Genomic DNA, 109,853 nt, shown 5'->3' with positions numbered 1-109,853 from the left:
CAGCCGCCTGATATCCGCCTCCAGCGTTTTCAGGTCGGGATAGTCCCCTGCCCGGCAGACGAGATCGACAAGACCGGCAGGCGCCTCCTTCGGGTCGAACTCGCCTTCGATGCACAGGCGCACGATCTGCGACAGCTCGGTAAAGAGGCTCAGCGCCTCCATCGTCGTGTCGAGATCATTGGGGTTCATCATCGCACCGCCGAGGACCTTCAAGGCGTCGGCCGTGTGGGCGCCGGCCTCAAGCGGCGGCACGCCCTTGGCGGGAGCGATCAGCGCCAGGTACTGCGCAATGAACTCGATATCGACCAGGCCGCCGGGGATCAGCTTGAAATCCCAGATGTCGCTTGGCGGCTTCTCGCTGTCGATCATCTCGCGCATCGAGATCACGTCAGTGCTGACCTTGGCGACATCACGCGTGTGGCCGAGCACTTCGGCGAAGATGGCATCGGCTTGCGCCTTCAGACTGTCGTCGCCGCAGATGCAGCGCGCCCGCGTCAGGGCCAGATGCTCCCAGGTCCAGGCCTCTTCCCGCTGGTACTTGGCAAAGGCGTTGATGCGGGTGGCGACCGGGCCCTTGTTGCCGGACGGCCGCAGCCGCATGTCGACCTCATAGAGTACGCCCTCGGCTGTGGGCGCTGAGAGCGCTGCAATCAACCTCTGCGTCAACCGGGTAAAATAGCGCATCGGATCGAGCGGCTTGCCGCCATCCGATTCCGGGGCCGCGTCGTCATAGTCGTAGAGCAGGATCAGGTCGACGTCGGAGCCCGCCGTCAACTCGTGGCTGCCGAGCTTGCCCATGCCGACGACGACAATGCGCCCACCCGGAAAATCGCCATGGACCGAACGGACCTCGGCGAGCACCGCGTCCACTGCGGCAGCGATGATCAGGTCGGCGAGATCGGTAAAGGCGCGACCGGCCTGCGCGCCCGAAATCGAGCCGGTCAACAGGCGGATGCCGATCAGGAACCGCTGTTCGGCGGCGATGATGCGCAGCCGGTCGAGCACCTCTTCATAGTGGCGGGCGCCGGCAACGAAGTTGGCGATGCGCGGCGCCAGATAATCCCGGGTCGGCAGCTCCGCCAGAAGGCCCGGGTCGAGCATGCCGTCGAACACATGCGGCCGCGCCGCGATGATCTCGGCCAGCCTTGGTGCCGAGGACATGATGTTGACGATCAATGACAAGAGCCGCGGATTGTTGCCGAGCAGCGAAAACAGCTGGATGCCGGCCGGCAGGCCCGAGATGAAATGGTCGAAACGCAGGAGCGCCTCGTCGGCGCGCCGGCTTTCGCCGAAGACGCGCAGGAGCTGCGGCGTCAGCTCCGTCAGCCGCTCGCGCGCCTCGACCGACTGCGTCGCGCGGTAGCGGCCGTAATGCCAGGTGCGGATCGTGTGCGAGATGTCCGACGGCCGCTGGAAGCCGAGCTTTCTTAGGGTCTCGAGCGTATCGGGATCGTCGCGCTGGCCGGTGAAAACCAGATTGCCCGTCTCGCTCGAAAGCTTCGCCTCCTGCTCGAAGAGCTGGGCATAACGGCGCTCGACGGTGCGCAGCACCTTCGACAGCGCCTTGGAGAAGGAAGCCGTATCCTCGAAGCCGAGCATGAAGGCGATCCGCTTCAGCTCTGCCTCGGTCTCCGGCAGCACATGGGTCTGTTCGTCACGCACCATCTGAATGCGGTGCTCGACATCGCGAAGGAACCAGTAGGCCTCGACCAGTTCGGCCGCGGTCGTCTCGTCGATCCAGCCGGCCGTTACCAGCGCATGCAGCATCGGCTCCGTCGCCTTCAGCCGCAGTTCGGGCATGCGTCCACCGGCGATCAGCTGCTGGGTCTGAACGAAGAACTCGATCTCACGAATGCCGCCGCGGCCGAGCTTGATATTGTGTCCCTTGACCGCAATCTCGCCATGGCCCTTGTGGGCGTGAATCTGCCGCTTGATCGAATGGATGTCGGCGATTGCCGCATAGTCGAGATACTTGCGGAAGACGAACGGCGTCAATTCCTTCAAGAAGGCATCGCCCGCAGCTATGTCGCCGGCAACGGGCCGCGCCTTGATGAAAGCTGCGCGCTCCCAGTTCTGCCCCCTGCTCTCGTAATAGAGCATCGCCGCCTCGACGGGGATTGCGAGTGGCGTCGAGCCGGGATCCGGGCGCAGCCGCAAGTCGGTGCGAAAGACGTAGCCGTCGCCGCTGCGCTCCTGGAGAATGCGGATGAGGCGGCGCAGAAGCCGGCCGAAGGTCTCGGATGCATCGTCGCGATCGATGATGATGCCGGACTGCGGATCGTAGAAGACCACGAGATCGATGTCGGAGGAGTAATTGAGCTCGAAGGCGCCGAGCTTGCCCATGCCGAGCACGACAACGCCAGACCCCCGGCTCGGGGCCGTCACGTCCTTGAGCGCGAGCTTGCCGCCCTGGTGACCGCTCAGCAGCAGATGATCGATCGTTGCCGAAACGGCAGCGCCGGCAAATTCGCTCAGCCAGCGCGTCGTCTCGCGACCGTCGAAATGTCGTGAGAGGTCCGCAAGCGCAACGGCGAAGGCTAGCTCGCGCTTGGCCTTTCGAAGCCGCGTCATGATCTCGGTATCTGGCAGTGCCACGCCGGGCTCTGCCGATACCCAGGCATCCCGCGCCCGCCGGACCCTTTCGGTGAGAAATTCCTGCAGCGGCTCCGACAGGAGCTGTTCGAGTATGCCGGGCTGGCTGCCGCCGGTGTCGCGCAGGAATGGCGACAGGGCAAAGGCAGCGACGATGAACGCCTTGAACGGCGTTTCGGATGCCAGCAGACGGCTGATCTGGTCATGGCCCTTGGCCATATCCTTCAGCACCGACAGCGCGGATTTGGCGTCAGCCTGGCTTGCCGGTTTGATCGGCGCCGTCTCCATGCCCCACCAGTGCCCTGCCATCGTGTCCTGCATACCGTTCCCCCGTGTTCTCCGCAAACCGGTCTATCAGGTCGCGGACGCCGGGAAAACCATGTGTACCGTCAGTCCCTTGCAGTTGTCAGCGCCATCAGCATCGGTTGCAGCCAGATCCAGCACACCATGATGCATCTCCATCACTGCCTCGACGAGCGACAGGCCGAGACCCGTGCCGGGCTTGGAGCGGCTCTCATCCAGCCGAACGAAGCGCTTGACGACTTCGTCGCGCTTTTCCCTAGGAACACCCGGCCCGTGGTCGGCAACCGAAAGAACGACTTTGCCGTCGCGCCTGCCGAGCGAAACCTTGATCAGCGGATCGGCGGCGCCTTCGGCATATTTGATCGCATTGTCGAGTAGATTGCCGAGCGCCTGGCCGACAAGCTCGCGATTGCCCGAAATCACCATGCCTGGCGCCACATCCGCCTCCAGCCGCAGGCCGACATCTTCGGCGACTGGTTCATAGAGTTCGACGCAATCCGACACAATCTGCGAAAGGTCGATCTCGCTCATCTCGGCAGCAGCCGAACCCGCTTCGACGCGCGAAATCATCAGGAGCGCATTGAAGGTGCGGATCAGCTGATCCGACTCGCCGATGATTTCCTCCAGCGCGCCGCGCTGACTTGTACCCTTGCGCGCAAGTGCGGCTTCCGCCTTGTTGCGCAGCCGCGTCAACGGTGTCTTCAGGTCGTGGGCGATGTTGTCGGAGACCTGGCGCAGCCCCTCGTTCAGCTTCTCGATGCGGCCGAGCATCGCGTTCAGCGATTCGGAAAGCCGGTCGAATTCGTCGCCGGAACCGCTGGTCGGCAGACGCTGCGACAGGTCGCCCGCCATGATCTTGGTGCTCGCCTCGGACATGCGGTCGATGCGCTTCAGCGCATTGCGGCCGATGGCAAACCAGATGATCAGCGCACCGAGGCCCATGATGCCGAGGGCGACCATCAGCGCCTGGCGCACCAGCGCACGAAACTTCTGCGGCTCCTGCAGGTCACGGCCAACAAGGATGCGCAGGCCGTTGTCGAGCATCAGCACATGGGCAAGTGCCACATGGCTGTCCTGGCGGGTCTCGTCGGTATAGCGCTGGTAGGCAAAGGGTTTCTCCGTCCAGCCTTCGCGATCGAGAAGGCCCGGCTCCAGGCTCGCCACATTGCCAGCAAGGATTTCACCGCTTGGCCCGGCGATCACATAGAGATTGGCGCCAGGCTGGCGCGCGCGCCGTTCCAATGAGCGCAGCAGCCCATTGATCCCCGCACGGGTATAGACCTGCTCGATCTGGGTCACCTCTGCGGTCACTGCGTCGCGCGTCTGCTGCTGTAGCAGACGCTCGGACATGCCGGTGACATAGAAGACGAGAAAGGCGGCGCAGAGCGAGAAGAGGATCAGATAGAGCGCGGACAACCGGACGGCGGTTGTCCTCAACAGGACGCCGAGTTTGCTCATGCGCTGGCGGTCCGGTCATCCTTGATCATATAGCCGGCGCCGCGCACGGTTCGGAGCAGCGGCAGATCGAAGTCCTTCTCGATCTTGGAACGCAGTCGCGACACGTGCACGTCGATGACATTGGTCTGCGGATCGAAGTGATAGTCCCAGACGTTTTCGAGCAGCATCGTGCGGGTCACGACCTGGCCGGCATTTTTCATCAGGTACTCGAGCAGCCGGAACTCGCGCGGCTGCAGCGGGATTTCCTTGCCCTGGCGGCGAACCGAGTGCGACAGGCGGTCGAGCTCGAGATCTCCGACCCGGTAGACCATGTCCTGTTCCGGCGTACCCTTGCGGCGGCCGAGCACTTCAACGCGGGCGAGAAGCTCGTTGAAGGCATAGGGTTTCGGCAGGTAGTCGTCGCCGCCGGCGCGCAGACCCGTCACCCGATCATCGACCTGGCCGAGCGCCGACAGAATGAGCACCGGCGTATGGACTTCCTTGCGACGCAGCTCCGAAATCACCGACAGGCCATCGCGGCGCGGCAACATGCGGTCGACCACGAGAACGTCGTAGCTGTTTTCGCTGGCCATGAAGAGGCCGCTTTCGCCGTCGCTCGCGTGATCACAGACGATGCCGGCTTCCCGGAACGCCTTTGCCAGATAGGCGGCTGCCTCGATATCGTCTTCAATAATAAGAATCTTCATACGCGTGACCATAGTCCCGGACCCCTGTCTGTCTCAACCGGTTTCGGTTCTTCCGACAACCGGCATGGCGATCACTTCGCCCCAAACGGCCGGCGCCGCGAAATCGCTTGGATATCGCGGCGCCCTGGTCATTCATTCGCAGCCGCGATCAACCCTGATCGATGGGAAGCGCCACGAAGCGGCTGCCGTTCTCGGCCTCGATCTGGAAGAGCGCCTTGCTGCGACCGTCCTTCTTGGCGATGTTGATCACCTTGAGGATATCGTCCGCCGACTTCACTTCCTGATTGTTGACGGAAACGATCTTCTCGCCCTGCTTCAGGCCACGGTCGCTGGCGTCCGAGTCCTCGTCCACCGAGGCAATCGTCACGCCCTTGCCGTCATCCGACGGCGTCACCGTCATGCCAAGGTCGGCCAGGGCCTGCTCGCTCGACGGCTGGGTTTCCTCGGACTGGTTGCCCTGATCCGTGGCCGCTTCCTTGTCGTCCTTCGGCAGCGTGCCGATCTCGAGCTTGACGGTTTCCGACTTGCCGTTGCGCCACAGTGCAACGTCGACCGTGGTGCCCGGGCGCATGCCGGCTACCTTGCGGGCAAGATCGCGCGGATCCTTGATCGTGTCGCCGTTGAGCGCAGTGACCACGTCGCCCTTCTTGATGCCGGCCTTGTCGCCCGGCGAGCCGGCCTGCGGCTCGACGACGAGTGCGCCGGCTGCCTCAGACAGACCGAGCGATTCGGCGATATCCTTGCTCACCGGCTGGATCTGAACACCGAGCCAACCGCGCGATACCGAGCCGTCCTTCATCAGGTCGGCAACGACGTCCTTGGCGACGGATGCCGGAATGGCGAAGGCGATGCCGACATTGCCGCCCGACGGCGAGAAGATCGCGGTGTTGATGCCGACCACTTCGCCCGAAAGGTTGAAGGTCGGACCACCCGAGTTGCCGCGGTTCACCGCTGCGTCGACCTGCAGATAGTCGTCATAGGGACCCGAACCGATATCGCGGCCACGGGCCGAGATGATGCCGGAGGTTACCGTGCCGCCGAGACCGAAGGGGTTGCCGACGGCAACGACCCAGTCGCCGACGCGGACCTTGTTGTCGTCGGCCCAGCTGACATAGGTGAACTTGCGATTGTCATCGACCTTGAGCACGGCGAGATCGGTGCGGCTGTCCTTGCCGATCAACTTGGCGTCAAGCTCGGTGCCGTCATTGAGGATGACCGTGAACGCAGAGCCATCGGAAACGACGTGATTGTTGGTGACGAGGTAACCGTCTTCGGAGATGAAGAAGCCGGAGCCTTGCGAAGTCGGGCGCAGGCGACCTTCGCCGTGCGGGCCACGACGGCCGGGGCCGCGTTCGGCACGGTCATCGCCGCGCGGGCCGCCGAATTCCTTGAAGAAACGCTTCAGCGGGTGATCGTCGGGAAGCTCATCCAGACCGCGACCGCCAAAATCGAAGGTGAAGCCATTGCCCTCGTCGGAAACGGGATTAGCACGCGACTGGACGCGGACGGAGACTACGGCCGGGGAAACCGCGTCGACGACATTGGCAAAGCTCGGCACCTGGGGCGCATCGACCTTGACGGGTTCGGCGAAGGACTGGGCAATCGTGGCCGGCAGGCCGGAGGTCAGCATGACGGCCGCAAGACCCGCAACGGTCGAGGTCTTCAGAACAGTCTTGAGGGAGGGACGCAGGAGTTTGGTCGTAATCATCCGTTTTGCCTTTTCTCTTCCTTGAAGCCGCTGGAAGCAGCTTCGGCATCTTGATTTCGAGGATCGCCGCGGGGGTAGCGATTTCGCTCTTGGCTGACTGGAGGAACAGCCGATGACGAAAGATGTAACGGATTGGACCTTACTGAGTTCTGTCCGGAGGATGAATTTTTGGTAATGTTGGTGGCGGGCGTCTGCAACGGCGCATTGCCCGTGGGATCGAGAGCGTTTCCGCCTTAGGCGGAGTCGCAGAAACGCGCTATCTCTCTGTTTTACGCATTTCCTGGCGGAAAGCCGCTTCGCACTTTTCCTGGAAATGCTCTACGGCTGAAGCAGCTTCTTCAGCTTTTCCTTCTCGTCGTCGGAAAGCGGCGTGCCGCGCGATTGCCGGCCGCGTTTGAGTGCCGCCACCAGCAACGTCGCGGCGCCGACCAGCAAAAGCAGGATCGGCATGCCCCACAGGATCATCGTCTTGGTTTCGAACCGCGGCTTCAGCAACACGAACTCGCCATAGCGCGAGACGACATAGTCGATCACCGCCTCGTCGCTGTCGCCATTTGCCAACCTCTCGCGCACCAGAACCCTGAGATCCTTGGCAAGCTCTGCGTTGGAATCGTCGATCGACTGGTTCTGGCAGACCATGCAGCGGAGCTCGGCCGAGATCGCCCGCGCCCGTGCTTCGAGTGCCGGATCGGACAAGACCTCATCCGGATTGACCGCGAAGGTCGGGCCGAGCGACGCCAGAAACAGAAAGAACGCCAGCAGCAATCGGTTCATTCGGCCGCTCCCACCGGGATCGTCTTCGGCCGCTTGGCGCGCGTCGGCGCGCCAACGCGCAGGCGGCGATCGCTGAGCGAGACGAAACCTCCCGCCATCATCAACAGCGTGCCGCCCCAGATGCACAGGATCATCGGCTTCCACCAGATGCGCACGACGATGCCGCCTTCGCTGATCTGGTCACCGAGCGAAACGTAGAGCTGGCTCAGGCCGAAGGTACGGATACCGGCTTCGGTGGTCGGCATGCGCCGCGCCTGATAGAGCCGCTTCGACGACCAGATGTCGGTGACGACGACGCCACCGCTGCTGATGGTGAAATGGCCGGATTCCTCGGAATAATTCGGACCGCTACCGTTGCGCATGCCGTCGAACCGCAGGGTGTAGCCTCCCGCGTCCACGGTCATACCCGGCTTCATCTCGACGACGGTCTCGGTTTCGAAGGCGGTGACGGCGACGATGCCGATCAGCGTGACGCCGAGGCCGATATGCGCAAGTGCGGTGCCGAAGGCCGAGCGCGGCAGGCCGGAGAACCGCCGCCAGGCGACGTTGCCCGCGACCTTGCCGAGCCCCGAGCGCAGCGCCAGATCCGTCACCGAACCGGCGATCAGATAGACGCCCAGCGCAATGCCGAACAAAGCGAGGATCGGTCCGCCGTTCATGGCGTAGTAATAGACGCAGCCGACGACGAGGCCGACGGCAACCGCTGCAAACAGCCGCTGGGCAACGCCCATGAGATCTCCGCGCTTCCAGGCCAGCAGGGGACCGAAGGGCACCGCAAACAGGAGTGGCAGCATCAACAGCCCGAAGGTCATGTTGAAGAAGGGCGGCCCGACCGAAATCTTGTCGCCGGTCAGCGCTTCAAGCACCAGAGGGTAGAGCGTGCCGGTCAGCACGGTCGCGGCCGCGGTCGTCAGGATGAGGTTGTTGAAGACAAGAGCGCCTTCCTTCGAAACCGGCGCGAAGATGCCGCCGGCTTTCAGCCGCGATGCGCGGTAGGCAAACAGCGAAAAGGCGCCGCCGATGAAAAAAACGAGGATGGCGAGGATGAAGATGCCGCGGGTCGGGTCGGTCGCGAAGGCATGAACCGAAGTCAGCACGCCAGAGCGAACGAGGAAGGTGCCAAGCAGCGACAGCGAGAAGGTCATGATCGCCAGCAGCACGGTCCAGATCTTCAGCGCTTCGCGCTTCTCCATGACCAGAGCGGAATGCAGCAGCGCGGTGCCGGCAAGCCACGGCATGAACGAGGCGTTTTCGACCGGATCCCAGAACCACCAGCCACCCCAGCCAAGCTCGTAATAGGCCCAATAGGAGCCCATCGAAATGCCGGCCGTCAGGAACGTCCAGGCAGCAAGGGTCCAGGGACGCACCCAGCGCGCCCAGGCAGCGTCGATACGCCCTTCGATCAGGGCGGCGATGGCAAAGGAGAAGCAGACGGAAAAGCCGACATAGCCCAGATAAAGTAAGGGCGGGTGAATGGCGAGACCGACGTCCTGCAGGATCGGGTTCAGGTCCTTGCCTTCGCCCGGTGCCGGGATAAGGCGGGCGAAAGGGTTGGATGTCAGCAGGATGAACAGCGTGAAAGCCACGGCAATCCAGGCCTGCACCGCGAGCACATTCGCCTTCAGCGTTTCCGGCAGATTACGACCAAATGTGGCGACCAGCGCCGAAAAGAACACCAGGATCAAGAGCCAGAGCAGCATTGATCCTTCATGGTTCCCCCAGACGCCGGAAATCTTGTAGATCAGCGGCTTCAGCGAATGCGAGTTCTCCCAGACGTTGCGGACCGAAAAATCCGACGTGACATAGGCGAAGGTCAGCACGGCGAAGGAGAAGGCGACGAGCAGGAAACAGGCAATCGCCGCGCTGGAGGCGAGCTCCATCAGGGCGCGATCGTTGAGCCTGGCGCCAAGGATCGGCAAAGCCGCTTGCACGAAGGCGGTCGCAAGCGCCAGAACCAGCGCATAATGTCCAAGTTCGATAATCATCGAACGGTTTCCTTCCCGCTGAGTTCGACACCCTGCGCCTTCAAGCGGTCGGCGACATCCTTCGGCATATAGGTCTCATCATGCTTGGCGAGCACGGAGTCTGCAACGAAGACCGAGCTGCCGGCAACGAACGTGCCCTCGGTGACCACGCCTTGCCCCTCACGGAACAGGTCCGGCAGGATGCCGGTATAGGTCACCGGCACCTGGCCGAGCGTATCGGTAACGGTGAAGGTCACGGTCTTGCCGTCGCCGCGCTTGACCGAACCGGCCTCGACCAGCCCGCCTAGACGGATGCGGGTTCCCGGCGGCACGTCGGTCTTGGCGAGATCGCTCGGCACGTAGAAATAGGCGATCGCCTGGCTGAAGGCGAACATTACGAGGAGGACGGCAAGCGTCAGAAAGCCGACGCCACCGCCGATGATCGCCAGTCGCTTCTGTTTTCGCGTCATTGCGTCTCTCCGTCCGTCTTGATCCCGAGTTCACGGGCCAGCGCAAGCAGCTGTTTTCCCTGTTCGCCGTCCGCCGGGAAGGTTTTCAGGCTTTCCTTTAGGGCGGCCGCCGCCTGGTCTCTTTGATCAAGCACAACATGCGAACGGATCAGCCGCGCCCAGCCTTCGGCGTTGGCGGGGTCTTCCTTAAGCCGGCTCGCCAGGCTTTCGACCATGCCGCGGATCATCTCCTGGCGGTCGCCGGCGTTCATGTCCTGTGCGGCGGCGATATCGTCCGCGCTCGGATTTCCCGGTGCAGCGCCCGCAACATTGCCGGCAGCGCCACCTGAAAGCTCGGCCACGTGCTGCTTGACGAGCGGCACCCAGGGCGCATCCGCCGGGGAACTGGCGATCAGCCTGTTGAAGGCTGCAAGCGCCTCGTCCTTCTTGCCTTCCTGCTTCAGGCCAAGGGCAAGATAGAATTCGGAACGCGGGTCGTTCGGGTCGATGGCGAGGGATCTGCGGAGAGCCGACTGCGCTTCGGTGGTCACAAGTCCGCCGGACAGCGTGATCACCGCCTCGGCATAGCCACCCAGCCGCGCCGGCGTCGGCCCCAGCAGGCGCACGGCGCTGTCATAGGCGGCGACCGCCTCCTCGACGCGACCGTTGCGCATGTAGATTGGCGCCAGCACGTCCCAGCCGGCACCGTCGTTCGGGTTCTGCGCCAGGTGATTTTCCGCCCGCGCAATCAGAATGTTGATATCGGCACCGGGATCGGCAAGGCGCGCCGCCAAAGGCTGCGCCGGAACCCCTGGGCTGCCAGTGAACATGTAGAGACAGAGCCCAATTGCGGGAAGACAGAGAAGCACGAAGGCCTGCGCCACGATGTTGACGCCGCGGCGCGTGGCTGCGGCCGGCTCGGCGGCATTGTCGATCTCGCCAGCCGCAAGCAGCCGGCGGGCGACCTCGGCGCGGGCGAGTTCGGCATCGTCGCCGCTGATCAGGCCGCTCTCCTGGTCACGCGTCAGTTCATCGAGCTGATCGCGATAAACTTCGATATCATGACTATGGGGAGACGATGCGGGCGCTGCCGCCCGCAAGAGCGGGAGGATGAGTACGACAGCTACAGCCGCCGTCAACGTGGCGACGAGGATCCAGAACAACATGGATGCTCAATACTATGGCACCCATGCCATTCCAACTCGAAAACCTGCAATGACAGAGATTTGAGGCGTTTCGCCGCAACCGGAAATCCGGTCAGCTGAGCGGCGTCCAGCTTCCGTCGGAATTCCGGCAGGCCGCACCACGCGCCGTCGTCGGTTGTCCCTTGACGGTCACGGTGTGGCTGTACTGGCGGCAGTTCTGCGAACCGACCTGATAAGGTGCGGCGGCGACGACCGAACCGGTGACGCTACGCCCCTGCCAGTTGACCGGCTGACCGCCCGGAGCAGCCTCCAGGGCGCGGTACTCGGCCTCGAGCGCACGCTGGCGGTCCGACGTTCCGATATCGAGATTGCTGAGCCGGCCGATAACGCCGCCCTGCAGGGCCGTGATGTAGGTCGTCGAAGACACGCTGCGGGTCGCGGTCGTGCCCAACCCGGCCGCCGCGGTCTGTCCGCCCGAGGTGGTGCTGCAGCCGGCAAGAGCCACCGCCGACGCGATCAACGCGATCCTGCCGCTGACGACAATAGTTCGTGTCATTTCTGCCTGGTTCCTCATGATCCGCGACATGTACTTTCTAACGCGGGGCTCCGCCTGCGCCGACCGGCGGGGCCGAGCGGAGACTTCCCTTTGATTTTCTTTTGGCATTCCCTGTTGGCAGAGGCAACTGGAAGGGCAGTCGACGCGATACTTTCGCGCGCCAGTGTGACACCTAAACCGCAGCCGGCAGCACGAGCTCGGCGCGCAGCCCGCCCTCTTCCCGGCGCGACAGCGTCAGCGTGCCCTGATATTCCCGTACGATTTCACTGACGATCGACAGACCGAGGCCCGTTCCCGGCTTGCTCTCATCCAGCCGCTTGCCGCGCTTCATCGCCAGCGCGATCTGATCCGGGTCGAGGCCAGCTCCGTCGTCGTCGACGTCGAGAACGATCCATTGCCGACCGGTTTCCTTTGCGTGCTCTTCGTTTGTAGCCGGACGAACATTCAGCCAGACCTCGCCCTTGGCGTGGCGAGCGGCGTTTTCGAGCAGGTTACCGACAGTCTCCTCGACATCCTGCAGCTCCATCGCTAGCACCAGGCCCGGCGGGTTGATCGACAGATGAACCTCTTTTTCCGGATTGAGCTTGCGCATCACGCGCACAAGCCGCTCCAGCGCCGGCTGCGCTTCTGTGCGGGCGAGAATGGATTCGCGCTGGGCGGCGATCCGCGCGCGGCTCAGATAGGATTGAACCTGCATCTGCATCGCATCGACCTGGTTTCTGACGAGTTCGCCATGCGACGCCTCAAGCACGCGGGCCTCGTTGAGGAGGACCGCGATCGGCGTCTTCAACGAGTGCGCGAGGTTGCCGACCTGCATGCGCGCCCGCTCGACGATGCGGCGGTTGCTGTCAATCAGCGCATTCACTTCGTTTGCAAGTGGCTGGATCTCGCGCGGAAAGGCACCATCGAGCCTTTCGCTTTCGCCGGCCCGGATCTTCTCCAGCGAGCGGCGGACCTGGTCGAGCGGTCTGAGACCGAAGAGAATGGTCAGCGCGTTCATGCCGAGCCCGCCGAGGCCGAAGATCGAGAGCGCGATGGTCAGATTGCGGGTAAAGCGGTTGATGTCCGCCTCTAGAACGTCACGATTGCCGGCAACGCGGAAACGGGCGGTGTGGCCCTGAATGTCGAGAACGACTTCGGTCTCGGCCACTTCGACCTCGTTTCCGAACGGGTCCTTGGTGGTGTAGAAACGGACGTAACCGGTATCGAAGGGGACTTCGTCGACGCTCGCGATCGGCAGCTTCGCGTTGCCGAGCGAGGTAGAAATCAGCGGCGGCGTGTCGAACTCGCCGATCGGATCGACGATCCAGTACCAGCCGGTCTGCGGCTGGGAGAAGCGCAGGTCGCCGAGCTGGGGACTGCCGGCAAGCACCGTCTTCTCATTGACCGAAATCGAGTTGACGACGTTGAAAAGCTGGGCACGCAGCAGGTCCTTGAAGCCGCGTTCCGATCCTTGCCGGTAGAGGGCTGAGATGACAACCCCGATCACCACCAGGGCAACGACGGCCCAGACGGTCGAAACCGCCAATACGCGGGCCGTAAGGGATCTAATTGCCATTGCCGGGCGCTTGCATGCGGTATCCGAGGCCGCGCACCGTCTCGATCAGGTCGTTGCCGATCTTCTTGCGAAGACGGCCGACAAAAACTTCGATCGTGTTGGAATCGCGGTCGAAGTCCTGATCGTACATGTGTTCGACCAGTTCCGTCCGGGATACGACCTGGCCCATGTGGTGCATGAGGTAGGAGAGCAGCCGGAACTCGTGCGACGTCAGCTTCAGCGCCGTTCCGTCGACGGTTGCCTTCGACCCCTTTGTGTCGAGCCGCACCGGGCCGCAGACAATTTCCGAGCTTGCGTGGCCGGCCGCCCGGCGGATCAGCGCGCGGATGCGGGCAAGCACCTCCTCGACATGGAACGGCTTGGCGACATAATCGTCGGCACCGGCATCGATGCCGGCCACCTTGTCGCTCCAGCGATCACGCGCCGTCAGGATCAGCACCGGCATGCTCTTGCCGCCGCCGCGCCATTTTTCAAGAACGGTGATGCCGTCCATCTCGGGCAGGCCGATATCGAGGATCACGGCGTCATAGGGCTCGGCATCGCCGAGATAGTGACCCTCTTCGCCGTCATAGGCCTGATCGACGACGTAGCCGGCCTCCTTCAGCACTTCGGCGAGCTGCCGGTTCAGGTTGACGTCGTCCTCGACTATCAGAATGCGCATTCGTACCCACTTTTCCTCTTTCGCACCGTCGTCACGGGCGAATTACATCGGCACCCTTACGGTCACCTTTTTCGGTCGCCCGCCATTGCCCGGCACAAGCACCGTGATCACGCACTGGCCATCGGACGTCGGCTGTGCCGACAGCAGTTCGCCGCCGGTTTCCGAAACGACTTGCTGAGCAGCCGCGCTGCAATCGCCGGCCACGCGGACGACAAAGTCCGTGGGCACGTTGACCTCAGGCGGAGCAAAGCCCGCAAGGCCTGCGGCAAGCGCGGCTATGATCACTGGTGAAGACATGAACGCACTTTCGACTTGGGAAGCATCATGGCAAAAGCAATAACCGATAGAGGCTGAATGGCAAATGAATGTCGGCCGCCCAGCCGGGCGAACAGCCACCTGTGAATGGCTGTATCCACAGTGACCCGACCGCAGATTGCAACGATTCCTTCGACGGTGAAACTCGACGGAAGAAAACCTCCGCCTGACAGCGGTCCGTGCCGAACATCGATCCGCTGCAGCGCCGTGCCAGCCGCCAATCAACGAGGCGCATTCCGCGACGGAGCCGCCGGCTTGACGATCAGCCATTTGTTAAGCCCTTCCTGCTATCGTTGGGTACTCGGTCGAGAACCAGATGGCCGCAGCCTCCGTCGCTCGGCTTACGGCAAGACTTGAAGTGGGCTCGAAATCCCGAGTCCTTTGAATCTCTTGGCCGCACATCTTCCAAAGTTGAGTCCGGCTCTTGCGGGGTTGAATGAGCGCGATCCGGCGAAGAGTCCGACCCCTCATCTAAGCCTCTGCATTGTTTGGTGTTGCCGCGCGCACGTCGGGCCTTCAGGCCGCCTCATGGGGTCAAATACTCTCATCTCACAGCCAGATCGCGATTATCGAAACGCCGTTCGCAACTGAACTTGCTCGCTTTGCGGTGACGTCGCGCACGCGCGCTATCAACCCACTACAGCGCCTGATCGCCAAAGCCGCTTGCTCAAAAGACCGCCCTCCCGACTCACCGAGCGCCAAATTGGCCCGCTGTCCCCGGTCGGCTGAATGCAACTGTGGATCATTGAAAAATTAATCGATTTAAAGATTTTTCAATCGTTTAAATGATTTAAGCCACTGATTTACAAAGCGTTTACGATGTGAAATTGTCCGCCCGTCAACTAGTCATGAATTTGCAACAGGCCCGGGAGGATCGGATGCAGACGCTCGTAAACAACCAGCCGGCATCTCAGCAGTCCAAGGTACCGCAGTCGCTGCTGGACCGTTTCGAAAGCGAATGGCGCGAAATGCGCTCAGCCACCCAGACAACACCGAAGCCCGTTCAGCCGGCTGAATAAGCCTGCGCTAGCGCGCGAGAATAGGCTTGTCGACACGACTATGCCCATCGACCTTAAAGCCGCCCGCGGTCAACGCCGCGAGCGGCTTTCGCTTTTTGGCTTAATGCAGCTCTAAAAGCGCCTTGTGTCTTGAAGAGCCTTCTCGTTCTCGGGGGTGATCGGTCGCATCCAGCTGGTATTCCCCCCGCCCGCGCAGCCCCAAAAGAAGCTGACAACGCTGTGAATCCCGCCTCCCGCGGTGGCGTATCGAGCCGCGCGTATGGCCAGCCGTGTGGCGATTTCCTGCCTTTTGGCCAATCGGAAAAACCGTGTTACTCTTTTTCCATGCTGACCGACGAGATTGAAAAACTGGCGCTGAGCCTGCCGGGAACGGAAGAAAATGCCCATTTCGGCACGCGGGACTTCCGTGTGGGCAAGCGCATCTTCATGTCTCTGCCCGAGGCAGGGCGGGCGGTTTTCAAGTTCACACCGGATCAGCAGCGCATGCTGCTGGAAATGGAACCCGGCGTCTGCGCTGCGGTCCCCGGTGGCTGGGGCAACAAGGGCTGGACCTCGCTCTACTTTGTCGAGGCCGACGAGGATCTCGTTCGCCAGTCGATGGAAACCGCGTGGCGCAATGTTGCCCCCAAAAGCCTGGTGAAGAAGAACGGCCGTCATTGACGCGGCCGGCATCGACGTTTCGAAAGCCGTCTGCAGACGACCTTCTATCCGCAGGCAATCGTCTCAGAGAACATAGTCGAAAAGCGTGACCGGCTTGTCGTGATACTCCGTCTGCGCGAACGGCCGCATGCCGAGTTTCTCCACGATTCTGATCGATGCCGCATTGGCCGGGCTGACGATAGCGGTTACGCGGCGTCCGGCGTGATGTTCCCGCGCCCAGCCGAAAGCCGCATGCGCAGCTTCGCTGGCATAACCGCGTCCCTGCGCCTCAGGCGCGATCGTCCAGCCGGTCTCCATCGTCCCGGTCAGGGCGGGAGAAATCTCGCGGCGCAGTTCCTGAAAGCCGACCTGCCCGACGAAGCGCCCGGAGCTTCTCTCTACGATCACGAAATAACCGAAGCCAAAGAACTGCCAGCCGCCCTCCTGACGCAAAAACCGCGTCCACATCTGTTCGCCGGAAAAGGGGGCCGGTGCGATATGACGAAGGATCTCTGGATCCGACCACATCTGCTGATAGGGCTCGAAATCCTCCAGCTGCGGTCTGCGGAGAATGAGGCGGTCGGTGCTGATCATCGGAATGCCTGAGAACGATGGAATACCACCGATCTCTAGCTGCTCTCCGCAGTGCCTGCAATGGCGCCCCGTTCCAAAACCGATTCCGCAAGGGCAGCTAACAGGCTGTTAACCCAAACTTTTCTCGCCGACTTCCAGCGGCCAGGTCACGAGGTAATCCTCGTAGTCCTCGATGTCGATGCCGTCTTCCGCAACGGTGCGGCCACGCACGGAAATGCCGGCGGTGTGCACCGTCTCGGCATCGCCCGAGAGCAGCGGATGCCACCAATAGAGGTCGCGGCCTTCCGCCACCAGCCGATAGCCGCAGGTCGGCGGCAGCCAGGTAATCTCGCGCACCGCGTCCGGCGTCAGCTGAATGCAATCCGGCACCGTTGCCTGACGGTTCGGATAGTCCTTGCACCGACAGCTCTCGCCGTCGAGCAGCGTGCAGCGGATCGAGGTCCAGGCGATCTCTGCCGTTTCCCAATCCTCGAGCTTGTTGAGGCAACAGAGCCCGCAGCCGTCGCAGAGGCTTTCCCACTCCGCGTCATTCATCTCGTCAAGGCTCTTCGCCTTCCAGAAAGGCATTTCGCCCATCGCCATCACACTTTCGTCAAATCGGTCGCGCTACTGCGCGGCACGTCTTATCAGACGTGCAAAGGTCACAGTAGCGATTTGAGTTGCTGCAGGTTTGTCCTTTAATCGGCGACGACCAAAGGAAACATGCAGGAGAGAAATTTCGCAGAAAATTGCCGGTTTTTTAAGGCCACCGGCGCGATATGCAAGTAGATTGGAATTTGACGCCGTGCAAATATCGCGCGGCACCGGCATGATGCCAAAAGCCTTCAGGACGTTGAGACCGTGCGGGAACCGAGGAAAGACGATAACCGGCCGAAAAAGCGGCACATCTTTCTGAGAATCGATTCCTGGATCGATTCGACGGTCTGGAATGCCGGGTTCAAACTCTCACAATGGTGGGAAGATACCACTATTTTCTTCCGCCGCTTCCGCGTCACGGGCTGGAAGAAGGCGGTCTTCGAGGTCCTCGGTGAAGGTATGACCTGGGGAACGGCCGGCTCGGTGCTGATGCTGGCTCTCGCTCTTCCGGCCTTCGAGGAGACCAAGGGCAACTGGCGGGCGCAAAGCGATTTCGCCGTCACCTTCCTTGACCGCTACGGCAACGAAATCGGCCATCGCGGCATCATTCACGAAGATTCCGTGCCGATCGACGAATTGCCGGATCATCTGATCAAGGCTGTGCTCGCAACGGAAGACCGGCGCTTCTTCGACCACTACGGCATCGATTTTCTCGGGCTCGCCCGCGCCATGACCGAGAATGCACGCGCCGGCGGTGTCGTCCAGGGCGGCTCGACGCTGACGCAGCAGCTCGCCAAGAACCTGTTCCTGTCGAACGAGCGCACGATCGAGCGCAAGATCAAGGAAGCGTTTCTGGCCATCTGGCTCGAATCCAACCTTTCGAAGAAAGAGATCCTGCGGCTCTACCTCGACCGCGCCTATATGGGCGGCGGGACGTTTGGTGCTGCGGCAGCGGCGCAGTTTTATTTCGGCAAGGCGATCACCGACGTCAACCTGGCGGAATCCGCCATGCTCGCCGGCCTCTTCAAGGCACCGGCGCGCTACGCCCCGCACGTCAACCTGCCGGCCGCCCGCGGCCGCGCCAACGAGGTTTTGACAAACCTCGTCCAGGGCGGGCTGATGACTGAGGGCCAAGTGATTGCGGCACGTCTCAACCCGGCAACCGTCATCGATCGCGCCCAGGTGAAGGCGCCCGACTTCTTCCTCGACTGGGCGTTTGACGAAGTGCAGCGCATCGCCCGGCCATTTGCCCAGCATTCACTCATCGTGCGCACCACCATCGACATGGGGCTGCAGAATGCGGCCGAGGATTCGGTCGAGTCCAGCCTTCGGCAATATGGCGAGAGCTTCCATGTGAAGCAGGGCGCACTGGTGATGGTCGAAAACGGAGGTCCTGTCAGGGCGATGGTCGGCGGCCGCGACTATGGCGAGAGCCAGTTCAACCGCGCCACGCGGGCGCTGCGCCAACCGGGGTCTTCCTTCAAGGTCTACACCTACGCGGCGGCCATGGAAAAAGGCATGACGCCGGAGACCATCGTCGTCGACGCACCGATCACCTGGCGCGGATGGTCACCGCAGAATTACGGCCGCAGCTATGCCGGCCGCATCACCATCCTGACGGCGATCGCTAGGTCGATCAACTCGATCCCGGTGCGCCTCGCCAAGGACAAGCTCGGCACGGAGCTGATCGCGCAGACCGCCAAGAACATGGGCATCGAAACGCCACTGCGCACCGACAAGACGATGCCGCTCGGCACCTCCGAAGTGACGGTACTCGACCAGGCGACGGCCTATGCCGTGTTCCCAGCCGGCGGCCTACAATCACGCCGCCACGGCATCAGCCAGATTCTGAATTATGACGGCGACATCCTCTACGACTTTTCCCGCGACGAACCGCCGGCCAGACGCATCCTTTCCGAGCAGGCCAACGCATCGATGAATTCGATGCTGACGCAGATCCCGGTGATCGGCACGGCACGCAAGGCGGCCCTCGACAACGGCATCGTTACCGGCGGCAAGACCGGCACCACCCAGGCCTATCGCGACGCCTGGTTCGTCGGTTTTACCGGTGACTACACGACGGCGGTCTGGTTCGGAAACGACGACTATACTTCGACCAACAACATGACCGGCGGTTCGCTGCCGGCAATGACCTTCAAGCGGCTGATGGATTATGCCGAACAGGGCATCGAGCACCGCCAGATACCGGGGATAACGTCCCCGGCGCCTGCACCGAGCAAGCAACCGGAGGTCGCCAATGCCAAGCCGGATGAAAATGCCCTGCCGCCGCTGGTGCGGCCGCGGTCGCTATCGGCAGACGTGACACGGCTCCTGCGTTCGGTGGGCGATACCTTCGAAAAGGCCCCCGCCTTGAAGGCGCCGGAAAGGAGCGGCGGCAAAGTCGCCGTACTCGGCGCCGCCGACGGCGGGTCCTCCCAACAGGCTCTCCCGAATGCCGCCAGCAATTGAACGCGCTCGAAACCTTGAATTGAACGGCCGGATCGATACCGGTTGCCAGGTCGGCGCGATGATCGCCGTTGCGTCGCGCGCCCGTTTGGGCGAGACATGGGCTGCGCGGCGCATTGCGCCTATGCATAACCATATTCGATAGAGCCGCCCTTGTTCCGAATTCCCCTCCTCGTCGCCCTTGCCCTTGCCATCGCCTTCGGCGGCGGCATCGCTTCAGCCGTCTGGGCGCTGAAGGCGACGGTCGGTTTCGGCTCGATCTCGATCGGCCCGTGGGTCGCCTTCCCCGAAGCACAGACCGAGAATGCCGACCCCTATGCCAAGGCACATCGCGCCCGGGCCGGCGAACTGCTCTATGGCGGCGCCGAAGGGCTGATGTTCATGGCACAGGTCGACGACAGGGGCGAGAAGCTGTCGGCCGCCTGCTCCTACGATGTCTCGGGGCTGACGCCGCAGGCGCGATTCTGGACGCTCTATGCAGCGAATGCCGATGGCGTGCCGCTGCGCCCCGGCTCGGATCTGCCTTCGGCGATCAACTCGTGGACGGTGCTGCGCGCCGAAGACAGTTCCTTCACCATCCATGTCTCGCCGAACGCCAAGCCGGACAACTGGGTAGCGTTACGGCATTCCGGAACCTTCCGGCTGGTCCTGACGCTGCTCGATACCCCGACGGCAGGTTCCTCCGGCCTTATCGATCTCGCCATGCCGAAAATCGTGAAAACGGGATGCGGCGATGCGTAGTGTTCTGTTCGCTTCCATCCTTGGTCTCGTGGGCGCAGCACTGCTGCATATCATCATCGTGCTGGTGCTGCCGCAATTTACCGGTCGCGACGCCTATACGCGCGTTCTCGGTCTTCTCGAGATGGACAGCTTCTTTTCTTTGACGAGTACCCCTGGACCGACCGGCCTCAGCAACGACGACCCTTATCTCCGCACGGCCGTCTGCAGCTTTTCGATCACCGACGGTCCGGCGCGGTTCCTCGCCAGAGGCGCGGTACCTTTCTGGTCGCTTGCGGTTTTCGACAGCGCATCGAATGAGGTCTTCAGCATGAACGACCACACCGCCGTCAACGGCAGGCTCGACCTCGTGGTTGCGACGCCGATCCAGCTGGTGGAACTGCGCAAGACGCCGCCGGAAGCTCTGGCACAATCGATCATGGTGGAGATGAAGGAAGAGGATGGCTATGCGGTGCTGCGCGCCATGGCGCCGCTCGACAGCTTCGAGGATCAGGTCCGGAACTTCCTGGCGGAATCAAGCTGCGAGCCGTTCCGTCGTTAGTCAGCGCAGTCCCTCGGACAGGGTACGCGGCCTTCAGCCTTGCCGTTCCTATCTCGATGTCGTGGAGAAGATGAACGCGACCGCAAGGGGCGGAGCGTTGTTGGCACAAGCAAAGCCGTGCGCAGGCCGGCCGATGCAGCCGACACATGGGCGGTGGATATAACTACTGCTTCTTGATCCGACGTCCGTCGGGCGCGGTTGGCTGCGGATCGCGGCCATCGAGACGCTCGTAGCGGATTCCGGTAAACAGAAGCACTTTTGCTCCGCCCGATATGGCCGGAGGTCTGCGTGGTGGCATTTGGACCTTGTGGTCCTGCATTCTGATCACGTCTGCCATGCTCGTCTCCATATAGGCTTGAGACGGATGAACTACCGTACAGATTTCACCCTGCCCTTTCGGGGCCAGCGCATTTTCCCGGGCAGTGCCCGGACAGGCGCGCTTTTCTCATCTTCTCCTTCTTCCGGTCGCCCGGAGGTTGCTGCTTGCTCAAGTGGTACAGACCAATCATAGACGGTCCGCTTCGATTGAGCCATAGGCTGGTTAACAGATGGTTAACGCCGCATCTGCACCCCTAACCTGTGGGAGTATGTCCCCCGGAAAAACAAAACACTGTATCCGGGGTAACAGCTTCGGGCGGAACGGGAATGGCTAGCGCCTGGACAACAGTCCAAACAGGAAGGAAACGCCGGCAACGGTCAGAAGCGTCGAAATCGGCTCTTCACGGACGCGCTCTCGCACCCGCTCGGTCATCAACTCCGCTTCGCTCTGAACAACCGCTTTTGCACCGGACCCGATCGCCGACACGCTATCGGTCAGCCGGGCAATCTCGGCGCGCAACTCGGCAATCTGCGCTTCCAACTCGACGCGAGCAGCCGATGCTTCGACTTCACTCTCGACCGTGTCACGCACCGCCTGCAGTTTCTTTTCTACCATTGCAACGCTCCTTCTCTTGCCCGCTTTCAACGCATCGCAACGGCAATGGTTCCGACCGAGAGCAGCGAAAATCCGAACGCCAACGAAAAACGGGCGGCCCTTGGGCCGCCCGTCCGAAAGCTGGGCGCATCGCCCACCACTCGCATCACTCCACGCAGGATGGGTCCATCGCCTGGCATCGAATCAATGGAACCGGGCGAGCGCCGCCGTAACCATCTTCGAAGTCCTCGCGCACGCGGGTGCCATCGCGGTCCCGTTGACGTTCCCAGTCGCGGCGGTCATCGCCGCCTGCCTGATCGTCCCAGCGCTCGCCGTCTCTGCGGTTACGCTCCCAGTCCTGCCGGGTGCGGTCGCGTTCCCACTCGCGGCGATCGCGGTCACGCTGACGTTCCCAGTCCCGCGGGCGACGGTTGTCGTCGACCCAATCCGGCCCACGACGCCACCGGTCACGGTCGCGATAGAAGTCACGGCCGCGATAGTTGCGGTCCCAGTAGCGATCGAATTGGAAGACCACCGTCGGGATACCGAGCGGGCGGTAATATTGCGGTTCGACATAGACCCTGTTGCGACGATAATCCGCCTGCACATAGCGTCCGGCGACCCAGCCGCGGCCGCCAAAGAAGGAAACGTCACACCAGGGCAGATCGGCAAGACAGCCGTGGATTTCGACGGCTTCTCCGGCCGGGATCAACGACACTGCCGGATAGCGCGTGCTCGGACCGGACCGCATATTGACGTTGGCGGTTGCAAACCCCTCTGCCGCCTCGGCAATCGCCGGCGCCAGGAAAAGCGCGCATATGGCCGCTGCGCGCAACACTATTTTCTTCACAGTAAGCTTTCTCCCATCGGAAGGCCCCTCTTCACTAAGCCCTCTTGCGTCGGCGGGCGTCCGGAACCCTTCACCGTCACCGCGATCACTTAAAGCCGCTTGTGGATTTTTTAAGGCTGGAAACGATCGAGCCCACAGGAAGCAGGGCTTTGCGATAGAAAGCGCACAAAATCACCAGCCGCTCGCACGCCGCAAGCCTGAATAAAGCCCCAACGTCCATAGTTAACAGTACGCTAACGCTTTTCTTTTATTTTTAGTGACGTGTGCCGTTCCGGATCGCCGGCAATGGCGATCATGTTTTGCGTGCAAGGATTTATCGTGACGGATCGCTTTCGTGAGTTGGAAAGGCCACAGACGGGCCGCTTGAAGGACGTCGTCCTGATGGCAACCGTCAGCGGTTTCGAAAGCCTGCGGATCCCTCGCAAGTCCGACATGAAGCAATTTTCCGAATTGTTCGAGCCGCTGTTCCTCGGCTCCAGCAGCGAAGCGCGCCGTCAGGCCGCCGCCGCGCTGTCGCAGTGCCCCCATGTTCCGGAGCCGGTCGCAGCCCTGATCGGCAGCATGCCGATCTCGATCGCCGCCATTTTCCTGACCCGTTCGCAGGCCCTGTCGGATCGAACGCTTATCGGCATCATCCGCCAGCAGGGAGCGGCCCACGCCGGTGCAATCGCCCGCCGCACCGCTCTGTCGCCTTCCGTGATCGATGCCCTGGTCGAGCACCACAACCCCGCCGGCCTTTCCGCCCGCCCGGACGTGCGGCAACAGACAGTCGCTGCGCCTTCAACGCTGGCCGAGCCGGATGTCGATGCTGCAAGGGCCGCGCGCGAGGAAACCTTGCGCACCGAAATCAAGACACTTGCCCGTGTCGCGGCGCACGAGGCGGCTGCCGCCGCATCTACCATTATACCGATCAGCACTACGCTAAGCGCCCTCCTGGTGCGCTTTGCCCGCAGCGGCGAGATCATCCTGTTTTCGCGTGCGCTGGCGACGGCGCTCGATGCCGGAGGGCACCTGGTCGAGCGCATTCTTCTCGACGTTTCCGGCCAACAGCTGGCGACGAGCCTGATCGCCCTATCGCTGCCGACCGACGATCTCACCTTCGTGCTGCAGTCGCTTTATCCGCACCTCGCCGAACGCATCGGCGGCACCACGCGCGCTGAAGCCTTGACCGGCGCCATGGACCCGACATCGAGCCGCGAACAGCTTGACGCCTGGCTGCAATCCGAGGAACGGGACGCGCCCGCGGCACGGCACCAGCCCTATCTTGCGGATGACCATGCCAATGATGCGTGCCAGCTGACCGTCCGCAAGGTAGCCGGGGCCGCCGGCGGCGCCAAGCCGCAACGGGTGTTCGGCCGCCGTTAGAGCGTTTCCGATTTAGACGGAACCGAACAAACGCTCTATCTCTTTGTTTTTACGCATTTCCTGACGGAAAACCGCTTCGCACTTTTCCTGGAAATGCTCTAGTCCTGGTCACGACCGAGCCGGCCCAGCTCTCACATATGGTTCAAGAGTGGTTTGCGCCGTCTTCCGGCACGACATCGAACAGGTCGGCGCGATCGTCCAGCTCGATCTCGACGATCCAGCAATCCGGATCGAAACGGATTTCACGGGAGAGTGCATCATCCACGGCGTCGCCATCGCGATCCTTCAAGCGGATCTCGAACTTGCGACCGATATTGGCGTCGTCATCGAAGAAGTTCTGCGGCGCCGGTGCAAACAGCGTTTCGGTACCCATCCGCGTGCGTTGACGAATAAAGATCGCGCCAGCGTCCTCCGCCCCCTTGCGCAGGATAGCTGCGTACCCACCGAGCGCAAAGGCGCGGCGCAGCAACGCGGAGACGAAAATGTGGGATTTGAGACGCATGGACATGCCTGTACACGGGCGGAGCCAGGCATGCAAATTGGCTGCCGCGACAAGAATGTGTTCAACGGATGGGAGACGCGCCCGTGAGAAGGTCCCTCAAAGCGCGCCGATCTCCTTGAGCTTCTTCAGCACTTTGGCATTGGGCTCACCGGTCTGCGGCAACCGGTAGTGCTTCTCGAAATGGCGAATCGCTGCACGCGTCTGGTCCCCCGCAACGCCGTCGACGACGATGTCGGCATAGGCGAGGTTGCTTAAGCCCTTCTGGATGTCCAGGACCAGCTCGCTCGACACCGGGATCTCGGCACGCGGAATCAGCATCTTGTCGGTCTCGGCCGAGCGGATGGCTGCGGCGACAGGGTCGACATCGGCAACTGCACGTTTCGGATCGGCGTAGGGCCGGCTTGCCGGCAGTGCCGCGGCCATCTTCTGGCCAGATGTCGTGCGCAGGGCGCGCAGCAGTTCGGCGCTCACGGCGCCTGTCTCGGTGCGTCCGGCCTGCTTCTCAAATCGCAGGATTGCGGCTGACGTGCGCGGGCCTGTGCGTCCATCCGGCACGCCATCATAAAGGCCGATGCGGTTCAGTTCCTTCTGGATATCGGCGACCAGTGGTGACGCGGACGTCTCCGGCACCGAGGCGACACGTTCGGGCGACGGCTTTTCGGCAGGCGCCTCAGACGGGACCGCCGCGATCACCTCCTCGACGTTTTCCGTCGCCTTGTCGTCCTCGCGCTTGATGACGAAGGTGGTGACGTTGCGCGGCTCGATCTCGGCGCCCTTGGCGACGGCGATGCGCTCGGCGGTCTCTGGACTGACAAGCGGCACGCGGGTGCGAAGCAACGGCGATGGATGGGCGCCATGCTGGTACCACATGGCGTTTGCAGCAACGAAGGAGAAGACCACAACAAAGGCAGCCGAACCGCCGGCACTCAACGGGTGCCGGGCCGCCAGCCGTCCAGCAAGCGCAACCCCGCGGCCGGCGAGAGCCAGCCCACGCATGGCAAGGCCTGGCGCGGAACGCGCCGCCTTCTTGCGATCAGGCTGTTTTCGCTTGCGCGGCGCCATATCCCCGTTCCTCGTTCAAACCCGTCCTTTCGAATCGGTCGCCATCGGCAACCGCCTGCGTGTCACTATCTCTCAGCCGCGGCGGAAATTCGACGGTCACGGCCGAGCGCGGTTCCTCGCGATTGGCCTCGACGATGCCGGACCCGTCGCTGGGCAGCGTAACAGTGATGACTGTGCCTTCGCGCTCGCGGCTGCGGATCGCGACCTCGCCGCCGTGAAGCGCCACGAGGCCCTTGACCAGCGAGAGACCGAGACCGGTGCCCTCGTAACGGCGGGTGTAGTCGTTCTGGATCTGGACGAAGGGTTGCCCCAACATCTGCAATTTGTCGGCGGCGATGCCGATGCCGGTGTCGCTGACGGTCAGCTTCAAGGCCGGACCGTCAAGCTCGGCGTCGATCGTCACCATGCCGCCGTGGTCGGTGAACTTGATGGCGTTTCCGACAAGGTTGATCAGAACCTGCTGGAAGGCGCGTTGGTCGGCATTGATCTCGCCGACACTGCGGGTCACGCGGCTCGCCAGCTTGACGCCCTTTTCCTGGGCCTGATGCGACAGCATCGCTTCGCAGGCCGCGACCGCCTCGGCCACGCGGAAGGGCTCGGGAACCAGCTCGTAGCGGCCCGCTTCGATCTTGCTCATGTCGAGCATCGTATTGACGACCGACAGAAGGTGCTCGCCCGACTTGTGGATCAGGCTGACATATTCGCGCTGGCGGTCGTTTTCGAGCTTGCCGAAATACTCGCCCGTCAGCACGTCGGAGAAGCCGAGGATGGCGTTGAGCGGCGTGCGCAGTTCATGGCTGACGGCGGCAAGGAAACGGGTCTTGGCATCGTTGGCCGATTCCGCTTCTGCGGTTCTCGCCGCAGCTTCGACGCGCAGCCGTGCTTCCTGCGATACATCGCGCGACTGTGCCAGGATCGCCGTCAGACCGCCGTTGCGGTCGAGAAGCGGTGCGAGTTCGCAGCACATATGGACGAATTGTTCGCCTTCAGCCGGCAGCGACCGGCGCTCGATGCGAATGTTGACGGTCGCCCGCTCGCCGCCCTGGCGCAGAATATCGATCGCGCTCAGGAAGGTGATGCGATCGGAGACGTGGATCTGCTCGATGAAGCCGCGGCCGCCCGGGTCGCGCATCAGGGTCAGATGCTCGGCCGAGTCACGGCCGTGAATGGAGAGAACATTGCCGCGCAGATCGTGCACGGTGACAAGACCGGCAAAAAGGTCGTAGGCGGCCGAAAGATCCGGAAGATCTGGTACAGCCGGCTCGAGCGTTTCCGAGGCCTGGTTGCCGCGTCCACGAGCAATGGCGGTAGCAGCGGCCAGCAGCGAGGCGGACGCCCAAAGAGCGGTCCCAAGCGGCAATGCGGAGGAAACGGGCATGGCGAGCGCAAGCGCCAGCGGTACTGCCGGAAGTGCTGTCAGGGAGACGGCAGCGACCGTACGCAGACGCTTGAGGTCCCGACGGCCAATGGCGGAGCCAGCCTCGCGGCGGGGCAACCACAGGGCAGCGGCCTCGTCCACGCGGGACGTCCATCTGCCAGCCATGTCACGCAATACGCTCACGCCTTACCCTGCCACATTTGTTGTTCTTGCGAGACTGAGCGTGACCGATTTCCGCTTCATGCGGGCCGCCATTCGAACTGCCTCGTGACATGTCGGAATCTCGCATCCCCGGCTTAATGAAAGAATAAACGGGACTGTCCCGGAACGGCGCCAAATGCCTGAAAAATCCCGTTTTGAGGCAATTCGGGCGACCTTCATTTCTTGTGGTTAACGGGGCGTAAGCAACGGATTTCCGTGCATTTTCCGCCTCACGTTAAGGATTTGGGCAGGGCGCCCCGGTGCCGTTGCCCACGCTTTCGGCCTTTGCCGGCGGCCCGCCGCCATGAACCTTAACGGCGAAAGCTAAAATGCGACACAAATGCCCGGCAAATCCTCAAAATCGGGAATTTCATTAAAATTCGAAACAAATGCTGCGGGTTTTTGAAAAGCGGTCTTGTGATTCCCTGCCTAATGTCAGTCTCAACAAAGGGCCGGGCGACGAAAGACGGCGGTCCTCATGCAAACGACGGCGGGCGTGAACGGGTATCAGGGGATACTGCGGCGCTCCAGGATGCCGAAAGCAGTAAAACCGGCTAGAAGACCGGCGGGCGCGGCAGCCGAATATAGGATGGGCAGAACATGTGGTTTCTCATCAAGGCGACATTCTGGTTTTCGATGGTGCTGGTGCTGCTGCCGTTCCTCGATCCGTCGAGCGCGCAGAAGCTGGAGCACGGACCGAAGGTCGAGCTCGGCGATACCTTCTCGGCCGCCAATGAGGCATTCCAGTATATCAGCGCCATCTGCATCCAGAAGCCGGAGGTCTGCGAGAAGGGTGCTGAAACCTTCGTCGCACTTGGCCATCGGGCCCGGGAAGGCGCCCGCATCGCCTATGAATTCCTTGACACCCAGTTTGCCGAAACCGATGCGATCAAGCCCGATGCCAAGGTAACGACCGGCACTGTCGGTCAGGCGACCGAGGCTGCCGCCACGCTGGTGGCGCCGGTCGAACAGACCGCTGCGGAGACGGCTCCGGTGTTCAAGCGTACGCCGGTTCCGGAAAAGCGCCTCGACCCGAAGGCGTCCCTCGCCAAGTAAACATTTCTTGCCGTGGCAGCAGGTCCGCGCGACCGCCGCCGAGCCATCCTTTGACACTGCCTGACTTGCCGCCTTCTTGCGGCCGCCGCGAGGATCCCATCCCCTCGCGGCGTTTTCTTTTTTCGGTTTGCAACCGAGGGGCGGTCCAGCAACAGGTCCGCACAAGACATGGCTGTTTAGGTCCCCGCACATTCAGCGGAGACTGCCCCGATGCAGATATACGGGTTCTTTTCAAATGCGAGCGCAACGCGTGTCCCCGCGGCCGGATCGCAAGCGGGCACCGACGTGGCGCCGCTGGAGCAAAAGAGCAGATCTTCCCTTCTCAATCTTTTGCGTACGGACGATGAGACCGCCGCCAACCGCAAGGCCATTGCCAAGAAGAAATTGGACGAGTTGAAGGAGCAGATGCAGATGCTGCGGTTCTGGGCCTCGGACCCGGAGACGCTTGCAAGGCTTGCAAAACAGTTGGCCCAGCAGCTTGGCGCGGCCGCACAGCAATTCGCCGGTGGCGGCTCGTCCGGCCTGGCCGGTGGCGACACGGCGGCCGGTGCCGCATCCGCAGCAACAACGGTTGCATCGGCGGCGATGGAAGTGAATGCCGACGAGATGGCGAATGCCGGCGGCGAAGAAGGCAACAGCGCCGACAAGACAGAGCCATCGTCCCTTGCCGAACGCGCCTACCGCGAATTCAGCTCCGGGAGTTCGGAGGAAAACTCCGATGCGAGGACGGTTGCAGAGTTCAAGGCACTTGCCGAACAGCTCAAGCAATTGCTGAGGAAAGCGGAGCAGGATCTGCGCGCTGAGGGCGCTGGCAGCGACGCGGACGACGCCAGGAAAGCAAGCGCCTCCCTCACCACCTCGATTGCATCTCTGGATTCAACAGTCGGCGCGGCTGCCGGTGCCATCGCAATTCCTACAAGCGTTTCGATCTAGCGCTACTGCATGTTTCCTTAAATCCCATTCGATTTGAGGATAACAACAGGCAGCAATTCAAAGTGCTACAGCGACCTTTGCGCGTCTAATAAGACGCGCGGCGCTGTAGATCCTCGCCCGAATCGAACTCTGATGCGTCCGAGTTGGCAATTCGCGGTTCTCATCTGTGCTACCATCACCTATATGAGGGTCACAACGATCCCGGCACCGTAAGGACTGCTGGGGATCGGAGCAGAGGCACTGACCTCGGGCGGACAAGCGCGCCGCCTGACGGTGTCGACAAACGGACCGGACCATGACCACGCTTGACCAGATCATCGACGACTTCGCCTTCCTGGACGAATGGGAGGATCGCTACCGCTATGTGATCGAACTCGGCAAGGCCCTGCCCGAGATGCCGGACGCCAAGCGCACCAGTGAGAACAAGGTGCAAGGCTGCGCCAGCCAGGTCTGGCTCGCCACCCAGGCGACCGGCGACCCGGAAGATCCGGTATTGCTCTTCGAAGGCGAGTCCGACGCCCACATCGTGCGCGGACTGGTCGCCATTGTGCTTACGATCTATTCCGGCAAGCGTGCCTCCGAGATTTCCAGGCTGGATGCCATCGTTACTTTCAGCAAGATCGGCCTGATCGAACATCTGTCGACGCAACGGGCGAACGGCCTGCGCTCGATGATCCGGCGGATCAAGAACGAAGCCGAGACCCGCCTCGCCGCCTGAGATCGCGGCCGTCCCCATGCATTCACACAATCGCCGAACTTGCGCGAATGTGAGCGTCGCCCGGCACCACAAGCGTTGCGCGACGCAGCCATTTTGACGCTGACAATGCCTGAGGATCCGTGCCGGCCAATCGCTACCGGCCGAATGCCTGGCGAACAGCTATTCACCCCGCTCCGCTTGTGCGGTGAACGCAGATGACACCAGGCGCTCGATCGTCTCTATGAACGCATCGAAATCGGCAGCATCCCGTCGATCCTCGATGACGGAGCAGGCATGCCGGACGGTCGTCCGGTCTCGCTCGAAAGCGTTGGCGATATCGCCTTGCGATATTTGCAGGACGACATGGCAGACATACATGGCGATCTGGCGCACATGGCATTTGGCGCGTCTCCTATCACGAAGAAGCGGTATCCGGTCTGCGGCAAGATGCACCGCTTCGGCCGTCAGATTTTGCACGAGGCGGCAGGTCAACCGCGTCGACATCTCACGCGCGCCGCCCTGCCCGCGCTTCACTGCAGCAACCTGCCCTGCCGTCAACGCGGCCGTCTTGAGATGATGGACCGTCCCGGATGAAAATTCGTTTCGGCCGTCGGCTTCGATAAAGGACATATGAAAACCCCTTCAATAGGAATTAATTCATATATCCATTTCTCGGGAGGGGAATAAGGAAATTTTTTGCACACTTTCCCGCCCCTTTTGCGTCCAGTTGCAGCTACAGCCTACTGCATGTTTCCTTAAATCGTATCCGATTCAAGGATAAGAACATGCAGCAATTCAAAGTGCCACAGCGACCTTTGCGCGTCTAATAAGACGCGCGGCGCTGTAGCGTCGCGAATAGGCACATTTTCCCAAGCTGAAAAACACAAAGGCCGGGCGACAGCCCGGCCTTTGTGTGTTCAGTTACGCTCCGCCCCTCGAACCAGACCGGCGCAGGGCGCGGTCGTGGCGATGGGCGGCAGGTCAGCTTACTTGCCGCGACGCTTGCGACGCTGGCCGAGACCCATTTCCTTGGCGAGCCGCGAACGTGCTTCGGCATAGGCAGGAGCAACCATCGGGTAGTCGGTCGGCAGATCCCACTTCTCGCGATATTCTTCCGGCGACAGGCTGTGATGCGTCATCAGGTGGCGCTTCAGCGACTTGAAGGTACCGCCGCATTCCAGGCAGGTGATCTGATCGTCCTGCACGGATTTGCGGACCGATACGGCCGGCTTCGGTTTTTCAACGGGGACCACGACCGGCGTAGGTGCCGCCGTGTTGTTGAGAGCCAAATGGACGTCGGCGATCAGCGTGGAGAGCTCGGCAGCCGGAACGACATGGTTGCTGACGTAAGCGGACACGATCTCAGCCGTCAGCTCAACCAGAAGTTCATGGCTCGCGCCAAGCGTTGTTTCAGTCATTTCTTTCTCCTATCGGAATACAGCACAAGCCCGAAACATGTTTCAGGGAGAGGAATACGTGCAAATGCCGTCGGGAAGCCTTCGCTGCCTTGGGATAGACCATCAATCGTACAGCAAGGACAAATTCTTGCCGCAATATCAAGAGTTGGAATTTTGATCACGAAACCTATTGCCGAGTCGCTGGAACAACCAACCTCTCAAAGCAACAGCCAATATTCACAACTCAAGCTGGAATTTCAGCTCTAAGTATTTTTCACAACGACACTTTACATTTACTCGATTAACATTGATCAGCGAAAATTCCAAACATAAATTTGCCCGCCGCTAGCAACTTTATTTCGAAATTGCTGACGCGGCGGCGCTCTATCGGAATGTTCTGAAATACAAAATCAGAAACGTTGCCGTTCAATGCCGGCGCGGCTCTTCCTTTTGCGGAAGCTGATCTATGACCGACTGTTTCGCCAGCCTGTAACCCGCCTGATGAGCAGCCTTTGCCAAGAGATGGGCAGAAATCGGAGCGGTCAGTACGAAGAAGAAGAAGCCCGCCAGCGCCCGAAACAATATTGCCACGTCGAGCGAGTGCAGTCCCGCGGCCAGAAGCAGCAGGCCCGAACCGACGGTGCCCGCCTTGGAGGCCGCATGCATGCGGGTGTAGAGGTCGGGAAAGCGCACGATGCCGATTGCCGCCAGCAGGGAAAAGGTGGCGCCGCCGACAAGCAGGACAGCAACAGAAAGCGTAATGATGGCCTCAAACATCGGTTCTATCAGCGTCCCCCTTTGCGTTTGCGTCGGGCAACTTTCGCCTGCGGCGTCCGACCTCGCTTTCCGGCACCGGCCGCAGCCTGCTCCGGGCTCGCCTTCTCCGGCGAGAGACCGCGCGCCAGAACAAAGCGGGCAAAGGCGACGGTTGCGAGAAAGCCGACCAGTCCAAGGGCGATGGCGATATCGATATAGAGATTGAAGCCGGTGCGGATGGCAACGACCGCAATCAGGCCTATGGCGATCGCCACGAGCATATCGAGGCCCAGGACCCGATCGGGCAGTGTTGGGCCGCGGATGATGCGCCACACGGTCACCAGCAGCGCCAGTGACAAGAGCGCGAGCGCGAAGACGGTGGCGCCGCTGAGTATCTGCTCCGGCATCGTCATTCGAAGGCCTCCTTGATCCGACGCTCGAAGCCGTTGGCAAGATCGCGCCTGAGGCCACCGGGGTCCGCACAATCAAGCGCGTGCACATAGAGGGTCTTGCGATCCTCGGAGACGTCGACCGAAAGCGTGCCGGGCGTCAGCGTGATCAGGTTGGCAAGCAACGCAATCTCGAAGTCGCTCTTGATCGTCAGCGGGTAGGAGAAGATGCCCGGCTTCAGCCGCATTTTCGGCTGAACGACCAAGAGAGCGACCTTGGTCGCCGAGACTGCCAGCTCTTTGAAGAACAATGCGGTCAGCAGCAGGATCTTCAGCGGTCGAACCGGATAGGCAACAGGCTGCAATTCGCGCCGGATCAGCCACAGGGATAGCGCGCCGACTGCAAAGCCGAGCAACAGGTTCGGCACGCTGAGACTGCCGCTGATTGCAGCCCAGATCGCAGTGAAGATCAGATTGATCCAAAGGAACTTGATCATCGGGCGGCTCCCGGGAAGACCGAGTTCAGATAGCTCGACGGTTCCGAAAGCCCGGCGGCAGCATTCTGGATCGTTGCAAGCAGCGGCTCGGGATAAAGGCCGATCGCGAGCGTCAGCATCGTCAGCGCCGCAAGCGGCAGAAGAATGGCGGCCGGGATCTGCGTCTCGGCCGTTGCCGCCTGCCCGTCTGCCGTGTCCCGCCAATAGGCAAGCAGGAAGAAACGACCGGTGGCGATCGTCGTGAGGAAACCGGTGACGAGCAGCACTGCGGCAAGCCACCAGGCGCCAATGTCGAGTGCGGCCTTGACCAGCATGACCTTCGGCCAGAAGCCCGAGAACGGCGGCAGGCCGGACACGGCAAAGGCAAGCATCAGGCTGATCGCAGCGAAACCGACATGGCGGCGGTAAAGACCGGCAAGCGAGGACAACGAGAAGCTGCCGCCGAGTTTCGCTGCCACGCCGGAAGCAAAGTAAAGCGCCGTCATCACAAGCATCGAATGCAGCGCATAGAAGATCGCGCCGCCGATGCCACCCGGCCCGCCAACGGCGATGCCGGCGAGGATCGAGCCGATGCCGGAGATCACGAGATAACCGAGCATGCGACGGAAATCCGACTGCGCCAGCGCCCCGAACACACCGACCAGCATCGTCAGGGCGCCGACCGCCGCGATGACGAAACTGAGTTCTTCCCGTTCCAACGGCAACAGCATCACCGTCACACGGATCAGAGCGTAGATCCCGACCTTGGTCAGCAGACCAGCAAAGAGCGCGGACACGACGACACGCGGCGTATGATAGGACGCCGGGAGCCAGAAATTGACGGGGAATGCCGCAGCCTTCATGCCGAAGGCCAAAAGGAACAAGGCCGTCAGCGTCATCAGCGGCGCGGTGCCGCGCAGGCCCTCCGCCTTGCGGGCAATATCGGCCATGTTGAGCGTGCCGAAGCTTGCGTAGAGATAACCGGTGGTGATCAGGAAAAGCGTCGTCGCGACGAGGTTGAGGAAACCGTATTTCACCGCGCCGTCGATCTGCTCGCGCTCGGAGCCGAGCACGATCAGGCCGAAGGACGAGATCAGCAGCACCTCGAACCAGACATAGAGATTGAAGACGTCGCCGGTCAGAAATGCACCGGAGACGCCCGCCATCAACAGCATCAGGAAGGGATAGAAGCCGTATCGCCGGCCGCTGTCGTTGATATCGGCAAGCGAGTAGATGCCGCCGGCAAGCGCGACGATGGAGGCCGCAAGCGCAAAGAGCGCGCCGGTCAGATCGACGGTAAAGGCTATCCCGAAAGGCGGCAGCCAGCGCCCCATGACCATCGTCACCGGGCCGCTGGCGATCACGTGTTGAAGCAGCAGCCCGTCGATCACCACCAGACCGGCAAGCCCGGCCACCGCGACGAACGGGTGCAGGCCGATCGGACGGCGCAGCATGACCAGCAGCGCGCCGATCGCCAGGCACCAGGCAACCGGAAGGATCACCAGCCAGTCGGCAGCCGCAACCGGCTCGAGAACGAGGGCAGCGGAGAGATCGGCGGGAGGTGAAGTCGAAACGGCCATGGGTCGGTCAGTATCCAAGCGGCGGAGCCGGCTCTTCTTCCGGCTCGGCGACGCGCATCTCGTCGGTGTTGTCGGTCGAAAGATCCTCGTAGGCGCGCCAGGCCAGGACCAGCAGGAAAGCAAAGAAAGAGAAGGAGATGACGATCGCCGTCAGGATGAGAGCCTGCGGCAGCGCATTCGCCGCCGGCCCTGCGAGCGTATCGGCGCCCTCCGGAATGACGGGCGGCACGCCGCGCGTCAACCGGCCACCGGTGAAGATCAAAAGGTTGACGGCATTGCCGAGGACCGCCACGCCCAAAAGAACGCGAATGATGTATTTCGACAGCAACAGGTAGATGGCAACGGTAAAGAAGATGCCGACGAGCAGCGCGAACCATGCCTCCATCATTCACCTCCCCGCTCTTCGAGCGACAGGGCGATCGAGCTGATGGCGCCGACGACGACGAGATAGACGCCACCATCGAACAGCATCACCGTCGACAGCGGCACCTCCACGCCAAGCAAGGAAGGATAGATCCAAAGCCCGGTCATGAACGGCACGCGCGCAGCCATCGAGATCAGGCCGGCGATGGTGGCAGCGAAGAGGCCGGCGCCGGCAATCGCCATCGGATGGAAATAAATGGCGCGACGTACCGTCTCCACGCCGCAGGCGATACCGTAGATCGCCAGCGCCGACACGGCGATCAGCCCGCCGATGAAGCCGCCACCCGGCTCGTTGTGGCCGCGCAACAGGACGAAGATCGAAAACAGCACCATCAGGCTGGTCAGAAACGGCGCAACGGCACGGAAGATCACCGATCTCATGCGCCGTCCTCCGCGTCCGGGTCATTATCGGCGATGCGCCGCAGCGAGCCGGCCCTGAGGCGAACGAGAGACAGGATGGCGAGACCCGTCACCATGACGACGGCAATCTCGCCGAGCGTATCAGTGCCGCGGAAATCGACGATGATGACGTTGACGACATTGGCGCCATGCGCAACCGTCTTCGAATAGAGATTGAAGAAATCGGTCAACGAGGCGTCGAAGGGCACGCCGGTCACCTTCAGCAGCATAAGCCCGAAACCGATGCCGCAGGCGAGCGCGATGGTGAAATCAGGAAGTCTCTGGCCGAGCGGCCGATGATCGGAGGGCGAGAGCCTCAACCGCGTCATCACCAGCGCAAGCACCACGACCGAAAGGGTCTCGATCATGAACTGGGTAAAGGCGAGATCCGGCGCACCGTAAAGCAGGAAGATGACGGCGACTGCAAAGCCCTGAATGCCGAGCGAGACGATTGCGGTCAGCCGGTCGGCGGCGAGAACGACAGCGAAGAGCCCGATGACGGCGATCGCCATGATCGCGAGCTCATGCAGCGGCACGTCGCCCGCAAAGAACGGTGCGCGCGGCAATTCGCCATAGTAGATCGGCGCGCCCAGGAGCACGGCGGCCACCAGCACGAAGGTCGCCGTCATATAGACTTCAAGGCGACCTGACTGCAGCCGGCGGGTCAGCGCGACGGAAAAGCGCACGAGGTTTCGCATGAACTGATCGAAACCGCGATCCGGCCCCCAGCCGATGTCACTCAGGATGGTCGCGATGAAGGCACGCAAGCGGGCGAGGTTGAGATAGCAGACAATGCCCAGAGCGATGGTGGCAAAGGACAACACCAGCGGCATGCCGATATCGGGGATCGCCGAGATCGTGATCTGCCTGGGCTCGCCGGCAATCGCCGTCGCCATCGGTGTCGACACAAGCTCGTGGGTGAGGTTGGACAACAGGGCAGCCGACAGTCCCTTGGCAGCCAGGAGTGCAGGCCCGAGCCAGAGAAGCAGCGGCGCCTCATGCGGCGACTTCGGCGTTTCGATCTTTGCGCCGATGAAGGGCTTGAGCGCGACGGCGAAAGCGACGGCAAACATCAGCGCATTGCCGAGGATGGCAAGTGAAGCGAAAACCATCGCGCGCCGGTCAAAACTAGGCAGCGCGTAGTAGATCTCCTCCTTGGCGAGGAAACCGAAAAACGGCGGCAGGCCGCCCATGGAAAGTGCTGCGGCAAGTGCGATCACGAACGTCAGCAGCATGGCGGAGCGCAGTCCGCCGAGCTTTGTGACATCGCGCGTGCCGGTTTCGTGGTCGATAATGCCGGCGACCATGAACAGCGCGCCCTTGAACAGCGAATGCGCCACCAGATAGAGCGCCGCCGCCTCGATGGCATGCGGAAAACCGAGACCGGTCAGCATCACGAGCAGGCCGAGAGATGCCATGGTGGTGTAGGCGAGCATCAGCTTCAGGTCAGTCTGGCGACAAGCGAGAACCGCGCCGATGATGAGCGTGGTGCCGCCGAAGAGCGGCAACAGCATCTGCCATTCCGGCGTTCCGCCGAGCACCGGGTTGAGGCGCATCAACAGATAGACACCGGCCTTAACCATCGTTGCGGAATGCAGATAGGCCGAAACGGGTGTCGGCGCTTCCATCGCGTTGGGCAGCCAGAAATGGAACGGAAACTGGGCAGACTTGGTAAAGGCGCCACCGAGCACCAACAGCAACGCGGCGAGATAGAACGGGCTCTCGCGCATCTCCGGACCGAAAGACGTCAACAACGAAAGCTGGGTGACACCGGTGACATTCCAGATGATCAACAGGCCCGCGAGCAGAAACAGCCCGCCTCCCCCGGTGACCACCAACGCCTGCAGGGCGGCGCGCCGGGCGGCTTCGCGCGAATGGTCGAAGCCGATCAGCAGGAACGAGGTGATCGAGGTCAGCTCCCAGAAAACGAAGAGCATCAGGAAACTGTCGGACACGACGAGCCCGAGCATCGATCCCATGAACATCAGGATGAACGAGAAGAACCGCCCCTGCTGGGGGTGGCCCTTCAGGTAGCCCCCGGAATAGAGCACGATCAACGCGCCGATACCGGCAATCAAAAGCACGAAGGTCAGGGACAGGCCATCGATCAGCCAGGAGAAACTGACATTGAACGACGGAATCCACTCATAGCCGCCGGTGACGACTTCGCCACGAGAGACTTCCGGCCAAAAGCCCATGAAGTGCAGGACGATCGCGGCAGGAAAAAGCGCCAGGATCCAGGCCGCGTTATGCCCAAGGAGTCGGGTCAGGAGCGGCGCGACGAGTGCCGCGACGAAAGGGAGAGCAAGAGCCAGCAATGTCAGGGCCGCAACATCCATCGTCCGGGCCAGCTCCTTTGCGCTTTGATTGATTGATCGACGAACGAACGAACACCCGACATAAAAGAAGGGTAAAGGCGCCTCAAGGGTAAATCGGGTAAAATCGACGTTATGCGCTGTTAAGTCCGGCAAATGCCCGGAAAATCTCCAGTTTTCTCGTGAGATTGGTGGTCACGTTTGACCGACAAGGCAAAATCATCCGATGCGACATCGCCTTGGCATACACGTCCGCACAACACCGGTCATCGCCGCCGATCGGCCTGCGCATGCGATTAAAGTGTTGTTAGCAACATCCAGTGGTATCGATGGCATGAAACGCGCTGTATCTGGTAATTCGTCGCGATTGGATGGTATCTCCGATATAAGATACGCAGCGGCACAGATGCCGACTTCGACCGAAGGCCAACGCCCTTTCCTCGATAAGTTGAAGATAGGCAAGCATTTGAATTTTCAGGGGCTTCAGCGCCATTTCATGCTTCCCGCCGGGCGTGGCATGCTGTAATTCAAAGTGCTACAGCGACCTTTGCGCGTCTAACAAGACGCGCGGCGCTGTAGATCGTTCGTTATCGCTGATTGACTGATGCACCGAATTGCACGGCGTTTCTCTTGAACCTGCGAGGTCTGGCTTGGAACGGTCTCACATTGTGGCGGTGACCAGTGTACTTGCGGCGCTGGGCGCCATCCTTCCGATCGTCGCCGCGTTCTATCTCTCCTGGTCAGTCGCCACCAGCAGAGAGGAGACCCGCCTCAGCCGCCTTGCCGAATATGCGATCATGCGTACCAATACGGCGTTCGGCGAAGCAACATCCGCGCTCAAGTCTGCCGACCAATTCAGCTTCACGCCCTGCTCCCAGCAACATATCGCGGCGATGCGCGCTCTGGTTGTCAACACGCGCTCCGTCGAGGATATCGGTTACTTCGAGGGCGATGCGCTCAAATGCTCCTCCTGGGGCAAGCCGGAAACGAGCGTCGGCCGCGGGCAAGTCGACTTCACCACAGCCAGCGGCATCGGCGTGTCGGCCCGGGTTCATCCGACGATCAGCAACGGTCGGGCGATGCTGGGATTCCGGTACCGATCCTACAGCGTGCTGACCGATCCGGCTCGGCTCGTCGACGTGCTCGCCACCCCGGATACGCGCCTTGCGATCGCCAGCGATACCGGCACCCTCGTCAGCGAATTGAACAACCCGGATGCATCGTTGATCAAGCGGCTGATCGAGCATACGCAGACCGGCACCGATGCGGACAATCTGTTTGCCACCGCGACCGGCTCCGGCTGGATTGCCATTGCAACATCGTCACGGGCGTTGCTGCTGAAAGATCTCGGCCGCGAACGGCTACTGCTCCTGCCGCTCGGCGCGATCGTCGCTGCGCTAATGGTCGGCCTCGTCTTCTGGCTGTCGCGGCGGCGTCTGTCGCCGCTCGGCGAACTCTCGATCGCCGTGCAACGCCGCGAATTCATCGTGCACTACCAGCCGCTCATCGAGATGAAGACCGGCATCTGCGTCGGCGCGGAAGCGCTGGTCCGTTGGCGCAGACCCGACGGTTCGCTGGTCAGGCCCGATACCTTTATCCCGCTCGCAGAGGAAAGCGGCCTGATCCAGGCCATTACCGATCAGGTCATCGGCGGGGTTATCAAGGATCTCGGGCCGGTCCTTGTCGCCGACCGCTCGCTACACATCGCCATCAATCTGTCGGCCGACGACATCAAGTCCGGGCGCGTCCTGCCGGTTATCCAGGCGGCGCTTGCAAACTCCGGCGTCCTCACCGAGCAGATCTGGCTCGAGGCGACCGAACGCGGTTTCATGGACGTGAAATCCGCCCGCGCAACGATCGAGGAAGCCCGTCGGCTCGGCCATTCGGTAGCGATCGACGATTTCGGCACCGGCTATTCCAGCCTGCAATATATCCAGGACCTGCCGCTCGACGCATTGAAGATCGACAAGTCGTTTATCGATACGGTGGGTCTCGTCTCGGCGACCAGCGCCGTTACTCCGCACATCATCGACATCGCCAAATCGCTGAACCTCTACATCGTCGCCGAAGGCATCGAACGACAGGAGCAGGCGGACTATCTGCTCGCGCGCGGCGTGCAATACGGCCAGGGCTGGCTCTATTCCAAGGCCCTACCAGCGCCCGAGTTCATCGCATTCTACAACGACAGCAAACGTGTTCACGGTGCCGGCCCAACCGTGATCCGACGAGATATTCCCGAGGTGCCGCCGGCCGTCGGCGGCGATTGAAAACGGCGCCCGGCCAGTCCACGATCAATCCGTTGCGATTGCGGCGCGAAGGCACGCTGATCGGCCAAACTGACGGTCGCGGTCACACGACGAGGCTGTCGAGATAGGCTGCAGCCTCGTTGGCGCCGATGCGCACCCATATCGGCACGCGAGCGTGATTTGCGGCGCGTCACCGCCGATCCTATATAGTCGCGAAAATCACAGGGAGATCTTCGATGAGAGACGCAAGGGCGGCGAAAGTGATCAAGAGCGAAGCGGAGTGGCGCGCGCAGTTGTCGCCCGAACAGTACCGCATCACCCGCGAGCACGGCACCGAGCGCCCTTTCACCGGCCCGTTCCTCGCCAACAAGAAGGCGGGCACCTATGAATGCGTCTGCTGCGGCCGGGCACTGTTCCGCTCCGATACCAAGTTCGATTCCGGTTGCGGCTGGCCGAGCTATTTCGCGGCGATCGACGACGAGGCGATCCGCGAGATCGAGGACCGTTCGCACTTCATGGTGCGCACAGAAATCCGCTGCGCCGACTGCGATGCCCATCTCGGACACGTCTTTCCCGACGGCCCGCCGCCGACCGGTCTGCGCTACTGTCTCAATGGTCACGCGATGACGTTTACCGAGGATTGACGCAAACAGACGGAAGCATTCGCAAGCTCAGCGCTGTTCCAATAGAAACAGCTGTTCGTGCACGGATGTGCTATTGATAGTGAAACCGTCGAAGCAAGCCGGAAGGAGGTCCGCATGCGTCGCATTCTGGCTGCATTCGTTCTTCTGTTCTCGGCTGCTTGCCCGGCCGCGGCAGACAATGACTGGCACGCCTACGCCAATCCCCGCTTCGGCTATATTCTCGACATTCCGCCGGGCTTCGAAGTGCAAGGTGAAGCCGACAATGGCGACGGTGTCAGCTTTCATGCCAACGATAACGGCGCCACGCTCTCCGTTTTTGGCAGTGAACTTGTCGATGGCGATTTCGAGATCGACGTCAACGACCGCATGGCGACCGAGCGGGAAGACCAATGGCGGATTTCCTATTCACGCGTGACCTCAGCCTGGGCCAGTTTCTCGGGCGTACGCGGCGAGGAAGTGTTTTACACACGCGCCATCGCACTCTGCGACGGCAGCGCCGCCTATTTCCGTCTGCAGTACCGCAAGAGCCGGTTGACCAGCTTCGATGGCGTCATCTCGCGGATGGCGGAGGCTCTGAGGCCCTCGGAAGGCTGCCAGCAGACGCCAGTGGCGGCAGCCCCCGTAGCCGCCCCGAACTGAGCGCCCGGATTTTTTGATCAGGAAATCGCCGTGCCGCTCAGACAGCTGACGACGGCCGAATAATGCACTGCGGCGCCGGTGACGACGAAGGAATGCCAGATGGCGTTCTGGAACCGCAGCTTTTCCCAGACATGGAAAATCACGCCGGCGGAATAGATGATGCCGCCGATCAGGATCAGCACGAACGTTGTCGCCGAGAGTGCCGACAATAACGGCCCCACCGCAAGCACGCCGCTCCAGCCCATGGCGAGATAGAGCAGGATCGCAAGCCGGTCGAAGCGGCCGGGGAAGAGGCACTTGATCACCACGCCGAGGGTGGCGATCGCCCAGATGCCAATCAACATCGCAAACAGGAACGGATCCTCCCAGCCGCGCTGGAGGAAGGGCGTGTAGGTGGCGGCGATCAGCACGAAAATGGACGAGTGGTCGAAACGGCGCAGAAACCATTTGGTCCGCGAAACCGGGTAGAGGTTGTAGAGGAACGAAATCGACAAGGTTGCCAGCAGTCCCGCGCCATAGATCGCGGCGGCAGCAAGCTGGCCGGTCGTGCTCCAGAGCATCGCGTAAAAGATAAGTGCTGTTACGCCGACGAGGGCCGCTGCAAGGCCGACGCCGTGCACGATGCCATCGGCAATCAGTTCCGATCGATCGTAGTTCCACTTGACGCCGGCGAATTCCACTTTACCCCGCTTCCGACCTTCTTTCGCGCTCAGGCGGCGGTCGTCTTGCTTATTTGCCTTATCCTGCCACAGCCTGGCGCCGTGGCAAAGTGCTCGACGATGGCGAAAGCATCAACTTTTGCAACGCATTACAACAGAGACATGACGTGATTGCGAAGACGGACGTCCCTTGTCTGCAGCACGGGTTGCGACCAAATTGTCCGCAGAGGCGGGAGAACAACGTCCAAAGGAGAGTTTTGCTGCGCACGCCGGAGCCGGGACAGGCAGCAATCCTGACGGCGCTTTGCCTAAGATCAAAGGCCGTCTGGGGCTATGACGAGGCCTTCATGGCCGCCTGCCGCCCGGCCTTGACGGTGACGGCGGACGACTGGATGCAGTCGGATATCCAGATTGCCGTTCAGGATGACGATATCGTCGGCATGGCGCAGGTCCTGTATCACGGAGAGATCGCCGATCTCGACAAGCTGTTCGTCGATCCGGCCGCGCTGGGTGGCGGGATCGGCCGACGCCTGTTCGAATGGAGCGTGGAAACGGCGCTGCGCAAGGGTGCGAAGGTCATGACTGTCGATGCCGACCCGGGCGCAGCCGATTTCTATCGCCGGCTGGGGGCGGTCGATGACGGAGTGGTCGCCTCTGTTATACCAGGACGGTTCTTGCCGAGATTGAAGCTCGACCTGACGAGCGTCAGGTAAGTCCGGATCACCTACTGCATGTTTCGTTAAATCCTATTCGATTTAAGGATAAAAACATGCAGCAATTCAAAGTGTTACAGCGACCTTTGCGCGTCTAGTAAGACGCGCGGCGCTGTAAGACGTAGCAGCGAGGCTGCCTATCGCAAGCAGCCTCTAGGGCAAGTAACAGTCGCCGAAAAACATCGTCACTTCGCGCCGGCGGCGACCTCGGCGGCGCATTCCTGGCAGAGCGGCGCATGGGGCACGGCATTGAGCCGTTCTGCGGAAATCGGTAGGCCGCAACGCACGCAGGTTCCGAAGGTGCCGGCCGCAATACGGTCGAGCGCCGCGTCGATCCCACGGATCTCCTCCTGACCGGCAAGGCCAATGCCCTCCAGCACCTCGTCGTTCTCCCGTTCGGTTACCCGATCCGGCACGTCGGCATTCATCGGCTCATCGAGATCGTGCTCGATCTTCACCAGTCGGCCGTAGAGTTCGCGTTTGCGGCTGCTCAGCCGTTCACGAAAGTCGTCAAGCGCAAGCTTGTCCATGGGAAGACTCCTTGAAGTCGTGGCGCTTCGGGCGCGCCCCGCTCCTGTTCTTGATTGTTGGCGGCTCACCGGTCGACGAGAACGGCGCAGGGGCAATGGCTGACGACCCGGCTGGCGGTCGATCCGATGAAATAGTCAATGAGACCCGGCCGGTGCGAGGCAATGATGACGAGGTCGGCGTTTTCTTCGTGGGCGAGCGCATTGATCGTGCCGGCCGCGCCGCCGGTGCGGATCTCGATGCGTCCATTGATTCCGTGCTTGGCCTTCATCGCTTCCAGCGTCTTCGTCGCATGCTTGCGCGATTCCTCGACCATCTCAAGCGGGAAATCGACGATCATGTAGCCCTGGGCATAGGCGTTCAGATCCTCGACGACATTGAGCAGAACAATCTCGCCCCCTTCATCGATCAGCTTTTCTGCAATGCCGAGCACGGACTCGCCATGCTCCAGCTGATCCATGGCAATAGGGACGATGATCTTCTTGTACATGCTGCACTCCTTTGCGTTGCCTACCCGGATCGCCGGCACCGAAATGCGGGGGCAAATCCCACGCATTCGAGACTGAGCCCAGACGGTTCTTCCGGCATTGATTGAAATCAAATCGAAAGCGCCGCGATCGCATTGCCCTGTGTAATTGAGCTAGGGCGACAACGGCCACTGTCAACGCTCATCGAACACAACATCAAATGACTGACGGTCTTCCGTGAACGCCGACTTCGGCCCATATTCACCGGGCAGTTTCAACGAAACTGAGGCCCGAAAGGGCCACCGGTTTCGCCGCGCAAGGAGACAACAGATGATATCCACCCAGAGCACACCGCCTATCGACATTGCGGCCAATCACGCATTGGCGATGCCGGCGCATGTCGATCATTCGCATCTGGTCGTGGAGGATCTGGCGACAGTGTCGCAGTGGTATCAGCGCATCATGGGTCTTAAGCCGCTTGAGACGAGCGCCAGCGGCGAGACGCTGGGCGTTGGCGCCCGGCCGCTGTTGACGCTGACCACGGCCGGCAATGTCGCCAGGGCGCCACGAAACGCACCTGGTCTCTTTCATACCGCTTTCCTCGTTCCGAACCGTCAGGAACTAGGACGCTGGCTCGCCCATGCCGCCCATAACAATGTCCGCCTGCAGGGCGCGTCCGACCATCTCGTCAGCGAAGCGATCTATCTCGCCGACCCGGAAGGCAACGGCATCGAGGTCTATCGTGATCGGCCGCGGACCGATTGGAACTTCAAGCCGGACGGAACCGTCGGCATGGATACGCTGCCGCTCAACCTGCAGGCGCTCTATGACGAGGCGCCGAAAGACGACTGGAACGGGCTTGCCGACGGTACCGGCATCGGGCACATCCATCTGCAGGTGTCCGATATCCCCGAGGCAGACGCGTTCTTTCGGGACGTGCTGGGGCTCGGGTTGATGGCGCGCTACCCGGGCGCAAGCTTCTTCGGCTCGGGCAAATATCACCACCATGTCGCGGCCAACATCTGGAACTCTCGCGGCGCGCCCAAGCGCGAGAACAATATGACCGGCCTCTCCGACTACACGATCCAGTTCAAGGATCCGGCAGAGCTTGCAAAGGCGGTTGGCAAGCTCGACGAGATGGGCATTCAGGTCGAGCGAAACGGCACTGCTTACAATCTCGTCGATCCCTGGGGGATCGGCCTCAGGCTTGCAGCCTGACGCCGCCTCGCGACCCCTCCTCCACCGCCGCCACGACTGCGCTGCGTCGCTCACTCCGCAACGCGGTCGTATTTCTGCTGGACGACCAGTTCGACCGAGCGGCGGGGCCTTTCTGAGCGGATTCGGCAGCCGAGACGAATTCCCAGATTATCGCCAGGATTGTAAACACGCGGCACTGGCGCGCCCTGCGTCATCACGCCGCTGGAAAGATTTTGGATAATCTATCAATAAACTTGAGTAAAATAGTCTTATAATCTAACCGCACCGCCATGGGCGTCGCCACGCCCAGTGTATGCGGAGTTAATAATATGAAATACAACACTATTTTAGCGTTTGCGCTTGCAGACGCCACGATGCTTTCGTCCCCGGCCCTGGCTGTGGAGTTCAGGCCGCAGGCCGAAATCGAAGGCGGTTTCTTCAGCGGCGGTTCGGCTGTCAGTGGCGGCTTCTTCCTGCCTTTCGTGCTCGACTCCGGCAACGCCATTTTCATCGATACACGCGGAACGATAGAAAACGATAAGGTCCGGCAGGGCTCGATCGGCGCCGGTTACCGCTTCCGCGCCAATGACCAGTGGGTCATCGGCGCCTATGGCTACTACGACTATCTGAAGAGCGAGTACGGCAATTCGTTCAGCCAGGTATCCTTCGGTCTCGAGGCGCTCAGCGGCGACCTCGAAATGCGCAGCAATCTCTATCTGCCGCTTTCCGGCGCCAAGACGCTGAGCGCCTTCAATGCCGCCTATGTTCGCGACCATGTGCTCGTCGTCCAGGAAGGCAAGGAGCGCGGGCGGCGCGGGCTCGACGCCGAAATCGGCCGGCGGCTTCCGGTCTTCGACGAAGGATCAGACGTCCAGCTGAAAGTCTTCGGCGGCAGCTACTGGTACGGCGGCAAGAACCTCGACGACATGTTCGGCGCCAAGCTGCGCGCGGAGCTGACCTTCGCCAACCTGCCCGGGCTTTCCGAGGGATCGACCGTCTCACTCGGCGTTACCGGCACCTACGACAATGAGGACAAGCTCAAGGGTGCCGTCATGGCACGCCTGCGCATCCCATTCGGGGCGACGGCGAAGGCAAGTGATGCCTTCGACCCGATGGTCCAGCGTGTCGAGCGCTCGAGCAAAATCCGCACGCATGCCGGCCCAACCGGCGATGTCGAGGCGGCGCAATTCGTTGCCAACGGCCGCAACCCCGGCAAGGTCGTCAACATCTCCTCGGCGAACGGCGACGCGGCCTCGATCAACGCTCTGATCGGCGCAGCCGGGGCCGATGCGCTCATCCTTGCCGATGGCAATCTCGGTCTCAACCAGTCGCTGACGCTCGGCTCCGGCCAGGCGCTTGTCGGTGGCGGTGGCTCTATTGCGGTGCGCGGCGCAAGGAGAGGAGCAACCGCATCCTTCGTCAACCACGGAGCGGCAACGACCCTCACCGGATACAATCCGGCACAAGACGTCGTCACCATGGCGTCCGGCAGCAGCATCGCGTCGCTGTCCGTGCGCGGCGGTCTCGCCGGCATCGCCGCAGCCGATGCTGGAAACGTCTCGATCGACAATGTCGACATCTCCGCCACCAATCATGACGGCATTCGCTTCACGCGCGTCGACGGCGCGGTGGTTGAGAACAGCCGCATCCATGACCTGTTCATCTGCGAAAACAACACAGCCTGCGAGTTCTCGGTCTACAATCCCAACAAGGCACCCTATGCCGCCGTCAGCGCGATCGGCAGCACAAACGTGACCGTACGCGACACGACGATCGACAAGGTCACCTATGGCGTGTTTGCCGGCGGCGAATTCAAGAAACTCAGCCGCACCGAATACGAGCTAATCACCGGCACGACAGATATCAAGCTCGACAACGTCACCATCAGCAACTCTCGTCGCGAAGGCGTGCTGCTCGTCGCCGGCAAGGACATCCAACTCGACCGCGTGACGATCGACAATTCCAAGCAGGACCGCGACATGGATCTGGTGGTGCTGCAGGGCACGTCGAACGTTGCGATCAACGACATGCGCCTCGCCGGCGGCATCAATGGCCTGATGTTGATCTCCAGCCCGAACCTCGATGCGACGACCACCAATGTCGACGTCAAGGGCCTGAAGATCGACGGCACGCGCAACGCCGGCATCTTCTTCAACCCGGTCTCGGGCATTTCGCTGCAGGACGTCACCGTCACCAATGCCGGCACCTATGGCGCCTATATCTACGGCAGCGACTATGAGTTCCTCGGCGGCGCCGCGAGCAACATCGTTCTCAACAACATGACGGTCGACAAGGCCGGTACGGCGGGCCTCTACTTCTCCGGCCCGGCTGCCGACATAAAGGGCAATGTCAGCGTCACCAACACACCGAAGGATTGCCTGCTCGACACCGGTTGGGCACCCGGCACCATCACGCAGGCTCCCGGCTCGGTGCTGACCGTGAACGGTTCGCCGCTTGACCAGAGCAACGCCGCAAGCCGTTGCCGATAACATTTGCGGCCACGCCCTCCATGTGGGGGCGTGGCTTTCTTTTGCTGGAGAACGCTGTCGGCTACCGCGGCCGGCGGCACTCGAAGGTGACAACCTCGTCGCCATGCTTCGGCGCGCTGCCGAAGTCGTAATTGCCGGAAACGACGAGATCGACGAAGCCGGCAGCACGCAGGGTCAGCGCCATTTCCTCCACGCCCCACCAGCGCATCGTCAAGAATTCGAGCTCGCTCGACGCCAGCTTGCCTTCGCACCAGAGTTCGTAGCGCAGATGCGACACGGTCGTCTGGGCGATCAGGTCGGCCTTGACCCGTTGGCTGGTCAGCGTCAGCAGGTCGCCCGCCTCGGTCTGCCAATTGCGGATGCTCGGCTGGGTGTCGGCGAAAAGATCATGCGGATACAGGTCGAAGATCAGGCGACCGCCCGGCCGAAGATGGTCTAGGAAACGTTTGACGGTCGCAATCGCCGTGGCATGGTCGGCGATCAGCTGCAGCGATCCGGCGGGAATGACGATCGCCTCGAAGCGCTCCTCATGGGCAAAGGCCTCGAAAGTCTGCTGCGATAGCGCCGGTGTCAGCGAGCGTTCCTTGCAATGCGCCCGGCAATAGCCGAGCATTTCTGGCGACGCGTCGAAGCCTCTGACGTCAAGGCCGGCTTCAAGCAGCGGAATCAGCGCGCGACCGTTGCCGACAGCCGGTTCCAGTATCGGGCCGGAACACTCGTTCAAACGCTCGAGATAATACTCGACGTCGCCGAAGGACTTTCCAATATATTTGTCTAAATTATAAACATGAGAGGCAAGCTTGCCGTAAGAATTGTTCAACATGCATTCGTCCAAACTGCTGAAGAAAGTGAAACGCCTATCCTATACAGCAGCATGCTCCGATGCGGTGTCGTTCAATTGTCACGCCGATCGCTTTTGTGATGCGACGAGCTTCGCGCATGGCACCATCGGCTGCGGCAAGCCGACGACAGTTCTGACTTGACAGCCGCCCCGGAAATCCGGGACGGACCCGCACGCTCAGCCAGGCATGCGGCAGACGGCACCGACGAGTTTTAGCACGAAGGGGCGGACTGTCAGCACGCAAAGGAAAGCGACCGGCATCGCCAGCGCATAGGTGCTGAGCACACGGCCGGGGTAGCCGGCATCGATACCGGTGTTTACGCCGACGATGACGCAGCACATCAGAAACGCCATGATCGCCGACATGAAGAAGGCAAAGGTAATCGGCACCGCCCGCGGTGGCAGCTTGCGGCTGCGCGCGATCCGCGGCGGTGGCATCGTATCTTCCATGGTGAGGATCTCCATAGCTTGCCCGCACGGACCATCCCAGCGGCATGGCCGGCACTATACGGATGACGTCGCGCGGAGGTAGGCCATTGCAGCCTTGCTCAGAGTTAGGCAAAACCATCGAATGGGAATACACAGTCGATGGATGTCATTATGGATACGTTGCGCGGCATCGAGAGTTTCGTTCGAAGCGTGGAGGAAGGCAGTATCGCCGCGGCGGCGCGCAAACTCGGCATCACGCCGGCCTCGGCAAGCCAGAATATCGCCCGACTGGAGCGGGCGCTCGGCGCCAGACTGCTTAGCCGCACGACCCGGCAATTGGGCCTCACGGAAAGCGGCCGGGTCTATTTCGACCGGGTGCGCAGCGTTGTCCATGATCTCGAACTCGCAGCCGTTGCAGTCGCATCGCTGAGCCAGGAGCCGCGGGGATCGCTGAAGATCGCGTCCTCGGTCGCCTTCGGCCGTCATGTGGTGGCGCCTCTCGTGCCATCCTTTGCCGCACGCCATCCGGAGGTCTCGATCGAACTCGTCGTCACCGATCGGGAGATCGACCACATCGGCGAGGGCATCGATATCAGCGTGCGCTTCGGCCTGCAGCTGGAGCCTGGGCTGATTGCGCGCAAGCTTGCCTCGGTGCCGATGGTCATCTGTGCCTCCCCGTCCTACATCGAGCGGCGCGGCCGGCCCGAGCACCCGGAAGACCTGATCCATCATCATTGCCTCGTCTACCGCTATGCCGGGCACGGGCGAATCTTTCGCTGGGGTTTCGTGCGGGATGGACTGCGTTTTGAGCCGGAACTGAAGGCAACGATCGTTAGCAACGATATCGACACACTTGCCGAAATGGCGATCGCCGGCGCCGGCATCACGCGGCTCGGTGCCTTCATCGCAACGGACCTGATTGCGCGCGGCCTGCTTGTGCCGCTGTTCGGCGGCGCACCGCGCGAAGGCATTGCCAACACCGACCACGAGCCCTTCGACTTCTATGCCTGCTTCGTCGATCGCCAGGCGGAAACGCCGAAGGTTCGCGCCTTCATTGAGCATGCGGCGCAGTCCCTCAAAGGTCGGTGGTAGCCGTCACGATCGCGCAACATCCCGCCGTCAGGCGAGCTCTACCTGGGCGACATTCTGCGCGGCTTCCTTTGCAAGCTTTGCCTCGCGGCGAAGCTTGAGCTTGTAACCGACTTCGACGATCGCATGGATCGCCGGGACGAATTCCTGACCGAGATCGCTCAGCCTGTATTCGACCGAAGGTGGCGATGTCGGCATGATCCGCCGTTCGATCGCACCCTTTTCCTCCATATCCTTCAGGCGCGTGCTCAGCACCTTCGCCGAAATGCCGGGAATATCGATCTTGAGTTCGCTGAAGCGGCGTGGACCGCCGCTCAGATACCAGATGATGTTGGGCGCCCAGGCGCCGCCAAGCATGACCATGCACTCCCCGACCGGGCAGGTCGGCGGCAATGCCGCAGCTCTATTCTTTCGAATTTTCAAGCTCATGGGCAAAATTCTCCAGTTACCGTGGGGAAACCGCAAACGTCGGTAACATAAAGTAATCTCATATACAAAAGTTATCGCTTCGGTTTAGGTTCCGCCGTCTTCGACAGAGACCATCATTGCAAAAGGAACATGGCCATGAAGCTTTATTACGCCCCCGGCGCCTGCTCGCTCTCGCCCCATATCAGCCTGCGCGAAGCGGGCGTCGAGTTCGAGATCGTCAAGGTCGATACCGCGACGCACCTCACCGAAAGCGGCGCCGATTTCAAGGCGGTCAACCCCAAGGGCTATGTGCCGGCACTGGTGCTCGAAACCGGCGACGTCGTCACCGAAGGTGCGGCCGTCGTGCAGTACATTGCCGATCGCTTTCCGAAGGCCGGGCTTGCCCCTGCCAACGGCACGCTGGAACGCACCCGCCTGCAGGAGCAGCTGAACTTCATCGCCTCCGAACTGCACAAGGCGTTCTCGCCGCTGTTCAGCAAGACGGCAAGCGTCGATGCCAAGGAGACGGCCGCGGCGCAGGTTTCCAAACGGCTCGGCAACGTCGAAACCCTGCTTTCCGATGGCCGCGCCCATCTGCTCGGCGAAGCCTTCTCCGTTGCCGACGCCTATCTCTTCACCGTCGTCAATTGGACCAGCGTCACCGGAATTTCGCTTAGCCCGTGGCCGCACCTGACGGCCTACATGCAGCGTGTTCGCGAGCGCCCGGCAGTGCAGGCAGCCATGAAGGCCGAAGGGCTGATCGCGGCATGAGCGGCACCCACAACGATCCGCACTTTGCGGCCGTCATCGATGTGCTCGGGCGCTACTTCGACGGGCTCTACCACAGCGACACGGCGATCCTGCGCGAGGTTTTTCACCCGAAAGCCCACTACGCCACCGCGACTGGGGGAGAACTGCTCGAACTCGACATGAACAGGTATTTCCCGATCGTCGACAAACGTCCCTCGCCGGCAAGCCGTGGCGAGGTGCGCGCAGACAGGATCGTCTCGATCGAATTTGCCGGCCCGGTGACGGCCTTCGCCAAGGTACAATGCGCAATCGGCGAGAAGGCGTTCACCGACTTCCTGTCGCTGATCTTCGTTGACGGACGCTGGCAGATCATCGCCAAGGTCTTTCACTACGACATCCGACAACCAGGCTAAGGAGCCAGCAATGCCCTATGTAAACATCAAGATCACCCGCGAAGGCGCGACCAGCGAACAGAAGGCGGCGCTCATCAAGGGCGTCACCGACCTGCTCGTCACGGTGCTCGACAAGAACCCGGCCACCACCTTCGTCGTCATCGACGAGGTGGCATTCGAAGACTGGGGCGTCGGTGGCCTGCCGGTGGAGGAATATCGAAAGCAACTGAAAGCAAAGAGCTAGTCGTTCCTCACTGCCTTGGGTCTGCCCAGCGAACGATCGAACGCTTGCCCGGTCGCGTTCCACTGCCTTCTCCCCACCGATGGGGAGAAGGAACCATCGACCGGCGAAGTCCTTTCCGCTTGATCGTCGCAGCCGGGCTCTCTATCTCATTGTCTCCCGCCGCATAAATCCCGGAGACACGCCTTGTCCGTTTTCAAGAACCTGCCCGAAGCTCCCGTCGCCGCGAAAAAGCCGGTGACCGATACGCGCCACGGCATCACCCGCACCGACGACTACGCTTGGCTGCGGGACGACAACTGGCAGGCAATGTTCAAGGATCCCTCGATCCTCAACCCTGACATCCGCAAGCATCTGGAGGCCGAAAACGCCTACATGAACGCGGCGATGGACGACACCAAGGCGCTGCAGAAGACGCTGTTTGCCGAGATGCGCGGCCGCATCAAGGAAGACGACAGTTCGATACCGGTGAAAGATGGCCCCTTTGCCTATGGCAGCCTCTACGTAACCGGCGGCGAGCAGCCGCGTTACTTCCGCATCCCGCGCGACGCCGACAATAAGGACGAGACCATCCGGCAGGTGCTGCTTGACGGCGACAAGGAAGCCGAAGGCAAGTCCTATTTCCGCCTTGCGGGCCTCGACCACTCGACCGACCACAGCCGCGGCCTTTGGGGGTACGACGACAAGGGATCGGAATATTTCACGCTGAAGGTGCGCGACCTTTCGACCGGCGAGGATCTTGCCGACGTGATCGAGAACACCGGCGGCGGCGGCGCCTGGGCGCCTGATGGCAAGAGCTTCTTCTACACCGTGCTTGACGACAACCACCGTCCGTCGAAGATCTTCCACCACGTGCTCGGTACGCCCCAGGCGGACGATCGGCTGGTCTATGAAGAAAAGGACCCAGGTTTCTTCATGTCGGTCGGCGGATCGCTCCTCGACGACTTCATCTACATCGACATCAACGACCACGAGACCAGCGAGTATCGCCTGCTTTCGACCAAGGATCTCACGGCCGAGCCGAAGCTGGTCGCCGGTCGCGTCATCGGTCTCGAATATGCCATGACCGAAGGCGGCGACGTCTTCTACATCCTCACCAATGCCGACGGCGCCAAGGATTTCAAGATCATGGAAGCGCCGGTGGAAGCACCGGGCAAGGAGAACTGGCGCGAGGTCGTGGCCCATAGGCCGGGTACGCTGATCCTCAGCCACATGGCCTATGCCCGCCACCTCGTCTGGCTGCAGCGCCGCGACGGTCTGCCGGAAATCGTCATCCGCGACCGCAAGACCGGCGAAGAGCACGCGATCGCCTTTGCCGAGGAAGCCTATTCGCTTGGGCTCTCCGGCGCTGCCGAATACGACACCGACGTCATCCGCTTTTCCTATTCGTCGATGACGACGCCGTCGCAGCTCTTCGACTATGACATGGCGACGCGTAAGCGCACGCTGCTCAAGACACAGGAAGTACCATCAGGGCACAATCCCGACGACTATGTCACCCGCCGCGTCTTCGCGCCGTCCTGGGATGGAACGAAGGTGCCGGTGACGTTGCTTTATCGTAAGGATACGCCGCTCGACGGTTCGGCACCGTGCCTGCTCTATGGCTACGGCGCTTATGGCATCACCATTCCTGCCGGCTTCAATACCAACTGCCTGTCGCTCGCCGACCGTGGCTTCGTCTATGCCATCGCCCATATCCGCGGCGGCAAGGACCGGGGCTTCTCCTGGTATGAGGACGGCAAGATGGCCAAGAAGACCAACACCTTCAAGGACTTCATCGCCGCCGCTGACTATCTGAATCAGGAGAAGTTCACGTCCTACGCGAACATCGTCGCCGAAGGCGGATCGGCCGGCGGCATGCTGATGGGCGCCATCGCCAACATGGCTCCGGAAAAATTCACCGGCATCATCGCCGCGGTGCCCTTCGTCGACGTGCTCAACACCATGCTCGACGACACCCTGCCGCTGACCCCGCCGGAATGGCCGGAATGGGGCAATCCGATCGACAGCCCTGAGTTCTACGACATCATCGCCGGCTATTCGCCCTACGACAATGTCGGGGCAAAACCCTACCCTGCAATCCTTGCGCTCGGCGGCTTGACCGACCCGCGCGTGACCTATTGGGAACCGGCGAAATGGGTCGCCCGCCTGCGCGAAAAGACCACGGGCGTTGAGCCGATCCTGATGAAGACCAACATGGACGCCGGCCACGGCGGCGCCTCCGGCCGCTTCCAGCGACTTGAAGAGATCGCCTTCGAGTATGCCTTCGCCATCAAGGTCGCCGGCAGAATGTAAAACCTACAGCGCCGTGCGTCGTTTCAGACGCACAAAAGTCGCTGTCGCACTTTGAATGGTTGCATGTTTTAGCCTTAGGTCGGATACGATCTAAGGAAACATGCAAGAGGAGACGCACCATGCCCGTTCACGTCGCCCTCCTTCGTGCCATCAATGTCGGCGGGGCCGGCATGCTGGCGATGGCCGACCTCAGAGCGATCTGCGAGGGGCTCGGCTTTAACGACGTGAAGACCTATATCCAGAGCGGCAACGTGCTGTTCCGCTCCGATTTGCCGGCGCCGGAGGCGGCGGCAAAACTCGATGCTGCGCTTGGCGAGAAGCTCGGCAAGGCGCCCGGCGTGATGATCCAGAACGCCAGGCAGCTGCAGACGGTTGCCGAGAACGCCCCCTTCCCCGACGCCAAGACCAATCTGCTGCATGTGGTCTTCCTGCCGAATGCGGCGCCGGCGGACGCGCTCGACAGGCTTGTCGCGCCCGACGGTGAGGAAGTGCAGGTCGCCGGGCACGAAATCTATGTGCACTATCCTGGTGGATCCGGGCGATCGAAGCTGAAGCTGCCGGCGTTGAAGCCGGGCACCGCGCGCAACCTCAATACGGTGCGCAAGCTCGCCGAAATGGCGCAGACCATGGAAGACGACAAAGACTGATGCTCACGGGGCTGCCGGCTGGAACAGCAGCCGGACAAAGGTGCGGAAGACCAGCAGCTGGGCGGGCAGGTTCTTAGGCTCCTTCAGCGCCTTCGACAGGATGATGCCACCCTCGATCACCGTTGAGACCATGTCGGCAAGCTGGTCGACATCCAGCGGCTCACGTGGCCGGTAGACCTGCATGATATCGCGGAACATCGCTCCGAAACGGCGGCGCCACATCAGCGCCGCTTGCCGATTGATCTCCTGTATGTCGCGGTCGAAGGCACGCTCGTGGCTACAGATCACCGCAACCAGGCAGCCGGGGTGACCGTTCGGAAGATCGGAGAGCAGTTCCGACAACAGCTTGAGGCCAAGCAGAAACGCCTGGAGCGGATCGTCCGCAAGCTCGCGCGCCCGGCTGAAGATCTCGTCATAGATCCGCTCGTCGTTTTCAACGTAGCGTTCGAGCAGCGCCTTCGCCAGCTCGTTCTTGTCGCGAAAATGGTAGAAGAAACCGCTCTTGGTGATACCGGTCTCGGCGATCAACTCATCGATCGAGGTCCCGCCAAATCCCTTCGCCAGCACCGAGACTTCGGCGGCGTCGAGAATCTTGGCGCGCGTTTCCTCACCCTTTCGCATTAGCCGTTTCCCTACCTTCGGTACAGTTTCCACCAATGACATGGCGACCAGCGAGCAATGCCGCGGCAAATCGCAACCAGCAAGCCTATGATTTCACTGAGATATTTACGTATATTAGCAATAGTATACCTTAAGTCGCCTAGTTTAGAAGACGATAAAAAGGCAGAAATTTAACCATCCTTGCGGGAATGGGAGCGCTCCGCCGGGATCCAACGCTAGCAAAAAACGGGTGGAGACCGACATGGCCAAATACCGACGCAGCCTGCCGCTCATGAAAGGTGCAACCTTTCTCAGCGACGGCGGCATGGAAACGACGCTGATCTTTCACGAAGGCGTCGAGCTCCCGCACTTTGCCTCCTTCGTCCTGCTGTCGACGTCCGAAGGACGACGGCGGCTGCTAAACTACTACACGCGCTATCTCGACATCGCACAACACCACGGCACTGGCTTCGTGCTCGACTCTGCGACCTGGCGTGCGAGCGCCGACTGGGGCGCCAAGCTTGGCTATGATGCCAGGGCGCTCGCCGAACTGAACCAGGATGCCGTCTATTTGCTGACGGAACTGCGCGCCGAGTACGAGCGGCCGCGGGCCCCGATCGTGCTCAGCGGTGCGATCGGCCCGCGTGGCGACGGCTACAGGGCTGGTCGCATGAGCCCTGACGAGGCCGAGGATTATCATGCCGCACAGGTCGCTGCCTTCGCCGTCAGCGACGCCGACATGATTTGCGCCTATACGATCACCAATATCGACGAGGCAATCGGCATCGCCCGCTCGGCGCAGAGCCACGGCATGCCCTGCGCCATCTCGTTTACGGTGGAGACAGACGGGCGGCTGCCGAACGGCCGCGCGCTCAAGGATGCGATCGAGACCGTCGATGCGGCGACCGGCCGGTTTCCGCAATACTACATGATCAATTGCGCCCATCCCGACCACTTCGACGCGAGTCTCGATGCCGGTAGCGCCTGGGTCCACAGGATCGGCGGCATCCGCGCCAATGCCTCGACGAAAAGCCACAGCGAGCTCGACGAAAGCGAGACGCTCGATCCCGGCGATCCGACGGCGCTCGGCCAGCAGTATCGGATGCTGACCGATCGTTTGCCGCGACTGCGCGTTCTCGGTGGCTGCTGCGGCACCGACCACCGCCATATCGCGGCGATTTGCGAGGCCTGCCTATCGCCGACGGCGCTTAGCGCCTGAAACGAAGACGGTACTCGCCCTCCCGGCCCTCCCGCGAACGACCTCTCGCGGGAGGGCGCCGCCTCGTCTGTCAACCCTCGCGAAACGGGGACAGCTCGTGTAGACTTGGCGCGAAAGGGCGGTGGCCGGAAGTCCCGGCAGAAACCGCTGACCGCAGAACCATGAACTACGCGCCTCCTTCGCCGACCGCCGAAACCGACGTCTTTCGCTTCGACAACAGTTTTGCGCGGTTGCCGCAGCAGTTCTTCGCCCGTGTCGACCCGACACCGGTTGCCGAACCCTGGCTGATCAAGCTCAACCGGCCGCTTGCCGAAGAACTCGGCCTCGACGTCGACAGTCTCGGGCGCGACGGCGGGCAGATCTTTTCCGGCAACAGCGTGCCTGCCGGTGCCGCGCCGCTCGCCATGGCCTATGCCGGCCACCAGTTCGGCACCTTCGTGCCGCAGCTCGGCGATGGCCGCGCGATCCTTCTTGGCGAGGTCATCGATCGGAACGGGCAGAGGCGTGACATCCAGCTGAAGGGACCGGGACAGACCCCGTTCTCGCGACGCGGCGACGGGCGGGCAGCGCTTGGCCCGGTGCTGCGTGAATACATCGTCAGCGAAGCCATGTTCGCGCTCGGCATCCCGACGACGCGAGCGCTTGCCGCCGTGGTAACCGGCCAACCTGTTTATCGCGAGCAGATCCTGCCGGGTGCCGTCTTTACCCGTGTTGCGGCAAGTCACATCCGCGTCGGCACCTTCCAGTTTTTTGCGGCGCGCGGCGACATGGCTTCGGTCCAGGCCCTGGCCGACTATGCGATCGACCGCCACTACCCGGAGGTACGGGATGACGAGCGCCCCTATCTCGCCTTCTTCAAGGCGGTGGTCGCGCGGCAGGCGGTATTGATTGCCCGCTGGCTGCATGTCGGCTTCATCCATGGCGTCATGAACACCGACAACATGACGATCTCGGGTGAGACCATCGACTTCGGCCCCTGCGCCTTCATGGATGCCTACGATCCGAAGAAGGTGTTCTCCTCGATCGATCAGTTCGGACGCTACGCCTATGCGAGCCAGCCGGCGATCGGCCAATGGAACCTGACGAGGCTTGCCGAGACGCTGGTGCCGCTCTTTGATCCGGTGGCGGCGACCGCGGTCGATCTCGCGAACGATGCGCTCGGCGAATATGGCGCGATCTTCCAGCGGCATTGGCTCGACGGCATGCGCCGCAAGATCGGGCTTGTCGGCGAGGAGGAAGGCGACCTTGATCTCGTCCAGGCGCTGCTGACGGCGATGCATCACGGTGAAGCCGACTTCATCCTCACCTTCCGCCGGCTTTGCGACTGTGCGGCCGATCCAGCGGCGGACGCTGCCCTGATATCCCTGTTCACCGACCCTGCCAGGATTGCCTCATGGCTTGCCGATTGGCGACAGCGCCTGGAGCGAGAGCCCGGCGCAGCAGGCGAGCGCACCGTGGCAATGAGGGCGGTCAACCCGGCCTATATTCCGCGCAACCACCGTATCGAACAGGCGATTGCAGCAGCGACGGAAGATGCCGACTTCTCGCTGTTCGAAGCGCTCGTCGACGTGACGTCCAAGCCCTACGAAGACCAGCCGCGTTTTACCGCCTATGCCGATCCGCCGCAGCCGGAAGAGGAAGTGCGGCAAACCTTCTGCGGCACGTGAGGTAAATCGACGGCAGCATAGTGCGCGCGCCCGGTAGTCGTGGCCTATGGCTTTCGGCCATAGGCCGACAGGAATATCCGCACGCTTTCCCTTGCGTGGGCGCGAAGAGCACCGGCATCGGGAATCGCCCGATCGCCGAGCAGCATGGCATCGTTGACGGGCTCGCCCATCACCAGCCAGTTGAAGAAGGACGCAGCGGCGCGCAGGTCCTGCGCCTCGACATCGCCGGCCTCGCGGTAATGAGCAAGGGCCTTTCTGAGCCTGTCGATCGAACGACGCGGCCCCTTCGCATGCAGTCTTTTGCCCAATTCCGGAAAGCGTTCCGCCTCGCCAATCACCAGGCGCCGCAGTTGCATCAGCCGCGGCGTCATGACGATCGCCAGCTGCTGCTCGGCGAAATCGAGCAGAAAATCCTCGATCGGGCGCCCATCTATGGGATCGGCGACCTGCTCCTCCAGCTCATCACCGGCCACGCCCGTCATGCCGGTGACAATATCGAGGAAGAGCGCCTCCTTGGTTCCGAAGTGGGCATAAACGGTCTGTTTCGACACGACGGCCATCGCCGCCACCTCGTCCATGTTGGTCGCGAGGAACCCGCGCTGCAGAAACAGCTCAGTGGCGGCAGTCAGGATGGACTGGCGCTTTCTCGTCATTCGCGTCTCGACGGGATTCGTCATTCTCAACCACGACCTCTCAGATGAGCACGCGATAGCACAAGTTCCTGACTACAGCGCCGCGCGTCTTATTAGGCGCGCAAAGGTCGCAGTAGCACGACCGCATTGACAAATCAAACTGGACGGTACAGTTTGATTTCTTATGAAGGCGGAGACGGCGGGTGAGCAAGAGCGAAAACCGGACCTTGAATGCGCAATGCAACTGCGGGCGGGTGCAGATGCACGCCGTCGGCAGGCCGATCGTGGCGACCGCCTGCTATTGCGCGAGCTGCCGGAAGGCAGGCGCACTGCTCGAGGCAATACCCGGCGCCGCACCAGTACTCAACAGCGATGGGTCCACGGACTTCGTGCTCTTCCGCAAGGATCGGATAGACTGCGTGCGTGGGGCCGATCAGCTTCGCGAGCACCGGCTGACGCCGACGTCGAAGACCCGCCGTGTCGTCGCCACCTGCTGCAATGCGCCGATGTTTCTCGAGTTTACCAGCGGCCATTGGCTGACGCTCTACCGGCATCGTCTCGACAAGGACGCCCGCCCACCCCTGCAGATGCGGGTAATGACGCGGGACCGCCGGGCAGATGTCAGCGTCAAGAACGACCTGCCGAGCTACGCCGGTCATTCCGGAAAATCCATGCTGAAGCTGATCGGCGCCTGGGCGGCAATGGCTTTCCGGTCCCCGAAGATCGACTATGTCAAGGGAGAGCTTGATGGCCATGGAACGTGAAAAGGTCGAGATCCAGAACATCGTTTCCCCAGGACACGTCACACGTGTCGACAAGGTGAAGTACGATGCAATGAAGGATGCGCTTCTCACCGCCCTATCGCGTGAGCAGTCCGCCCTCACGATCGCGGAAGCCAAGCAGAAGCTGCTGCCATTGCTGCCGGACGATCTTTTTCCAGGCGGCGCGAAGGCCGGTTGGTGGCTGAAGGCCGTCCAGCTCGATCTCGAGGCCAAGGGCGTGCTGCGTCGGGAAAACACCAAACCGCTGCGCCTTCGGCTCGCTTAGTCAGCCGAGACCGCGCGGTGAGCGCGCGACAGTGATCGTCTGCCGCGTGACGACGGCTGCCCCCTCACATCAAAGCAGCAAAGCGTCACTCGATCCCTCGGCGCGCAACTTCATTGCGGGCACCCTAATTTTTTGCGCTGCGAAATTATGGCTATTGAAAGGCAGGACCGGCGCGTTAGGTGCTAGGGGGCGGGCAGTCGCGTGACTTGCCCAAGCCCGATCTGACGGCCGCGGCCTCCTTCGCGACCGCCGACCCCGAAACCGATTTTTTCCCGCGCGGCCGCTCATTCGCGCCGCCTCAATGAAAAAGCCGTGCCACGGCGCCGTTCTTCAATTCGGGAGTTCCCACCATGCTCATTCTGGCGGCCATCGTCTTCGCCCTCATTGGCCTTGCGCTCGGCGGCGGCGGAGCCAAGCTCCTGATGCTTGGCGGCAGTCCCTATTATCTCATCGCCGGCATCGGCTTCCTGCTGACGGCCATCCTTCTCTTCATGCGCAAGGCCGCCGCCATCTGGCTTTATACGCTCGTCATCCTTGGCTCGCTCACCTGGGCCGTCTGGGAAGTCGGTTTCGACTGGTGGCAACTGGGCCCTCGTGGCGGCATCATCGTGCTGCTCGGCCTGTGGCTGATGCTACCGGCGGTCCGGCGTCCGCTCGGATTTGAGAGCCCGACAGGAGAACGGTATGCCGCCAGTGCCTGGCCGCTGGCGCTTGCCGTGCTCGTGTCGATCGGCATTGCCGGCTACTCGATGACCCAGGATCCGCACGACATCCGCGGCGATCTGCCGAGCGACGTGGTCGCCGCCAATCCGCCTCTCGGCGGCAACGTACCATCAGGAGAATGGCATCAATACGGGCGCACGCCATTCGGTCAGCGTTATGCGCCGCTCGATCAGATCACGCCCGAAAATGTCGCCAATCTCAAGGTCGCCTGGCAATATCAGACGGGCGACATCAAACGCCCCGAAGACGTGGGCGAGACCACCTATCAGGTGACGCCGATCAAGGTGAAGGACACGCTCTTTGCCTGCACGCCGCACAACTGGGCGATCGCGCTTGACGCGGCGACCGGCGAAGAGAAGTGGAAATATGACAGCAACTCCGGCATGAACCCTGACCGGCAGCACCAGACCTGCCGCGGCGTCACCTATTGGGCCGACCCGGCGGCAACCGCCGGCAGCGTCTGCGCCGAGCGGGTCTATCTGCCGACATCCGATGCCCGCCTGATCGCGCTCGATGCGGCAACCGGCGCCGTCTGCACCGGCTTTGCCGACAACGGTGTGCTGCACCTCGAAAAGGGCATGAAATACAATCCGGCCGGTTATTACTACTCGACCTCGCCGCCGGTTGCGGTTGCCGGAAAGCTGATCATTGGCGGCGCCGTCAACGACAACTATTCCACCCAGGAGCAATCCGGCGTCATCCGCGCCTTCGACATCAACACCGGCGCGCTCATTTGGAACTGGGACAGCGGCAATCCCGATGTAGCGACGCCGCTTGCCGAGGGCCAGACCTACAGCACCAACTCGCCCAACAGCTGGTCGGTATTCAGCTACGACGAGGGCCTTGGCCTCGTCTATATTCCCATGGGCAACCAGGTGCCGGACCAGCTCGGCATGGGGCGCAGCGAGCACGTGGAGAAATATTCCTCCTCCATCGTCGCGCTCGATATCAACTCCGGTGCTGTGCGTTGGGTGCAACAGACGGTGCACCACGACCTCTGGGACATGGACGTGCCCGCACAACCGGCACTGCTCGACGTCACCAAGGAGGATGGCACGGTCGTGCCGGCACTCGTCGGTCCGACGAAGCAGGGCGACATCTATGTGCTCGATCGACGGAGCGGCGAGCCGATCATCCCGATTGCGGAAGTCGCGGCACCCAAGGGCGCAATCCCGGAAGATTTTACCGCACCGACCCAGCCGGTCTCCGGCCTGACCTTCATGCCCGCCCCGCTGCAAGAGCGGAACATGTGGGGCGTGACGATGTTCGATCAGCTCGCCTGCCGCATATCGTTCCGCTCGTTGAAATACGAGGGTCGCTATACGCCGCCGTCGCTTGAGGGAACGCTCGTCTATCCCGGCAACTTCGGCACGTTCAACTGGGGCTCGGTCGCGGTCGACCCGGAGCGACAGGTGATGTTCGGCATGCCGACCTACCTCGCCTTCACCTCTCGTCTCGTTCCGCGCGATCAGATCCCGCCGAAGGGCCAGGACGAAAAGGGATCCGAGCAAGGCCTCAACCGCAACGACGGCGCGCCCTATGGCGTCTTCATGGGCCCGTTCCTCGGCCCGCTAAAAATCCCCTGCCAGGCGCCGCCATGGGGCTATGTTGCCGGTGCCGACCTCAGGACCGGCAAGATCGCCTACAAACACAAGAACGGCACCGTCGAGGACATGACGCCTTTGCCGCTGCCCTTCAAAGTCGGCGTTCCCGGCATCGGCGGACCGATGATCACCAAGGGCGGCGTCGCCTTCCTTGGGGCGGCAGTCGACGATTATCTGCGCGCCTATGACGTGACGACCGGCGAACAGCTCTGGGAGGCGCGCCTTCCGGCCGGCGGCCAGTCGACGCCGATGAGCTACACGGTCGGCGACAAGCAATATGTGGTGATCGTCGCCGGCGGCCACGGCTCGGTCGGCACAAAGCCCGGAGACTACGTCATCGCCTATACCCTACCCTAAAACGCGAAAAGGCATCCCTAATTCTCGCTAATGGGTTGCATCGGCAAGCCCCGCGCAAGCCACCAGAAGCAGCCTCCCCCGGACAGCAGATTCCGGGGGCTTCCCATGAAGATCGATAGCAGCATCTCCAACTATTATTTCTCGCAGCGCCGTGCCCAATCGGGAACGGTCATGCCGCTCGAAGAAACTGGCGGCGGTGACACGCGCCCGCGGCTCTCGCCGACCATTGCGCCGGCATCCACGTCGGCCTCGCTATCGAACGCCTTCTGGATCAGCGCATCCCGGGAAGAAGAGGCCAAGCCTTCGATCGGAAGCGGCGAACAGACCGCCTCCGGCGATTCAGTCAGCGACGAATTCCTGAAACGCGCCAAGATGAGCCTGGCGGAACAGATCCGTGCACAGATCCTGGAAGCGCATGGCATCACCGAAGACGAGCTGAAGGCGATGGATCCGGAGCAGCGCGAAGCGATCGAGGAGGAAATCCGCAAGGCGGTCGAACGCGCGATGGGCATCGACCAGCAGCGCGACGATACCGCATCCGATATCGCCGACGGAAGCGCCGCATGAATCGCCTGCAAGCTTCAACGCGACGACATTTCTGGGGCTTCATGCCCGGAATGCTGTAGATCGCCTTGACTATAACAATGCTGGACGTCGCAGCGGCCAGGTTATCAGATTGAAGACAGCTGAAGACGCCATGACCAGTGCTCACCTGACGATCGGCGGTTAGACCATCTCCGCCGCCATCCGGCCGACATCGGCAAAGACGGTGTTCAGCTCAGCCAGCGGCGCCGTCGCCTCAGCGATGTAGACCGCGATCAGGAGCGGTCCCCTACCCTCGGGCCAAACGATGGCGATGTCAGACGCGGCGCCGTTGCCGTTGGTTCCCGTCTTGTCGCCGACCTTCCAGGCCTTCGGCAGGCCGGCGCGGATGCGCAGGTCGCCAGTGGTATTGGCGACCATCCACTCGATCAACAGCTTGCGCGACGCTTCCGCCAGCACGGGGCCGAAAGCAAGATTGCCGAGCGTCTCCAGCATTGCGGCAGGCGTGGTCGTGTCGCGTGGGTCACCCACTTTCGCCTCGTTGAGTGCGGGCTCGTTCCGGTCGAGGCGCGTGGTCTCATCGCCGATCGTGCGCAACCAGGCGGTCAGCGCCGGCGGACCGCCGAAATTTTCCAGCAAAAGGTTTGCCGCCGCGTTGTCGCTTGTCGTCAACGTCGCGGCACAGAGTTCGGCGATCGTCATGCCCTCGCCGCCGACATGCTTCTCGGTTACCGGCGAATGGGCGACGATTTCCTTCTGCGCAACGACGATACGGCGATCAAGCTTTTCGGCGCCCTGATCCGCACGGGCGAGCGCGAATCCCGCCGCCAGCGTCTTGAAGCTCGAGCACATGGCGAAACGCTCGCTCTCGCGGCGGCCGAACGACACGTTGGTTTCCATATCGAGAACGGAAACGCCAAGCCGTCCGCCCGTGCGCTTTTCGAGTTCGGCAAGGCGTGTATCGACATCGCCGCCGGTGGCGGCTTTTGCGGCCGGGCCGAGGGCGATTGCCGGATAGATCAGCGCGGAGCCGACGAGCAATTGGCGGCGATTGATGAGCAGCGGCACGTGTTCCTCCGTCGTGCGCCACGCATATATGCCGACGCTCTAACTAACTGTTGCAAAACATGCATTCGGATCGACGCTGGGCCGAATCGAGTGCCGTGCAGATCGCTAGGCGGTGATTGTGGCGTCCTTGTGCCACCTTTTTTCGAATGAGAGGATGACGGCCCGAATGTCTCGATTCGACGGTTGCGGCTCAACAGAGCGGACTGGTATGAAGTCGCAACAAAACAGGGATACTGATCCGTGCGCCTGATCCGTTAGCGACGCTCACCGGCAAGAAAGAACCACCGACGCCAAGGCCGCCTCGCGGCACCGTTTGGCGTGGGCATTTTTTTAAGGCCGATGAGAGCGCCAACCATTGAGCCATCGTTCTCCGGCCGTTTGCAGGATCATATCCATGACAACGACCAGTTCATCCCTGCCTGAAACCGGTAGCCTGCGCGCCGGTCCGTTCGAGCTCGGCTATCGCATCGAGGGCAGCGGCATGCCGCTGCTCGTCATTGGCAGCGCCGCCTACTATCCCAGTACCTTCTCGAAGCAACTGCGCCAGCGGACAAAGCTCCATTTCATCGATCACCGCGGCTTCGCGCCGGCGCATGCGTCCTACACGCGCGATGATATCGGCTTCGACGTGGTCCTCGACGATATCGAGTGGATGCGCCGGCATCTCGGTCTCGATCGCTTCGCCGTCCTCGGGCACTCCGGCCACGGCTACATGGCGCTCGAATACGCCAAACGCCATCCCCAGAATATCAGCCACGTGATCATGGTCGGCACCGGACCGAGCCATTCCGCCGCGCATACGGCGCTTGCCGATCGCCGGTGGGAGGAGCTGGTCGCGCCGGAGCGCAAGGCGATCTTCGAGCGCGAGATGGCCGAACTTGGCACCGATATCGCCGCCCGACCGGAGGAGCGGTTCAAGTCGCTGCTCATCCGTCTTGGCGCCAAGAGCTGGCATCTACCCGCCTTCGACGCGGCACCGCTATGGCGTGATGTCACCGTCAACAATCCCGTCTTCGACCATCTCTGGGGCGAAGTGTTTCGCGACATCGATATTCGGGACGGGCTCGACCGGCTTGCGATGCCGGTGCTCTTGGCACTCGGGCAATGCGATTATCTCGTTGCGCCGGCCGAGACCTGGGACGCCTATCGCCGGGACTTTCCGGATCTGACGGTCCGCATGTTCGAAAAAAGCGGCCACACACCGCAGCTTGAGGAAAGCGATCTCTTCGACGAGACGCTGCTTGCCCTTCTCGCACGCTAACCGGCATCGCCAAGGGAAAGGCCCGATCGGGCCTTTCCTCCCAGCCCCACATTGACCGTCGCCGGAAAGCGATTATCTAATGCTCCAGAAGCTATAGGTTTGGAGCATGGACATGTATTCGATCGGCGATCTCTCCCGCCGCACGGGCGTAAAAATTCCGACAATCCGCTACTACGAGCAGATGGGGTTGATTGCGGCCCCGGAACGCTCCGAAGGCAACCAGCGGCGCTACGAGAAACGCGAACTCGAACGTCTCGCCTTCGTCCGCCATGCACGCGATCTGGGGCTTTCGATCGAATCGATCCGCGATCTGCTGGCCTTGAGCCAGCATCCGGAGCGCCCCTGCGGCGAAGCAGACCGTATCGCCAGGGAACACCTGATCACCGTGCGGGAGAAAATCGCCCAGTTGCAGAAACTGGAACGCGAGCTCGAGCGCATCGTCGCCTGCAACGGCGACCACACGATCGGCGATTGCTACGTCATCCGTGCGCTTGCAGACCATTCCATGTGCGACAGCGACCATTGAGCGCCGGCGCGAGGCTGCAGACTTGGGCCGACTTCGAACGGAGTCGCGACCCGTCTCCAACTCAGTGCAAAAATCCCCGTTGACAAAAGCGCGGAAACGGACAATCTACGCACATGATCAAGAACGCACCCATCTGCCGCGCGTATTTTTGGCTGTTCCCATAGGAGCGGCCTGCTGATCAATTTCAACAAGGCCGCCATCAGGCGGCTTTTGTTTTTCACGGCACCTGATGGCTAGAGAACCATGAGGAGCCGACAATGCTACAGACCGCCATCCCCTCTCTCCATCCTCTGCCATCGACGCGGCCGCCGATGGTGACGATCCGTTGCGCCAAACAGCGCGACCTTCCCGAACTGCGCGAAATGATCGCGGAACTCGCCGCCCATCACGGCGACGCAGCCCCGATCACGCCGGAGCAGCTCGAGCGCGACCTCTTCGGTCGCACGCCCTGGATCACCGCGCTTGTCGCGGAGGCCGGCAACCGACTGATCGGCTACGCCATCCTCGTGCCGATCTACCGGGCTGCGGAAGGCGCGCGCGGCATGGAGCTGCATCATCTCTTCGTGCGCTCCGACAATCGCGGCACCGGCATCGGCCGCCACCTCGTCGCCAAGGCGCGCGAACAGGCGAAGATGGCCGGCTGCGATTACCTGTCGGTCAGCGCCGCCACGGGTAATTTCAAGGCCCATCACTTCTACGAATCCGAGCGCTTCGTACCTCGCCCGGTAACGGGCATGCGCTATATGCAGAAACTTGGCTGAGGATGAGGCGATGCGGCTTGCAATCGTGCTTCATGAAGGGTTTGCGGATTGGGAATGCGCGTTGTTGATGGCGACGGCGCGCGCTCACCTCGGCGTCGATATCGACGTCGCCACCCTGGACGGCGCGGCAGTCACGTCGATGGGCGGGCTCGACGTCTCCGCGCATCTGTCGATCGACGCGCTCGACCCCGCGGGCTTCGATGGCTTGGTGATCTGCGGCGGCGCGATCTGGGGAACCGCCGACGCCCCCGACCTCTCCACCACGATCCGCTCCTTCCATCGGCAGGAACGGCTGGTCGCCGCCATCTGCGGCGGCGTCGATGCGCTGGCGTCGAGCGGAATTCTCGACGCCACGGATCACACCGGAAACAGCGCGGACAGCCTTGCGTCACTCCGCGGCTATCACGGACACGGCTCCTATCGCGATCAGCCGCAGGCTCTCAGCCACAACCGTGTGGTCACGGCTGCCGGCACGGCGCCGGTCACCTTTGCGGTCGAGATCTTTCGCGCGCTCGGTCTCGGCTCGCCCGAACTCGACGGCTATGCAGCGCTTTATGGCCGGGAACATGCGGCAGCAACGACAGCCGCATGAGCAAGTTAAAGCGCATCACGATCTCTACAGCGCCGCGCGTCTTATTAGACGCGCAAAGGTCGCTGTAGCACTTTGAATGGCTGCATGTTTTAATCCTTAAATCGAATAGGATTTAAGGAAACATGCAGTAGGATTCGCTTGCCGCGCTTCAAAATCTTTGTCTTTTGCGCCTGTCGGCATCGCAAAACCGCTGAACACTTTTGCGCGACATGCTTCGGCGATCACAACCAGGTCGATATCTGCTCAAGCGGCTTCTTCACCTTGCCGGCCACCGGCACGGTCGCGTCGGGCGCGGGGTAACCGACCACCAGGATCAGAAACGGCTTTTCGCTGTCCGGCCGTCCGCAGATTTCGTTGAGAAAATTCATCGGCGCCGGCGTATGGGTCAGTGTCGCGAGCCCGGCATGGTGCAGCGCCGCGATCAGAATGCCGGTGGCAATGCCGACGCTTTCGTTGATGTAGTAGTTCTTCTTCGTGTCGCCCGGATTGGGGCCACCACGCTTCTGCGAGAAGATGGCAATCAGGTAGGGCGCCGTCTCCAGAAACGGCTTGTCCTCATCGGTGCCAAGCGGCGCCAGCGCGTCGAGCCACTCCTGCGGGGCCTTCTGCTGATAGAAGACGCGCTCCTCCTCTTCGGCGGCTTCACGCACCTTCGCCTTGATGCCAGGGCTTTCGATGACCGCGAAATGCCAGGGCTGGTGGTTCGCGCCGCTCGGGGCGGTGCCGGCTGCCAGCAGACAGGTCTCGATCACCGCGCTCGGCACCGGCCTTTCGCTGAAGGAGCGCGTGGTGCGGCGGCGGTTGATGTCCTCGTAGAATTCAGCCGCACGCGCTGCCATCTCCTCGGGGCTGCGCTCGATCCATTGGTCGTAGGGCACGGTTTCATGAGCACGCATGGCAAGTCTTCTCCTACAGCGGCGCGCGTCTTATCAGACGCGCCAAGGTCGCTTCAGCACTTTGAATGGCTGCATGTTTTATCCTTAAATCGAATAGGATTTAAGGAAACATGCAGTAGTTCCAGGAGACGTTAGAGCGTGCCGACCACCCGGAATCAAGCGGCCCGGACTACGCTTCAGAGTGCGGGAACGGCCTTGAGATAGGCGGCAATCGCCTCGCGGTCGGCAGCGGTCAACTTCGCCATATTCTTCTGGACTTCGACCATGGAGCCACCAACGGAATCGAATTCCGGCGTGAAACCGGTTTCGAGATAGGAGGCGATGTCGGAGGCGCTCCAGCCGCCGATGCTCTTCGAGCCCGGCGTGATGTCGGGGATGCGTCCCTTACCTTCCGGGTTCGGCGCGCCAGCCAGCCACTGGGCCGGCTCGAAGCCACCAAGCGCGTTTCGTGGCGTATGGCACTCGCCACAATGACCCGGCCCTTCGACCAGATATTGGCCGCGCGTCAGCTTCGGATCGGCGGCATCGATGGTCACGCGTGGGGTGTCGGTGAGGAACAGCAGCTTCCAGCCGCCGAGCGCCAACCGCATATTATAGGGGAACGGCAGCTCGTGGTCCGGCGCAACGTCGCTCGCCTTCGGCAGCGTCTTGATGTAGCCCCAGAGGTCGTTGACATCCTTCGGCGTCATCCTGATGTAGGAGGCGTAGGGGAAGGACGGATAGAGATGTTCGCCGTTTCGACCGACGCCCCGCGTCATGGCGTTGCCGAATTCCGCAAGCGTCCATCCGCCGATACCGGCCGCTTCGTCAGGCGAGATATTCGGCGCGTGGAAGGTGCCAAATGGGCTTTTTAGCGGCGGCCCGCCGGCAAGAACCAGCCGGGCGTCACCCTCGCTGCCGCGCTTTGCATGGCAGCTGACGCAGCCGCCGGCCCAGAAAATCTGCTCGCCATTGGTCAGATCTGGCTCTCCGAGACCCTCCCAATGAGCCGCCGCCCAGGGCGCGGGCTTGGTCAGCCACCAAAAGGCCGCACCGCCGACAAGGCCCAGAATCACGAGACCCGAGACCAGCTTTCTAATCCGTCGGCCCATCAGGCTTCCTTTCAACTGCATCCCCAACCCGCTACAGCGCCGCGCGTCTTATCAGACGCGCCAAGGCCGCTGTAGCACTTTGAATTGCTGCATGTTTTTATCCTTGAATCGGATACGTTTTAAGGAAACATGCAGTAGGTTCGCTCACACTCAAAACTGCGTGACAAGCCACAACCTTACTGCGGCAACAGCGCGATGATGCGCCGAAACAGTCGGCGCATCGTCTGAGAATTTCGGGGAGAACGACCTACCGTCAGTCCTTCTTCAGGCGATAGGTCTCATGACAGCTGCCGCAATCCTTGCCGAGCATGCCGAGTGCCGCACCGACGCCAGCCTGATCGGCCGGAAGCTGGGCGAGCACGGCGTCGGTGTCAGAACCAAGCTTGGCCGCCTTGGCTTTGAAATCGTCCATGTTCTCCCAGATCTTCGGGCTTGCTTCCGTCTCCAAACCGGTTTCGGAACCGGCCGGGAAATGGTCCGGGAAGACCTTGACCGTCTCGGAGATGGTCGTCAGCGACGCCTTGACGATCTCAGCGTCATAAGGCTTTTCGCCCTTGGCGATACCACCGAGCGCACCAGCAGCCTGACCAACCTTCTTCATCAGGGCCTGACGAACCGCCTGCGGTTCGTCAGCCGCGGTCACGGCGGTAACGCCAAGCCCAGCGAGGGCGGCCGCAAGCATTAGAGCGCGTATCTTCATCGTGATCTCCCGGTCATTCGAATCCGCATCTGCGGCCTTCGTGTTGAATGCGCCGGCATGATGTCATTTTAGCCTTTCGACGGAAGTAACATTTTTTTGATGTCCTTGTCACAACAGCATAATTTGACGCGGCCGCGCGATTCTTGATCGTCTCGACCGCGTCGTTCCAATAACATGACTACAGCAGTCATGTTTGTACGTGACGGCTCTACCGTCCGCCGGCCCAGCCCTGCCAGACGGTGAAAGCTGCGACCAGCACCAGAACAACGCCGGCGATACGGCCGATCAGAACCGTCGCACCGGGGCTGCCGACGAGAAAGTCGCGGCCGCGACCGGCGGCGAGCGCCAAGCCGCCATAGACGGCAAGCTGGGTGGTGGCGATCATCAACGCCATGACCGCCGCCTGCGACCATACCGGCCCGAATTGGGGTTTGAGAAACTGCGGATAGACCGCCAGCATGAAGAGATAGGCCTTCGGGTTCATCAGGCTGGTGAGTGCGCCCTGACGAAAGCTCGCCCAGCGCGACAGCCGCGCGGCGCCGTCGATACCGCCGATGGTGATGGAACTGCGGATGAGGGAATAGCCGATCCAGGCGATATAGGCGGCACCGCCGATGAGCAGCACGTTGAACAGTTGCGGCACCAGATGAAGGATGACGCTGACCCCGAGCGCCGCGTAGAGGGTGTGAAGGACACCGCCCGCCATGATACCGGCCGTCGCCGACAGGCCGGAGGCTCGCCCCCCGGTCAGCGAATTCGCCAGCACGAAGATCATATCCATGCCCGGCACGATGATGATGCCGAAGAGAAGGGTGAAGAAAAGCCAGAGATTTTCCGTATAGCTCATGTCAGTTGTCCGAGGTCCGTTCGATCGTTGCCTGAGCGGATTGCTTATTTTTCAATCCGTTGCCCAATGTTATAAGCGTCGCCAACTGACAGGGTCTTGTCAGGAGCGTTTTGGAACAGCGGAGTTTTTTCGATGCGCAAGGCCTCGCGCCTGTTCGAGATTATCCAGATCCTGCGGCTGGCCCGAAAGCCGGTGACCGCCGCTGAAATGGCCGAGACGCTGGAGGTGACGCCGCGCTCGATCTATCGCGATATCGCCGCCCTACAGGCCATGCGCGTGCCGATCGAAGGTGGTCGCGGCATCGGTTATATCCTGCGCCCCGGCTTCGACCTGCCGCCGCTGATGTTCTCGATCGAGGAAACCGAGGCGATCGTACTGGCGCTGGCGCTGCTGGCGCGCACCGGAGACGAGGAGCTGAGGGCGGCAGCCGGCCGCGTCAATCAGAAGATCACAGGTGCTGTGCCAGAACCGCTGCGGCTTGCGCTTCGCTCACAGGCGCTGCATGCCTGGGGAACGGTGGCACCCTCACCTACCGGCGTCGATCTGGCACTGGTGCGTCGCGCGATCCGCGACGAACGCAAGCTCGGCATCGACTATCGCGACGAACTCGGCCGCGCCACCGAGCGGACGATCCGGCCGGTCGCGTTGATCTACTATTCCGAAACCGCCAATATCGTCGCCTGGTGCGAGCTGCGTCAGGCGATCCGCAACTTCCGCGCCGATCGGGTCGAACATTGCGAAGCGACCGACGACTTCTTTCCAGGCGAAGGCGAAGGCCTGCGGGACCTCTGGATCAGCGGCTGGCGGCCACAACCAGGCGGGGCATGATCGTCTCCAACTGCAGGGTTCGATCCGTTTCGCGGCCGTAGCCGCGGATTGCCATTCTGTCCGCATGGATCTCGACGATCGCATAGGCTGTCGTATCCGGCGTCTCGACCATGCCCTTGATATTGACGAAATGAGTGCCGTCGGCGAGGCCGTAATTGCCGTCGTGGTTGTGACCGCAGAAATAGGCGCCGACGTTTTTGAAACGACCGAAGAGATCGACGATGCGCTGGCTGTCCCACATGTTGTGGGCGTTCGGCGGATAGACCGGGTAGTGGCCCATGACGACCACCTGCTCGCCGGCAGCCTCCGCCTTGCGCAGCGTCTCCTCCAGCCAGGCGAACTGCACGTCGCCGAGCGCGGCATTCCAGGGATGGGCGTTATCGGCCCCTTGCGATTTCAGCGTCTCGATCCACGTCTCGGCTGCGGTTCGCCGCGGGTCGCCGGGTGGCGGGGCGAAAAGGCTGACCTCGTTGCCGTCGATCAACACGAACCGCCAGTCGGCCATCGCAAATGTCTGATAGGGCGAGGGCATGCCGACCCGGCCGAAAACCTGCCCGAGCTTCTCCGGATCGACGCCGAAATCATGATTGCCGAGCAGAAAATGCTTGGGATGACGAAGCTTGTCGTAGAGCGGCAGGATCGCATCGAAGCTCTGCCAGCCTCGATCGATGATATCACCGAGCGTCACCACGAAGGCGAGGTCTTCGGCGTTGAAGGTCTCGATCGCTTCGGCGAGCTTCGTCAGGCTGTTGGCATAATAGCGGCCGAGGACGAGGTTCGGTTCCACAGCGGCATATTGCGGGTCGGCGATGACGCCGAAGCGGAGGAGAGGTGATGTGTCTGCGTGCATGGTGCTTCTCCCTACAGCGCTGCGCGTCCTATTAGATGCGCAAAGGTTGCTGTAGCACTTTGAATTGCTGCATGTTTTTATCCTTAAATCGAAGACGATTTAAGGAAACATGCAGTAGCGCCGGGCGATGACACGTTGGTGACGGCCGAGCATCCCGCCTCCACCGGTCACCCCCAAACGAAAAGACCCGGCGCAAGCGCCGGGTCCTGAAGTCGAGGCTTGGGAAGGCTTACTTGGAAGCCGCTTCGTACATTTCGAGTACGTAATCCCAGTTGATCAGGCTGTCGACGAACGCTTCGAGGTACTTCGGGCGCGCGTTGCGATAGTCGATGTAATAGGAATGTTCCCAGACGTCGACGCCGAGGATCGGCGAAGCGCCGTGAACGAGCGGGTTCTCGCCGTTCGGGGTCTTGGAGATTTCGAGCTTGCCGTTCTTGACCGAAAGCCATGCCCAGCCCGAACCAAACTGGCCGGTGCCAGCCGCGATGAAATCGGCACGGAACTTGTCGTAGCCGCCGAGATCCGACTTGATGGCTGCGTCGAGCTTGCCCGGCAGGCTGGTGCCGCCGCCGCCCTTCTTCATCCACTTCCAGAAGTGGATGTGGTTGTAGTGCTGGCCGGCATTGTTGAACAGCGGCTGGTTGGTGCCATAGGACTTCTTGACGACTTCCTCGAGCGAGAGGTCGGAGAGACCGGCTTCCTCGGCAAGCTTGTTGCCGTTGGTCACGTAAGCGAGGTGGTGCTTGTCGTGGTGGTACTCGAGCGTCTCGCGCGACATGTAGGGCGCCAGCGCATCGTAGTCATAGGGAAGGTTCGGCAATTCGAAAGCCATGTGGGCATCTCCTCTTGGCATGGGATTTCGTCAAAGAAATCTGTGAGCGGGAACATAGGCACCGGCCTTGACGGAGGCAACCGATGCGATGCCAATTTTTCCTCAACCCACGGAATATACTTTCAACATCATTTTGAAAGCGCCCGCGGCCCGAGCACATTCGCGCCACGTTTCGCGGGCAGCGTGCACCCATTGCAACCAGTTGAGAATAAGGACTGAACATGCTGCATCGCCCGATCCTGACCCTTGCCCTTGTGGCAGCAACCGGATTTGCCGCGACCGGCGCCCATGCGTCCTCAGGCGATGCCTGGGAAGAATTCCGGGCCGACGTTTCGGAGAAGTGCATTGCGGCCGCCCCTTCGCTCGACAAGCCGGTCGTCGTCGTCGATCCGTTCGGCTCGGAAAGCTTCGGGCTGGCGCTGGTCTCGGGCAAGCCCAAGGGCGCCGAAAATGCCGTCACCCAGATCTGCGTCTACGACAAGCAGAAGAAGACGGTGGAAATCGGCGGTGAACTGGCAGCCGACACCGTCACGGTCGTGGCACCGGCCGCAGACAAGTAGGCTGTCGCCGGCGATCTGTGATCGCAGGCCCGCGCGAGCTTGCGCGCACAAGCGCTCATGCAAGCGGTTTCCGGCTCTCATCGTCGAGCAACCGGCCGGAAACCGCACCGCCCAACGTCAGGGTTGCGAATCACAGCCGCCACAATTACCGGCAATTCTCCAACCGGAGATTGCCATGAAACCGATCCATATTGCTTCGTTCGCGTTTACCCTTTTGACCCTAGCCTCCTGCGCCCCAAGCCAGCGCGAGTATGAGACGGTGCAGACGGCGGTTCAAGGCAGCCCCGCGCTTCAGAGAGCGATTGTGAAGGATTGCATCAGCAAGAGATGGTCGAAATCCGACCTCGAAACTGGCGCGTTGATCATGAGCGTTCCGATCAACAAGGTCCAGGCGTTGACCTGCAAGCGGTTGACGAGCGCTCTGGCATCGGGCCGGCTGAAGTATGCGGACGTCCGCCCCGGCCAACCTACGGTCAACCTCATAAAGATCGTGCAGGGGCGCTAAGCAGCCTTTCACGGACCAACGGTGGAGACGATCCGGGGCAAGGCCTTGCCGGCTCTTCCGGCCGACCTTGCCACGTTGGCGGCGGAAACTGTCGAAGCCTTCGAGCGCCTGGGCCCCGACCCGCACGGCTCCACCTACGGCTTCTTCGATGGCCATGGCTGGAACATGGCCTTCGACCATGGGGAGCGCCGGCTCAACGGCATCTATGATTTTGCCGATTCAGGCATTGGCCCGCTTCACCGTGAGTTCATCTATTCGAACTTCATTTCGCCGGATCTGACGGCGCGGATTGTCGAAACCTATGAAGAACTGACGGGTCGGGCCCTCGACCGCCGGCGCATCGCGGTGCTGACCGGCGTGCACCGGCTGTCGGAACTGGCCGAACTCGTTGACGATCCCGAGCATGCGCCGACGATGCTGCGCAGCGTCGAGACCTGGGCCGCGACCGTGGCGCGGGCAACCTGACCCGCGCCATAGTCGATCTCGTTAGGCGTCCTGGCTCGAATGGGCCCAATCCATGTAGAGATCGCGTGCCTTGGCGGCGACCGGTCCGGCCTGCAGGTCACGGTCGTCAAGGCGGGTGACCGGCAGGACCTTGGAATAGTTGCCGGAGGTGAAGATCTCATCGGCAGCCTCGAAATCGGCCATCGACAACGTCGCCTCGACAACCTCGAAACCGGCTTCGCGCAACAGCGTCATGACGCGGAAGCGGGTGATGCCGGCAAGGAAGGTGCGGTTGGCGGCCGGCGTGAACACGACGCCATCCTTGACCAGGAAGACGTTGGACGAGCCGGTTTCGGCGATGTTGCCGAGCATATCGCGCACCAGCGCATTGTCGAAGCCGCGCGACCGCGCCTCGGTCAGGATGCGGGCATTGTTGGGATAGAGGCAGCCGGCCTTGGCATCGGTCGGCATGGATTCGAGCGTCGGCCGGCGGAACGGCGACAGGGTCAGAGACGAGCCGCCATGGCCGTTACCCATCGGCGCCTCGAACAGGCAAAGCGCAAAGCGGGTCGATTCCGGATCGATGGCGACCATCCCGGCCGCACCATGCTCGGCCCAATACATCGGCTTGACGTAGAGCGCGGTCTGGCCGTCGAATTTCTTGGCGCCTTCCCAGGTCAAGGCCTCGATCTCTTCCGGCTTCACGGTCGGCTTCAGTCCGAGCGCCGTTGCCGAGCGGTTGACGCGCTGGCAATGCAGGTCGAGGTCCGGCGCGATGCCGTCGAAGAAGCGGGCGCCGTCGAACACGGTCGAGCCCAGCCACATGGCATGGGAGGTCGGGCCGATCAGCGGCGGATTGCCGGACAGCCATTCGCCGTCGACATAGGTCCAGGTCACTGAGCGGGGGGATGTATCGACGGCCATCTGCGTCTCCTTCACGTTTTGTCTTCCGTATCTTCCGCCATAGCTCGAAAAAGCAGCATGGGGGTGAATGGGTACATCAAAAAATGTCATGGCGTCCATTCTGGCACCGGAACGGCCTCTCGCGTAGTCTCTCTCGCAGGGCAAAGGGGCAGACGTGCACATCATCAGGCATCTTGATCAGGACGACGTGGAAATCTTCCGCCGCATACGGCTGGAGGCGCTGCAGCGCGAGCCGCAAGCCTTCGCTTCCACCGCGGCGGATTGGGCGCGGCTGTCGACGGCGGAATGGCAGGCAAGGCTCGCCGCAAACACCGTCTTCGTCGCGCTCGACGGGGGTGAGCCTGTCGGCATGATGGGACTCATGCGCCAGCGCTCCAGCCGGATGGCGCACCGTGCCACCATCATCATGGTCTATGTGCGCCGCGAGGCGCGCGGTTCCGGCGTGGCGCGCGAGCTTCTTGCACACCTGACCGACCATGCCCGCTCGACCGGCATCCGGATGTTGGAGCTCGTCGCCCGCGCCGACAACGAGACGGCCATCCGCTTCTACAGGCGCGAAGAGTTCCACGAAATCGGGCGCGTTCCAGGTGGCCTGCTCGACGGCGAGGAAGAGGTCGACGAAATTCTGATGGCGCGGCACATAGACGGTCGCGCCGCACCGGCCAGACATCGCAAGGAGTGCCCCGATGAAAGCCATGTACTACGACGCCTTTGAGAAGACGCCCGAGATTCGCACGTTTGCCGATCCGACGCCGACCGAAAACGGCGTGGTCGTCAAGGTCGAGGCGACGGGTCTGTGCCGCTCCGACTGGCATGGCTGGATGGGGCACGACGCCGACATTCGCCTGCCGCACGTGCCGGGCCACGAGCTCGCCGGCATCGTGACCGCCACCGGCCGCGGCGTGATGCGCTACAAGGTCGGCGACCGGGTGACGGTACCCTTCGTTTCCGGTTGCGGCCGCTGCGGCGAATGCCGTTCGGGCAACCAGCAGGTCTGCGAGGCGCAGTTCCAGCCGGGGTTCACCCATTGGGGCTCATTTGCCGAATATGTCGCACTCGATTTCGCCGACCAGAACCTGGTGCATCTGCCTGAGAACATGGACTTCAAGACTGCCGCCAGCCTCGGCTGCCGCTTTGCCACCTCGTTTCGCGCCGTCGCCGACCAGGCACGGGTCAAGGGCGGCGAATGGGTGGCGGTTCACGGCTGCGGCGGTGTCGGCCTTTCGGCGATCATGATTGCTGCTGCACTTGGCGCACATCCGATCGCGATCGACATTTCCGAAGAAAAACTCGCCTTCGCCAAGAAGCTCGGCGCCGTTGCCACGGTCAACGGCCGCGACACGGACGACGTCGCAGGTGCCGTGAAGGAGATCACCAGCGGCGGCGCCCATGTCTCGATCGACGCGCTCGGCCATCCCGTCACCTGCTTCAACTCGATCAAGAACCTGCGCCGGCGCGGCCGCCACGTGCAGGTGGGCCTGATGCTCGGCGACCATGCCACGCCGGAAATCCCAATGGCGCAGGTGATCGGCCACGAGCTCGAGATCTATGGCAGCCATGGCATGCAGGCTTGGCGATACGACGCCATGCTGTCGATGATCGCTGGCGGCAAGCTCAATCCGCAACAGTTGATCGGCCGCGAGATCTCGCTCGAGGAAGCGATCCCTGCCCTCGTTTCGATGGACCGCGCCACCGATCTCGGCATCAGCGTGATCACACGGTTCTGAAGGGGACATTCCAAAGCCTGTTTGCTTTTGGCTGCGGATGCGATTTTGCCCTTAAGTCAGAACCGGTTTCAGGGCAAAATCACCACAGGAAGAATCACGACGAGGTCCTGTCATGGCGCTAGCGGCAGCTGCCACCGGGGAAGAACTCTACAGCCCCGTTCTTAATGCCAATCCGGCCCATCCGAACGGATGGCCCATCCAGATGGTCATCAGTTCACAAACGGAGGCGCGGCACAATCGGGCGCTCTGGGCACCGACGCACCTGATCTCGATGCGGGCGCCGGCGAGCCGGCTGCTGTCGATGATCGAGCTGCCGCCCGAAAAGCACCTGGAACTCTATTTCGGCGACGCCACCGACCCCGATGCTCCTGACGCCGCCCGTCCGGACGCGATCGAGGCGGCCTTCAATTTTATCGACGGCTTGCCTGAGGATGCGCATCTGCTGGTGCACTGTCTGCGCGGCATCGGCCGCGCGACGGCACTGAGCCTCGGCATTCTTGCGCGGTACATGTCGCCCGAGGAAGCGGCCGCGGCGTTGCATGCCCTGCGGCCGGAAGCCAAGCCGAACCGGCATGTGGTCGGGCTTTGCGATGCGGCGCTCGGGCTCAAGGGAAAGCTTGCCAAACAGGCCCTCCGCTTCCCCGCAAAGGTCTGGAAACCAGGCAAAGGCTGACGCCTGGTGGCGCAATGCCGTTGTGCAACGCACAAATCTTTGACATGATCGCGCAAAAGAACGGTATTCGCGGCGTGCCAACACCGGCACAATGCGGTAAGCCTTTGTTTTCGGCCACGCTTTTACGGGGTATGACATTTTGTCCCGCTGTGTGGCCGGGGATGACAGACGGGAGGAAAGAATGTCCCACGCGGCCTATGTGTTCGATGCCTATGGCACGCTTTTCGACGTGCATGCGGCGGTTCGGCGCCATGCCGCCGAGATCGGTCCGGACGGACAGGCGTTCTCCGAACTCTGGCGCGCCAAGCAGCTCGAATATTCCTGGGTGCGCTCCTTGATGGGCGCCTATCAGGACTTCTGGCAACTGACCGAGCAATCGCTCGACTACGCATTTTCCCGCTTCCCTTCCGCCGACCGCAAGCTGAGGAAACCGCTGCTTGATGCCTATTGGACGCTCGATTGCTACCCGGAGGTTCCCGCCGTTCTGAAAGGGCTGAAGGAGCGCGGAGCGCGGCTCGCGATCCTTTCCAACGGTTCACCTGATATGCTGGCTGCAGCGGTGCACAATGCAGCGCTCGAGATCGTCATCGACGACGTCTTCTCCGTCGACACGGTGAAGACCTACAAGGCGGCACCAGCGGTCTATGATCTCGTCACCACGCGCTATCGGCTTTACCCGCATGCGGTTTCCTTCCAGTCGTCAAACCGCTGGGACATTGCAGGGGCGACGAAGTTCGGCTTCCGCACGGTCTGGATCAACCGGGCCGACATGCCTGACGAATATCGTGACCAGGGGCCGGCGTTGATCCTGCCTTCGCTCGAAAGTCTGCAATTCGGTATCTGAGGTTTTGTCTCAATGGCTTGGTCGGCGTCGCAATACCTGAAATTCGAAGACGAACGCACGCGGCCGGCACGCGATCTGCTGGCGCAGGTTCCGGACCTGCCCTCCGGTCCTGCCTTCGATCTTGGCTGCGGCCCGGGAAATTCGACCGAACTGATCCACCAGCGATTTGCGGACGCCTCCCTTTCCGGCCTCGACAGCGACGAAAACATGCTGCTGGCCGCCGCCAAGCGGTTGCCGGGCCTGACCTTCGAGAAGGCTGACCTGGCGACCTGGGTGCCGCCGAAGGGCGCGTCGCTATTCTTCGCCAATGCCGTCTTCCAGTGGCTGCCCGATCACCTCGACGTGCTGGAACGGCTGACCGCTTCGCTTGCGCCCGGCGGTACGCTGGCGGTGCAGATGCCCGACAATATCGACCAACCGACCCATCTGCTGATGGAAGAAACGGCCCGCAGCGCCGACTTCGCCGATGCCTTCGAGGGCCGGACGATCCGCCGCAATGCGTTGCCGGCACCGACTGTCTATGTCGAGCGTCTGTCGCGCCATGCGCCCCATATCGAGGTCTGGCACACGATCTACTATCACCGGCTGGCGAACACCAAAGCGATCGTCGAATGGGTCAAGGGCACGGGCCTGCGCCCCTATCTCGATGCGCTGCCGCCTGAGCGACGCGACGCCTTTGCTGCAGCCTATACCGACCGGATCCGTGACGCCTATCCGGCGATGAGCGACGGCCGGGTGCTGTTGCGCTTTCCCAGGTTCTTCGTCGTCGCCGTCAAGGCCGACTAAGACACACCATCCCGCGGGCCATGCATCAGATCCGTTCGGCCAGGAAGTCGATGAAGGCGCGGATGCGGGCCGCGAGATGTTCATGGCCGGCATAGACGGCGTAGACCGTTTCGATCTCGTCCGGCCGATAATCCTCCAGCAACGCAACCAGCCGTCCCGCGGCCAAGTCCGGCTCAGCGTGGAAGCGGCCGATACGGCCGATGCCGACACCGGCGAGACAAAGCTGCTGGACGATCGCGCCGCTCGAGACCTGCAGATTTCCGAAGACCGACAGAAGCTCGGCCGAAGTTTGGCCGGGGGCACGGAAGGCCCACTCGTCGACGCTGCGGCGGAAGTTGAAGCGAATGCAATTGTGATTTTCCAGGTCGGCAGGCGTCTGCGGCACGCCGTGTCTGGCCAGATAGGCCGGTGACGCGATCACCACCGGCCGGCTCTCCATCAGCTTGCGCGCCTTCAGCGACGAATCGCGCAAGGGGCCAGTGCGGATCGCCACGTCGGCCCGTTCGCCGACCACGTCGATCAGGCTGTCCGTCAGGGTCAGATCGAGGCGCACCTCCGGATAACGTTCGAGAAATTCCGGCGCGAGCGGCAGGATGTAGCGCTCGCCGAAGCCGACCGATGCGTTGATGCGCAGAAGCCCGCGGGGAGAGAGCCGGCCGCCGGCCGCAACCAGTTGCTCGGTCTCGGCGATCTCGGTCAGAATGCGTTGGGCGCGTTGCAGGTAGACTTCACCCTCCGGCGTTAATTGCAGGGACCGGGTCGAGCGCACCAGCAGGCGCGTGCCCAGCCGATCCTCGATCCGGGTGACCAGCTTGCTGACCGCAGATGGCGATAGCCTCAGCCGCCGGCCGGCGGCAGAAAAGCTGCGCGTTTCGCAGACGGCGACGAAGACCTCCATTTCACCGGCGCGGTTGTCCATCACTCACCTATGAATTCAGTTCACAGCCGTTTATCCGATTATACGGATTATCGCGCAAGCTCTCCACCCTCATATTCCCGTCGAACACATCAACACCAAAACGCCCGGTCCTCCCAGCCGGACGGGAAAAGGTCTTGTCATGCCCATTGCACTCTTCGCATTGACGATCGCGGCCTATGCGATCGGAACCACCGAGTTCGTCATCGTCGGCCTGCTGCCGACGGTTGCCGACGATCTCAACATCACCCTGCCGCTTGCCGGCCTCATCGTCAGCGTCTACGCGCTCGGCGTCACCTTCGGCGCACCGATCCTGACGGCGCTCACCGGCCGGATCGAGCGCAAGCCGCTGCTGGTCGGACTGATGGCGCTGTTCATCATCGGCAACGCCGCGGCGGCACTGGCGCCGAGCTACGAGCCTCTGCTCATTGCCCGCGTGATTTCCGCCTTCGCCCACGGCGTCTTCTTCTCCGTCGGCTCGACCATTGCCGCCGACCTCGTGCCCGAGGATCGCCGTGCCTCGGCGATTGCCATGATGTTCATGGGCCTGACGGTCGCCATCGTCACCGGCGTGCCGCTCGGCACCTGGATCGGCCAGACCTTCGGCTGGCGCGCCACATTCTGGGCTGTCACCGGGCTTGGAGTCATAGCGCTTGCCGCCATCGCCACGCTGCTGCCAAACACGCTGACCAAGGCGCCGCCGGCAAGGTTGATCGACCAGGTGCGCGTTCTCGGCTCTGGTCGGCTGCTGATCGTCTTCGCCATGACCGCGCTCGGCTATGGCGGTACCTTCGTCGCCTTCACCTTCCTGGCGCCGATCCTGCAGGAAATCACCGGCTTTTCCGAAGGCGCCGTCAGCCTGATCCTGGTGCTCTACGGCGTCGCGATCGCGATCGGCAACATCGCCGGCGGCAAGATCGCCAACCGCGATCCGGTGAAGGCGCTGGTTGGCCTCTTCCTTGCTCAAGCCGTCGTCCTTGTGCTCTTCACCTTCACGGCCACGTCGCAAGTCCTGACGCTGGTGACACTGGCAAGCCTCGGCTTCCTGTCGTTCGCCACCGTGCCCGGCCTGCAGCTCTACGTCGTGCAGCTTGCCAAGCAGCATCGGCCCGGCGCTGTCGACGTCGCCTCGGCGCTCAACATTGCCGCCTTCAACCTCGGTATCGCCATCGGCGCCTGGCTTGGCGGCGTCATCGTTGCCTCGTCGCTTGGCCTCGGCATGACGCCGGTCGTCGGTTCCGTTCTGGTCGTTGGCGCGCTGCTGCTGACGCTTCTGAGCGGCGCACTCGATCGCAAGGCAGAAACAGTCGCCCAGCCGGCTTGACCAAGCGGCCAACTGGCCCACCTATACCCTCGCCTCTTTCCCGCCCGGCCGATGGCCGGGCGTTCTGCAAAAACAAGGAGTTCCCACATGCATTCGGTCAATTCCAACGGCGCCAACATCCCGGCGCTCGGCTTCGGCACCTTTCGCATGCCCGGTGCCGACGTGCTGCGCGTGCTGCCGGAAGCGCTGAAGCTCGGCTTCCACCACGTCGATACCGCCCAGATCTACGGCAACGAGGCTGAAGTCGGCGAAGCCATCCACAAATCGGGTATCGCCCGCGCCGATATCTTCCTCACCACCAAGGTCTGGGTCGACAAATATGCCCATCGCGATTTTCTCGCCTCTGTCGACGAGAGCCTGATGAAGCTCAAGACGGATCACGTCGACCTGCTTCTCCTGCATTGGCCGGGTGGTAGCGACGTGCCGATGGCCGAGCGCATCGGCGCACTGAATGAAGTGCACAAGGCCGGCAAGGTCCGCCACATCGGCGTCAGCAACTTCAACACCGCCCAGATGGAAGAGGCGGTGAAACTCAGCGACGCGCCTGTTGCCACCAACCAGGTGGAATACCATCCCTATCTCGACCAGACGAAGGTGCTCGCCACGGCCCGCAAGCACGGCATGTCGATCACAGCCTACTACGCCATGGCCAACGGCAAGATCCCGAACGATCCGCTGCTGAAGGACATCGGTGCGCGCCACGGCAAGACCGCGGCGCAGGTGACGCTGCGCTGGCTGGTGCAGCAGAAGGATGTCATCACCCTGTCGAAGACAGCAACGATCGAGCGCCTGAAGGAAAACTTCGACATCTTCGACTTCGCGCTTGGTGACGGCGAGATGGCGGCGATCCATGGCCTCGCCCGTCCGGACGGCCGCATCGTCAGCCCCGAGGGTCTGTCGCCGGTGTGGGACAAGGCCGCCTGACAATAGTTGCCGATCCGCCGCCGGTCGAGTTCCAAACCGGCGGCGGATGATCTATGCAGATCCCCTGGGGAGATCGATGCCGATCTCCCCAGGGGACGCACTGTCGATGGGAGGGGCCGATGACGTCGAAAACCGTTGAGGTGGGCGACATCGCTCCGGATTGGCCGGCCATCATCGCCGTCGTGCTTGGCGTTACCGCCTTTTCCGTCGCGCAAGGGCTCACCTATCCCTTGATTTCGCTGTCGCTGGAAGGCCGCGGCGTCTCGGCCGCCACGATCGGTCTCAATGCCATGGGCTTTGCCGCCGGCCTTGCCGCGGCGACCCTGCTGCTCGGGCATCTGACGCGACTTGCCTCCGCAGACAAGCTGATCATCGCCAGCCTCTGCGGCTGTTCCCTCTGCCTCGCAACACTTGCGTCCACCTCCTCGCTTCCGGTCTGGTTCATCGCCCGCTTCGCGCTCGGCTTCTTCGTCAGTATGGTCTTCATGCTGGGCGAAGCCTGGCTCAACACCGCCTGCCCGGACCGGCTGCGCGGCCGGGTATCCGGCCTCTACGGCGCCGGCATGTGCGGCGGCTTTGCCGCCGGGCCGCTGGCGATCCCGCTTCTCGGCACCAGCGGCGGGCTCGGCTTTGCGTTGCTGGCGATCTATATCGCGCTCGTCGCCTTCCTCACCGGCCTTCTGACGATGGGCGCGCGGACGCGGCCGGAGCCATCTTCGACGCGCGATCTGTTCGCGTTCTTCCGGCACGCGCCGACCCTGATCCTGATGGTGCTGATGTTCGGCTTTGCCGATATTGCGGCGATCTCGGCGATGCCGGTCTATTTCGTCAAGTCCGGCCACAGTCAGGCCTTCGCGGCGTTGAGCGTGACGGTGCTTGCGGTGCCGACGGCACTGGCGCAGCCCTTCATTGGTGTCTTGCTCGACAAGTTGCCGCGTCGGCGGGTGGCGATTACTGCAGCCGCGGTGGCGGCAACCGGCTATCTCGCCATTCCGTTGGTGACGTCGGCACCGCTCTTGCTGGCGCTGTTCGCGCTGATCGGCGCTGCCAGCTTCGCCCTCTACACGGCAGCGCTGACCATGCTCGGCGAGCAATATCGCGGCAGCATGCTGGTGGCTGGCAGTGCCGCCTTTTCGCTGGCCTATGCTGCCGGCAGCGCGGCCGGATCGGGCGCCACCGGCTTTCTCATGGCGCTGATCAATCCCACTGCCGGTCCGCTCGGGGTCGGCATGGTACTGGTCATGTTCACGCTGATATTCGCCGTCGCCGGCAGGAGATAGGCGCGGCCGTCAGCGCCGACAAAGTCGGGTAAGCGCGTCGCCAAAAACACGCGCCGCCGGCCCGAGCGGCTCGTCGATCCGGTGCACGAGATAGGCCTCGGCGGCGACCTGGCTGTTGCGGCCGAGCGAGGCCGTAGGCAAGCGAACGAGCCGGCCCTCGGCGAGATCGCGCTCCACCTGCCACAGCGGCAACCGCCCCCAGCCGAGCCCCGCCAGGATCATCGCATGTTTGGTATCCTGGTTGCTGACTCGGCAGGTCTGCGGCGAAAGCACGCCGAAGTCGCGCCCCTCCGATCGCTGCGAGGGATCCGACTGGACGATCTGCAGATGGTCGGCGAGCTCCGGGCTGCCGAGCACGCCGTTGACGGCGTTCAGACCCAGCGGATGCTGCGCGGCCACCACCGCGATCAGCTGGACGTCCGTCAGCGCCTGCCGGCCGATCGCCGGATCGCGAAAATCTTCACCCACCATGATCCCGAGCGTGAAGCGTCGCTCGATCAGGCCATCGAGCGGGCCGCCGAGCGGCGAAACCGAAAGCCTGATGGCAACCGAGGGAAAGGCCACCCGCATTTCCTTCAGTGCAGCGCCGACGGTCACAATCGGAAACAGCGTATCGACGATCAGCGACAGTTCCAGCTCGATGCCCTCGCCGAGGCCGCGGGCGCGGGCACGCATGGCATCGACGCGCAACAGGATATCGCGCGCATTGGCAAGCAGAGCCTGGCCTTCGGGTGTCAGCACCGGCCGGTGGCCGGAGCGATCGAACAAGGAAACCCCGAGCCCGGCCTCGAGATTGGCGATGGCGTGGCTGACGGCAGACTGGACGCGGGACAGCCGGCAGCGCCGGAGCGAAAACTGCCGCTTTCGGCAACCACCACGAAAGTCCGCATCTGGTCCAGGGTCAAGGCGTCAATCATGATCGATTCCATAGATCAGTTTGATGCATTTTATATCACTTTTTCAGATCGATGAAAGCACCCATCCTGCCTGACATCAGCGGCCGCGAACGCTCCGCAGACCGAAGCAAGCGCAACAAGGGAACCGGAAATGACAAAGATCCTCGTGCTTTACTACTCCTCCTACGGTCACATCGAGACCATGGCCGCAGCCGTTGCGGAAGGCGCACGGGCCGCAGGCGCCAGCGTTGCGGTGAAACGGGTGCCGGAGATCGTACCGGAAGCCGTCGCCATCAATGCCGGCTACAAGCGCGACCAGGACGCACCCGCCGCAAGCGTTGCCGAACTGCCCGATTATGACGCGATCATCATCGGCACGCCGACGCGGTTCGGTAACATGGCCGCGCAGATGAAGAACTTCCTCGATCAGGCGGGCGGCATCTGGGCCAGGGATGCGCTGGTGGGAAAAATCGGCAGCGTCTTCACCTCGACCGGCAGCCAGCACGGCGGCCAGGAGTCGACGATCCTGGCAACACACACGGTGCTGCTGCATCTCGGCATGGTGATCGCCGGTCTGCCCTACAGCTTCAAGGGCCAGATGCGCATGGATGAGATCAGCGGCGGCTCGCCCTATGGCGCCTCGACGCTCGCCGACGACGGCAATGGCGGCGACCGGCAGCCAAGCACCAACGATCTGGAGGGTGCACGCTTCCAGGGCCGCCACGTCGCCGAACTGGCGCGGGCGCTGGTCGCCGGCCGGGCGCGTGTGGCGGAGGTGGCCTGATGTCGACGGTCGTCGCTTTCGTCCCGGAAAGGACCAGCTGGACCGCAGTAACGGCGGTCGTTGCCGCCGGCATGGTCGCCGCAATGCAGGTGGGCAAGGGGCTGATCGCCGGCCCCCTGCTGCAGGCCGATCTCGGGCTCGACCTGACCGCACTCGGCTGGCTTACCTCCGTCTTTGCGATCGTCGGCGTTGTCGGCGGCATGCCGGCCGGAGCCATGGTCGCGGCCATCGGCGACCGGCGCATGCTCGGCGTCGGCATGGGCATCCTCCTGCTCGGCATCATCACCGGTGCCGCGAGCCAGAACTTCACGCTGCTCATCCTGTCCCGCATCTTCGAGGGGTTCGGTTTCCTGCTCGTCGTCGTTGCCGGTCCGGCGATCCTCATGCGCATTGTCGGCTCCGGGCGGCGTGATCTGGTCTTTGCGGTCTGGAGCTGCTTCATGCCGGCGGGCATGGCAATCGCGATGCTCACGGGTCCTCTGTTTGCCTCCTGGCAGGCAATCTGGTGGATCAACGGCCTCGTCGCGCTCCTCAGCCTGTTGACGATCATTGCAGCGATATCGCCCTCGCAGAGCAGGCCCCGCCCATCCGCTGGCGGCTTCCACGCGGACGTGATCGCAACGGTGAAAAGCCGAGGGCCGGTGCTGCTCTTCGCCCTTTTCGCCCTCTACAGCCTTATGACGTTCACCCTGTCCAGCTTCCTGCCGATCCTGCTCGTCGCGCTTGGAACGGCTGGGGTGCTCAGTGCCCTCATCACGCTTTCCAACGTCATCGGCAATCTTGCCGCCGGCCACATGCTGTCCCGCGGCGTCGGCCGCAGTCGTCTGGTTATCACTGCAGCCACGCTGATGGGCGCTGCCGGCCTCTGGATCTTCCTTTCGCAGTCGGGTGACTTGCTGACGTTTACATCATGCGTGCTATTTTCGGCGATTGGCGGACTGATCCCTGCGACCTTGATATCGACCGTACCGATGCTGTCGCCAAGCCCGGCGCCCGCACCGATGGCGATGGGCCTCTTGATGCAAGGCAGCAATCTCGGGCAGCTCATCGGATCTGTTGCTGTCGGAACCGCGATCGAAGTTTACGGCTGGACTTCCGGTGCGGCCTTCATCGGCATCGGCGCACTCGCCTGCATCCTGCTGGCGACAACTCTTGATCGCGCCCTTCCTGTTAAGGAACAGAAGAAAGCGTGATGGAGCATCTGTTCGACACCCTCTACGGCGCCGGGGCGGAACGGCTCAGCTTCGCCCCCAATTTCACCGGTCGCGCCTTCGTACTTCGTCGCGATGCTGGCACCCTGCTCGTCTGCGCCTCGCGGCAATTGGCCGAAGAGGCCGAAGGCCTCGTTTCGGTGGGCGCGATCGCACGGTAGCACATCAACCACCATCACCAGGCGATGCCCTCCTGCGATTGGGCCTCAGACCACCTCGGCGCACCGCTGTTTGGACCCTGGAACGCCGGCAGATCCGGGCACATTGCCGAATGGCCGGTGGTTTTGCTGATCGCGAACTGCCTTCCGCGGATTTTGAAGTGATCCCCACACCTGGGCATACGGCGGGCTCGGCCTGCTTTCTCTGGGACGATGGCCAGCGTCGTGCCGAGCCTGGCAAAGGGACTGCCGCTTCATCAGACCGAGGTACGGGAAACGGAACGCCAGATCGATGCGATGACGCGGCGGCTGAAGCACGGTGCCGATGGTTAGAGCATTTCCAGGAAAAGTGCGAAGCGATTTTCCGTCAGGAAATCCGTAAAAAACAAAGAGATAGAGCGTTTCTGCGACTTCGTCCAAACCCGAAACGCTCTATCGTCGATCGAGGGTACGACACCAAGACAACAAAAAACCCACCGGCGCTGGCGCCGGTGGGTTTTCTTCAAGCAGAGCCGAAAGAGATCAGACGAACTGGCTGAGGCCCGGGACCGAGGCGACAACTTCGTCGACGACATCGGCGCCAGCCTTTTCCTTGGCGAAAGCAATGGTTTCCTTGGCGAGCGAGGTGATCTCGCCCATGCCGAGGCCCTGGCTCATCAGCTGCTGGCCGAGCGCCATGACACCGCCGCCGCCGATCGCCGACATCAGGCCGCCGAGCAGACCGCCGCCGCCCGTGCCTTCGCCGTTGTACTGTGCGATCAGGTCGGTTGCGCCCGGGATCGATTCGATCATCTGGGCGACCGGACCGTCAGCCGCTTCGCGCTGCAGGAAGCCGAGGATCATGCCGACAGCCTTTTCAGCCGTCGCAGGCTCTAGGCCGACATTCTCCGCTACGCGCGTGACCAGTTCATTCATGGATAACTCCTCGTTGAATTTTGACGTTGACGTCAAGGTAAATGATCGCTTCCGAAATAACAAGCGACGATGGATGGAATGCCGGGCAATCCACCAGCTTTCAAGCAGCTCTCCGCGCATCGCGTAGCGGCGCAATTCCGCGGCTCGGGGCAATCGTTTCACGGTCGTGACCGCTTGGCAATGCGACCGATCGGCCGCCACCAGCTCCGCTGGTTTCGGGTTGCGCGCCGCAATCACCTTGTTGCCGGGTGGAGCAGCACCGCCTATAACAGGAACGAGCCACATTTCGATGACGGGCCCGGCAGACATGCCGCGAACCGCCCGCTTTCATTGATGAAACGGAGATGAAGCCCACATGGTGGAAGAAGGCAAGCTCTTTATCGGCGCCAGCCGCAAGCCGGATGATACGATCAACAAAGGCGAATATCTCGAGCTGAAATTCGGCAACCGCCACGGGCTCATCACCGGCGCCACCGGCACCGGCAAGACCATTACCCTGCAGATCCTCGCCGAAGGATTTTCCAACGCCGGCGTTCCGGTGTTCTGCGCCGACGTCAAGGGCGACCTCTCGGGCATCGGTGCGATCGGCGAGGCCAAAGACTTCATCCTCAAGCGCGCCGAACAGATCGGCCTGCCGACCAACCCCTACGAGTTCCAGGAATTCCCGGTCATTTTCTGGGATCTCTACGGGGAAAAGGGCCACCGCGTCCGCACCACCATGTCGGAAATGGGTCCACTCCTCCTGTCGAGGCTGATGAATGCGACGGACGCTCAGGAAGGCGTGCTCAACATCGCCTTCAAGATCGCCGACCAGGGCGGCCTGCCGCTGCTCGATCTGAAGGATCTGCAGGCGCTGCTCAACTACATGGGCGAGAACGCCACCCAGCTTTCCAACCAGTTCGGCTTCATCTCCAAGGCCTCCGTCGGCTCGATCCAGCGCGAACTGCTAATCCTGGAACAGCAGGGCGCCGAACATTTCTTCGGCGAGCCGGCACTGAAGATCACCGACATCATGCGCACGACCAATGACGGGCGCGGCGCGATCTCGGTGCTTGCCGCCGACAAGCTGATGATGAACCCGCGCCTCTACGCGACCTTCCTGCTGTGGCTTTTGTCCGAGCTGTTCGAGGAGCTGCCTGAGGTCGGCGATCCCGAGAAGCCGAAGCTGGTGTTCTTCTTCGACGAGGCGCATCTGCTGTTCAACGATGCGCCGAAGGTGCTGACCGAGCGGGTCGAACAGGTCGTCCGCCTCATCCGCTCCAAGGGCGTCGGCGTCTATTTCGTGACGCAGAACCCGCTCGACGTGCCGGAAACGATCCTCGGCCAGCTTGGCAACCGCGTCCAGCATGCGCTGCGCGCCTATACGCCGCGCGACCAGAAGGCGGTGAAGACCGCCGCCGACACCTTCCGCCCGAACCCGGAGTTCGACTGCGCCACCGTCATCACCAATCTCGGCACCGGCGAGGCGCTGGTCTCGACGCTCGAAGGCAGGGGCGCGCCGTCGATGGTGGAGCGCACGCTGGTGCGCCCGCCGCAATCGCGTGTCGGCCCGCTGACGGCGGAAGAGCGGCAGAAGGTCATGGATGTCAGCCCCGTCCGTGGCCAGTACGACGAAGATTTCGACCGAGATTCGGCCTATGAAATGCTGACGGCGCGCGCCAAGAAGGTGGCGGAAGCGCAGCAGCAAGCCGAGCAGGCGCCGGTGGAAGCCGATACCGGCGGTGGCCGCTGGACGCTTCCGGGCTTCGGCGACGACGAGTCTGCGGCCCCGGCCGGAAAGCAGGCCCGTCCGCGCTCCTCCGGATATCAACGCGAAACCGTGGTGGAAGCGGCGATGAAATCGGTTGCCCGCACCGTTGCAACCCAGGTTGGCCGCGCATTGGTTCGCGGCATCCTTGGCAGCCTGAGCAGGCGCTAGAGTATTTCCAGGAAAGTGCGAAGCGGTTTTCCGTCAGGAGATACGGAAAGGCAGGAGCGAGGGCGTTTCCCCGGCTCCTCTAAAGCGGAAGCGCCGCAGCGCAACGGCGCGGACGCTGTCCGCCGCGGCGATAGAATAGACCATCTCTGCACGCCCTGATCCGCCGGATCAGGGCGTGCCTGCATCTTGAAAGGACATCCCATGGACGTGAAAGACTCGAACGGCGCCATCCTCAACGACGGCGACAACGTCACCCTGATCAAGGACCTGAAGGTCAAGGGCACCTCGACGACGCTGAAGCGCGGCACGGTGGTCAAGGGCATTCGCCTCACCGACAATCCTGACGAAGTCGAGTGCCGGGTCGAGAAGATCAAGGGCCTCGTGCTGCGCACCGAATTCCTGAAGAAGGCCTGATGCTGCTGCGCGCGGCAGGAAACGGGTAGCGCGCCCTCGCCGTCAATGACGCGCGAAGCTGAGCAGACAAACAATAAAGCCCGGCGGGAGCCGGGCTTTATTGTTTATTAGCGAAACGAGAGGCTTAGAGCGTTTCCGGTTTAAACGAAGCCGCAAACGCTCGGCCTCTTTGTTTCCAAGCATTTCCTGACGGAAAACCGCTTCGCACTTTCCTGCAAAGGCTCTAGGCGACCGTCAGCGTGACGTCGATATTGCCCTTGGTCGCATGGCTGTAGGGGCAAACGATATGCGCCTTCTGGACGAGATCTTCGAGAACCGCCTTGTCGACGCCCGGCGAAGTGATTTCGAGTGCAGCGTCGATGCCGAAGCCGGTGCCGTCTTCGCGCGGGCCGATGCCAACCGTGCCCGTCACGGTGGTGTCTTCCGGAAGCTTTACCTTCTCCTTGCCGGCGACGAATTTGAGCGCGCCGAGGAAGCAGGCGGAATAGCCGGCAGCGAAGAGCTGTTCGGGATTGGTGCCGCGGGCGCCGTCGCCGCCAAGTTCCTTCGGCACGGTCAACGTAACGTCGAGAACGCCATCGGCGCTCTTGGCCTGGCCGGCGCGGCCACCGGTTGCGGATGCAGTGGTACGATAGAGAATGGGCATTGGCGGGGTCTCCTTTGCGTTTCGTTGTCGAATGAGAATTACATACTGCAAAATTAAATTGTGCGCAAATTAATTTTGCAAATTGCATTTTCGGCCCAAATTTGCGACAATGCTGAGATGACGATCAAAGCGGCACAATTCGACATGCTCCCGGACGAAGCGCTGACGCTCGGTAAACAGCTCTGTTTCGCCGTCTATTCCGCTGCGCATGCCTTCAACCGCGCGTACAAGCCGCTCCTCGATCGTTTTGGCCTCACCTATCCGCAATATCTCGTGCTGCTGGCGCTCTGGCAACAGGACGGAATGACGGTCAAGCGTATCGGCGAAGAGATCGGGCTCGATTCGGGAACGTTGTCCCCGCTGCTGAAACGGCTAGAGGCGGCAGGTTATGTCGGTCGGCAACGCGATCCCGGCGACGAACGGCAGGTGATCGTCAGCCTGACGGAGAAGGGTCATGACCTCAAGACGGAGGCTTTCGGCATTCTCGCTGATATCGGCAAGGCGTCGGGCTGCAGCCTGGAGGAAGCCCGTGAAATCAGGGAAACCCTACATCAGCTGACGCGACGGCTCTCCTCCGGCGAGAGCGAAGTCTGATCGCGGGCGGCAACGTCGAAATTTCAAAACTTGAGAAACGTGCCGGGATCGTGGCTGTCGCGCCGATCTTGCGCAGCACAGAAACCGGGCGCGCAGGTCGAACGCCCGGACTGATCCAACCTGCGGCGCTGTAAGCGCAGCTCAGACGACGAGGATCGGCGCCTTGCCTCGCACGCGGTCATAGAGATCTATGACATCCTGATTGAGCATGCGCACGCAACCCGACGAAACGGCCTTGCCGATCGACTGCCATTCGGGCGAGCCATGCACGCGGTAGAGCGTGTCCTGCCCGTTCTGGAAGATGTAGAGCGCGCGGGCGCCCAGCGGGTTGTCGATACCAGGTGCCATGCCGCCATTGCTGGCGGAATACTTTGCCAGCTTCGGCTGGCGCGCGATCATCGAATCGGGCGGCGTCCAGCGTGGCCACTTCTTCTTCCACTGGATGACGCCGCGGCCCGACCAGGCAAAGCCCTCGCGACCGAGACCAACTCCGTAGCGCAATGCGCTGCCACCCGGCTGGATCAGATAGAGGAACCTGTCACCGGTATCGACGACGATCGTGCCCGGACGCTCGCCGAAGGGATCGCTGACCTCCTGGCGATAGAAGCGTGCATCGATCTGGCGATAAGGCACGGCCGGGATCTGATTGCCGCCATCGTCGACAGCGGCATAGATATCGCCGAAATAGGCGCTCTGCGGCGGCAGGCCCGTCGGCAACGGACCTCCATAGGCAGGGCCTTCCAGAATGACCTCGGCACGCGGATCGACCCAACGCCCTTCAAGAGCAGGATTGCGAAAGATCGGCGCAGTTTCCTGGCGGAAGCGATCGGTGTTCATCGAAGACGTGCAGCTCGCAAGGCCCGCGGAGGCGAGCGCAATACCGGACGTGCGGAGAAACTGGCGACGGGAGAAAATAACTGAAGAGGACATCGAACTCTGAAAGGCTTGAGTGCGCGACGAACTGGAGTGCTGCACGAAATTGATTAATGAAACGATTCGCGCAGACCCGCCCAATTTAAGAATGCTGGCATCTACGGCTGGAACGAGGCTTGTGTCGGTAAACGTCGGATCACGTTTCCGACAGCTTTTTCGGCGTTACGCCGGCGTGGCTCAAATGCCGTCGGCGTTCAAGCCGGGCTGGCGCAACAGCGCCTCAAAATCCGCTGATGCAAGCGGGCGGCTGAAAAAATAGCCCTGGATCTCGTCGCAACCGCTATGGCGCAGGAACTCCACCTGCGCCTGGGTTTCGACCCCTTCGGCGATCACCCGCAGCCCGAGATTTTGTGCGAGCGATATGATCGCCGCGGTGATGGCCCTGTCGTCGACATCACCAGGGATATCCTCGACGAAGGATCGGTCGATCTTCAGGCGACGGACGGGAAACCGCTTCAATGCGCTAAGGCTCGAATATCCCGTGCCGAAATCGTCGATCGCCAGATGCACGCCGATCGCCTTCAGTTCGTGCATGGTCGCCAATGCGCCCGGCACGTCCTGCATGATCAGGCTCTCGGTCAATTCCAGCTCGAGAAACCGCGGCTCCAGCCCGGTCTCGGCGAGAACGGCGGCGACATGCGCCGCCCAGTTTCGCTCGCGGAACTGGCGTGCGGAAACGTTGACGCTGACGATCAGCAACGGCCGCCCGGCCTCGTGCCACGCCTTGCACTGACGGCAGGCGGCGCGCAGCACCCAATCGCCGATCGGCACGATCAGTCCGGTCTCTTCGGCCAGCGGAATGAAATCGCCCGGCGAAATCATGCCACGCTCGGGATGCCGCCAGCGAAGCAGCGCTTCGGCGGCAAAGACCCGGCCGCTCTCGATATTCACTTGCGGCTGGAAATGCAGCAGGAATTCTTGCCCCGCGATCGCCTGGCGCAACTCCGCCTGCTTCAACAGCTTTTCGTGGGCCTTGTCGGCCATCTCCTCGGTGAAAACCTGCAGATTGTTGCGGCCGAGCTCCTTGGCGCGGTACATCGCCATGTCGGCATTGGCGAGCAGCTCGCCGACCGTCTTGCCCTGGTTGGGGAAACAGGCAACGCCCATGCTGCAGGATATCTGCAGGCTGCGGCCGTTGATCTGCATGGGCGCAGCAATAGCCGCCCGAATATCCTCAAGGCGTGCGAGCACGACATCGCGCTCGCAGGGCAGGCCGTTCAGAAGAAGGATGAATTCATCGCCACCGACGCGCACGACCATATCGGATTTGCGCACCGATGCGCGCATGCGCGTGGCGGTCACCTTGAGCAACTCGTCACCCGCCGCATGACCCAGCGTGTCGTTGACGAGCTTGAAGTTGTCGAGATCGAGGAAGGCGAGGACCGCCCATTGCCTCGTTCCGCGCAACGCTTCCAGGGCTTCGGCGACCTGCTCTTCGAACAGCGCCCGGTTCGGCAAACCGGTCAACGCATCGTGGTGAGCCATGAAGCTGATGCGGTCTTCGGCCTGCTTGCGCTCGATCGCGATGCCCGCCAGATGGGCTGCCATGGCGATCAGCTCCTTCTGGGGTTCGTCGGGAACGCACACGGTTTCCGAATAGAGGGCAAAGGTGCCGAGCACCTTCCGATCGCGAGAATGGATCGGTGTCGACCAGCAGGCATGGAAGCCGTAGGGCGTGACGACCTCCTTGCAATCCTCCCAGAGCGGGTCGCTATGAATATCCGCAACGATCACCTGCTCGCCGCGCCAGGCGGCCGTGCCGCAGGAGCCCGCTTTCGGGCCGATCTCGAGACCATGGATCAGGCCACAATAGGTTTCGTCCAGGCTCGGCGCGGCACCATGCAGCAGGTGACGGCCATCGGCCGATAGCAGCAGGATCGAGCCGCGGATCCGCGGCACCAGCGCCTCGATCAGCAGGATCAGTTCGCGGAAAAATTCTTCGAGCGGCCGGCCGTTGGCGATCATCTCCAGAAGATGCGCCTGGCCCTCCAGCAAACGTTCTGCCGCCTTGCGGTCGGAGATATCGCGTGACACGCCGACGATGCCGACGATCTTGCCGCGCTTGTTGCGCAACGGCACCTTGGACGTCATCAGCCAGCGATCGCGACCCTTGGTCACCATCGCACGCTCTTCGATGCCGAAGATCGGCTCTCCCGTCTCGATCACCCGGCGCTCGACAGTGGCGATGATCTCGGCCAGATGTGGCGGATGCAGGTCGAAATCGGTCTTGCCGATGATGTCGCGAAGCGATTCCAGTCCGTTGTCTTCGATAGTGACCTGGTTGGCGATGAGGAACCGGCCCTCGGTATCCTTGGCATAGATATAGTCGGGCACGTGGTTGATGATCGTTTCCAACCAGTAATGCCGGTCGGCAATGTCAGGGTCGGAAGGAAATATCCGGCTCATCTCATCGGCCAGACGATTGCTCGCATCGATCAGGCAGCGCGTATCCTCGTTGCCGCCCACATTGAGGGCCGCATAACGCGGATTGCGGGACGTGTTCTTCGCCAAGCAAGGCCTCCGGAAGCACAATGTCGAGATCGGTCTGACTTCCCCAACCAACGATAGGCGGCCAAAGGTTAGCCGTCCCTAAATAAGACAAGGAAAATCGTGCAGAGGTTGCATTTCGGTGCTCAATATAGCCGGAAAGATGGGGCGGCGCGAGCCGCCCCATGCCAAATCAGGACAGAACCCTGCGCAATGGCGGAACCAGCATCAGTGCCTGGTCCGCAACGATCATTACGATGATCGCAATGCCGGTCAGCGGAAAGGCCAGCCCGAACAGTAGCGCCAGCAACCACAATCCGGCATAGATACTACGCCGCGGCGGCATCGGCGGCACGCCGATGCGCCCGGCCGGGCGCCGTTTCCACCACATCACAACCGCCGAAACCGACACGAATATGATCGCCAGGCAGGTCGCAAGCATCAGCAGCTGGTTGAACAGCCCCATTCCTGGCCCTTGTGAACGTTGATGCTCCATTCGATCGCCTTGCCGAGTGGCGGGTACTGGCCAAAGGCGATGTCGACCAGCGGCTCGCCGGAATATTGATCGATGTGCATCGTGCGTTCGCGGGCGAGATCGGCGGGAAAAATCGCCGCGGTGTAGACACCGGTCTCGTCGGCGGGAATGGCCAGTTCATAGCCAGGCAGCATGCCGGCCTTGTCGGCAATCGCGACGGCCCTGTCGAGCCCGATGGACGGGACTGAGCCGCCGCCGGCCGCCGACATCGGGACCGGCGCGTTCTCCACCAGCCAGCCGGCCTTGGAGAGCACGTCGGTCGACACCTTCGTCGAGGTCGGGACATCGTCCCAGAGCCCGGCCGGGTAGCCCAGACCAGCCGCCGTCAGCTTGCCGTTGACGGTCGAGCCCCAGTAACCGGACCAGAGCAGACCGGAAAAGGCGAGAAAGACGATGAGCAGCGCCGAGGCGATGCCCGTGACCGCATGCATGTCGCGCCAGAACACCCGTCGCCCCGGTGTGCCGCGGACGGTGATCACACCGCCGGTCTGCTGCCGTGGCCACCAGAGATAAATGCCGGTGACGACGAGCAGCAGCGCAAAACCCGCGACAATCTCGATGATCGTTTCGACACGTTTGCCGAAAAAGTCGAGGCTGTGCAGGTCTTCGACCACCTGGTTGAACTCGTCGCTCGGGGCGACCATGTCGAGTATGCCGGCAGTATAGGGATCGACATAGACCATCAGGCGCCCTGCGCCTACGCCCACCGTCACGCGTGCCGACCGATCGGCACCGGCCGGCGTGCGATAGGCAACTGCCGTGCTGCCCGGCACCGCCTCGACGGCGTTGGCGACGATCGCCGAGGGCGGCAGCGGCGTCTCCCCCACCGCAACGATATTGCGATAGGCAAAGAACGTGTCGTCGATCTCGTCGTTGAAGAGATAGAGCCCGCCGGTCACGGCAAGGCTGATCATGAATGGAATGACCAGAAGGCCGGCGAAGAAGTGCCAGCGCCAGATCGCGCGGTAGAGCGAAATGCCGCGCTCGGCGACATCGGGCAGTCGCGCGGCGCCGGAAAGAGATGCAGTCGTCATAGGTGTCCCCCCGGGAAAAGCCCAGCGATGACCAGCTGGCGGCTTACCCTTGCTTGAAGTCTGGATGTGGTGGTTGCGCCAGCCGCTGGAGCGAACGCGTCGACCGAGAACCCCTCGTCGACAGTGCGCGTGCTGGCACTCAACCCTTCAGAGGCAGATCAGGCGGAAAACGGTGGGGGCGCGCGAGGCCCGGAGCCAGCCAGCAGCACCGGACGAGCGAGCAAAAGCTTGGCTGCTGGCGAAGAGAGCGCCAGGAACGTAGGCGCGGTCTTGGCGTGAAACGCCTGAGGCGTGGGCAGAAGCACCGGCGCGGCGAGACAGCAGGACTGGCATGCATGCGCTTTCGTGCCGCCCTTGCCATCCGGATCGTCATGGCCGGCCAGGCAGAGGTCGGGAAGCGAGCCGTCGGGCAGAACATAGGCTGCCATATCCGGTGCAGCCCGCATGGCGGCGCCCGCTGGCAGTTGCACCAGGGCGGAAACGATGAACACCAGCGCGCAGAAAATGCGCACTGCCGCGTCCATCCTCATCCACTCTCGCCGCGGTCGCGCCAATCAAGCCCCCATATCGATGCTGGGATTGCTAGTGTGCGAAGGTCTGAAAGACAAGCGGCCTTACCGCCGCACCGGTCGTTCAGCAAAAGATTTCATGCGAGATATCAACGCCCGCCGCTTCTTGCGCGGTCCGCGATTGCCTATGACAAGGGTATGCAAATGACAGGAGGAGACCGGACATGCTGACGATCTATGGCGTCTATCGCTCGCGCGCATCGCGCAATTACTGGATGGCGGGAGAACTCGGCATTCCCTTCAAATCCGTACCTGTTAAGCAGGCCTATAGGCTGGCCGATCCGCTGGCGGACGATGCGCCTGTTAACACCAAGTCGGCGGAGTTTCTCGCCGTCAATCCGATGGGCTTGATCCCGGCGATCGACGACGATGGCCTTGTGCTGACGGAATCGCTTGCCAACAATCTCTACCTCGCCCGCAAATATGGCGGGCCGCTTGCGCCCATCGACGTCCGGGAAGAAGGACTGATCGGCAATTGGACGATGTGGGCGGCCACCGAAGTCGAGCCGCACGCCGTTCGCATCATTCTCACCTACGATGCCGGCACCGAGAACACCGATGAGGGCAAAGCCAAGGTCAGCGCGGCTGTCACCGCATTGGGCAAGGCCTTTGCCTATCTCGAAAGCCATCTCGATGGCCGGGACCATATCGTCGGCGACCGCTTCACCGTCGCCGACCTCAACCTCGCGGAAGTGTTCCGCTACGCCATGAGCCAGACGGAACTGTTCGACGGGCATCCCAAGGTCAAGGCGTGGCTGGCGCGCTGCCAGTCTCGTCCGGCTTTCAAGGCGATGATGGAGGTTCGGTCAAAGGAAGCCGAATAGGCTTCTGCCATCGAACGCCACGCCGGCGAAGCGACATTAGTCACTCGCAGACGGTGGCTTGAAACGGGTGCGTGGCGCCTTGAGGTCGAGCAGTCGCATGCCCTCTTCGACCTCGTCGCGCACCCAACGTTTGAACGCCGTGGTGGCCTTGCTCTCCCGCCTTGAGGGCGAGCTGACGAAGTAGTGGCCGTAGCCGGTACGCGCGCGGATACCGTAGGGAACGACGAGACTGCCCTCGGTCACGGCGAAACCGGCAAGCGTCTGCCAGGCGAGCATCACGCCTTGGCCGGCAATCGCGGCATCGAGCACGAGCGATGCCTCGTTGAAGGTATGGCGCACGCCCAATTCGGCACCGGAAAGCCCGACCTCGCGCAGCCAGACCTCCCAGGTAAACATCGAATGGCCGTCGATAACCGCCGGCATCTTTAGAATATCTGCAGGCTCGCGCAGGTTTTCAGCCATCGCCGGCGAGCAGACCGGGAAAACCTCCTGCTCCAGCAACAGCTCCGATTTGACCCCCGGCCAGCGACCCTCACCAACACGAATTCCGACATCGACATCCGATGTATCGAGATTAACGAGCCTGGTCGTCGCGTCGATGCGCAGCCTGATATCAGGATGGCGCTCGGCGAAACGATTGAGCCGGTAGACCAGCCAGCGCGCGGCAAAGACCGGCGCGACCGAGATTGTCAGCACCGATTCGTCCCGCCGCCGCGCCGAGGCAACCGCCTCAGCCAACTCGCCGAAAGCATTGCTCAGCCGCGCCAGGAACAGCCGGCCGAAATCCGTGGCCACCAGCCCACGCGATGTGCGCTCGAACAGGATGCGGCCGAGCTGCGCCTCGGATTTGGCGATCTGCTGGCTGACCGCGCCGGGGGTCACCCCCAATTCCTCGGCTGCTGCTGCCAGCGAGCCAAGGCGACCGGCCGCCTCGACCGCACGCAAGCCGTTCAGGTGAATAGCATTCAATTCTTTCATATAGTTTTTCTAAACCTACCCTTTGGCAATCTCAATTGAAATCGTGGTCAAACAGGCAGATGCTCTGAAGCATCGAAAGGATGGCCCGCCATGCTGAAGATTTTCTCCCTGTTGAAACCGACCCGATCTCTTACCGACACCCGACAGGACGCCTCGCTCTCCTGGGCACGCGACCCATTGCAACATCCCGATCTCGAACGAATGGACGGGCGCGAACTCGGCGACCTGCCCTTCCCGGGCTGGCCCTGGCCGCGGACCGGCAATTGCGATTGCGCCTCGGCGGCCAGGCGATGAGCCACCCTCCGGCCGCGCATAATGGCCGCCCGAGCGAAGACCTCGACGGTCCTTTTGCCCGCGTCGTGACGCTGGCCGAAGCCTCTGGCCTGCCGGAGGTGTCGCTCGGCACCTCCTATGGCACGCCCGCTCTCTTGGTAAAAGGCAAGAGCTTTGCGCGCATGAAGGACGCCGACACCCTGGTGGTCATGTGCGCGCTCGAAGAAAAAGAAATGCTGCTGGAACTCGATCCGTCACTCTTCTTCGAAACCGATCACTACAAGGGATGGCCGGCGATGCTGGTGCGTCTTGGAGCGATCGACGACGCGAGCCTGACACAGAGGCTGATCGCCGCCTGGCGCGAGAAGGCGCCGCGGAAACTGTCAGCCGACTTTCCGGCCTAACTCGACATTCCTCGTCGCGTGGGCCTGGCGGATCACCGGGCCGTTACCCGACAAATACCTGCTATGCCACGCCGTTAGCTCCCTGCCTTTGAACCCAAGCCAGCCGGATCGCTCAATCGCCGACGGCATAAACGAGGCTGACAGTGCCGTCCGGGCGCGACTTCGCCTCGTTGAGCTGCAGGCGATGCCGTTGCGCGATCGTTGCAAACAGCGCCTTGCCCTCCCCCACCACCAGCGGATGGATCGTCAGGCGCAACTCATCGATCACGCCCCTGTCGAGCAGGCCGGAAACCGTCTGCGCGCCACCGACCACATAGATGGTCTTGCCCGACCGTTGCCGCAAAGCGTCAACATCCGCTGCGTCGCGCAGCACCGTCGTGTTCGCCCAGCGCACGCCGTCGAGCGTGTTGGACAGCACATAATGCGGCGTGTTCAGGGCGAAGTCGGCGTATTCGATTTCCTCTGGTGTCGGCAGGTTTCCGCTCAATTCGAGCGGGCTGTGCGGGTCGGCCTTGATCGCGCTCCAATATTGTTCGTAGCCCGAATACATGCCGCTTCCGAGCACGCAGGCATCGATTTCGGGCAAGAGATCAAAGGTATCCGACCAGGACTCGACCCAATCGGCATAGCCATCGGGACCATCGATCTTGCCATCGATGGACATTTGCATGCCGGCAACAACCTTGCGCATTTTCGTCTCCTCTTCGATGCTCTCATCAAGGACGAGCGGGACGCCCGCGTGCCGACAGGGTGCCTGAAATATCGTTGGAGACTGGTGCCGCGGTGCAGGCGGCGAAAAGGACGGCAGCGGGAAGATCGCCAATTTACATTGCTGGTCATGGCAAGGCACGGATGCGGGCGCTGACAACATCGCGCGCTCTTCCAATTTTCGTGTCCCGCCTGTACCGATGCTAAATCCTTGCCGCACAGGTACCCGTCGATGATCGTTCGCGACCGCCCCAGCCTCCCCAAGCTCTTCTTCATTCTGCGCGGCTCGGTCATCCAGCGGATCTTCCCGCAGGTGCTGTTCGTCTTTGCCCTGTCAGCCGGCGTCGTCTGGTCGCACCAGGCCTTCCCGACGATGGTGCCGAGCGTCAACAGCGGACCGTTCGCGCTTTTGGGCATCGCCCTTTCGGTGTTTCTCGGCTTTCGCAACAATGCCTGCTACGACCGCTGGTGGGAGGCCCGCAAGGATTGGGGGCAGCTGATTTTCGTCTCGCGTGACTTTGCCCGCCAGACACTGATCCTCGAAGCAGGTGACGCGGACGGCGCGCGGGCACGTTTGCTCAATCTGGTGATCATCTTTGCGCAGACGCTGGTCTGCCACCTGCGGCCGGGCAGCAAGCCCGACAAGGCGTTGCGGAGGCTGCCAGCGGATCTCCTGCCTACCTACAAGGCAAGCCGCAATGCCCCGGACCTGCTGCTGCGCGAGATCGGCGGCCTGCTTGCCAGCCTGCGTGCCACTGAGAGGATCAGCGACATTCAGTACATGATGCTGGACGGCACGGTCGGACGCATGTCGGCCGTGCTTGCCGCCTGCGAGCGCATCCGCAACACGCCGGTTCCCTTCGGCTACACGTTGCTTCTGCACCGCACCGCCTATCTCTTCTGCTTCCTCCTGCCCTTCGGATTTGCCGATGCGCTCGGGTGGGCGACGCCGTTCGTAACGGCACTCGTCGCCTACACCTTCTTCGGTCTCGACGCGCTTGGCGATGAACTGGAGGAGCCGTTCGGCACGCTGCCAAACGACCTGCCGATCGTGGCGCTTGCCGATACGATCGAGATCAATCTGCGCGAGGCGCTTGGAGAAACCGACCTGCCCGAATTGCCGCAACCGAAGGATTACATGTTGATGTAGCCGACAGATTTCCAAGGACCGCAGGCTTGTGGCAACACACGCCAGGATAGCCATGATAACTCATTGCAGCTTCCAGCTTTGTTTTCTATTTGCTATGCAGGGTGTCCTGAAAGCGAAGGTTTCGAATGCGGCTCAGCAAGGCATTGAACGGACTCATCGTAAGCCTCGGCCTTGTCGTTGTTCTCATGCTTGTGATGAACTTCAGGGTGGCCGAATTCGGCCGTGCCTCCAGCGCTGACAACCTTACGGTCGAGGAATGGCAGCAGAGGAAACGTGCTCTTCGCGAAGAACGCCACGCCTTTTCCCGTGCAGTGACCGGGTGCAGGCTTGGGATGGAAAAGCGAATTGCCGAAGGCCGGATCGCCAATGTCGACCTGGCGAAGCTGGGGTCCCATTTTGACGTGCGGCTGGCAGAGATTCCGGCAGCCTATTGCCGCCTGTTCGTCCGCGCCATTATCGACGATCAGATCAGCTACGGGGAATTCGTCGCCTGGGCAGACGAACCCCCGCTCGACCTGCCCGAGAGACTCGCTGGCCGTTAGCCCCGATCCTTAACCCTTCAGAACCGCGAGAACCCGGGCGACTGCCGGCCGCTGCGTCATGCGGTTGCGGTGGTCCAAAATCTTCGGGAAGCGTGTCGGGTCGACGCCATCCGGCTCGAGCCAGCCAGCGATCGTGAACAGGTAGGGGTCGGCGATCGAGTAGGTGTCGCCGGTGACGAAGGGACCGGCGAGCATCCTGGTTTCGATCAGCTCGAAACAATCCGTCATATTCGAAGCAACCTTGGCCCTCATCGCCTCATGCGCCGCCGGGTCGTCGGCCCAGCGCGAGCCACGCCGGCCGTGGGCATGGGCGACATGCACGGTCGAGCAGAGATAGCTCAGGAAGGATTGGATCCGTGCAAACTCGAAGGCATCGTCGAGCGGTGCCAGCTTCGCTTGCGGAGCGCTTTGGGCAATGTAGGTGAGGATCGCCGGGGTCTCGGTAATTGTGCCGCGATCGGTGACGAGCGCGGGGACACGCCCCTTCGGGTTGATCGCGAGATAGTCGGGCTTGGTCTGTTCCGCCTTGGAAAAATCGACCGGCGCGGCCGTGTAATCGATGCCAGTCTCTTCCAGCGCGATGTGCGAGGCCAGCGAGCAGGTTCCCGGGGTGTAGAACAATTTCAGCACGTTACTCTCCTTGCTAATCAAGGCGACCCTGGCGCCGCCTTCGGGCCGCAGAAGAAATGAAGTCTCCTCGGTTGACAAGCCGAACATGACTTCAATACAACGTGAACGTAACGTTATAACATATTTTCGGAGTCACTCATGAAGACCTTGATTTCCTCCCTGCTTGCCGCCGGTCTGCTGGCCACCGCAGCCACGCCGGCATTTGCGCATGGCGCCTGGATCGGCGAGCGCTGGGGCGACCTTGCGGTGATCTACGGCCACGGCCCCGCCGACGAAGCCTATGATCCGGCCAAGGTGAAATCCGTTTCTGCCCTCGGCGAGGATGGCACGGCATTGCCGGTCACCATCGAGCCGGCCGGCACCCATGCCCTGCTGAAGCTCGACGGCGAACCGGCCCTGCTCGCGCTCGAATTCGACAACGGCTACTGGAGCCAGGGTGCTGACGGCAAATGGGTGAACAAGCCGAAGAGCGAGGTACCAGGCGCCAAACAGGCGAGCCACTCGGTGAAATACAGTATCGCGCTTGTGCATGTGCATGGCGACATGCCGGCCTTCCCGGCCCAGCCACTGCAGATCGTGCCGCTCGACAATCCGATCGGGCTGAAGCCCGGCGAAAAATTTCGCGTCCGCCTGCTGCTTGATGGAAAGCCGCTCGAAGGCAAGGAAATCACCGTCGACTACGCCGGACTTCCGGAGCTCGTCTCCGAAAAAACGGACGCGAAGGGCGAAACCGAAGTGACGTTGCGCAATGCCGGCGTCAACATTCTCGCCGTCAGCCACGCAATTCCGCTCGAAGCGGATACCGCCGCCGACAAGAAGGGGCTGACGGCAACGCTGACCTTCGTCGCCGAGCCGCACGTGCACGAATAAGTCCACGCCTTTCCGGGTAGCCGGCGCAAGTGCGACAAGGCACGCGTCGCGGCATGCCCGGCACCAATCCGCAGCCCCGGCGAGCTATACCCGCCGGGGCTGCTGTCGCTCAGGCGACCTGCGCTTCGCTGCAGCCGGGCACATCTTCGAGGTTGTAATAGACCGGAATGCCGCGCTCCCGGGCAATGCGGACATCATTGTCCGCCCCCTTGCTGTCGCCCGGCAGACGCAGCACGGCATCGCAAAGCGCCAGCAGGCGCCCGGCGACGGGATGAAAGATCTCCTCGTAGAGGTCGTCACCGATGCTGGCGCCGCCGGCGGCATGCCAGACCGGCAGCGCCACCCACTCCCCGATAACAGGCACATGGCCCGCCCTGAAGAGGGCATAGGACGGTTCCTCCAGACGCTTCAAATTTTCCGCCATCTTGGCCGGATCGTCGCCCGTACCCGAGCGATAGGGACCCGCAATCAAGATCAACATGATTTTTTCCTTACTTTGCACGATACACCCAGATAACTCTGGAATATTCATGATATTTCGTGTAATATCGTGAAGAGTCAAGGAGCGAAATGATGCTGACCACACAGAGACGAGCGTTGATCTCGGCGCGGCTAAGCCGCGATGGCGAGATCGTCGCCAAGCGCCTGGCGGATGAATTGCAACTTTCCGAAGATACGATCCGCCGTGACCTCCGGGAAATGGCGGCCGAAGGGCTGCTGAAGCGGGTGCATGGCGGTGCGCTGCCGCTGACACCTGCCCTACCGGACTTTGCCACACGCCAGGAAATTGCTGGCAACGTCAAACGCCGGCTCGGACGCAAGGCAGCCGGGCTCGTCGCACCGAGGCAAACGATCTTTCTCGATGGCGGCACAAGCAACGCCGAAATCGCCAGAGCGCTTCCGCGCGAGATGCGGCTGACGATCATCACGCACAGCCCGACCATTGCGGCGGAGCTGGAGAGACATGAGGCGGATGTGATCCTTATCGGCGGCAGGCTTTACAAGCACTCCATGGTGGCAACGGGTGCGGCCGCCCTGGCGGCCATTACCGCTATCCGTGTCGACATCTTTTTCCTAGGCGTCACCGCGATCCATCCGGTTCATGGGTTTTCGACCGGCGATTACGAGGAGGCCGCCGTCAAGCGCGCCATTCTTGGCCAAGCCGCCGACACCTTCGTCATCGCGACAGCCGAAAAGTTCGATGCCGCTTCGCCGCACCACGTCGCCAACGCCGAAGACATTGCCGGCCTGATCGTGCCGGAAGATATGAACGATGATGCTCTCGGCCCCTATCGCGACAAGGGCATGGCGCTTCTGTCGGCGTGAGACGCGGAGTACTGGTCGCTACGGGGCGTGTGCAACAACGCGCGGCCGGGATTCCTGCGCGCGCGTCATTCCGATCGACATCAGGCGGCGAAGGCGTCCGTCACCCTGACGTCACCGACCGGGATGCCGTTCCAGTTCTTCATGGTGTGGTTGGCCTGCGCCATCAGTGCCGCGTGCACGTCAGGCTCGCCCCGAAAGAAGCGAGCAAGCGTAGCGGTGACCATCGCCTCGGCAGCACGGGTGGCACCATCCCCGCATTTGACGGCGATGGCGATGCCCTTTTCCGGGATCGCCGCGCAGAACACACCTTCGGCGCCGGTTTTCGCGAAGATCCGGCCCGGTGCCGTTTCCATCAGCCGCGTGCAGCCGCGCTTCGTGCCGGCGACGTAGAAAGGCTCGGCCATGCAGGCTTCGATCAGCCGCTTCGATGCGCGCGCGCGTTCGGGCGCGAGACCGACGCCAGTCGCCATTTTGGCAAAACCGTGCGCCAGCCCCTTCAGCGGCACCGCATAGGTCGGGATCGAGCAGCCGTCAACGCCGCAATTGTCGCGGCCGAGGATCGCGCCGGTGAGGTTTTCCATGGCGCCACGGATTTCCTGCTGCAGCGGGTGATCATAGCCGACATAGCCCTTCACTTCAGTGCCTGAATGGCAGCAGGCGCAGATGAAGCCGGAATGCTTGCCGGAGCAATTGTTGTGAAGCGCGCTCGGCGCCTCCATCGAGCGCGCCTGGCCGATCAGCGTCTTCTGGTCAGACGACCAGTGGGCGCCGCATTCGAGCGCCGACACGTCGCGGCCGGCAGCAGCCAGCATCTTCGTGGCAAGCGCGACATGCTCCGGCTCGCCCGAATGCGAGGAGCAGGCGAGCGCCAGTTCCTTGTTGCCGAAGCCGTAAGCGTCAGCAGCGCCGCTTTCCATCAACGGCAGCGCCTGCATTGCCTTGCAGGCCGATCGCGGGAACACGCCGCTCTCGGTATCGCCCAGCGAAAAGACCGTACGGCCTTCGCTATCGACAGCGATGACCAGGCCGCGGTGACGGCTTTCGACCAGATTGCCGCGCGTGACTTCGACGAGAACGGGATTCGACATGTCTTGCCCTCAAATTTCCTAGATTAGTGCATGCATTTAGCAGGAATCGGACAACAGGAAACCGGCGCTTTCATGAAATTCATCCGCAGGCTCGTCGCCGTCTTTCTGGTCATCTACCTTCTGCCGGCTCTAGCGTCGGCCGGATGGTGGTATATGAAGGAGCGACCGCAGAGTTGGCGCCATGCCGATTGGTCTTCGGCGGGCATCCTGCCGAAGCCGGCGCAAAGCCCGGATGCGGCGGTCTATATCTTCTCCGCCACGACGGGCGGCATGAAGGGAGCGGTCGCCAGCCACGCCTGGATCGTCACCAAGCAACAGGGCGCCCAGGCCTATAATCGCTACGACAAGGTCGGCTGGGGCAAGCCGATCCGCAGGAACGCCTATCAGGCGGACGCCCGTTGGTATTCGAACGAGCCGCGATTGGTTGCGACCGCCAGCGGCGTCGAGGCGAGCAGGCTGATCCCGAAGATCGAAGCGGCAATCGCTGCCTACCCCTATTCATCGGCCGGCGGCTACCGGATCTGGCCGGGGCCGAACTCAAACACCTTCGTTGCCCATGTGCTGCGCTCGGTCCCCGAACTCAATGCGGTGTTGCCGCCAGATGCTGTCGGGCGCGACAACCTGCCGGAGGGGAAACTGTTCCAGATCGACGCCGATAGCCGCGACCTGCATGCGACGCTCTATGGCCTCGCAGGCATTTCGGCGGGGGTGCGCAGCGGCCTGGAGCTGCATTTCTTCGGCCTCGTCGCCGGTTTCGACATTGCCAAACCGGGCATCAAGATCCCGGCGGTCGGGCGTTTCGGTATTTGACGACATCGCAGGCGCACGCGCACGCCGGCGCAGAATGCATCTGAAGATCGGGATGGGAAATTGCATGGCGGGCTAGAAATGGAAAAGGGCCGCGCGAGGCGACCCTTCCATGAGTTTTGGCCAAGTGGCTGGCCCGGGCTTAGGACCCGAAGGAAGGCGGGAATCAGGCCGAAGTTCGCCTCGACGTGTTCACCTCTCCCATGCCTGTCACGACGACCGAAATCTCATTAGACATTGGATCACCTTCCTTTCTGTTCGTTAGCGATAATTTCAAGGTAGGTGAATTTCCCGGGATTGCAAGGCCGACGAAGGTCGTAACTCAAGCTAGGTTATGATGCGTTTCGCATGGTCACGACGAACTTCGCGCGGTCATGACGAGGTTCGCATGGTCATGACGATCTTGCCGATGTGGTCGCCCTCTTCCATCATCCGGTGTCCGTCCGCCACCTGTTCGAATGGCAGCACCGCGTGGATGACCGGTGCGACGCTGCCCGCTTCGAGCAATGGCCAGGCGGTTGCCAGCAGGCCGTCGCGGATCGCCTGTTTCTCTGCCGCCGTTCGCGGGCGGAGCGCCGAACCCATGACATGCAGCCGCTTTGACAGGATCGGGGCGATGTTGGCGGCCTCGACCTTGGCGCCGCCGAGAAAGGCGATGATCGAGAGCCGGCCATCCTTGGCAAGCGTACCAATATTGCGGTCGAAATAGCGGCCGCCGACCATGTCGAGGATGACGTCTACGCCGCGACCGCCGGTTTCCTCCAGCACGACCGACTTGAAATCTTCGTCGCGATAGTTGATCGCCCGTTTCGCGCCGAGCGCCTCGCAGGCCCGGCACTTCTCAGTATTGCCGGCGGTGGCGAAGACCTCGGCGCCCAATGCTTTTGCCAGCTGGATTGCCGTCGTGCCGATACCGCTCGATCCGCCGTGGACGAGGATGGTTTCCCCCGCTTTCAGCTCGGCCATGCCGAAGACATTGGCCCAGACAGTGAAGAAAGTTTCCGGCAAGGCTGCCGCTTTCACCGCGTCATACCCTTTCGGCCAGGAAAGCGCCTGCGTCGCCGGCACGGCCGCATACTCGGCGTAACCACCGCCGTTCGCCAGGGCGCAGACCTTGTCGCCGATCGAAAAACCCTGCGCGCCCTCGCCGAGAGCCACCACTTCACCGGCAACCTCCAGCCCGAGAATGGGGCTCGCCCCGGGCGGCGGCGGATAGTCGCCCTTGCGCTGGAGCACATCAGGCCGGTTGATGCCTGCCGCTTCGACGCGCACCAGAATGTCGCCCGGCTTGAGCGTCGGCAATGGTCCCTTCGACAGCACCATATTTTCCGCCCCGCCCGGGGACGGAAGATCAACGAAGGTCATTTCAACTGGAAGGGACATGGCTCTACCTCAAGGACTCTCAAGCGTCATACCTAGCGCCGCCCATGCGTCGCGGAAAGGCCCGATGTCGATCCGGGTTGGCCGACCTCATCGCCGAGAAACGAGAGGATCAGCGCTGCGACATCGGCAGGACTCTCCCAATGCGGGTTGTGGCCATGGCCGTCGAGCGTGATGGAGCGCACGGAGGCGAAGGTCTCGGCAAGAACCTGCCGATGCCCGATGTCAAAAAGAGGATCCTGTGCTCCGGCGATGCACAGCACCGGCGCTCTGACATGAGTCGCGCGCGATTTGAGATCCGTCACCGCGAGCGCATCAAGGAGCGTTCGCCAAGTCGTCATCGGCATCGCTGCGGCTTCGCGGCGCAGATGCCTTAGGAACGCCGTGTCGACCGACCGACTGCAGGCATGCCAGCGGTCGAAGAAGGCATCGTCGGGACCAAGCGGGTCTTTGAGCCCGCGTATCGCCCGGGCGACCTCCGTCCCCGGACCAAAGTCCGGCTTGAGGCTTCCCGAGAGCAGGATCAATGCACGCACCGCCTCCCGGCGGCGCGCGGCAATATCGACAGCAATCATCGCTCCCATGGAATGACCAACAAGCACAAACTGGTGAATGGCCAGGCGATCGGCCAGACAATCGACATCGTGGGCGAGTTCGGCAATCGACATCCCTTCCCTGGGCATCGAACCGCCGTGTCCGCCGAGATCTGGAATGATCAGGCGATATCCGCCTAAGGATGGCGCGATCAGGGAAAAACTGCGGCTGGTATCGGAGTAGCCGTGCAAGAGAAGGAGAACCGGCCCCTGCCCGTGATCGACATAGGTGAACTGCTGGCCGCCGGGCAGTTCTATTCGCCGCTTGGCGGCCGCCCACGACTGCTGATCGATCACCATCAAAGACCGAGCGCGGCTTTGACCGCGGCCAGCCCCGGCTGCCCGTCATAGGTCGTTACGCCAGCGAGCCATGGTTCCAGACGCTGCGGTTCTTCCTTGATCGACTTAGCCCCTGCCTCATCGGGCGACAGGCCGTCATTCATCAGGTAGCCCATGCCGCGGTTCTCGAAATCGACGTCGAAAACCAGATTGTTCAACAGGCGGGCGACATTCGGGCACTCCTGAAGGTATCCCTTGCGTACCTGCGTCGACACCGTCGCCGCGCCAAAATTCGGACCGTAGAACTTGTCGCCACCCGTCAGGTACTTCATCGAAAATACAGTGTTCATCGGATGTGGCGCCCAGCCCTGGAATACGATGAAGGCCTTGTCACGAACCCGACGCGTCACCTCGGACAACATGCCCTGCTCGCTCGACTCGACCACTTCCCAGTCTGCCAGACCAAGATCTGGATCCTTGATGGCATCGAGCATCAGTTGATTGGAGCCAGGTTCGATGCCGTACATCTTCTTTTCGAACTTGTCGGAGAAGGGTTTCAAATCCGAGAAATCCTTGACGCCCGCTTCCCAGACGTAGTCGGGAACGGCAAAGGTGTATTTTGCCCCCTCAAGATTGGTTCGCACGGTCTCGACCGAACCGTCCTCCCGGTAAGGCTTGTAGTAGGCGACCATAGCCGGATCCCAGTAGCCGAGAAAGACGTCGAGATCCTTGCTGCGCAGGCTCGTATAGATGACGTCGATGCCGAGAAGCTTGCTTTCCGGCTCATATCCAAGCGCCTTCAGCAGGCTCAGCCCGACGCCGGTCGTAAAGGCCAAGTCATTCCAGCCGGGCTCCGCCAACCGCACGCTTTTGCATGCCTGCGGATCACCGGCAAAGCCGGAACTTGTGGCCGTCAACAGAGCAGCGGCAAATATCAGGCTCTTCAAATGCAGCATCGCGATCCTCACAATTGTCCGTCGGGACTTCAAATTGACCCACGGGTCAGCAATTGATCTTCCTGGAAAGATTGTCAATGTGAGAATCGCTTGGGAGAAACCGCATGCGATTGACGAAAATCAGTGAGATCAGGCGCCGCGAGCTGCGGCGGGCGGCCTTTGAGGTCCTGCAGAAAGAGGGAATGGCCGGGGCGACCCTGGAAAAGGTGGCGACGCATGCCGGCGCCTCGAAGGGCATCGTGCTGCATTATTTTGCCAGCAAGCAGGAACTGTTCGAGCATGCCATGCGCGA

General features: G+C 62.1%; 118 protein-coding genes and 3 pseudogenes (2 of these 121 cut by a window edge). 60 read left to right on the top strand and 61 right to left on the bottom strand.

Annotated elements, in window-relative coordinates:
• The 12 genes from ASD52_RS16790 to ASD52_RS16735 form a co-directional block, all read right to left on the bottom strand.
• Positions 1–2,913, bottom strand: partial view of a bifunctional [glutamine synthetase] adenylyltransferase/[glutamine synthetase]-adenylyl-L-tyrosine phosphorylase gene (locus tag ASD52_RS16790; RefSeq protein WP_057211472.1) — the 5' portion only. 45 nt of this gene lie to the left of the window's left edge; the window shows 2,913 of its 2,958 coding nt (coding positions 1–2,913); the start codon lies at positions 2,911–2,913; its stop codon lies beyond the left edge, outside the window.
• Between the two features lie 33 nt (positions 2,914–2,946).
• A complete protein-coding gene (locus ASD52_RS16785; protein ID WP_025426350.1) occupies positions 2,947–4,353 on the bottom strand; it encodes an ATP-binding protein in 1,407 nt (468 codons plus the stop codon).
• Entirely contained in the window at positions 4,350–5,051 is a 702-nt protein-coding gene (locus ASD52_RS16780) for a response regulator transcription factor (RefSeq protein WP_025426349.1), read from the bottom strand. The genes ASD52_RS16785 and ASD52_RS16780 overlap by 4 nt, the downstream gene beginning before the upstream one ends.
• 136 nt (positions 5,052–5,187) lie before the next feature.
• Positions 5,188–6,747 (bottom strand): Do family serine endopeptidase, encoded by a 1,560-nt coding sequence (locus tag ASD52_RS16775; protein WP_057224809.1) that lies wholly within the window; start codon positions 6,745–6,747, stop codon positions 5,188–5,190.
• Positions 6,748–7,065: 318 nt separating this feature from the next.
• Positions 7,066–7,521, bottom strand: a complete 456-nt coding sequence (locus ASD52_RS16770) for a cytochrome c-type biogenesis protein (RefSeq protein WP_025426347.1) — start codon at positions 7,519–7,521, stop codon at positions 7,066–7,068.
• Positions 7,518–9,506, bottom strand: coding sequence for a heme lyase CcmF/NrfE family subunit (locus ASD52_RS16765; protein WP_025426346.1), 1,989 nt, complete (start codon positions 9,504–9,506; stop codon positions 7,518–7,520). Before ASD52_RS16765 ends, ASD52_RS16770 begins: the two co-directional genes overlap by 4 nt.
• Entirely contained in the window at positions 9,503–9,955 is a 453-nt protein-coding gene (ccmE, locus tag ASD52_RS16760; protein ID WP_025426345.1) for a cytochrome c maturation protein CcmE, read from the bottom strand. Before ccmE ends, ASD52_RS16765 begins: the two co-directional genes overlap by 4 nt.
• A complete protein-coding gene (ccmI, locus tag ASD52_RS16755; protein ID WP_025426344.1) occupies positions 9,952–11,100 on the bottom strand; it encodes a c-type cytochrome biogenesis protein CcmI in 1,149 nt (382 codons plus the stop codon). Before ccmI ends, ccmE begins: the two co-directional genes overlap by 4 nt.
• A gap of 91 nt (positions 11,101–11,191) precedes the next feature.
• Positions 11,192–11,635: a membrane protein gene (locus ASD52_RS16750; protein ID WP_025426343.1), complete on the bottom strand. Its 444-nt coding sequence runs from the start codon at positions 11,633–11,635 to the stop codon at positions 11,192–11,194.
• Positions 11,636–11,807: 172 nt separating this feature from the next.
• A complete protein-coding gene (locus ASD52_RS16745; protein WP_025426342.1) occupies positions 11,808–13,193 on the bottom strand; it encodes a HAMP domain-containing sensor histidine kinase in 1,386 nt (461 codons plus the stop codon).
• Positions 13,183–13,854, bottom strand: a complete 672-nt coding sequence (gene feuP / locus ASD52_RS16740; RefSeq protein ID WP_025426341.1) for a two-component system response regulator FeuP — start codon at positions 13,852–13,854, stop codon at positions 13,183–13,185. The genes ASD52_RS16745 and feuP overlap by 11 nt, the downstream gene beginning before the upstream one ends.
• A 42-nt stretch (positions 13,855–13,896) precedes the next feature.
• Complete coding sequence (locus tag ASD52_RS16735; protein WP_025426340.1) at positions 13,897–14,151, bottom strand: hypothetical protein; 255 nt, start codon at positions 14,149–14,151, stop codon at positions 13,897–13,899.
• 896 nt (positions 14,152–15,047) lie between these two features.
• On the opposite strand from ASD52_RS16735, the gene ASD52_RS39350 reads away from it, so the two are divergent.
• A complete protein-coding gene (locus tag ASD52_RS39350; protein ID WP_164474924.1) occupies positions 15,048–15,188 on the top strand; it encodes a hypothetical protein in 141 nt (46 codons plus the stop codon).
• Between the two features lie 324 nt (positions 15,189–15,512).
• On the top strand, positions 15,513–15,848 hold the full coding sequence (locus ASD52_RS16725) for an MmcQ/YjbR family DNA-binding protein (RefSeq protein ID WP_025426338.1): 336 nt from the start codon (positions 15,513–15,515) through the stop codon (positions 15,846–15,848).
• Positions 15,849–15,911: 63 nt separating this feature from the next.
• Here ASD52_RS16725 and ASD52_RS16720 read toward each other — a convergent pair whose 3' ends face one another.
• Together ASD52_RS16720 and ASD52_RS16715 are read right to left on the bottom strand one after the other, a co-directional pair.
• Positions 15,912–16,421, bottom strand: coding sequence for a GNAT family N-acetyltransferase (locus ASD52_RS16720; RefSeq protein WP_025426337.1), 510 nt, complete (start codon positions 16,419–16,421; stop codon positions 15,912–15,914).
• Positions 16,422–16,529: 108 nt separating this feature from the next.
• Entirely contained in the window at positions 16,530–16,997 is a 468-nt protein-coding gene (locus ASD52_RS16715; protein ID WP_025426336.1) for a YcgN family cysteine cluster protein, read from the bottom strand.
• A gap of 264 nt (positions 16,998–17,261) precedes the next feature.
• On the opposite strand from ASD52_RS16715, the gene ASD52_RS16710 reads away from it, so the two are divergent.
• The 3 genes from ASD52_RS16710 to ASD52_RS16700 all read left to right on the top strand — a co-directional run bounded on the left by ASD52_RS16710 (position 17,262) and on the right by ASD52_RS16700 (position 20,742).
• Entirely contained in the window at positions 17,262–19,466 is a 2,205-nt protein-coding gene (locus ASD52_RS16710) for a transglycosylase domain-containing protein (RefSeq protein ID WP_025426335.1), read from the top strand.
• A 150-nt stretch (positions 19,467–19,616) separates the two neighbouring features.
• Entirely contained in the window at positions 19,617–20,204 is a 588-nt protein-coding gene (locus ASD52_RS16705) for a DUF1214 domain-containing protein (protein ID WP_025426334.1), read from the top strand.
• Positions 20,197–20,742 carry a membrane protein gene (locus tag ASD52_RS16700; RefSeq protein WP_025426333.1) on the top strand — a complete coding sequence of 182 codons (546 nt, stop codon included), beginning with the start codon at positions 20,197–20,199 and terminating at the stop codon, positions 20,740–20,742. The genes ASD52_RS16705 and ASD52_RS16700 overlap by 8 nt, the downstream gene beginning before the upstream one ends.
• 163 nt (positions 20,743–20,905) lie before the next feature.
• On the opposite strand, the gene ASD52_RS39345 is transcribed toward ASD52_RS16700, so the two are convergent.
• From ASD52_RS39345 to ASD52_RS16685, 3 genes are all read right to left on the bottom strand, one after another.
• Positions 20,906–21,079, bottom strand: coding sequence for a hypothetical protein (locus ASD52_RS39345; RefSeq protein WP_164474925.1), 174 nt, complete (start codon positions 21,077–21,079; stop codon positions 20,906–20,908).
• Positions 21,080–21,391: 312 nt separating this feature from the next.
• Positions 21,392–21,676 (bottom strand): hypothetical protein, encoded by a 285-nt coding sequence (locus ASD52_RS16690; RefSeq protein ID WP_025426332.1) that lies wholly within the window; start codon positions 21,674–21,676, stop codon positions 21,392–21,394.
• 145 nt (positions 21,677–21,821) lie between these two features.
• Positions 21,822–22,505: an SH3 domain-containing protein gene (locus tag ASD52_RS16685; protein ID WP_025426331.1), complete on the bottom strand. Its 684-nt coding sequence runs from the start codon at positions 22,503–22,505 to the stop codon at positions 21,822–21,824.
• A 294-nt stretch (positions 22,506–22,799) separates the two neighbouring features.
• Between ASD52_RS16685 and ASD52_RS16680 the strand changes: the two genes are divergently transcribed.
• On the top strand, positions 22,800–23,870 hold the full coding sequence (locus ASD52_RS16680; RefSeq protein ID WP_025426330.1) for a DUF2336 domain-containing protein: 1,071 nt from the start codon (positions 22,800–22,802) through the stop codon (positions 23,868–23,870).
• A gap of 142 nt (positions 23,871–24,012) precedes the next feature.
• Here the strand turns inward: ASD52_RS16680 and ASD52_RS16675 are convergent, their stop codons facing one another.
• The 3 genes from ASD52_RS16675 to ASD52_RS16665 form a co-directional block, all read right to left on the bottom strand.
• Positions 24,013–24,372, bottom strand: a complete 360-nt coding sequence (locus tag ASD52_RS16675; RefSeq protein WP_025426329.1) for a DUF1491 family protein — start codon at positions 24,370–24,372, stop codon at positions 24,013–24,015.
• Between the two features lie 96 nt (positions 24,373–24,468).
• Entirely contained in the window at positions 24,469–25,434 is a 966-nt protein-coding gene (locus tag ASD52_RS16670) for a peptidoglycan-binding protein (protein WP_025426328.1), read from the bottom strand.
• Positions 25,406–26,977, bottom strand: coding sequence for a HAMP domain-containing sensor histidine kinase (locus ASD52_RS16665; protein ID WP_057211476.1), 1,572 nt, complete (start codon positions 26,975–26,977; stop codon positions 25,406–25,408). Before ASD52_RS16665 ends, ASD52_RS16670 begins: the two co-directional genes overlap by 29 nt.
• Before the next feature lie 636 nt (positions 26,978–27,613).
• On the opposite strand from ASD52_RS16665, the gene ASD52_RS16660 reads away from it, so the two are divergent.
• From ASD52_RS16660 to ASD52_RS16650, 3 genes are all read left to right on the top strand, one after another.
• Positions 27,614–28,069: a DUF5330 domain-containing protein gene (locus tag ASD52_RS16660; RefSeq protein ID WP_025426326.1), complete on the top strand. Its 456-nt coding sequence runs from the start codon at positions 27,614–27,616 to the stop codon at positions 28,067–28,069.
• Between the two features lie 210 nt (positions 28,070–28,279).
• Entirely contained in the window at positions 28,280–29,002 is a 723-nt protein-coding gene (locus tag ASD52_RS16655) for a hypothetical protein (protein ID WP_025426325.1), read from the top strand.
• A gap of 295 nt (positions 29,003–29,297) precedes the next feature.
• Positions 29,298–29,720, top strand: a complete 423-nt coding sequence (locus ASD52_RS16650; RefSeq protein WP_025426324.1) for a SufE family protein — start codon at positions 29,298–29,300, stop codon at positions 29,718–29,720.
• Positions 29,721–29,879: 159 nt separating this feature from the next.
• On the opposite strand, the gene ASD52_RS16645 is transcribed toward ASD52_RS16650, so the two are convergent.
• From ASD52_RS16645 to ASD52_RS16605, 9 genes are all read right to left on the bottom strand, one after another.
• Positions 29,880–30,329, bottom strand: a complete 450-nt coding sequence (locus ASD52_RS16645) for a helix-turn-helix domain-containing protein (RefSeq protein WP_025426323.1) — start codon at positions 30,327–30,329, stop codon at positions 29,880–29,882.
• Between the two features lie 356 nt (positions 30,330–30,685).
• Positions 30,686–31,117, bottom strand: a complete 432-nt coding sequence (locus ASD52_RS16640) for a MucR family transcriptional regulator (protein WP_025426322.1) — start codon at positions 31,115–31,117, stop codon at positions 30,686–30,688.
• Positions 31,118–31,522: 405 nt separating this feature from the next.
• A complete protein-coding gene (mnhG, locus tag ASD52_RS16635; protein ID WP_025426321.1) occupies positions 31,523–31,873 on the bottom strand; it encodes a monovalent cation/H(+) antiporter subunit G in 351 nt (116 codons plus the stop codon).
• A gap of 8 nt (positions 31,874–31,881) precedes the next feature.
• Positions 31,882–32,265 (bottom strand): cation:proton antiporter, encoded by a 384-nt coding sequence (locus ASD52_RS16630; RefSeq protein WP_025426320.1) that lies wholly within the window; start codon positions 32,263–32,265, stop codon positions 31,882–31,884.
• Entirely contained in the window at positions 32,262–32,735 is a 474-nt protein-coding gene (locus tag ASD52_RS16625; protein WP_025426319.1) for a Na+/H+ antiporter subunit E, read from the bottom strand. The genes ASD52_RS16630 and ASD52_RS16625 overlap by 4 nt, the downstream gene beginning before the upstream one ends.
• Entirely contained in the window at positions 32,735–34,297 is a 1,563-nt protein-coding gene (locus tag ASD52_RS16620; protein WP_025426318.1) for a Na+/H+ antiporter subunit D, read from the bottom strand. Before ASD52_RS16620 ends, ASD52_RS16625 begins: the two co-directional genes overlap by 1 nt.
• 7 nt (positions 34,298–34,304) lie before the next feature.
• Positions 34,305–34,682 (bottom strand): Na+/H+ antiporter subunit C, encoded by a 378-nt coding sequence (locus ASD52_RS16615; protein WP_025426317.1) that lies wholly within the window; start codon positions 34,680–34,682, stop codon positions 34,305–34,307.
• Positions 34,682–35,101, bottom strand: coding sequence for a Na(+)/H(+) antiporter subunit B (locus tag ASD52_RS16610; RefSeq protein WP_025426316.1), 420 nt, complete (start codon positions 35,099–35,101; stop codon positions 34,682–34,684). The genes ASD52_RS16615 and ASD52_RS16610 overlap by 1 nt, the downstream gene beginning before the upstream one ends.
• A complete protein-coding gene (locus ASD52_RS16605; RefSeq protein ID WP_025426315.1) occupies positions 35,098–37,458 on the bottom strand; it encodes a putative monovalent cation/H+ antiporter subunit A in 2,361 nt (786 codons plus the stop codon). Before ASD52_RS16605 ends, ASD52_RS16610 begins: the two co-directional genes overlap by 4 nt.
• Before the next feature lie 202 nt (positions 37,459–37,660).
• Here ASD52_RS16605 and ASD52_RS16600 point away from each other — a divergent pair, with 202 nt between their 5' ends.
• From ASD52_RS16600 to ASD52_RS16585, 4 genes are all read left to right on the top strand, one after another.
• Positions 37,661–37,960 (top strand): hypothetical protein, encoded by a 300-nt coding sequence (locus tag ASD52_RS16600; protein ID WP_057221497.1) that lies wholly within the window; start codon positions 37,661–37,663, stop codon positions 37,958–37,960.
• A 124-nt stretch (positions 37,961–38,084) separates the two neighbouring features.
• Positions 38,085–39,701 carry an EAL domain-containing protein gene (locus tag ASD52_RS16595; RefSeq protein ID WP_025426314.1) on the top strand — a complete coding sequence of 539 codons (1,617 nt, stop codon included), beginning with the start codon at positions 38,085–38,087 and terminating at the stop codon, positions 39,699–39,701.
• Positions 39,702–39,916: 215 nt separating this feature from the next.
• Entirely contained in the window at positions 39,917–40,324 is a 408-nt protein-coding gene (msrB, locus tag ASD52_RS16590; RefSeq protein WP_025426313.1) for a peptide-methionine (R)-S-oxide reductase MsrB, read from the top strand.
• A gap of 114 nt (positions 40,325–40,438) precedes the next feature.
• Positions 40,439–40,963: a hypothetical protein gene (locus tag ASD52_RS16585; RefSeq protein WP_025426312.1), complete on the top strand. Its 525-nt coding sequence runs from the start codon at positions 40,439–40,441 to the stop codon at positions 40,961–40,963.
• Between the two features lie 17 nt (positions 40,964–40,980).
• On the opposite strand, the gene ASD52_RS16580 is transcribed toward ASD52_RS16585, so the two are convergent.
• Positions 40,981–41,643: a hemolysin III family protein gene (locus tag ASD52_RS16580; RefSeq protein ID WP_025426311.1), complete on the bottom strand. Its 663-nt coding sequence runs from the start codon at positions 41,641–41,643 to the stop codon at positions 40,981–40,983.
• Positions 41,644–41,879: 236 nt separating this feature from the next.
• Between ASD52_RS16580 and ASD52_RS16575 the strand changes: the two genes are divergently transcribed.
• Positions 41,880–42,335, top strand: coding sequence for a GNAT family N-acetyltransferase (locus tag ASD52_RS16575; protein ID WP_025426310.1), 456 nt, complete (start codon positions 41,880–41,882; stop codon positions 42,333–42,335).
• Between the two features lie 185 nt (positions 42,336–42,520).
• Here the strand turns inward: ASD52_RS16575 and ASD52_RS16570 are convergent, their stop codons facing one another.
• Positions 42,521–42,865, bottom strand: a complete 345-nt coding sequence (locus ASD52_RS16570) for a TraR/DksA C4-type zinc finger protein (protein ID WP_025426309.1) — start codon at positions 42,863–42,865, stop codon at positions 42,521–42,523.
• 65 nt (positions 42,866–42,930) lie between these two features.
• A complete protein-coding gene (locus ASD52_RS16565) occupies positions 42,931–43,353 on the bottom strand; it encodes a universal stress protein (protein ID WP_025426308.1) in 423 nt (140 codons plus the stop codon).
• Positions 43,354–43,660: 307 nt separating this feature from the next.
• On the opposite strand from ASD52_RS16565, the gene ASD52_RS16560 reads away from it, so the two are divergent.
• Positions 43,661–44,548 (top strand): VOC family protein, encoded by an 888-nt coding sequence (locus tag ASD52_RS16560; protein ID WP_025426307.1) that lies wholly within the window; start codon positions 43,661–43,663, stop codon positions 44,546–44,548.
• A gap of 308 nt (positions 44,549–44,856) precedes the next feature.
• Positions 44,857–47,016 (top strand): inverse autotransporter beta-barrel domain-containing protein, encoded by a 2,160-nt coding sequence (locus tag ASD52_RS16555; RefSeq protein WP_025426306.1) that lies wholly within the window; start codon positions 44,857–44,859, stop codon positions 47,014–47,016.
• A 61-nt stretch (positions 47,017–47,077) separates the two neighbouring features.
• On the opposite strand, the gene ASD52_RS16550 is transcribed toward ASD52_RS16555, so the two are convergent.
• Both ASD52_RS16550 and ASD52_RS16545 read right to left on the bottom strand, forming a co-directional pair.
• A complete protein-coding gene (locus tag ASD52_RS16550; RefSeq protein WP_225906455.1) occupies positions 47,078–47,839 on the bottom strand; it encodes a class I SAM-dependent methyltransferase in 762 nt (253 codons plus the stop codon).
• 195 nt (positions 47,840–48,034) lie between these two features.
• Positions 48,035–48,307 (bottom strand): DUF2798 domain-containing protein, encoded by a 273-nt coding sequence (locus tag ASD52_RS16545; protein ID WP_025426304.1) that lies wholly within the window; start codon positions 48,305–48,307, stop codon positions 48,035–48,037.
• Positions 48,308–48,457: 150 nt separating this feature from the next.
• Here ASD52_RS16545 and ASD52_RS16540 point away from each other — a divergent pair, with 150 nt between their 5' ends.
• On the top strand, positions 48,458–49,378 hold the full coding sequence (locus ASD52_RS16540; protein WP_025426303.1) for a LysR family transcriptional regulator: 921 nt from the start codon (positions 48,458–48,460) through the stop codon (positions 49,376–49,378).
• 27 nt (positions 49,379–49,405) lie between these two features.
• Here the strand turns inward: ASD52_RS16540 and ASD52_RS16535 are convergent, their stop codons facing one another.
• A complete protein-coding gene (locus ASD52_RS16535) occupies positions 49,406–49,804 on the bottom strand; it encodes a helix-turn-helix domain-containing protein (RefSeq protein WP_025426302.1) in 399 nt (132 codons plus the stop codon).
• A 135-nt stretch (positions 49,805–49,939) separates the two neighbouring features.
• On the opposite strand from ASD52_RS16535, the gene gstA reads away from it, so the two are divergent.
• The 5 genes from gstA (at position 49,940) to ASD52_RS16510 (ending at position 54,108) form a co-directional block, all read left to right on the top strand.
• Positions 49,940–50,554, top strand: a complete 615-nt coding sequence (gstA, locus tag ASD52_RS16530) for a glutathione transferase GstA (RefSeq protein WP_025426301.1) — start codon at positions 49,940–49,942, stop codon at positions 50,552–50,554.
• Positions 50,551–50,946 carry a nuclear transport factor 2 family protein gene (locus ASD52_RS16525; protein WP_025426300.1) on the top strand — a complete coding sequence of 132 codons (396 nt, stop codon included), beginning with the start codon at positions 50,551–50,553 and terminating at the stop codon, positions 50,944–50,946. The genes gstA and ASD52_RS16525 overlap by 4 nt, the downstream gene beginning before the upstream one ends.
• Positions 50,947–50,956: 10 nt before the next feature.
• Complete coding sequence (locus ASD52_RS16520; RefSeq protein ID WP_025426299.1) at positions 50,957–51,169, top strand: 4-oxalocrotonate tautomerase family protein; 213 nt, start codon at positions 50,957–50,959, stop codon at positions 51,167–51,169.
• A 183-nt stretch (positions 51,170–51,352) separates the two neighbouring features.
• Positions 51,353–53,461: a S9 family peptidase gene (locus tag ASD52_RS16515; protein WP_025426298.1), complete on the top strand. Its 2,109-nt coding sequence runs from the start codon at positions 51,353–51,355 to the stop codon at positions 53,459–53,461.
• Between the two features lie 119 nt (positions 53,462–53,580).
• Entirely contained in the window at positions 53,581–54,108 is a 528-nt protein-coding gene (locus ASD52_RS16510) for a DUF1697 domain-containing protein (RefSeq protein ID WP_025426297.1), read from the top strand.
• A 3-nt stretch (positions 54,109–54,111) separates the two neighbouring features.
• Here the strand turns inward: ASD52_RS16510 and ASD52_RS16505 are convergent, their stop codons facing one another.
• Positions 54,112–54,729, bottom strand: a complete 618-nt coding sequence (locus tag ASD52_RS16505; protein WP_025426296.1) for a TetR/AcrR family transcriptional regulator — start codon at positions 54,727–54,729, stop codon at positions 54,112–54,114.
• Positions 54,730–54,970: 241 nt separating this feature from the next.
• On the opposite strand from ASD52_RS16505, the gene ASD52_RS16500 reads away from it, so the two are divergent.
• Both ASD52_RS16500 and ASD52_RS16495 read left to right on the top strand, forming a co-directional pair.
• Positions 54,971–55,927 carry a homocysteine S-methyltransferase family protein gene (locus ASD52_RS16500; RefSeq protein ID WP_025426295.1) on the top strand — a complete coding sequence of 319 codons (957 nt, stop codon included), beginning with the start codon at positions 54,971–54,973 and terminating at the stop codon, positions 55,925–55,927.
• Positions 55,928–56,088: 161 nt separating this feature from the next.
• Positions 56,089–57,594, top strand: coding sequence for a protein adenylyltransferase SelO (locus tag ASD52_RS16495; RefSeq protein ID WP_025426294.1), 1,506 nt, complete (start codon positions 56,089–56,091; stop codon positions 57,592–57,594).
• A gap of 44 nt (positions 57,595–57,638) precedes the next feature.
• On the opposite strand, the gene ASD52_RS16490 is transcribed toward ASD52_RS16495, so the two are convergent.
• The gene (locus ASD52_RS16490) at positions 57,639–58,247 is read right to left on the bottom strand and encodes a TetR/AcrR family transcriptional regulator (RefSeq protein ID WP_225906244.1); all 609 of its coding nucleotides are present in this window, start codon (positions 58,245–58,247) and stop codon (positions 57,639–57,641) included.
• Between the two features lie 182 nt (positions 58,248–58,429).
• Here ASD52_RS16490 and ASD52_RS16485 point away from each other — a divergent pair, with 182 nt between their 5' ends.
• The 4 genes from ASD52_RS16485 to ASD52_RS16470 all read left to right on the top strand — a co-directional run bounded on the left by ASD52_RS16485 (position 58,430) and on the right by ASD52_RS16470 (position 62,524).
• Entirely contained in the window at positions 58,430–58,990 is a 561-nt protein-coding gene (locus ASD52_RS16485; protein ID WP_025426292.1) for a hypothetical protein, read from the top strand.
• Positions 58,974–59,273: a hypothetical protein gene (locus tag ASD52_RS16480; RefSeq protein ID WP_025426291.1), complete on the top strand. Its 300-nt coding sequence runs from the start codon at positions 58,974–58,976 to the stop codon at positions 59,271–59,273. The genes ASD52_RS16485 and ASD52_RS16480 overlap by 17 nt, the downstream gene beginning before the upstream one ends.
• A gap of 350 nt (positions 59,274–59,623) precedes the next feature.
• The gene (locus ASD52_RS16475) at positions 59,624–61,957 is read left to right on the top strand and encodes a glucose/quinate/shikimate family membrane-bound PQQ-dependent dehydrogenase (protein WP_025426290.1); all 2,334 of its coding nucleotides are present in this window, start codon (positions 59,624–59,626) and stop codon (positions 61,955–61,957) included.
• Positions 61,958–62,062: 105 nt separating this feature from the next.
• A complete protein-coding gene (locus tag ASD52_RS16470; protein WP_025426289.1) occupies positions 62,063–62,524 on the top strand; it encodes a hypothetical protein in 462 nt (153 codons plus the stop codon).
• A 159-nt stretch (positions 62,525–62,683) separates the two neighbouring features.
• Here ASD52_RS16470 and bla read toward each other — a convergent pair whose 3' ends face one another.
• The gene (gene bla, locus ASD52_RS16465; protein ID WP_057224803.1) at positions 62,684–63,568 is read right to left on the bottom strand and encodes a class A beta-lactamase; all 885 of its coding nucleotides are present in this window, start codon (positions 63,566–63,568) and stop codon (positions 62,684–62,686) included.
• Positions 63,569–63,962: 394 nt separating this feature from the next.
• On the opposite strand from bla, the gene ASD52_RS16460 reads away from it, so the two are divergent.
• The 4 genes from ASD52_RS16460 to ASD52_RS16445 all read left to right on the top strand — a co-directional run bounded on the left by ASD52_RS16460 (position 63,963) and on the right by ASD52_RS16445 (position 66,708).
• On the top strand, positions 63,963–64,829 hold the full coding sequence (locus ASD52_RS16460; RefSeq protein ID WP_025426287.1) for an alpha/beta hydrolase: 867 nt from the start codon (positions 63,963–63,965) through the stop codon (positions 64,827–64,829).
• A gap of 112 nt (positions 64,830–64,941) precedes the next feature.
• The gene (locus ASD52_RS16455) at positions 64,942–65,355 is read left to right on the top strand and encodes a helix-turn-helix domain-containing protein (RefSeq protein WP_025426286.1); all 414 of its coding nucleotides are present in this window, start codon (positions 64,942–64,944) and stop codon (positions 65,353–65,355) included.
• Positions 65,356–65,612: 257 nt separating this feature from the next.
• The gene (locus ASD52_RS16450) at positions 65,613–66,116 is read left to right on the top strand and encodes a GNAT family N-acetyltransferase (RefSeq protein WP_025426285.1); all 504 of its coding nucleotides are present in this window, start codon (positions 65,613–65,615) and stop codon (positions 66,114–66,116) included.
• Positions 66,117–66,126: 10 nt separating this feature from the next.
• The gene (locus tag ASD52_RS16445) at positions 66,127–66,708 is read left to right on the top strand and encodes a DJ-1/PfpI family protein (protein ID WP_025426284.1); all 582 of its coding nucleotides are present in this window, start codon (positions 66,127–66,129) and stop codon (positions 66,706–66,708) included.
• Positions 66,709–66,929: 221 nt separating this feature from the next.
• Here the strand turns inward: ASD52_RS16445 and ASD52_RS16440 are convergent, their stop codons facing one another.
• From ASD52_RS16440 to ASD52_RS16425, 4 genes are all read right to left on the bottom strand, one after another.
• A complete protein-coding gene (locus ASD52_RS16440) occupies positions 66,930–67,604 on the bottom strand; it encodes a nitroreductase family protein (RefSeq protein ID WP_025426283.1) in 675 nt (224 codons plus the stop codon).
• 176 nt (positions 67,605–67,780) lie between these two features.
• Positions 67,781–68,695, bottom strand: a complete 915-nt coding sequence (locus ASD52_RS16435) for a cytochrome c (protein WP_025426282.1) — start codon at positions 68,693–68,695, stop codon at positions 67,781–67,783.
• A 253-nt stretch (positions 68,696–68,948) separates the two neighbouring features.
• A complete protein-coding gene (locus ASD52_RS16430) occupies positions 68,949–69,395 on the bottom strand; it encodes a cytochrome c (protein WP_025426281.1) in 447 nt (148 codons plus the stop codon).
• Between the two features lie 208 nt (positions 69,396–69,603).
• Positions 69,604–70,242, bottom strand: a complete 639-nt coding sequence (locus ASD52_RS16425) for a LysE family translocator (protein WP_025426280.1) — start codon at positions 70,240–70,242, stop codon at positions 69,604–69,606.
• Positions 70,243–70,374: 132 nt separating this feature from the next.
• Between ASD52_RS16425 and ASD52_RS16420 the strand changes: the two genes are divergently transcribed.
• Positions 70,375–71,070 carry a YafY family protein gene (locus ASD52_RS16420; RefSeq protein WP_025426279.1) on the top strand — a complete coding sequence of 232 codons (696 nt, stop codon included), beginning with the start codon at positions 70,375–70,377 and terminating at the stop codon, positions 71,068–71,070.
• Here ASD52_RS16420 and ASD52_RS16415 read toward each other — a convergent pair.
• Both ASD52_RS16415 and ASD52_RS16410 read right to left on the bottom strand, forming a co-directional pair.
• Positions 71,036–71,920, bottom strand: coding sequence for a metallophosphoesterase (locus ASD52_RS16415; RefSeq protein ID WP_025426278.1), 885 nt, complete (start codon positions 71,918–71,920; stop codon positions 71,036–71,038). The genes ASD52_RS16420 and ASD52_RS16415 overlap by 35 nt on opposite strands.
• A 229-nt stretch (positions 71,921–72,149) precedes the next feature.
• Positions 72,150–72,752 (bottom strand): superoxide dismutase, encoded by a 603-nt coding sequence (locus ASD52_RS16410; RefSeq protein ID WP_025426277.1) that lies wholly within the window; start codon positions 72,750–72,752, stop codon positions 72,150–72,152.
• A gap of 224 nt (positions 72,753–72,976) precedes the next feature.
• Here ASD52_RS16410 and ASD52_RS16405 point away from each other — a divergent pair, with 224 nt between their 5' ends.
• From ASD52_RS16405 to ASD52_RS16395, 3 genes and pseudogenes are all read left to right on the top strand, one after another.
• Positions 72,977–73,312, top strand: a complete 336-nt coding sequence (locus ASD52_RS16405) for a hypothetical protein (RefSeq protein ID WP_025426276.1) — start codon at positions 72,977–72,979, stop codon at positions 73,310–73,312.
• Positions 73,313–73,487: 175 nt separating this feature from the next.
• A complete protein-coding gene (locus tag ASD52_RS16400) occupies positions 73,488–73,817 on the top strand; it encodes a hypothetical protein (RefSeq protein ID WP_025426275.1) in 330 nt (109 codons plus the stop codon).
• Positions 73,818–73,841: 24 nt separating this feature from the next.
• Positions 73,842–74,282: pseudogene (locus tag ASD52_RS16395) on the top strand (phosphotransferase); the annotation flags it as partial.
• A 21-nt stretch (positions 74,283–74,303) separates the two neighbouring features.
• On the opposite strand, the gene ASD52_RS16390 reads toward ASD52_RS16395, so the two are convergent.
• Entirely contained in the window at positions 74,304–75,185 is an 882-nt protein-coding gene (locus ASD52_RS16390; RefSeq protein WP_025426273.1) for a branched-chain amino acid aminotransferase, read from the bottom strand.
• A 154-nt stretch (positions 75,186–75,339) separates the two neighbouring features.
• Here ASD52_RS16390 and ASD52_RS16385 point away from each other — a divergent pair, with 154 nt between their 5' ends.
• From ASD52_RS16385 to tam, 5 genes are all read left to right on the top strand, one after another.
• On the top strand, positions 75,340–75,900 hold the full coding sequence (locus tag ASD52_RS16385; RefSeq protein ID WP_025426272.1) for a GNAT family N-acetyltransferase: 561 nt from the start codon (positions 75,340–75,342) through the stop codon (positions 75,898–75,900).
• Entirely contained in the window at positions 75,872–76,912 is a 1,041-nt protein-coding gene (locus ASD52_RS16380) for a zinc-dependent alcohol dehydrogenase family protein (protein ID WP_025426271.1), read from the top strand. Before ASD52_RS16385 ends, ASD52_RS16380 begins: the two co-directional genes overlap by 29 nt.
• A gap of 112 nt (positions 76,913–77,024) precedes the next feature.
• Positions 77,025–77,585 (top strand): phosphatase, encoded by a 561-nt coding sequence (locus tag ASD52_RS16375; RefSeq protein ID WP_025426270.1) that lies wholly within the window; start codon positions 77,025–77,027, stop codon positions 77,583–77,585.
• Between the two features lie 181 nt (positions 77,586–77,766).
• Positions 77,767–78,429, top strand: a complete 663-nt coding sequence (locus ASD52_RS16370; protein WP_025426269.1) for a haloacid dehalogenase type II — start codon at positions 77,767–77,769, stop codon at positions 78,427–78,429.
• 12 nt (positions 78,430–78,441) lie between these two features.
• On the top strand, positions 78,442–79,215 hold the full coding sequence (gene tam, locus ASD52_RS16365) for a trans-aconitate 2-methyltransferase (RefSeq protein ID WP_025426268.1): 774 nt from the start codon (positions 78,442–78,444) through the stop codon (positions 79,213–79,215).
• A gap of 25 nt (positions 79,216–79,240) precedes the next feature.
• On the opposite strand, the gene ASD52_RS16360 is transcribed toward tam, so the two are convergent.
• Positions 79,241–80,134, bottom strand: coding sequence for a LysR family transcriptional regulator (locus ASD52_RS16360; RefSeq protein WP_025426267.1), 894 nt, complete (start codon positions 80,132–80,134; stop codon positions 79,241–79,243).
• 139 nt (positions 80,135–80,273) lie between these two features.
• On the opposite strand from ASD52_RS16360, the gene ASD52_RS16355 reads away from it, so the two are divergent.
• From ASD52_RS16355 to ASD52_RS16345, 3 genes are all read left to right on the top strand, one after another.
• Complete coding sequence (locus ASD52_RS16355) at positions 80,274–81,455, top strand: MFS transporter (RefSeq protein WP_025426266.1); 1,182 nt, start codon at positions 80,274–80,276, stop codon at positions 81,453–81,455.
• A gap of 87 nt (positions 81,456–81,542) precedes the next feature.
• Positions 81,543–82,379 (top strand): aldo/keto reductase, encoded by an 837-nt coding sequence (locus tag ASD52_RS16350; protein WP_025426265.1) that lies wholly within the window; start codon positions 81,543–81,545, stop codon positions 82,377–82,379.
• Between the two features lie 119 nt (positions 82,380–82,498).
• Positions 82,499–83,659, top strand: a complete 1,161-nt coding sequence (locus tag ASD52_RS16345; protein ID WP_025426264.1) for an MFS transporter — start codon at positions 82,499–82,501, stop codon at positions 83,657–83,659.
• 9 nt (positions 83,660–83,668) lie between these two features.
• Here the strand turns inward: ASD52_RS16345 and ASD52_RS16340 are convergent.
• A pseudogene (locus tag ASD52_RS16340) lies at positions 83,669–84,576 on the bottom strand (LysR family transcriptional regulator).
• A 130-nt stretch (positions 84,577–84,706) separates the two neighbouring features.
• On the opposite strand from ASD52_RS16340, the gene wrbA reads away from it, so the two are divergent.
• From wrbA to ASD52_RS38435, 4 genes are all read left to right on the top strand, one after another.
• The gene (gene wrbA / locus ASD52_RS16335) at positions 84,707–85,339 is read left to right on the top strand and encodes an NAD(P)H:quinone oxidoreductase (protein ID WP_025426263.1); all 633 of its coding nucleotides are present in this window, start codon (positions 84,707–84,709) and stop codon (positions 85,337–85,339) included.
• The gene (locus ASD52_RS16330; protein ID WP_057224801.1) at positions 85,339–86,532 is read left to right on the top strand and encodes an MFS transporter; all 1,194 of its coding nucleotides are present in this window, start codon (positions 85,339–85,341) and stop codon (positions 86,530–86,532) included. Before wrbA ends, ASD52_RS16330 begins: the two co-directional genes overlap by 1 nt.
• Positions 86,529–86,711 (top strand): hypothetical protein, encoded by a 183-nt coding sequence (locus ASD52_RS16325; protein ID WP_156612976.1) that lies wholly within the window; start codon positions 86,529–86,531, stop codon positions 86,709–86,711. Before ASD52_RS16330 ends, ASD52_RS16325 begins: the two co-directional genes overlap by 4 nt.
• A gap of 110 nt (positions 86,712–86,821) precedes the next feature.
• The gene (locus tag ASD52_RS38435; protein ID WP_128090419.1) at positions 86,822–87,247 is read left to right on the top strand and encodes an MBL fold metallo-hydrolase; all 426 of its coding nucleotides are present in this window, start codon (positions 86,822–86,824) and stop codon (positions 87,245–87,247) included.
• Here the strand turns inward: ASD52_RS38435 and ASD52_RS16320 are convergent.
• Complete coding sequence (locus ASD52_RS16320; RefSeq protein ID WP_053250731.1) at positions 87,231–87,623, bottom strand: DUF2780 domain-containing protein; 393 nt, start codon at positions 87,621–87,623, stop codon at positions 87,231–87,233. The two genes, ASD52_RS38435 and ASD52_RS16320, sit on opposite strands and share 17 nt — an antisense overlap.
• A gap of 355 nt (positions 87,624–87,978) precedes the next feature.
• Between ASD52_RS16320 and ASD52_RS16315 the strand changes: the two genes are divergently transcribed.
• On the top strand, positions 87,979–89,541 hold the full coding sequence (locus ASD52_RS16315) for a helicase HerA-like C-terminal domain-containing protein (protein WP_025426259.1): 1,563 nt from the start codon (positions 87,979–87,981) through the stop codon (positions 89,539–89,541).
• A gap of 201 nt (positions 89,542–89,742) precedes the next feature.
• Positions 89,743–89,955, top strand: coding sequence for an alkylphosphonate utilization protein (locus tag ASD52_RS16310; protein ID WP_025426258.1), 213 nt, complete (start codon positions 89,743–89,745; stop codon positions 89,953–89,955).
• A 223-nt stretch (positions 89,956–90,178) separates the two neighbouring features.
• On the opposite strand, the gene ASD52_RS16305 is transcribed toward ASD52_RS16310, so the two are convergent.
• On the bottom strand, positions 90,179–90,601 hold the full coding sequence (locus ASD52_RS16305; RefSeq protein WP_025426257.1) for an organic hydroperoxide resistance protein: 423 nt from the start codon (positions 90,599–90,601) through the stop codon (positions 90,179–90,181).
• Positions 90,602–90,718: 117 nt separating this feature from the next.
• Here ASD52_RS16305 and ASD52_RS16300 point away from each other — a divergent pair, with 117 nt between their 5' ends.
• Complete coding sequence (locus tag ASD52_RS16300; RefSeq protein WP_057224830.1) at positions 90,719–91,195, top strand: MarR family winged helix-turn-helix transcriptional regulator; 477 nt, start codon at positions 90,719–90,721, stop codon at positions 91,193–91,195.
• Between the two features lie 141 nt (positions 91,196–91,336).
• On the opposite strand, the gene ASD52_RS16295 is transcribed toward ASD52_RS16300, so the two are convergent.
• The 4 genes and pseudogenes from ASD52_RS16295 to ASD52_RS16280 form a co-directional block, all read right to left on the bottom strand.
• Positions 91,337–92,125, bottom strand: a complete 789-nt coding sequence (locus tag ASD52_RS16295; protein ID WP_025426255.1) for a L,D-transpeptidase family protein — start codon at positions 92,123–92,125, stop codon at positions 91,337–91,339.
• Positions 92,126–92,305: 180 nt separating this feature from the next.
• On the bottom strand, positions 92,306–94,639 hold the full coding sequence (locus tag ASD52_RS16290; protein ID WP_057224799.1) for an EAL domain-containing protein: 2,334 nt from the start codon (positions 94,637–94,639) through the stop codon (positions 92,306–92,308).
• A 169-nt stretch (positions 94,640–94,808) separates the two neighbouring features.
• A pseudogene (locus tag ASD52_RS16285) lies at positions 94,809–96,184 on the bottom strand (PepSY domain-containing protein).
• Between the two features lie 158 nt (positions 96,185–96,342).
• Positions 96,343–96,696: a hypothetical protein gene (locus ASD52_RS16280; RefSeq protein ID WP_128090418.1), complete on the bottom strand. Its 354-nt coding sequence runs from the start codon at positions 96,694–96,696 to the stop codon at positions 96,343–96,345.
• Positions 96,697–96,917: 221 nt separating this feature from the next.
• Between ASD52_RS16280 and ASD52_RS16275 the strand changes: the two genes are divergently transcribed.
• Complete coding sequence (locus tag ASD52_RS16275) at positions 96,918–97,577, top strand: glutathione S-transferase family protein (protein ID WP_025426251.1); 660 nt, start codon at positions 96,918–96,920, stop codon at positions 97,575–97,577.
• A gap of 36 nt (positions 97,578–97,613) precedes the next feature.
• Here the strand turns inward: ASD52_RS16275 and ASD52_RS16270 are convergent, their stop codons facing one another.
• Positions 97,614–98,555 (bottom strand): LysR substrate-binding domain-containing protein, encoded by a 942-nt coding sequence (locus ASD52_RS16270; protein WP_025426250.1) that lies wholly within the window; start codon positions 98,553–98,555, stop codon positions 97,614–97,616.
• A gap of 90 nt (positions 98,556–98,645) precedes the next feature.
• On the opposite strand from ASD52_RS16270, the gene ASD52_RS37305 reads away from it, so the two are divergent.
• Together ASD52_RS37305 and ASD52_RS16265 are read left to right on the top strand one after the other, a co-directional pair.
• Positions 98,646–98,849, top strand: coding sequence for a hypothetical protein (locus tag ASD52_RS37305; RefSeq protein ID WP_057212448.1), 204 nt, complete (start codon positions 98,646–98,648; stop codon positions 98,847–98,849).
• The gene (locus tag ASD52_RS16265; protein ID WP_051509197.1) at positions 98,846–99,232 is read left to right on the top strand and encodes an MmcQ/YjbR family DNA-binding protein; all 387 of its coding nucleotides are present in this window, start codon (positions 98,846–98,848) and stop codon (positions 99,230–99,232) included. The genes ASD52_RS37305 and ASD52_RS16265 overlap by 4 nt, the downstream gene beginning before the upstream one ends.
• A gap of 112 nt (positions 99,233–99,344) precedes the next feature.
• On the opposite strand, the gene ASD52_RS16260 is transcribed toward ASD52_RS16265, so the two are convergent.
• Complete coding sequence (locus ASD52_RS16260; RefSeq protein ID WP_025426248.1) at positions 99,345–99,923, bottom strand: dihydrofolate reductase family protein; 579 nt, start codon at positions 99,921–99,923, stop codon at positions 99,345–99,347.
• 249 nt (positions 99,924–100,172) lie between these two features.
• Between ASD52_RS16260 and ASD52_RS16255 the strand changes: the two genes are divergently transcribed.
• Positions 100,173–101,090, top strand: coding sequence for a bestrophin family protein (locus ASD52_RS16255; RefSeq protein WP_025426247.1), 918 nt, complete (start codon positions 100,173–100,175; stop codon positions 101,088–101,090).
• Between the two features lie 125 nt (positions 101,091–101,215).
• Positions 101,216–101,632, top strand: a complete 417-nt coding sequence (locus ASD52_RS16250; RefSeq protein WP_057211496.1) for a hypothetical protein — start codon at positions 101,216–101,218, stop codon at positions 101,630–101,632.
• 9 nt (positions 101,633–101,641) lie between these two features.
• Here the strand turns inward: ASD52_RS16250 and ASD52_RS16245 are convergent, their stop codons facing one another.
• A complete protein-coding gene (locus ASD52_RS16245; RefSeq protein ID WP_025426245.1) occupies positions 101,642–102,262 on the bottom strand; it encodes a glutathione S-transferase family protein in 621 nt (206 codons plus the stop codon).
• Between the two features lie 138 nt (positions 102,263–102,400).
• Between ASD52_RS16245 and ASD52_RS16240 the strand changes: the two genes are divergently transcribed.
• Positions 102,401–103,132 carry a DUF4198 domain-containing protein gene (locus ASD52_RS16240; protein ID WP_025426244.1) on the top strand — a complete coding sequence of 244 codons (732 nt, stop codon included), beginning with the start codon at positions 102,401–102,403 and terminating at the stop codon, positions 103,130–103,132.
• A 109-nt stretch (positions 103,133–103,241) separates the two neighbouring features.
• On the opposite strand, the gene ASD52_RS16235 is transcribed toward ASD52_RS16240, so the two are convergent.
• Positions 103,242–103,613 (bottom strand): hypothetical protein, encoded by a 372-nt coding sequence (locus tag ASD52_RS16235; RefSeq protein ID WP_025426243.1) that lies wholly within the window; start codon positions 103,611–103,613, stop codon positions 103,242–103,244.
• 92 nt (positions 103,614–103,705) lie between these two features.
• On the opposite strand from ASD52_RS16235, the gene ASD52_RS16230 reads away from it, so the two are divergent.
• Complete coding sequence (locus tag ASD52_RS16230) at positions 103,706–104,458, top strand: DeoR/GlpR family DNA-binding transcription regulator (RefSeq protein WP_025426242.1); 753 nt, start codon at positions 103,706–103,708, stop codon at positions 104,456–104,458.
• 80 nt (positions 104,459–104,538) lie between these two features.
• Here the strand turns inward: ASD52_RS16230 and ASD52_RS16225 are convergent, their stop codons facing one another.
• Positions 104,539–105,546 carry an asparaginase gene (locus ASD52_RS16225; protein WP_025426241.1) on the bottom strand — a complete coding sequence of 336 codons (1,008 nt, stop codon included), beginning with the start codon at positions 105,544–105,546 and terminating at the stop codon, positions 104,539–104,541.
• A gap of 72 nt (positions 105,547–105,618) precedes the next feature.
• Between ASD52_RS16225 and ASD52_RS16220 the strand changes: the two genes are divergently transcribed.
• On the top strand, positions 105,619–106,356 hold the full coding sequence (locus ASD52_RS16220) for a DUF3750 domain-containing protein (RefSeq protein WP_057224797.1): 738 nt from the start codon (positions 105,619–105,621) through the stop codon (positions 106,354–106,356).
• Between the two features lie 369 nt (positions 106,357–106,725).
• Here ASD52_RS16220 and ASD52_RS16215 read toward each other — a convergent pair whose 3' ends face one another.
• The 3 genes from ASD52_RS16215 to ASD52_RS16205 are packed head-to-tail and all read right to left on the bottom strand — an operon-like array spanning position 106,726 to position 109,561.
• Entirely contained in the window at positions 106,726–107,736 is a 1,011-nt protein-coding gene (locus ASD52_RS16215) for an NAD(P)H-quinone oxidoreductase (protein WP_025426239.1), read from the bottom strand.
• A 32-nt stretch (positions 107,737–107,768) separates the two neighbouring features.
• Positions 107,769–108,623, bottom strand: a complete 855-nt coding sequence (locus ASD52_RS16210) for an alpha/beta hydrolase (RefSeq protein ID WP_244494606.1) — start codon at positions 108,621–108,623, stop codon at positions 107,769–107,771.
• Positions 108,624–108,625: 2 nt separating this feature from the next.
• Positions 108,626–109,561 (bottom strand): choline ABC transporter substrate-binding protein, encoded by a 936-nt coding sequence (locus tag ASD52_RS16205; protein ID WP_025426237.1) that lies wholly within the window; start codon positions 109,559–109,561, stop codon positions 108,626–108,628.
• A gap of 104 nt (positions 109,562–109,665) precedes the next feature.
• Between ASD52_RS16205 and betI the strand changes: the two genes are divergently transcribed.
• A protein-coding gene (gene betI / locus ASD52_RS16200; RefSeq protein WP_025426236.1) for a transcriptional regulator BetI crosses the window boundary here: on the top strand, positions 109,666–109,853 show its 5' end (the start). Its footprint extends 403 nt past the window's final position; the window shows 188 of its 591 coding nt (coding positions 1–188); its start codon is at positions 109,666–109,668; the stop codon falls past the right edge of the window.

It is taken from the genome of Ensifer sp. Root142 (assembly GCF_001426785.1).
GTDB lineage: Bacteria > Pseudomonadota > Alphaproteobacteria > Rhizobiales > Rhizobiaceae > Ensifer > Ensifer canadensis.
This window is presented reverse-complemented; position numbering and strand designations above follow the sequence as displayed.

What these genes read in the sequence shown, in the direction of transcription:
- ASD52_RS16785 (WP_025426350.1), bottom strand. Translation starts at nt 4,353, where the DNA reads ATGAGCAAACTCGGCGTCCTGTTGAGGACAACCGCCGTCCGGTTGTCC.
- ASD52_RS16780 (WP_025426349.1), bottom strand. Translation starts at nt 5,051, where the DNA reads ATGGTCACGCGTATGAAGATTCTTATTATTGAAGACGATATCGAGGCA.
- ASD52_RS16775 (WP_057224809.1), bottom strand. Translation starts at nt 6,747, where the DNA reads ATGATTACGACCAAACTCCTGCGTCCCTCCCTCAAGACTGTTCTGAAG.
- ASD52_RS16770 (WP_025426347.1), bottom strand. Translation starts at nt 7,521, where the DNA reads ATGAACCGATTGCTGCTGGCGTTCTTTCTGTTTCTGGCGTCGCTCGGC.
- ASD52_RS16765 (WP_025426346.1), bottom strand. Translation starts at nt 9,506, where the DNA reads ATGATTATCGAACTTGGACATTATGCGCTGGTTCTGGCGCTTGCGACC.
- ccmE (WP_025426345.1), bottom strand. Translation starts at nt 9,955, where the DNA reads ATGACGCGAAAACAGAAGCGACTGGCGATCATCGGCGGTGGCGTCGGC.
- ccmI (WP_025426344.1), bottom strand. Translation starts at nt 11,100, where the DNA reads ATGTTGTTCTGGATCCTCGTCGCCACGTTGACGGCGGCTGTAGCTGTC.
- ASD52_RS16750 (WP_025426343.1), bottom strand. Translation starts at nt 11,635, where the DNA reads ATGACACGAACTATTGTCGTCAGCGGCAGGATCGCGTTGATCGCGTCG.
- ASD52_RS16745 (WP_025426342.1), bottom strand. Translation starts at nt 13,193, where the DNA reads ATGGCAATTAGATCCCTTACGGCCCGCGTATTGGCGGTTTCGACCGTC.
- feuP (WP_025426341.1), bottom strand. Translation starts at nt 13,854, where the DNA reads ATGCGCATTCTGATAGTCGAGGACGACGTCAACCTGAACCGGCAGCTC.
- ASD52_RS16735 (WP_025426340.1), bottom strand. Translation starts at nt 14,151, where the DNA reads ATGTCTTCACCAGTGATCATAGCCGCGCTTGCCGCAGGCCTTGCGGGC.
- ASD52_RS39350 (WP_164474924.1), top strand. Translation starts at nt 15,048, where the DNA reads ATGCAGACGCTCGTAAACAACCAGCCGGCATCTCAGCAGTCCAAGGTA.
- ASD52_RS16725 (WP_025426338.1), top strand. Translation starts at nt 15,513, where the DNA reads ATGCTGACCGACGAGATTGAAAAACTGGCGCTGAGCCTGCCGGGAACG.
- ASD52_RS16720 (WP_025426337.1), bottom strand. Translation starts at nt 16,421, where the DNA reads ATGATCAGCACCGACCGCCTCATTCTCCGCAGACCGCAGCTGGAGGAT.
- ASD52_RS16715 (WP_025426336.1), bottom strand. Translation starts at nt 16,997, where the DNA reads ATGGGCGAAATGCCTTTCTGGAAGGCGAAGAGCCTTGACGAGATGAAT.
- ASD52_RS16700 (WP_025426333.1), top strand. Translation starts at nt 20,197, where the DNA reads ATGCGTAGTGTTCTGTTCGCTTCCATCCTTGGTCTCGTGGGCGCAGCA.
- ASD52_RS39345 (WP_164474925.1), bottom strand. Translation starts at nt 21,079, where the DNA reads ATGGCAGACGTGATCAGAATGCAGGACCACAAGGTCCAAATGCCACCA.
- ASD52_RS16690 (WP_025426332.1), bottom strand. Translation starts at nt 21,676, where the DNA reads ATGGTAGAAAAGAAACTGCAGGCGGTGCGTGACACGGTCGAGAGTGAA.
- ASD52_RS16680 (WP_025426330.1), top strand. Translation starts at nt 22,800, where the DNA reads ATGTTTTGCGTGCAAGGATTTATCGTGACGGATCGCTTTCGTGAGTTG.
- ASD52_RS16675 (WP_025426329.1), bottom strand. Translation starts at nt 24,372, where the DNA reads ATGCGTCTCAAATCCCACATTTTCGTCTCCGCGTTGCTGCGCCGCGCC.
- ASD52_RS16670 (WP_025426328.1), bottom strand. Translation starts at nt 25,434, where the DNA reads ATGGCGCCGCGCAAGCGAAAACAGCCTGATCGCAAGAAGGCGGCGCGT.
- ASD52_RS16665 (WP_057211476.1), bottom strand. Translation starts at nt 26,977, where the DNA reads ATGGCTGGCAGATGGACGTCCCGCGTGGACGAGGCCGCTGCCCTGTGG.
- ASD52_RS16660 (WP_025426326.1), top strand. Translation starts at nt 27,614, where the DNA reads ATGTGGTTTCTCATCAAGGCGACATTCTGGTTTTCGATGGTGCTGGTG.
- ASD52_RS16655 (WP_025426325.1), top strand. Translation starts at nt 28,280, where the DNA reads ATGCAGATATACGGGTTCTTTTCAAATGCGAGCGCAACGCGTGTCCCC.
- ASD52_RS16650 (WP_025426324.1), top strand. Translation starts at nt 29,298, where the DNA reads ATGACCACGCTTGACCAGATCATCGACGACTTCGCCTTCCTGGACGAA.
- ASD52_RS16645 (WP_025426323.1), bottom strand. Translation starts at nt 30,329, where the DNA reads ATGTCCTTTATCGAAGCCGACGGCCGAAACGAATTTTCATCCGGGACG.
- ASD52_RS16640 (WP_025426322.1), bottom strand. Translation starts at nt 31,117, where the DNA reads ATGACTGAAACAACGCTTGGCGCGAGCCATGAACTTCTGGTTGAGCTG.
- mnhG (WP_025426321.1), bottom strand. Translation starts at nt 31,873, where the DNA reads ATGTTTGAGGCCATCATTACGCTTTCTGTTGCTGTCCTGCTTGTCGGC.
- ASD52_RS16630 (WP_025426320.1), bottom strand. Translation starts at nt 32,265, where the DNA reads ATGACGATGCCGGAGCAGATACTCAGCGGCGCCACCGTCTTCGCGCTC.
- ASD52_RS16620 (WP_025426318.1), bottom strand. Translation starts at nt 34,297, where the DNA reads ATGGCCGTTTCGACTTCACCTCCCGCCGATCTCTCCGCTGCCCTCGTT.
- ASD52_RS16615 (WP_025426317.1), bottom strand. Translation starts at nt 34,682, where the DNA reads ATGGAGGCATGGTTCGCGCTGCTCGTCGGCATCTTCTTTACCGTTGCC.
- ASD52_RS16610 (WP_025426316.1), bottom strand. Translation starts at nt 35,101, where the DNA reads ATGAGATCGGTGATCTTCCGTGCCGTTGCGCCGTTTCTGACCAGCCTG.
- ASD52_RS16605 (WP_025426315.1), bottom strand. Translation starts at nt 37,458, where the DNA reads ATGGATGTTGCGGCCCTGACATTGCTGGCTCTTGCTCTCCCTTTCGTC.
- ASD52_RS16600 (WP_057221497.1), top strand. Translation starts at nt 37,661, where the DNA reads ATGCGACATCGCCTTGGCATACACGTCCGCACAACACCGGTCATCGCC.
- msrB (WP_025426313.1), top strand. Translation starts at nt 39,917, where the DNA reads ATGAGAGACGCAAGGGCGGCGAAAGTGATCAAGAGCGAAGCGGAGTGG.
- ASD52_RS16585 (WP_025426312.1), top strand. Translation starts at nt 40,439, where the DNA reads ATGCGTCGCATTCTGGCTGCATTCGTTCTTCTGTTCTCGGCTGCTTGC.
- ASD52_RS16570 (WP_025426309.1), bottom strand. Translation starts at nt 42,865, where the DNA reads ATGGACAAGCTTGCGCTTGACGACTTTCGTGAACGGCTGAGCAGCCGC.
- ASD52_RS16565 (WP_025426308.1), bottom strand. Translation starts at nt 43,353, where the DNA reads ATGTACAAGAAGATCATCGTCCCTATTGCCATGGATCAGCTGGAGCAT.
- ASD52_RS16560 (WP_025426307.1), top strand. Translation starts at nt 43,661, where the DNA reads ATGATATCCACCCAGAGCACACCGCCTATCGACATTGCGGCCAATCAC.
- ASD52_RS16555 (WP_025426306.1), top strand. Translation starts at nt 44,857, where the DNA reads ATGAAATACAACACTATTTTAGCGTTTGCGCTTGCAGACGCCACGATG.
- ASD52_RS16550 (WP_225906455.1), bottom strand. Translation starts at nt 47,839, where the DNA reads ATGTTGAACAATTCTTACGGCAAGCTTGCCTCTCATGTTTATAATTTA.
- ASD52_RS16545 (WP_025426304.1), bottom strand. Translation starts at nt 48,307, where the DNA reads ATGGAAGATACGATGCCACCGCCGCGGATCGCGCGCAGCCGCAAGCTG.
- ASD52_RS16540 (WP_025426303.1), top strand. Translation starts at nt 48,458, where the DNA reads ATGGATACGTTGCGCGGCATCGAGAGTTTCGTTCGAAGCGTGGAGGAA.
- ASD52_RS16535 (WP_025426302.1), bottom strand. Translation starts at nt 49,804, where the DNA reads ATGAGCTTGAAAATTCGAAAGAATAGAGCTGCGGCATTGCCGCCGACC.
- gstA (WP_025426301.1), top strand. Translation starts at nt 49,940, where the DNA reads ATGAAGCTTTATTACGCCCCCGGCGCCTGCTCGCTCTCGCCCCATATC.
- ASD52_RS16525 (WP_025426300.1), top strand. Translation starts at nt 50,551, where the DNA reads ATGAGCGGCACCCACAACGATCCGCACTTTGCGGCCGTCATCGATGTG.
- ASD52_RS16520 (WP_025426299.1), top strand. Translation starts at nt 50,957, where the DNA reads ATGCCCTATGTAAACATCAAGATCACCCGCGAAGGCGCGACCAGCGAA.
- ASD52_RS16510 (WP_025426297.1), top strand. Translation starts at nt 53,581, where the DNA reads ATGCCCGTTCACGTCGCCCTCCTTCGTGCCATCAATGTCGGCGGGGCC.
- ASD52_RS16505 (WP_025426296.1), bottom strand. Translation starts at nt 54,729, where the DNA reads ATGCGAAAGGGTGAGGAAACGCGCGCCAAGATTCTCGACGCCGCCGAA.
- ASD52_RS16500 (WP_025426295.1), top strand. Translation starts at nt 54,971, where the DNA reads ATGGCCAAATACCGACGCAGCCTGCCGCTCATGAAAGGTGCAACCTTT.
- ASD52_RS16495 (WP_025426294.1), top strand. Translation starts at nt 56,089, where the DNA reads ATGAACTACGCGCCTCCTTCGCCGACCGCCGAAACCGACGTCTTTCGC.
- ASD52_RS16490 (WP_225906244.1), bottom strand. Translation starts at nt 58,247, where the DNA reads ATGACGAGAAAGCGCCAGTCCATCCTGACTGCCGCCACTGAGCTGTTT.
- ASD52_RS16480 (WP_025426291.1), top strand. Translation starts at nt 58,974, where the DNA reads ATGGCCATGGAACGTGAAAAGGTCGAGATCCAGAACATCGTTTCCCCA.
- ASD52_RS16475 (WP_025426290.1), top strand. Translation starts at nt 59,624, where the DNA reads ATGCTCATTCTGGCGGCCATCGTCTTCGCCCTCATTGGCCTTGCGCTC.
- ASD52_RS16470 (WP_025426289.1), top strand. Translation starts at nt 62,063, where the DNA reads ATGAAGATCGATAGCAGCATCTCCAACTATTATTTCTCGCAGCGCCGT.
- ASD52_RS16460 (WP_025426287.1), top strand. Translation starts at nt 63,963, where the DNA reads ATGACAACGACCAGTTCATCCCTGCCTGAAACCGGTAGCCTGCGCGCC.
- ASD52_RS16455 (WP_025426286.1), top strand. Translation starts at nt 64,942, where the DNA reads ATGTATTCGATCGGCGATCTCTCCCGCCGCACGGGCGTAAAAATTCCG.
- ASD52_RS16450 (WP_025426285.1), top strand. Translation starts at nt 65,613, where the DNA reads ATGCTACAGACCGCCATCCCCTCTCTCCATCCTCTGCCATCGACGCGG.
- ASD52_RS16445 (WP_025426284.1), top strand. Translation starts at nt 66,127, where the DNA reads ATGCGGCTTGCAATCGTGCTTCATGAAGGGTTTGCGGATTGGGAATGC.
- ASD52_RS16440 (WP_025426283.1), bottom strand. Translation starts at nt 67,604, where the DNA reads ATGCGTGCTCATGAAACCGTGCCCTACGACCAATGGATCGAGCGCAGC.
- ASD52_RS16435 (WP_025426282.1), bottom strand. Translation starts at nt 68,695, where the DNA reads ATGGGCCGACGGATTAGAAAGCTGGTCTCGGGTCTCGTGATTCTGGGC.
- ASD52_RS16430 (WP_025426281.1), bottom strand. Translation starts at nt 69,395, where the DNA reads ATGAAGATACGCGCTCTAATGCTTGCGGCCGCCCTCGCTGGGCTTGGC.
- ASD52_RS16425 (WP_025426280.1), bottom strand. Translation starts at nt 70,242, where the DNA reads ATGAGCTATACGGAAAATCTCTGGCTTTTCTTCACCCTTCTCTTCGGC.
- ASD52_RS16420 (WP_025426279.1), top strand. Translation starts at nt 70,375, where the DNA reads ATGCGCAAGGCCTCGCGCCTGTTCGAGATTATCCAGATCCTGCGGCTG.
- ASD52_RS16415 (WP_025426278.1), bottom strand. Translation starts at nt 71,920, where the DNA reads ATGCACGCAGACACATCACCTCTCCTCCGCTTCGGCGTCATCGCCGAC.
- ASD52_RS16410 (WP_025426277.1), bottom strand. Translation starts at nt 72,752, where the DNA reads ATGGCTTTCGAATTGCCGAACCTTCCCTATGACTACGATGCGCTGGCG.
- ASD52_RS16400 (WP_025426275.1), top strand. Translation starts at nt 73,488, where the DNA reads ATGAAACCGATCCATATTGCTTCGTTCGCGTTTACCCTTTTGACCCTA.
- ASD52_RS16390 (WP_025426273.1), bottom strand. Translation starts at nt 75,185, where the DNA reads ATGGCCGTCGATACATCCCCCCGCTCAGTGACCTGGACCTATGTCGAC.
- ASD52_RS16380 (WP_025426271.1), top strand. Translation starts at nt 75,872, where the DNA reads ATGAAAGCCATGTACTACGACGCCTTTGAGAAGACGCCCGAGATTCGC.
- ASD52_RS16375 (WP_025426270.1), top strand. Translation starts at nt 77,025, where the DNA reads ATGGCGCTAGCGGCAGCTGCCACCGGGGAAGAACTCTACAGCCCCGTT.
- ASD52_RS16370 (WP_025426269.1), top strand. Translation starts at nt 77,767, where the DNA reads ATGTCCCACGCGGCCTATGTGTTCGATGCCTATGGCACGCTTTTCGAC.
- tam (WP_025426268.1), top strand. Translation starts at nt 78,442, where the DNA reads ATGGCTTGGTCGGCGTCGCAATACCTGAAATTCGAAGACGAACGCACG.
- ASD52_RS16360 (WP_025426267.1), bottom strand. Translation starts at nt 80,134, where the DNA reads ATGGACAACCGCGCCGGTGAAATGGAGGTCTTCGTCGCCGTCTGCGAA.
- ASD52_RS16355 (WP_025426266.1), top strand. Translation starts at nt 80,274, where the DNA reads ATGCCCATTGCACTCTTCGCATTGACGATCGCGGCCTATGCGATCGGA.
- ASD52_RS16350 (WP_025426265.1), top strand. Translation starts at nt 81,543, where the DNA reads ATGCATTCGGTCAATTCCAACGGCGCCAACATCCCGGCGCTCGGCTTC.
- ASD52_RS16345 (WP_025426264.1), top strand. Translation starts at nt 82,499, where the DNA reads ATGACGTCGAAAACCGTTGAGGTGGGCGACATCGCTCCGGATTGGCCG.
- wrbA (WP_025426263.1), top strand. Translation starts at nt 84,707, where the DNA reads ATGACAAAGATCCTCGTGCTTTACTACTCCTCCTACGGTCACATCGAG.
- ASD52_RS16330 (WP_057224801.1), top strand. Translation starts at nt 85,339, where the DNA reads ATGTCGACGGTCGTCGCTTTCGTCCCGGAAAGGACCAGCTGGACCGCA.
- ASD52_RS38435 (WP_128090419.1), top strand. Translation starts at nt 86,822, where the DNA reads ATGGCCGGTGGTTTTGCTGATCGCGAACTGCCTTCCGCGGATTTTGAA.
- ASD52_RS16320 (WP_053250731.1), bottom strand. Translation starts at nt 87,623, where the DNA reads ATGAATGAACTGGTCACGCGCGTAGCGGAGAATGTCGGCCTAGAGCCT.
- ASD52_RS16315 (WP_025426259.1), top strand. Translation starts at nt 87,979, where the DNA reads ATGGTGGAAGAAGGCAAGCTCTTTATCGGCGCCAGCCGCAAGCCGGAT.
- ASD52_RS16310 (WP_025426258.1), top strand. Translation starts at nt 89,743, where the DNA reads ATGGACGTGAAAGACTCGAACGGCGCCATCCTCAACGACGGCGACAAC.
- ASD52_RS16305 (WP_025426257.1), bottom strand. Translation starts at nt 90,601, where the DNA reads ATGCCCATTCTCTATCGTACCACTGCATCCGCAACCGGTGGCCGCGCC.
- ASD52_RS16300 (WP_057224830.1), top strand. Translation starts at nt 90,719, where the DNA reads ATGACGATCAAAGCGGCACAATTCGACATGCTCCCGGACGAAGCGCTG.
- ASD52_RS16295 (WP_025426255.1), bottom strand. Translation starts at nt 92,125, where the DNA reads ATGTCCTCTTCAGTTATTTTCTCCCGTCGCCAGTTTCTCCGCACGTCC.
- ASD52_RS16275 (WP_025426251.1), top strand. Translation starts at nt 96,918, where the DNA reads ATGCTGACGATCTATGGCGTCTATCGCTCGCGCGCATCGCGCAATTAC.
- ASD52_RS16270 (WP_025426250.1), bottom strand. Translation starts at nt 98,555, where the DNA reads ATGAAAGAATTGAATGCTATTCACCTGAACGGCTTGCGTGCGGTCGAG.
- ASD52_RS37305 (WP_057212448.1), top strand. Translation starts at nt 98,646, where the DNA reads ATGCTGAAGATTTTCTCCCTGTTGAAACCGACCCGATCTCTTACCGAC.
- ASD52_RS16265 (WP_051509197.1), top strand. Translation starts at nt 98,846, where the DNA reads ATGAGCCACCCTCCGGCCGCGCATAATGGCCGCCCGAGCGAAGACCTC.
- ASD52_RS16260 (WP_025426248.1), bottom strand. Translation starts at nt 99,923, where the DNA reads ATGCGCAAGGTTGTTGCCGGCATGCAAATGTCCATCGATGGCAAGATC.
- ASD52_RS16255 (WP_025426247.1), top strand. Translation starts at nt 100,173, where the DNA reads ATGATCGTTCGCGACCGCCCCAGCCTCCCCAAGCTCTTCTTCATTCTG.
- ASD52_RS16250 (WP_057211496.1), top strand. Translation starts at nt 101,216, where the DNA reads ATGCGGCTCAGCAAGGCATTGAACGGACTCATCGTAAGCCTCGGCCTT.
- ASD52_RS16240 (WP_025426244.1), top strand. Translation starts at nt 102,401, where the DNA reads ATGAAGACCTTGATTTCCTCCCTGCTTGCCGCCGGTCTGCTGGCCACC.
- ASD52_RS16235 (WP_025426243.1), bottom strand. Translation starts at nt 103,613, where the DNA reads ATGTTGATCTTGATTGCGGGTCCCTATCGCTCGGGTACGGGCGACGAT.
- ASD52_RS16230 (WP_025426242.1), top strand. Translation starts at nt 103,706, where the DNA reads ATGCTGACCACACAGAGACGAGCGTTGATCTCGGCGCGGCTAAGCCGC.
- ASD52_RS16225 (WP_025426241.1), bottom strand. Translation starts at nt 105,546, where the DNA reads ATGTCGAATCCCGTTCTCGTCGAAGTCACGCGCGGCAATCTGGTCGAA.
- ASD52_RS16220 (WP_057224797.1), top strand. Translation starts at nt 105,619, where the DNA reads ATGAAATTCATCCGCAGGCTCGTCGCCGTCTTTCTGGTCATCTACCTT.
- ASD52_RS16215 (WP_025426239.1), bottom strand. Translation starts at nt 107,736, where the DNA reads ATGTCCCTTCCAGTTGAAATGACCTTCGTTGATCTTCCGTCCCCGGGC.
- ASD52_RS16205 (WP_025426237.1), bottom strand. Translation starts at nt 109,561, where the DNA reads ATGCTGCATTTGAAGAGCCTGATATTTGCCGCTGCTCTGTTGACGGCC.